Below are 111,984 nucleotides of genomic sequence, written 5' to 3'. Positions count from 1 at the left end.
GGGAAGCACGCAATGGATCCCTTCGCGGACCATGACAGCGTCATAAAGGCCCATGCCATACGTTCCTTGCGTGGCCAGCAGTGCTGCCCGGCCGATGCCACGCCGCTTCAGTTCGGCCGCCGTCTCGCTGGCAATGTGCAGCAGGTCCACGGACGGGACCCGTGCCTGCAACGCCGCATGCCATGCATGGGCGGTATTGCATGCGATGGCCACGGCCTTTGCCCCGACGGCCGAAAGCTGCTCCAACACGCGTGCCATGTCGTCGAGCGGTTGCGGGGCTTTCGCATCCCCCAACGCGCGTGACCGGTCGGCCACCGGCACCTGCGCCATCCAGTGCTCGGGAAACGCCTGGTCTTGCACGGCCAAGCCATGCGCTTGCAGCCAGCGTTCGGAGGCTTGCAGGAACAGGCGTGCAAAGTCCACACCCGCGGCCGGCCCCATGCCGGCCAGAATGCCGACCTTGGCAGGCGCGCCAACGGGTCGCGTTGCGGCCGTCATCGCAGCATGCTCGACATGGCCGACAGGCAATTGACCATGCGCACGGCCGACTCCGTGTCAGGCGCCTGGAAACGCACGGCGTTCGAATCGAGACGCTCCAGCGTGGGCCATTGGCAAAACAGGTCGGCCAAAGCGGGCGTCTGCGCCTGTACGTCGACCATCAAAGGACCATCGATGCGAAAGGGCTCGACCGCAGCGCACGCCTGCACCGCATCGGCCACACCCGCCCGAATGGCGGCGCAAGACTGCGCTGGGGACAGGCTGATGCCGCTCGTTTGACCGGTCGCCCGCTTGGTCTGGACGAACCGGGCCTGGAGAAAGATCGGCTGCGTCTCAGCGATGAACACATCGTCGCCCGACCCCATGATCACAGGGGCACCATAGGCCCCCGCCAGCGCACCGTAGATACCGGCCTCGCCCAGCTCCTGGCCGTTGAAAGCGATCCGTGCGAAGGCAAAGCTGTTGATGGTGTGGGCCAGAATGCCTCGCCCCTGGGCCCGTGAGTGATAGCCGATGAGGCAGACGCCGTCCACGCCCAGCTCCACCCCCGCCACCATGCTGAGGTAACGGGGCTTGCCCTGGATGGCCTGCGCCCGCTCATCGAGCAGATCGGGCGGCATGTTCCTGAAGCCGCCGTGCGAATCGTTCACATAGACCTCGGCCGCACCGGCATCGAAGGCTCCCGCGATGGCGGCATTCGCTTCGGCGGCCATGAGGCGCCGGGCCCGCTCGTATTCCGGATTGCCGGGGCGCACCTGCTCAGGGTGATAGACCCCTGCCACGCCTTCGATATCGACGGAAATGAGAATTTTCATGGTGCAGTCTTTGAAAAAATCGGCAGCCGAGGCAGCAAATCGCGCAGTGCGGATCTGTGATGTCCGTCCCGGCCGATGACGGGCGTGGCATGCCAGAGGGCATGGACGATGGCTTGCTCTACGCTGTCGGCTGCCGCCTGGAACAGGCCATCCAGAAGCATTTCATGCAGCATCGGCAAGGCGGGCATGGGTTGCTCCGCCAGATGGGGCAAGGTGTAGGCCGTCGAAAACGCCACGGCGATGTCGCCGCTGCCATGGCCATACACCGAGCCGGTACGTGCCAGGCCAGCGCCTGCTCGCAACGCCAGACGATTGAGCTGGCGAGCGTCCAGTGGCGCATCGGTCGCCAGCACCATGATGATGGAGCCCCGTTCGGTTTCGGCCGACTGCGCGCGGGCCATATCGTCCAGCAAGGTCGCGACCTCGGCGCCGATGGCGGCTCCGCCCCACACCAGGTGCGGAAGCAGCCCATAGTTGGCCAACACCAGAGCGCCCACGGTGCAGGTGCCGCCGTGACGCAATGGCACCCGGCGAGAGGCCGTGCCGATTCCGCCCTTGAGCTGAAAGCTCGACATGCCCCGTCCCGCCCCCACCGAGCCCTGGGCCATTCGGGCCCCGGCATCCGCGCAGGCCGCGAGGTAATCGGCGCCGTCCAGCACCATGCGCTGGATGTCGTTCAGAAAACCGTCGTTGCACTCCAGCACCAGCGGGTTGACCGTGGGCAGCGCCCTGCCCGTCTCCGGATTGGCCGCGATGCACTGGCGGATCTGCGCCTGCGCCATGGCGCCGACGGAAAAGGGATTGGTCAACGCGATGGGGGTTTCCAACTGGCCCAGTTCGGCCAACTGCACCAGCCCCACGCTTTTGCCGAACCCGTTGATCACCGCCATGCCGGCAGGCACCTTGTGGCGATACGGATCCAGCTGGTGCGGGTGAATCACCGTCACGCCGGTTTGCACCGGACCATCGTCGCGCGTGGCGTGGCCGACCGTCACGCCCGCCACATCGGTGATGGCATCGAGCGGCCCGGCCAGCAGGCTGCCGATGCGTGGCGGCGCCAGGACTGCCGCCTCGGCCATCGCGAAAGGCTTCATGACTGCCGATCGATCTTGGGATCGAGGGCATCCCGCAGGCCATCGCCCAGCAGGTTGAACGCCAGCACGGTCAGGAAGATCGCCAGGCTCGGGAACAGCGCCACGTGCGGCGCGTTCACCATGTCGGCCCGCGCTTCGTTGAGCATGGCGCCCCACTCCGGCGTGGGCGGCTGTGCGCCCATGCCCAGGAACGAAAGGCTGGCGGCCGTGATGATCGACGTGCCCACGCGCATCGTGAAGTACACGACGATCGAAGAGATCGTGCCCGGCAGGATGTGGCGCACGATGATGGTCCAGTCCGATGCACCGATGCTGCGCGCGGACTCGATGTACGTCATCTGCTTGAGCACCAGCGTGTTGCCGCGCACCAGCCGCGCGAAGGCCGGCACGCTGAACACGGACACCGCGACGATCACATTGGTCATGTTGCTGCCCAGGATGGCCACCACGCCAAGGGCCAGCAAAATGCCGGGGAAGGCGAAGAGCACGTCCGAGATGCGCATGACGATGCGGTCCCACCAGCCTTCGTAGTAGCCCGCCAGCAGGCCGAGGGCCGTGCCGATCAGGCAGCCGATGAGCACCGACAGAAAGCCAGCGGCGAGCGATATGCGCGCGCCCATCAGGATGCGGCTGAAGATGTCGCGGCCGAGCGGATCGACCCCGAACCAATGCACGGCGGACGGCAGTTCGTTCAGCCGGTCATAGTCGAAGAAGCCTTCGGCGTCATAGGGCACCAGCACCGGCGCCAGCACGGCCACCAGCACCAGAAGGAGCACGAAGACCAGCGCTGCCATGGCAACGTGCTGCTTCTTGAACTTGCGCCAGAACTCGCGCCAGGGCGTGCGCACCGCACCGGCACTGGCGGCGACGGGCGCCACCGAAGCGGCCGCCAGTTGAGCGGCGTCGGGGGGCGTGGGGATGGAAGGCGTGGTCATACCGTCTCTTGGTGTTCGTGGAAAGGCAAGCAGGCCGCCGGGGTCACTTGTAGCGAATGGTGGGATTGATGAAGCCGTAGAGCATGTCCACCACCAGATTGATGAGGATGAACTCCAGCGAGAACAGCAGCACCAGTGTCTGGATGACGGGGTAGTCGCGCATGGTCACGGCGTCCACCAGCAGGCGGCCGAGGCCAGGCCAGTTGAAGACGGCCTCCACCACGATGGAGCCGCCCAGCAGAAAACCGAACTGCAGGCCCATCATGGTGATGACGGGAATCAGCGCATTGCGCAGGCAATGCTTGAGGATCACGAGGCGCTCGTTGAGGCCCTTGGCGCGCGCCGTGCGCACGAAGTCTTCCTGCACAACCTCGACGAACGAGGCGCGGGTGAAGCGGGCCATTACCGCGGCGACGGCGGCGCCCAGCGTGATGGACGGCAGCACGTAGTGCTGCCAGCTCGATGCGCCCACGGTCGGCAGCCAGCCCAGTTGCACCGAGAACACCTGCATGAGCGTCATGCCCAGGGCGAAGGCCGGAAACGAGATGCCCGACACCGCCAGCGTCATGCCAAGGCGGTCGGGCCATTGGTTGCGATACACGGCCGAGATGATGCCGATGCCCATGCCGAAGATGACCGACCAGACCATGCTGGTGACCGTGAGCGCCAGCGTGGGCAAAAAGCGCTCGCTGATCTCGGCCGCCACCGTGCGGCCGGTGCGGATGGACTTGCCGAAGTCGCCTTGCACCATGCGCGTGAAGAAGTGCACGAACTGCTCGGGCAGCGGCCTGTCCAGCCCCAGGTCGTGGCGCACCATCGCGATGGTGGCCTCGTCGGCGTCCTGTCCCGCCGCCAGGCGCGCGGGGTCGCCGGGCAGCATGTGGACGAACAGGAACACCAGCACGGCCACGATCAGCAGCGTGGGTAAGAGTCCCAGCAGTCGTTTGAGAAAGTAGTTCAGCATGGGTGCGGCGCTGCGGGCGCAGCGATGTGTTTTTGATGAAAACTAAGAGCAGCCCGCGCGCGCCAGACAAGCGCGCGGGGCTGCCTTGACCTGTTATTTCAGGTCGATCTCGTCGCTGTTGATGTTGCCGTCAGGCATCACGTGCACACCGGACAGGCGCTTGGCGTGGGCGTAGAGAACGTCTTCAGTCACCAGCGGGATGCGCGGCAGGTCCTTGGCAAGTTGCTCTTGCGCCGTCTTGTAGAGCGCGGCACGCTCGGTTCCGTTGGTGGTCAGCAGCGCCTTGGCGATGGACTCGTCCACCACGGGGTTGCTGTAGAAGGCGTAGTTCGCCAGCTTCGGCGCCCAGGACTCCGTGGAGAACAGGGGACGCAGCGCCCAGTCGGCCTCACCGGTGGAAGACGACCAGCCGATGTAGTACAGGCGCACCTTCGCGGTCTTCGGATCGGGCCAGGAATCCACCTGCTCGGCCCGCTGGCCGGGCTCCAGCGCTTGCACCGACACCTTGATGCCGACTTGCTGCAACTGCTGCTGGATGAACTGGATCACCTTCTGGCTGGTGGTGTTGTTGTAGCCGCTCCACAGCACGGACTCGAAACCGTTGGGGTAGCCCGCTTCCTTCAGCAGTTCCTTGGCCTTGGCCACGTTGTAGGGAATGGGCTGCATCTTCACCGCGTATTCCACGCCCTGCGGCACGAAGCCCTGGGCCGGGAAAGCGTGGCCGTTGAAGGCCACCTTGGCCAGCGCTTCCTTGTTGATGGCGTAGCCGATGGCTTCGCGCACCTTGGGGTTGTCATACGGCTTTTGCAGCATGTTGAAGGTCAGGAAGCGCTGGATGATCGACGGCGCGGACACCACCGTGATCTTGTCGCTCTTCTTGAGCGTGGCGATCTGCTCATAGGGCAGCGTGAAGGCAAAGTCGGCCTCGCCCGTCTGCAGCATGGCGGCGCGGGTGTTGTTCTCGATCACGGGCTTCCAGGTCACCTGATCGACCTTGGGGTAGCCCTTCTTCCAGTAGCCCGCGAACTTCTTGCCCACGATGGCCTCGGTCTGCTTCCATTCGACGAACTCGAACGGGCCCGTGCCCACGGGGTGGAAGGCGATGTCCTTGTTGCCCCACTTCGCCAGCGCGGCGGGCGAGATCATCGCGGCAGAGGCGTGGGCCAGCGCGTTGATGAAGGGGCCGAAGGGCTCCTTGAGCGTGATGCGCAGCGTGGTCGGGTTCACGGCCTCGACCTTGGCGACGCGGTTGAACTGGTTGGCACGCAGCAGCCGGTTCTCGGGGTTCATCACGCGGTCGAGGGTGGCCTTGGCCGCGGCGGCGTTGAAGTCGGTGCCGTCATGGAACTTGACGCCCGCGCGCAGCTTGAAGGTATAGACGAGGCCATCGTTCGACACTTCGTAGCTCTCGGCCAGGACGTTCTTGACCTTCATGTCCTTGTCGAACGCGAAGAGGCCTTCGTAGAAGCTCTTGGTCACGGCCGTGGTGATGGTCGTGTTGGTGTTGTAGGGGTCGAGCGTCTCGGGCTGTTGGTAGATGGCCAGCACGGCGTTGCCGGCGGCCAGCGCGGAGCCGGACATGGCAAGGGCCAGCAGGCTGAAGGCGATGCGGCGGGTGGAAGCTTTCTTCATGGTTGAACTCCGGTGTGAAAAAGGTCGGGAATTTTCAAAATTGATAGCTGCTTTCGCTTGTCAGACAAGCGCTGGATGTCGATTTGGCTTGAAACATCAACCCCCTTGCGCCGCCACGAAATGGCCAGGGCCTACCTGCACCATCGGCAGGACCACAGGCTCGTCGCCCACCGCGCGGATGGGGCTGGGGATGTCCCCCTCCAGCAGAGCGCGCTTCAGGTGCCGGCGCGCCGGGTCGGCGATCGGCACGGCGGTCATCAGCTTCTTCGTGTAGGCGTGTTGCGGGTTCTCGAAAATCGCGCGGCGCGGGCCGATCTCCACGATCTGGCCCAGGAACATCACGGCCACACGGTGGCTGATGCGCTCCACTACCGCCATGTCGTGCGAGATGAAAAGGAAGGCCACGCCCAGTTCGCGCTGCAGGTCCAGCATGAGGTTGACGATCTGCGCCTGGATCGACACATCCAGCGCCGACACCGATTCGTCCGCCACCACCACCTTGGGGTTGAGCGCCAACGCCCGTGCAATGGCGATGCGCTGGCGCTGGCCACCCGAGAACTCGTGCGGATAGCGCTGTGCGTAGTCGCGCGGCAGGCCCACCTTTTCCAGCAGCCAGTCCACGCGCTCCTGCGCTTCGCGGCCGCTGGCCACCTTGTGCACCAGCAGCGGCTCCATGATCGAAAAGCCCACGGTCAGGCGTGGGTCCAGCGATGCGAACGGGTCCTGGAAGATGAACTGGATGTCGCGGCGCAGCGCCTGCACCTCGCTCGTGGGCAGATCGAGAATGTTGCGGCCGCCGAACTCGATGGCGCCGCTCTGGCTGTCCACCAGCCGCAGCAGCGACCGCCCGGTGGTGGATTTTCCGCAGCCGGATTCACCCACCAGCGCCAGCGTTTCGCCGGGATACAGGTCGAAACTCACCTTTTCGACGGCGTGCACGCGGCGCTTGACCTTGTTGAACAGCCCCGAGCGCAGATCGAAGCGCGTCACCAGGTCTTTCACCCGCAGGATGGGCTGGGCGCCCGCCGGGCGGGTGTCCACGGGCGTGGACTGCACGGCCACCGCCGCCGCCGTTGCCGCATCGCCATCGGGGCGCAGCAGCTCGAAATGGCGCGGCAGGTCGGTGCCTTGCATGGCGCCCAGCTTGGGCACGGCCGACAGCAGCGCCCGGGTATAGGGATGCTGCGGGGCCGCGAAGATCTGCGTCGACGGCCCCTCTTCCACCTTGTCTCCACGGTACATCACGAGCACGCGGTCGGCCACTTCGGCCACCACGCCCATGTCGTGGGTGATGAAGATCACGCCCATGCGCATCTCGTCCTGCAACTGGCGGATCAACTGAAGGATCTGCGCCTGGATCGTCACGTCCAGCGCGGTGGTGGGCTCGTCGGCGATCAACAGTTGCGGCTTGCACGACAGCGCCATGGCGATCATCACGCGCTGGCGCATGCCGCCCGACAACTGGTGCGGAAAGCGATCGAGCACATTGCGCGCTTCAGGAATGCGCACCAGTTCCAGCATGCGCAGCGCCTCGGCGCGGGCCGCCGCCCGGTCCTTGCCCTGGTGGTAGCGGATGGATTCCGCGATCTGCTCGCCCGCCGTGAACACGGGGTTGAGCGAGGTCATCGGCTCCTGAAAGATCATGGCCACGTCGGCGCCGCGCACCGACTGCAGCGTGGCATTGCCGGCCCGCACCATGTCCAGTACCTGTCCGTTGCTGCGCCGCAGTGCGATCGATCCGTTCAGGATCTTTCCGCCGCCATGCTCCACCAGGCGCATCAGCGCCAGCGAAGTGACCGACTTGCCCGAGCCCGATTCGCCCACGATGGCCAGCGTCTCGCCCCGGTCTACGTGGAAGGAAAGGTTGCGCACGGCGTCCACGGTGCGCTCCGAATTGGCAAAGCGGATCGTCAGATCGTCCACGGCCAGCACGCGCTGCTCCGGCAGGGCAAGGGACGGTGTCGCGCTCGAAGGGGTTGGTGTCATGGCAGCACAAGAAAAAGAAATTCGATCAGTCGTTCGGTCGATCCGCCAGCCGCGGGCCGTCAGGCACCGGATGCGCGGAAGATGAAGGATTCGGCCGCCTGGCCCACGCGGGCCAGGCCGCGGTACATGCCTTCGGTATTGAAGGGCAGGCACACGTTGCCGTGGCGATCCACCGCGATCAGCCCGCCGGTGCCGCCGACCGCTGGCAATGCGCCATGCACCACGGCGTCGGCGGCCGCCTGCAGCGAGGCGCCGCCGTAGGCCATGCGGGCACAGATATCGTGCGCGGCGCTCACGCGGATGAACGCTTCGCCATGGCCCGTGCAAGACACTGCGGCCGTGCGGTCGTCGGCATAGGTGCCTGCGCCGATGAGCGGGCTGTCGCCCACGCGGCCTGGGCGCTTGTTGGTCATGCCGCCGGTCGAGGTGGCCGCGGCGAGATGGCCCTGAGAGTCCAGCGCCACGGCGCCCACGGTGCCCATCTTGCGGTCCTCGTCCAGCGCGCGGCCCGACAGGCCGGCCAGCGCGGCAGCGCCGTCGTGGTCCAGCACCGCACCCGACTGGCGGGCCTGCGCGGCCAGCAACTGGGCGCGCCGCGCATCGGTCGAAAAGTAGCTGGCATCGACCATCGCAAGGCCCGCTTCGCGCGCCAGAAGCTCGGCCCCCTCGCCCGCCATCAGCACGTGCTGGCCCTGCCGCAGCACGGCACGGGCCGCGAGGATGGGGTTGCGCACGTGGCGCAGGCCCGCCACGGCGCCGGCTGCCAGCGTGGCGCCTTCCATCAGCGCGGCGTCGAGTTCATGCGTCGCGTCGGCGGTGAACACCGCGCCATGACCGGCATTGAACAGCGGGCAGTCCTCCAGCAACTGCACGGCGACACACACCGCCTCGCCCGCCGAACCGCCCTTCGCCAGCACGGCCTGGCCGGCACGCAGCACGTCCTGCAGCACGCCGTGATAGGCCCACTCCTGCTGCGCATCGATCTGTGCGCGGCTCAAGGTGCCGGCACCGCCGTGGATGGCGATCACGGGAATGGGTGCGCCGGAGGGGGACGGAAAAACAGTCATGGGCAGATGGGGTCGGTCAACGAAAAAGGTCGGAACCAGGCGATGGATGCAATGAAGGCGATGACGGATCGACAGGAACCAGAGCGGCCCTAGCCGCGGCCGGTTGCCTTGGCATCGCCCTTTTTGCCGGCGGCATCGGCCGAGCGGGGTGCCAGGCGCGTGCGGGAGCTGTCGTGCAGCCACGGCAGCACGGCCTCGGTCATGCGCGCAGCGGTCTTCACCGACTCCTTGGCCTGGTGTGCCACCGCGCTGGTGAGCGCTTCGATCATGGCCAGCGCCGACGATTCGGAATTGGCGGCGTACTGGTTTTCGGTCTGCGCGAACAGACACCAATGGGCGAAAGGCACAAGGGGCGAATGCAGGCCGTCAGTCAGCGCCAGCACCTTCACGCCGCGCTCGTAAGCACCATGCGCCAGCACCACCGTGTCGGTCAGGTAGCGGGGGTAGCTGATGGCGATGAACAGGTCTTCCTCGCCCATGCGGGGCAGCATCCGCGCGCCGTAGGAAGCGCCGGCCACGCCGGCCAGCAGGTGCACGCCATCGCAATGCGCGTCCAGCCCGCGCTGGAGCAGCCCGGCCAGCCAGCCGCTGGCGCCGAAACCGGCCAGGTAGATGCGCCGCGCCCCGACGATGGCCTGCACCGCCGCTTCGCAGGCGGCAGGGTCGAGCGCCTCGCGCGTGGCGGCGATGTTTCGCTGGCTTTCTTCCAGCGCGGCGGCGAACACGTCGCCGATGCTGCTGGGCTTTTCCAGCTTGATGCGCATCTTCTCGATGGGCGCCAGCATGGCTTCGAACCCGCGCACCAGCTCGGCCCGCAGCATGGGGTAGCCATCCAGCCCGATGGCCCGCGCGAAACGGTTGGCGGTAGCGATGGAAACCCCCACTGCCGCCGCCAGCTCGTCGATCGGCATGGTCGCCGCTTGCAGCGGGTGGGCCAGCACGTAGTCGGCCATCTGCTGGTGCGACCGCGTGAGCGTGGGCCGCACCCGGCCAATGCGGATGGCGATGGTCGCGGCTTCGGTGCTCGGTTCGGGAATGGCGGACATGAAGGTTTCGGGGGCTCGAAAAGAAGACTGCGTGTTTTGATCAAAAATTTACAACGGTGTCATATTAAAGAAAAAATTCAATCATTCAAAGAATTTTTATAAAACCATCGCAGGGCGCCCCGCCCGGCCATCCCGTCTGGAAGTCGCAGCAGCCCCATGGTCGACACAGCGGTCGGCCCAACGAAAAAAGCCCTGCGCAAGGTGCGCAGGGCTTTTCATCAGGTGCCGGGGTGGCCGACTCGGCGGGCCGCTCAAAGGCCGATCAATCCGCCTCGATCTTCGAAGCCTTCACCACCTGCGCCCAGTTGGCCAGATCGGCCTTCACCCGTTCGGCGAGCGGCTGGGGTCCCTGGTAATCGGCCGTGGCGCCCTGCTCCTGCGCCTTTTGCTGGAAGGCGGGGTTCTGCACGACGGTGCGCACGTCGGCCACCAGCTTGTCGACCACCGCCTTCGGCACATTGGCCGGGGCGAACAGCGCGAACCACGAGGTGGCATCCACCTTGGGGTAGCCCGCCTCGGCCGTGGTGGGCACGTTCGGCAGGCTGGCCAGGCGCTCCTTGCCGGTGACCGCCAGCACCCGCAGCTTGCCTGCCTGGATGTGCGGCATGAACGGTGGCGCGGTGCCGAAGGTCAGGTCCACCTGGCCGCCCAGCAGGTCCTGCAGCGCGGGGCCGGTGCCCTTGTAAGGCACATGCACCATCTTCACGCCGCCCTGCTGCTCCAGCATGGCGCCGGTCACATGCTGCAGCGACCCGTTGCCCGACGAGGCGTAGTTGAGCTTGCCCGGGTGGTCCTTGGCGTAGGCGATCAATTCGGCCAGTGTCTTCACCGGCAGGCCGTCGCGCACCACGATGATCTGCGGCGCCGACAGCACGTTCGCAATCGGCTGGAAGTCGTTGGGCTCCCACTGCTTTTGCCGGGTGAGCAATGGCGAAATCACGTGGTAGCCAGAGTACTGCATCAGCAACGTGTAGCCGTCCGGCTCGGCCCGCTTCACGGCGGCGGCAGCGATGTTGCCGTTGCCGCCGCCCTTGTTGTCCACCACCACCGATTGGCCCAGCACCGGGCCGAGCGCCTGCGCCAGCATGCGTGCGGACAGGTCCGTCGTACCCCCGGCGGCCGTGGGCACGACGAGGGTGACGGGCTTGGCCGGATAGCCGCTGCCCTGCGCCCAGGCCGTGCCGGCGAACGCCGTGACCAGCGCGGCGGCCAGCACGGATTGCGCCAGGGCCGCGACCACACGGTCGGCCCTGGTCAGGGAGAGGGATTGGATCGTCTGGTTTGTCTGTGCCATGCACTGTCTCCTTAGGTTTTAGAAATACTTGGGGGAAATCACTTCAATCCATGCGCCTGCACTGGTAGGGCGCACGCTGCCGTCAATCGATCTTGGCGCCGGTGTCTTTCACCGCCCGGCCCCAGCGCGCCAGGTCGTCGCGCACCAGCGCAGCCAGTTGGGCCGAGGTGCCCTTGTAGGGCTCGCAGCCCACGGCGGCCAGCCGGTCGGCCACGTCTTTGTGGTCCAGCGCCTTGGCCACTTCGGCCTGCAGCCGCGCCACCACGGCGGCCGGGGTGCCCGCAGGCGCGAAGAGCCCGTACCACGGCGTCTGGCCGAAGCCCGACAGCGTTTCGCCGATGGTGGGCGCGTCCGGCAAGGCCGCCACGCGCTGCGTGTTGACCACGCCCAGCACCTTCAGCTTGCCCGCCTTGATGAACGCGATGGACGACGGCAGGCTTTGCACCGACAGCGGCACCTGCCCGCCCACCACATCGGTGGCCGCCATAGCGGAGCCCTTGTACGGCACGTGCTGCAGCGAAATGCCGGCGGTCTTTTGCAGCATCTCGCCGATCAGGTGGTTGAGCGTGCCGTTGCCCGCCGAGGCGATGGCGTAATGGCCGGGCCGCGCCTTGGCCAGGGCCACCAGTTCAGCCACGTTGGACGCGGGAAACGCAGGGTTCGCCACCAGCACGTAGCCGGCCGTGGCCAGCGGTGCCACCGGTTCAAAATCCTTCACCGGATCGAACCCCGTGTGCTGGTACAGCCAGGGATTGATGACCTGTGCGCTGTCGGCCGTCAGCAGCAGCGTGTAGCCATCCGGCTTGGCCTTGGCGGCTGCTGCCGTGCCCACGTTGCCGCCAGCGCCGGGGCGGTTGTCCACCACCACCGGCTGCCCGAGTTGTTCCGACAGCTTTTGCGCCACCACGCGCGCGATGGCGTCGTTCGCGCCGCCGGCCTGCTGCGGCACCACGAGGGTGATGGCACGGCTGGGGTAGCCGGCCTGCGCCGCGGCAGTGCCTGCGGCGCCGCACAGCGATGCCGCCAGTGCAGCCAGCGCGGTACGTCGTGAAATGGATGGAATGGGCATGGCGCTTGTCTCCTTCGTCTTTTGTTGTCGTGGTTTGCTCTGCTCTGCTCTGCTCTGCTGTGCTCTGCTGTGCTCTGCTGTGCTCTGCGGTGCGGTGCGGCCGCGGACCTGTCGCTCAGGGCGCGGCGCGCGCCAGGGCCCGCTCGCGGATCGCCTCGAAGCCGTCCGGCACCGGATGCAGGTCGAGCCGGCGCCCGGCCTTCACGATCTGGCTCGGAATGTCGTGGCCGATCAGGGCAGGCAGCCGCCCGGCCGCGGCGATCAGTGCCGGCAAGTCCACACCCGTGTCGTAGCCCATGAGCTGCAGCGCGTGCGCGATCTCTTCGCTGCACACATTGCCAGAAGCACCGGGCGCATACGGGCAACCGCCCAAGCCCCCCAGCGACGCATCGAACCGGTCCGCCCCCGCGTCGATGGCCGCCAGCACGTTCGCCAGGCCCATGCCGCGCGTGTTGTGGAAATGCAGGGTGAAATCCGCCCCCGGCCAGCGCGCGCGGGCAGCGGCCGTGAGCTGTGCCACCTGCGTCGGGTAGGCCATGCCGGTCGTGTCGCACAGCGTGATGCCGCGCACGCCCAAATCGGCGAAGCGCTGCACCCAGCCGAAAACCGCCTCCTGTGCCACATCGCCTTCCATGGGGCAGCCGAACACGCAGGACAGCGACACGTTCACCGCCACGCCCGCGGCCTGGGCTGTGGCCACCACTTGCGCCAGCGCGGCGAACGATTGCTCGCGCCCCATGCGCAGGTTGGCCAGGTTGTGCGTTTCGCTCACCGACATGACCAGGTTCAGCTCGTCGGTGCGTGCCTCGATGGCGCGCTCGGCGCCCCGCACGTTGGGCACCAGCGCGCTGTACACCGTGCCGGGCCGCCGCGCGATCTCGCGCATGACGATCTCCGCATCGCGCAGCGCGGGAATCGCCGTGGGCGAAACGAAGGCCGTCACCTCGATCTTCGACAGGCCCGCGTCCGACAGCGCGTTCACCAACGCGATCTTGTCCGCCGTGGGCACGAAGGCCTGTTCCATCTGCAGGCCATCGCGCGTGCCCACCTCCTGCAGGTGGATGCGCCGGCCGTTGCCATGCCACGCGCCGGGCCGTGGCCGGTTTTCGATCGGGTTCATTGGATCACTCCTTTGCTGCGCAGCAGCGCGATCTGTTCAGCCGTGAGTCCCGCCTCGGCCAGCACCGCATCGGTGTCGTCCCCCAGGTGCGGCGCGCTGGAGCGGATCGTGCCCGGCGTGCCCGACAGCTTGGGCACGATGCCCGGCACCTCGACCGAATAGCCATCGCGCGTGGCCTGCGGCAGCAGCATGTCGCGGGCGCGGTAGTGCGGGTCTTCGGCGATGTCCTGCGCCGTGTACACCTTGCCGGCCGGCACGCGCGCCGCGCCCAGCCCCTGCAGCACGTCCTGCACCGTGCGCGGGGCGGTCCAGGCACCGATGGCGGCGTCGATCTCGGCCACGCGGGCCACGCGCCCGGCGTTGCTGCCCAAGTCCGGCGCGGCGGCAAGATCGGGCCGGCCGATGGTGTCCATCAACCGCTTGAAGATGCTGTCGCCATTGCCCGCCACCAGCACCCAGCCATCGGTGCACTGGTAGGCGTTGGACGGGGCGATGCCCGGCAGCGCACTGCCCGCCGCATCGCGCACCGCACCAAAGGCGCTGTATTCGGGGATCAGGCTCTCCATCACGTTGAACACTGCCTCGTGCAGCGCCACGTCAATCACCTGGCCCTGGCCGCCGTTCACCTTGCGGTGGTAGAGCGCCGTCAGCACGCCGATGGCGCCATGCAGCGCCGCCAGCGTGTCGCCAATGGACACGCCCACCCGCACCGGCACCCGGCCCGGCTCGCCCGTAAGGTGCCGCAGGCCGCCCATGGCCTCGCCGATCACGCCGAAACCCGGCAGATCGCGGTAAGGGCCGGTCTGCCCGTAGCCCGAGATGCGAAGGATCACCAGCCCCGGGTTGAGCGCGTGCAGCGCCTCCGGCGACATGCCCCAGCCCTCCAGCGTGCCGGGGCGGAAGTTCTCGATCAGCACGTCGGCTTCGGCGATGAGCCGGCGCGCGATGTCCTGGCCCTCGGCCTGGCGCAGGTCCAGCGCCAGCGAGCGCTTGTTGCGCGACTGCACCTGCCACCAGACCGAAGTGCCTTCCTTGATCAGGCGCCAGTTGCGCAGCGGATCGCCCGCGCCCGGCGCCTCGATCTTCACCACATCGGCCCCGAATTCGCCCAGCGTCTTCCCGCAGAACGGCCCGGCGATCAACTGGCCCATCTCGATCACCCGCACGCCTGCCAGGGCGGCCGGGGCTATGGCGGCTGGGGACGCCGCCTGGGGCTCCGTCGTGTTCGTCATGTGTCTCCTTGGAATGGCGCGGATCATGACGCGGCGCACGCCGGCTGCAAAACCCTGATGTGCGACGCCGCCATCGCAAACCGGCATGGCCGATGCACTGGCGCATTACCATCGGCGCCCATGAAGCTCGACCCGATCTCCCTGCGCCTTTTCGTCGCGGTGATGGAAGAAAACGCCATCGCCCGCGCCGCGGCGCGCGAGCACATCGCCCCCTCGGCCGCCAGCCGCCGGCTGGCCGAACTGGAAAGCACCTTGCAGGTGGAGCTGTTCAGCCGCAGCAACCGGGGCACCGAGCCCACCGACGCCGCCTACGCGCTGCTGAACATGGCGCGTGGCGTGCTCAACGAGCTGGACGGCATCGGCCTGCAAATGCGGGACTTCCGGGCCGGCGTGCGCGGGCATGTGCGCGTGGTGGCCAACATTTCTGCCATCACGCAGTTCCTGCCGGCCGAGCTGCCGGCCTTCATGGCAGCGCACCCCCAGGTGCAGGTGCGGCTGCAGGAGCAGATCAGCACCGCCATCGCCCAGTCGGTGGCCGAGAACGCGGCGGACGTGGGCATCCTCAACCACGGCAGCTATGGCGAGAGCGTCACCCTGCTGCCCTACCGCACCGACGAGCTGGTGCTGATCGCGCCCAAGGGCCATCCGCTGGCACGGCGGCGCGCGGTGCGGCTGGCCGATGCGCTCGCCTTCGACTTCGTGGGCGTGCACCCGGGCAGCGCGATCAACAACCTGCTGACGCGCGCCGCGGCCGAGGCGGGCCTGCCGCTGCGGCTGCGCATCCAGGTCACCAGCTACGACGCGCTGTGCCTCATGGTTTCCGCCGGCCTGGGCGTGGGCGTGCTGCCGCGCGGCAGCGCCCAGCTGTACCTCGGCACCCTCGCCCTGCGGCCGGTGACCCTTGCCGAACCGTGGGCACACCGGCAACTGTCGCTGTGCGTGCGGTCGGAAGAGTCGCTCTCCAGCGTGGCGCGGCTGCTGGTGGACCACCTGCGTGCGCCGCCGGCCGGGGGCGAAGCATGACGACCACGCGCTCCAGCCCGCACGCCCTGCGCTGGGACCTGTTCTGCCAGGTCATCGACAACTACGGCGACATCGGCGTCTGCTGGCGCCTCGCCGCCGACCTGGGAGCGCGCGGCCATTCGGTGCGCCTGTGGACGGACGACGCCAGCGCCCTCGGCTGGATGGCCCCCCACGGCGCGGCGGGCGTGCAGGTGCTGCCCTGGCCCACGCACGCGCCGCCCGACGGACCGGGCGATGTGGTGGTGGAGGCCTTCGGTTGCGAGATTGCTCCTGATTTCATAGCTGCCATCGCAAGTTCTCCTAGCGCTGGAAGCCGAAAACGCTTGTGGATCAACCTGGAATACCTCAGCGCCGAGGGCTACGTGGAGCGCAGCCACGGCCTGCCGTCCCTTTTGATGTCCGGCCCCGGCGCGGGCTGCACGCGGTGGTTTTTCTACCCCGGGTTCACCGAACGCACCGGCGGCCTGCTGCGCGAGCCGGGTTTGATGGCGCGGCAAGGCGCTTTCGACCGCGCCGGCTGGCGTGCCCGGCAGGGCGTGGCCGCCGACGCCCTCGCCGTCTCGCTCTTTTGCTACGAGCCGCCGGCGCTGCCCCAGTTGCTGGGCCAGTTGCGGCAGCGATCCGATGCCCTTCTGCTGGTCACGCCCGGCCGTGCCGCGGCGGCCGTGAAGGCGCTGGAAAATCAGAGCAAAATCGGCCTCCAGCGCAATGAATACGCCGGTGGACTGCTATCAATTTCATACCTCGCGCCGTGTGCCCAGCCCGCCTTCGACGAAATGCTGTGGGCGAGCGACCTCAACTGCGTGCGCGGCGAAGACTCGCTGGTGCGCGCGCTGTGGGCGGGCCAGCCGTTCGTGTGGCACATCTACCCGCAGGACGACGGCGCCCACCACGCCAAGCTGCAGGCGTTCCTGGACTGGCTGCAGGCGCCCCCTTCGCTGCGGCGCTTTCATGCGCTCTGGAACGGCATCGAACACGGTGGCCCCCTGCCCGCGCTGGACGCCGCCACCCTGCAGGAATGGCGCCAAACCGTGCAGGCTGCGCGTGCACGGCTGCTGGCGCAAGACGATCTGTTGACCCAACTGCTGGGGTTCGTGGCCGAAAAAAGCTAAAATCCACGGTTTTGCGCCAACCCAAGGCGGCACTTTCTGACGAAGTGACCAGCCGGCGCATCCCGCCGCGGAACATGCGCTGGCGCTCGGACCTTGCGCTGCATCCACAGGCAGCGCCCGCAGCGCCCCGGCGCGTAGAGCGGCTTCAACCCCAGCCCAGCAATCTGCTATGAAAATCGCTCAAGAAATCCGCGCCGGCAATGTGATCATGCACGGCAAGGACCCCATGGTCGTCCTGAAGACCGAATACGCCCGCGGCGGCCGCGGCGCGGCCACCGTCCGCATGAAGCTCAAGAGCCTGATCGGCAACTTCGGCACCGAAAACGTGTTCAAGGCCGACGACAAGATCGACAACGTGATCCTGGACAAGAAGGAGTGCACTTACTCCTACTTCGCCGACCCGATGTATGTCTGCATGGACACCGAGTTCAACCAGTACGAAGTCGAAGCCGAAAACATGGGCGACGCGCTGAACTACCTGGAAGACGGCATGTCCCTCGAAGTGGTGTTCTATGACGGCAAGGCCATCTCGGTCGAACTGCCCACCAGCGTGGAACGCGAAATCACCTGGACCGAACCCGCCGTCAAGGGCGACACGTCCGGCAAGGTGCTCAAGCCCGCCAAGATCGCCACCGGCTTCGAAGTGCCCGTGCCCCTGTTCGTGAGCCAGGGCGACAAGATCGAAATCGACACGCGCACCGGCGAATACCGCAAGCGCGTCTGATCGATCCGGTCACGCAACGCTTTCCCTGAAAAGGGCATCGACTTCGGTCGGTGCCCTTTTTTCATGGCGATGGTGATGCCGATACCGATGCAGAGCCGTTGACGGACCGCAGAGCAGCGCAGTTACAGCACGAGCGACACGCACACCACCGTGCGGCCTGGCTCCGACGCGACCGACAGCGCCCCACCCATGCGTTCGGCACGGGCCGCCATGCTGCGCATCCCCACGCTCAAGCCTGCGTGCTGCACCGCTGCAACGTCAAAACCCACACCGTCGTCTTCGATGCGCACTTGAAGCCCGCCCGCATCGGTGGGCTGCACCTCCACGCGCAGGCTGCGCGCACCGCTGTGTTTGATCACGTTGGACAGCGCCTCTTCCACCAGTCGCGTCAGCCCGAGGCACTGCAGTGCGCTGGGCACGCCGGCCCCCCACTGCGGTGCGATACCCCACTGAGACGCCACCCCTATTTCGTCGAGGATGCCCGTGAAACGGTGGCGCAGCGGCGCGGCCCAGCGCACCGGCGTCTCGGGGACGATCGCGCCGCTGCTGGAGCCATGGTCGATCACCTGCCGCAGATCGTCTCGCAGCACCTTGAACAGCGACAGCACGCGCGAGTTCGGCAACGGCTGGCTGGCCTGCTCCACCAATGCCATGCTGCGCACCAGGCTGCCGCCCAACCCGTCGTGCAGGTCGTGGGCAATCTCCATGCGCTCTTGCAATTTGGCGTGTCCCAAAGCCTGCGCGTGCTCACGCTGCAGCGCCTGTGCCAGTTCAAGGCGTGCTTTGGCCACGTGGGCTTCCAGCTCGTGGTTGAAGCGCTCGATCTGCCGCATGCCGGCCACGAGCCGTCCGCCCAACAGCAGCGCCATGCACACGGTGGTCAACGGCCCGGCGATCGCGCTCCAGGTCTCGCGCGCATGCCACACGTTCAGGATGACGGCCAGGTCATGGATGCCCACCACGACGAAGACGAGCCAGCACAGGGCCAGCAGCATGTGCGACGGGTTTCTGCCGCCCGGCCGGGGACGCCATGCGTGCCATTGGAATTGCAGGCAGTTGGCAAAGAAGATCAGCACGAAGCCCACCCAGACCACCAGGAACACCTCGGCGATCATCGCCCGGGGCGCCAGCAGCACGGCGGCGCTGCCCAGCGCTGCCAGTCCCCACAGCACTCGCTCGACGCGCGGCATGCGCTGCGCGCCGAACCGCCAGGTGAAAAGGCAAAAGCACACCACGTACAGCACGAAGCTCACGATGTTCCAGCGCGACATCGCCAGCGTTTCCTCAAACGGCCACGGCGTGGTGGCCAGCACCGTGCCGACGTACGCCGTCCAGGCAATCGACATCAGCGCATACCAGCCGAAGGCATGCTCATTGCGCCGCTGGCACCACACCACCCCGAAAAGACAGCCCACGGCGGCCGCCAACCCCGCACAGAAGACATACACGGTGCGCTGGCGCCATTCGCTGTGGAAATGCTCCCGAGCCACCTCCGCCGCGCTGCCCAGTCGCACGGTGCCGAGCCCTGGCGACAGCGGCGCCAGCCCCACCACGCGCACCCACACCGTATTGACGCCCGATGCGAGCCCCGATGCCGGCAGCAGCCACCACCGCGGCGTATTCCAGCTGCGCGACAAGGGCTCTGCCATCGACGCATCGCGCCACAGCAATTCATCGTTGAGGAAGACCTCCCCCGCCATGCTCATGCCGTCGATGCCCAGGCCCATTGCTTGCTTTTCAGCCGGGCAGCTCGGTTCCCAGCGGATGCGGTACCACACCGAGCCTTCATGCCCAGGCCATCGGCGCACCCAAACATCGGGCAGCTCCACGGGCTCCCAGCCGTCGGCCGGACGCAGCTGCGGGCCGTCACCAGCCCCATTGGCATTGGCGCGTGCCGCCTCCACCGACAGCACGACCGGCGCACACGTCCCGGGCAAGGCCACAGGCTCAGCCCATGCCGGGCCGCACAGGGCCATCGCCCACCACAACATGCACAGCCCTATCCAGCTCCGGCCACGCCGGCTCATCCGATGCCCCCCCGCGCCCGCGCCGTGCGGACAGCCATCGTGCGCGAGGACACGGCCAGCTTGCGGTAGATGCGCTTCACATGGCTTTCCACCGTGTAGCGCGAAATGAAAAGCTGCTCGGCAATCTCGCGGTTGCCCAGCCCGTCTGCCACGAGCCGCAAAATCTGGACCTCCCGCTCGCTCAATGCGTCATCGGCGACGATGACGCTCACGGCGGCGACCGCTGGCACAGGCGCGGCAGCAGCGGCGGGCAGCAACTGCAAAATCCGTCGCGCGATGAAAGGGTCGATGGGGGCGCCGCCCCGCAGCACGCTGCGAATCGACAGCGAAACTTCAAGGTCGTCCCGCTCTTTGAGGACATAGCCGGTCGCACCTGCCCGCAGTGCGCCCAGGATGGATTCTTCCGAACTCCAGGCGGACACGACCAGAATGCCCAGCCCAGGGTCTTCTGCCCGCATCTGTTCGATGAGCGCCATGCCACTGCCGTCCGGCAGGGCCAGATCCACCAGCGCCAACGCCATGGGTTGCACGGCCAGGCACGCCCGGGCTTCGGCCAATGTCGCGGCGAAGACCAGCGCATCGGCCGCGTAGCCCAGCCCCAGCAGCAAGCTGCGCAGGCGCTGCTGCAACAACGGTTCATCCTCCACCACCAGCACGGGGGCCGGCAGTGTGGATTCGGTCGGGAAGGTCTCGGGTTGAGGCATGCGGGAGTATGTCGCTTCGCCAGCGTTCACAAACGCCTGCGCACCGAAACCATCGCCATCGCTGCCGCCGTGAGCGACCTCAGGGTCAGGCCCCACTCGCTGAGCGTGGAGGTGGAGGCCACGCCACTTAGGTTCGGCGCCGCGGCCAGCAACGTGGGTGCGAACGGATCGCCGACGCAGCCCAGCGTGCCGTCGCTGTCGCCCTCCCCGTTCAAAAAAGTCTGTCGCGCAGTCGCATGCATGGTGGGTTTCCCTCGAGTATTCGGTAGCCCACCGCTTTTTTTCTAACGGTCGTGATCAGGATGACTGCACTGGGCGAGCGCGATGCCAGCTTTTGCAAGATTCGCTGTCTGTACCTGAAATTGGTGAATTTGCAGCACAGCCGGCGCATCGATGGCGCATGGGGATGAGCCGCTTTCCAGCGCAAAGCCGAGCAGTTTCAGACGCAGCGCTTTCGTGCTCCGGCAAAGCGAGCGGTCTCAATCACGGCCAAGTGCCGCGAAACCCGGGCTCTGGCGCATCAGCGCTTGCTCTTGGGCACGGCTTCGGCGGGGGCCAGGCTGCTGCAGAAAATGTCGCAGTCGGCACCGTTTTCCACATCAGGAGGCGGCGGCTCCATATAGACCGCGAGCGTTTCGGACAACTGCAGCAGCACGATCCGCGTGCCGCCGCTGCCCGCGTACCGATCGTTCTCGGCGTTCTTCTTGGGGCGAATACGGACCCAGTACGCCGGGTACCCCGTCTCGGTCGTGAGCGAGGGATACCCGAAGAAATCGCCCTGCTGAATCGGCTGCTCACCCTTTTCATGCCCCTGCGTCAGACTCCATCGGCCATCGGCAAAAGCGAAGGTTCCGGTCTCTTTGCGCTCCATCAGGAAGCGGGTCTTGGCCACGATGACCCGAGGCGCTGGCAGATTGGTTTCCAGCTTCCAGGCGCAGCGCCTGCCCGCTGGAATCTCGCCCTCCGAATCGTCGAGGCAACCCGGTCTCGAAGCATTGCGGTCAGCGCGCAGGATTTGAAATTCGCAGTGCGGCACGCCGTCTGCGTTGACGGACCTCTTGGGCGAAGTCACCCGCAGGTAGCCTGGCAACTGAAAAGCGATGTCGCAGGCCACCACTTCCCTCGGCGTTGGCGCGGGTGAAGGGCCCGCCATGGCATGCCCGGCCAGCAAGGTGGCCACGCACGCCAGCGCCGAGGCGCGATGCATCAGATCGGCACGCCGACCAGATCGTGCCCTTGCGTGCCCACGATGCGGGCCCGGGTGAATTCGCCCACCTTCATCGTCTTGCTGATCTTCTCGGGCGGCAGCAGGTGGACCACGCCGTCGATCTCGGGCGCATCGGCATAGGTGCGGCCAGTGCCGCCTTTTCGGCCGAGGGCCGGCGCGGAATCGACCAGCACCTGCATGGTGGCGCCCACGCGGCCGCGCAGCTTGGCGGCGGACACTTCCTCGGCCACGGCCATGAAGCGCGCGCGGCGTTCTTCGCGCAGTTCCATCGGCAGCATGCCGGGCAGTTCATTGGCCACGGCGCCGTTCACGTCGCTGTAGGCGAAGCAGCCCGCGCGGTCGATCTGCGCCTCGCGCACGAAGTCCAGCAGGTGCTGGAACTCTTCTTCGGTCTCGCCCGGAAAGCCTGCGATGAAGGTGCTGCGGATGACGATTTCGGGGCAGGCCTCGCGCCAGCGCTGAATGCGCTCCAGGTTGCGCTCGCCGCTGGCGGGGCGCTTCATGCGCTTGAGCACGTCGGGGTGGCTGTGCTGGAACGGGACGTCCAGGTAAGGCAGCACCTTGCCGGTGGCCATGAGGGGAATCACCTCATCGACGCTCGGGTACGGGTACACGTAGTGCAGGCGGACCCACGCGCCGTAGGGCTCGGCGATTTCGCCCAGCGTCTGCACCAGTTCCAGCATGCGGGTCTTGACGGGCTTGCCGTCCCAGAAGCCGGTGCGGTACTTCACATCGACGCCGAAGGCCGAGGTGTCCTGGCTGATGACCAGCAGTTCCTTCACGCCACCTTCGAACAGGGCCTTGGCCTCGCTCAGCACGTCGCCGATGGGGCGCGAGACGAGGTCGCCGCGCATCGAGGGGATGATGCAGAAGGTGCAGCGGTGGTTGCAGCCTTCGCTGATCTTGAGGTATGCGTAATGCTTGGGGGTGAGCTTGATGCCCGCCACGCCGAAATTGCCTGGCACCAGGTCGATGAACGGGTCGTGGGGCTTGGGCAGGTTGAGGTGGACGGCGTTCATCACCTCTTGCGTGGCGTGGGGTCCGGTGACGGCCAGCACGCTGGGATGCATCTGGCGCACCAGGTTGCCGCCGCCCTCGCCGGAGCGCGCGCCCAGGCAGCCGGTCACGATGACCTTGCCGTTCTCGGCCAGCGCCTCGCCGATGGTGTCCAGGCTTTCACGCACGGCATCGTCGATGAAGCCGCAGGTGTTGACGATGACGAGATCGGCGCCTTCGAAGGTCTTGGAGGTCTGGTAGCCCTCGGCGCTCAGCTGCGTGAGGATCAGTTCGGAGTCGGTCAGGGCCTTCGGGCAGCCGAGGCTGACGAATCCGACTTTGGGGGTTTTCGTGGGGGAGAGTACTTCGCTCATCCCCGCATTGTCCCAGTTCTGGCCGCAAGGCCCCCAACCGGGGCCTTGGCGCCCCCGTTTTCAGCGCTTGATGCCGAAGGCGCCCAGCATCTGCTCGGTCTGCTTTTGCATCTGCTCCTGCATCTGCGTGAAGATGGCCTGCGACTGGTCCACGTAGCTGCCCATGACGCCCTTGAACATGGGCGACTGCAGGTTCATGAACTGCGACCACATCTCGGGCGTGATGCCCTTGGACTGCTCGGCCATCTTGGTCTGGATGTCGGTGAACACCTGCACGTTCTTCTCGAGGTAGGCCCCCATGAAGCCCTGCATGGCGTGGCCGTAGAAACGGATGATGTTGGCCAGCACGGCCTCGGTGAACATGGGTGCGCCGCCGGCCTCTTCTTCCAGGATGATCTGAAGGAGGATGCTGCGCGTGAGGTCTTCGCTGCTCTTGGCATCGCGCACCACCACGTGCTCGCCGCCCATCACGAGCTGCTTGACCTCGGCCAGCGTGATGTAGGTGGAGGTGGAGGTGTCGTACAGCCGGCGGTTGGGATACTTCTTGATGATCCTCTGCTGTGCATTCGAGGCGGATGGGGGGGACGTTGTTTCTGGCACAGCGGGCTCCTGGGGGTGCGGAAATGCACCCAGTGTTTGATGGTTGCAGTGCAACAGATTTTAGGGAGGGCAGCGCGCCGCCCCTTCGCAGGATTACCCTGATGCGGCTTTATGGGCTTGATCCAGGTCAGAACCTGCCTGCGCGGATCGCATAAGATGCGGCGCTGCAACTTTTGCACCGACCCTTGGAGGCCACCGTGTCCCCCCTTCGAAACGCCCTGCTGGCGGCCCTGCTCATGGCAGCCCAGGCCCACGCGCAAACCGACGAAGAATGGCTCACGATCCACGGCTTTCCCGAGGACAAGGCGGGCGACGTGGTGCAGATCAACCCCACGCAGATCCCCTGGCAGAACCAGTTCACCATGGAAGTGCGGGTATCGCGCAGCACCCCACGCTCGAGCTACCGCAAGCACCCCTACCGCTCTTTCAAGGGCGTCGCCGTGATCGACTGCTCCACGCAAAAGGGCTGGTACCTCTCGCTCAACTATTACGGCGAACCCGCCTGGCAGGGCCCGGTCACCGGACGCGAGGAATACAAGGAAAACGAAGCCCCGGTAACATTCACCGGCATGCCCGGCGAACCCGCCCGCAAGCTGATCACGGCCTCCTGCAAGAAGCGCTGAGCCGTTGAGCCGGTGGGCCGGCTGCGAACATCGCCAAACTGCCCAGGGGGTCGCGCCGCCCCGCCCCATCACTCCAGGCCGAAAGCCACGCGCAGGGCCCGTGCGGCATCCGCATGGGCCTGCTTCGCCTCCGGGATCGCCCGGCCCATCTTGATGAACTCGTGCGTGACGCCGCGGTAGATCTCCAGATCGACCGCCACGCCAGCGCTGCGCAGCTTGTCGGCATAGTCCACGCCCTCATCCACCAGCGGATCGCATTCGGCCAGCCCGATCCAGGCCGGGGCCACGCCTTCGACGTCGGGCGCATTCAGCGGGGCGAAGCGCCAGTCGTCGCGGTCGGCCGGAGTGCGCACATAGTTGTCGAAGAACCAGGTAATGGCGGGCTCTTCCAGCACCAGGCCGTGCGCGAAGGCCGCGTGCGACGGCGTGTCCTGGTGCGCCGCACAGCCGGGGTAGAACAGCAGTTGCAGCGCCAGCGGCAGGCCGGCATCGCGCGCCAAAATCGCGTTGACGGCGGCCAGGGTGCCGCCGGCACTGTCGCCGCCGACGGCCATGCGCGTGGCGTCGGCGCCCAAGGCGGGGGCCTGGGCCGCCAGCCAGGCGAGCGCATCCCACGCATCGTCCGACGCCGTAGGAAAACGGTGCTCCGGGGCGAGCCGATAGTCCAGCGACACCACCATGCAGCCCGCCAGCCGCGCGAGTTCGCGGCACAGCACGTCGTGCGTAGCCACGCTGCCGATGGTGAAACCGCCGCCGTGCAGGTACAGCAGCACCGGCAGCGGCGCTCCGCGCGACGGGGCATAGAGCCGCGCAGGCATGGCATGGCCGTCGCGCGCAGGAATCTGCAGGTCTTCGACCCGTTCCAGCGCGGCCTTGGGCACCTCCAGCACGCCCGCGCCGGCCTCATAGGCGGCGCGCGCTTCAGTGGGTGGCAGGGTGTGCAATGGCGGGCGGCCGGCGCGCTCCATGCGGTCGATGACGCTGCGCATCTGCGCGGTGAGCCGGGCGGTAGAGGGTGCGGAAGAAGTCACGGTGGCAGGCCGCCCTGAGAAAAGCGGCAAAGGAAGAGCGAACGGAAGGATCGGCGAAACCGGTCGATCATCCTGCAACTCGGCCCTCATCAGGATGGCCGGGGCATTCGGCCCTTGGCCTGGCGCCGGCCGGCGAGACCGGCGCTCGCGCTCAGCGGAAGGTCACGCGCACGGGTGCCGCACCGGGCAGTCCGTCGAAGGTCGCGGTGACGGCCAGGCCCGGCTGCGGGGGCAGCAGCGCGGAGAAAGAACCCAGGCTCACCCAGTCGCCCGGCTGCAAGGTGATGTCTTCCTTGGACAGGGCCTCGGCCAACCACACGACGGCGTTGAGCGGGTGGCCCAGGATGTCGCTGCCGCGGCCACCGCCCAGCCGGGCGCCCTGCCCGTCGGTGAGCGTGACCGTCATGTTCTGCAGCGCATCCACCATGGCGTACCGCTCGGCCCGCAGGCGTGGCACGGCGATGGGCGCGCCCGCCACGCCCAGCCGCGCACCGACGTTGATGGCCGCCACGCCTGCGCCATTCAACTGGCCCGGCGCCTGCACCAGCAGGTCGGGCAGTTCGATGAAGGGAACGACCTGGTCGATGTGCTCCAGCACTTCCATGGGGGTGCGCGCGTGGTTGATGGCGGCGCTCTTCACGCGCACCAGCATGTCGGCCTCGTACAAAGGACGCGCGCCGAAAGCCGCGTCCACCACGGCGCCATCGTGCAGCACCATGCCTTCGTAGAGCTTGCCCCACACCGGCTTGTCGGTGTTGAAGCGCTTTTGCACCGCGGGGTTGGTCAGGCCGGCCTTGTAGCCCACCACCTTGCCCAGCCGCTGGGCCAGCAGCGCATTGAACTTGGCCCGGGTGCAGGCAGCGTCGGCATCGCTCAGGCCCTGCGGATTGGTGGCGGGCGTCTTGCCCGAGTAATGGGCCGCCAGTTCGGCCGCTTGGGCATCGGTCAGGCATTCGGCCTGCGCGGTTGTCGCGCAGGCGACCGCCAGCAGGGCGGCGATGAGGGTTTGCTGCATGGCCATGGAGGGCTCCGGGTTGTAGATTGGCTGGCCGGCATGCTAACCACAACCGCGCCCCGCGCGCATCCTCGCAATCCACCATGGCCTTCATCTACTACGTCACCCAGATCCAGTTCGAATTCGGCGCCGTCCAGCTGCTGAAGCAAGAGTGCAGCCGCGTGGGCATCACGCGGCCGCTGGTGGTGACCGACCAGGGAGTGAAAGCCGCTGGCGTGCTGCAAAAGGCACTGGACGCGCTGGACGGCATGCCGACGGCCGTGTTCGATCAGACCCCATCCAACCCCACCGAGGCCGCCGTGCGCGCCGCCGTGGAGGTGTACCGCGCGCACGGCTGCGACGGCCTGGTGGCGGTGGGCGGCGGCTCGGCCATCGACTGCGCGAAGGGCATCGCCATCGCCGCCACGCACGAGGGCCCGCTCACCCACTACGCCACCATCGAAGGCGGCTCGCCGCGCATCACCGAACGGGCCGTGCCGCTGATCGCCGTGCCCACCACGGCGGGCACCGGCAGCGAAGTGGCGCGCGGCGCGATCATCATCGTGGACGACCACCGAAAACTCGGCTTTCATTCCTGGCACCTGGTGCCCAAGACCGCCATCTGCGACCCCGGCCTCACCCTGGGCCTGCCGCCGGCGTTGACCGCCGCCACCGGCATGGATGCGATCGCGCACTGCATGGAAACCTTCATGTCGTCGGCCTTCAACCCGCCAGCCGACGGCATCGCGCTCGAAGGACTCACGCGCGGCTGGGCCCACATCGAACGCGCCACGCGCGACGGCAGCGACCGCGAAGCCCGCCTGAACATGATGAGCGCCAGCATGCAGGGCGCCATGGCGTTCCAGAAAGGGCTGGGGTGCGTGCATTCGCTCAGCCACAGCCTGGGCGGCGTCAACCCGCGGCTGCACCACGGCACGCTCAACGCGGTGTTCCTGCCCGCCGTGGTGCGCTTCAACGCGCAAGACCCGGCTGTGCAGAAAGACCGGCGCCTGGAGCGCATGGCCCATGCGATGGGCCTGGCCTCGGCTGGCGACATTCCCGAGGCGATCCGCGACATGAGCGCGCGCCTGGGGCTGCCCACCGGCTTGGCGGCAATGGGCGTGACCGAAGCGATGTTCGGCGACGTGATCGAAGGCGCCATGGCCGACCATTGCCACAAGACCAATCCGCGCGAAGCCAGCGTGGACGACTACCGGGCGATGCTCACCGAATCGCTCTGAGCGCCACGGCGGTCAGGCCGTATGGCCGTGGGCCGCCGCCCGCTTCCGCAGTCACAGCGGCAGCACCGCCGCCGGATCGGGCCGGTGCAGCCATTCGGCGAACTCGTCGGCCAGCTGCCGGGAGGCCGCCGTGGCAGCACTCCAGGCGCGCACGCGGCCAGCCAGATCGGTGCCGTAGTGCCTGAAGTCGTTGCGGTCGGGCAGCTTGGCGTTGGGCAAGGTGCGCACCCAGTCGGGATGGGGCGACAGCACCACCATGCGGTCCAGCGCGGGCGTGGCGCCGTGCCGCCACCGCAGGCCCTTGTCCAGCCAGCCCGGCACCACGTTCTGCTGGAAGTGCGGGTACAGCACCAGCCCGCCGGGAGCGTTTGAACGTTTTTGGCCGCCAGCGCAATAACCACTAGGGTGTATTGCTATATTTTCTATAGCATCGAGGGTTCGGTACCGCAGGTGCAGGTGGTAGTCGGTCAGGCCGCCGTCCCAGTAAGCACCGGGCGGTGCGCCGGGAATGTCGTGCACGGCCTGCAGCACGAACGGAATGGAGCAACTCGCCTGCAGGGAGGGCAGGAAGTTGGCCTCGGTCAGCGCCACCTGCCGGGTGGGGTAGTCGTCCGTGGCGAATGGCAGCGGCGCCGGCTTCGGCGCCCCGGCATCGGATGCGGCCGGCCCGAGAACACCACCCGCTCCAGCCACAGGCCCAGCGCGCGGCGGCGCACGGCGTTCGCGGCGAAGGCGCCCAGGTAGCCGAGCGGCGTGGCCCAGCGGTGCTCGCGCGACAGCAGGTGCCGCCCGCGCGAGGTCACGATGTGCAGCCGCCAGCGCGGGTGCGACAGCAACTGCGGCACCTGCTCGCCGTAGAACTCCCGCAGGCCCTGGCCGAACTGTTCGCTCACCTGCGCGGCGCTGGGGCGCTTGCGGCCGGGCGGCGGGGCGTAGTGCTGGTGGATGTAGGCGTGCTCCAGCCGCTCCAGCGCGGCCACGGGCGCATCGAGGCACACAGTGGCCATGCGCCAGGCGCCGATGGAAGCGCCCACCAGGTGCACCGGCTGCTGCGAGCCCTGCAGCCACTGCCCGAACACGAAGCGGTCGAGCGGTCCAAGGATGAGCCCCTTGGGCCCGCCCGCCGCCGCCGGAATCACGCCGATGTCGGCCGGCTGCAGCCCGTGCCGCGCGATGTGCTCCCGGGCCAGCGGCCCCGCATGGATGCGCAGCGCCTTCATGGCAACGTTCTCATTGGAGTGGTTTGCAGCGCGCTGGCCGGCACGGCCGGCACCCTGCGAGCGCGGCGCTCACACGTAGTCGCCCGGGTCGGGGCGCACGGTCCAGTCGATGGGGTCTTGCTGCAGCACCATGTCGATGTCCAGCCCCAGCGTCAGCCCGACCTCGCCGGGGAAAGACACGGCCAGTTCCTTTTCGCCCAGCGCCGCCTCGCGCGCCCGCACCCGCCATGCAGCCAGGTGCAGCACGCCGGCCAGCGGTTCGTACACGCTGTTTTCGAACGGCGCGCTCTGGTACTGCATGGCATCGACCACCACCTGCGGCAGCTGCCAGCGGCGCGCCATGCCGGCGCTCACCTGCGAATACGAGTAACCCAGCAGCCGCTGCTCCAGCTTGGCGCGGCGCGGGTCGAAGGGGTTCAGCAGCCGGTTGATCGACTGCACGCGCTCCGGGTTGCCCAGGTGCAGCAGCAGCTCGCCCACGCCGTGCAGCAGGCCGGCCGTGTACGCGGCGATCTGGTTCTGGTGCACGCTGCCGGCGAGCGACCGGGCAAGCTTGGCCGTGTGCAGGCTGTAGCGCCAGAACTGCTGCAGATTGACGCCCGGCACCGACCGCGAGGTGGTGCCCAGCGGCGCGGACGCCACCAGCGTGCGCAACTGCTGCACGCCCAGAAGCGACAGCGCCTCGGGAATGCCGCTGATCTGCTGCTGGGCCTGAAAAGTGGGGGAGTTGGCCTCTTCCAGCAACCGCGCGGCCATGGCCGGGTCGGTGCCGAACAGCTGGGTCACCCGGCGCAGGTTGGGCTCGGGCGTTGCCAGCTCGTTCATCAGCAGCGCGACCGCGCGGGGGACGCTCGGCAGCGCGACGGGAATCCCCAGCAGGGCGATGAGGTCCATGGAACGGCCGGAAGTGAGGTTCCGGCGATTATCCACGCAACTTTTACCGCTTATTACCCTGCAGCTTGGCAAAGGCGGATGCCATCGCCGATTGCGGCGCGGGATCGTTGTGGCGGCGCGGTGCCTGCTGCTGGCCCCGCCCTGCCCCTTCGAAGCGGTTGTCGCGCGGCGCGCCGCGTTCGCCACCGCTGCGCGGGGGCGCGGCGTCGAGCTTCATCGACAGGCCGATGCGCTTGCGCTCCACGTCCACTTCCATGACCTTCACCTTGACGATGTCGCCGGTCTTGACGACTTCGCGCGCGTCGGTCACGAACTTGTGGCTGAGCTGGCTCACATGCACCAGGCCGTCCTGGTGCACGCCCAGGTCGATGAACGCGCCGAACTGGGCCACGTTGCTGACCGTGCCCTCCAGCACCATGCCTTCCTTCAGGTCCTTGATGTCTTCCACGCCGTCGTTGAAGCGCGCCACCTTGAAGTCGGGGCGCGGGTCGCGGCCGGGCTTTTCCAGTTCGCCCAGGATGTCCTTGACGGTGATGACGCCGAATTTTTCGTTGGCGAACAACTCGGGCTTGAGCGTCTTGAGCATGTCGGCGCGGCCCATGATCTCGGCCACGGGCTTGCCCGTCTTTTCCATGATCTGTTCGACCACGGGATACGTTTCGGGGTGCACGCCCGTCATGTCCAGCGGGTTCTCGCCGCCGCGGATGCGCAGGAAGCCCGCGCTCTGCTCGAAGGTCTTGGCGCCCAGGCCCGACACCTCCATGAGCTGGCGGCGGCTCTTGAAAGCGCCGTTGGCCTCGCGCCAGCGCACCACGGCCTTGGCCACGCTGCCCGACAGGCCCGACACGCGGCTGAGCAGCGGCACGCTGGCCGTGTTCAGGTCCACGCCCACCGAGTTCACGCAGTCTTCCACCACCGTGCCCAGGGTGCGCGCGAGTTCGCTCTGGTTCACGTCGTGCTGGTACTGGCCCACGCCGATGCTCTTGGGGTCGATCTTGACCAGCTCGGCCAGCGGGTCCTGCAGGCGCCGGGCAATGCTGGCGGCGCCGCGCAGGCTCACGTCCACGTCGGGCATTTCCTGCGAGGCGTATTCGCTGGCGGAATAGACCGACGCGCCGGCCTCGCTCACCACCACTTTTTCGATGGCGCGTTCGGCCTTGGCAGCCAGCTTGATCAGGTCGGCCGCCAGCTTGTCGGTTTCGCGGCTGGCGGTGCCGTTGCCGATGGCGATCAGGTTCACGCCGTGTTTTTCGACCAGCTTGGCCAGCGTGTGCAACGAGCCTTCCCAGTCGCGGCGCGGTTCGTGCGGGAACACGGTGGCGGTTTCCACCAGCTTGCCGGTGGCATCGACCACGGCCACCTTCACGCCGGTGCGGATGCCGGGGTCCAGCCCCATCACCACGCGCGGACCGGCGGGCGCGGCCAGCAGCAGGTCGCGCAGGTTATCGGCGAAGACCTTGATGGCCACCTTTTCGGCGTCGTCGCGCAGGCGGGCGAACAGGTCGCGCTCGGTCGAAAGGCTCAGCTTCACGCGCCAGGCCCAGCCCACGCATTTGCGCAGCAGGTCGTCGGCCGGGCGGCCCGCGTGGCTCCAGCCCAGGTGCAGGGCGATCTTGCCCTCGGCGATGCTGGGCTTGCCCGGCTCGGGCTCCACCGGCAGCACCAGCTTGGCCTCCAGGATTTCGAGCGACCGGCCACGGAACACCGCCAGCGCCCGGTGCGAAGGCACGCGGCCGATGGGCTCGTCGTACTCGAAGTAATCGCGGAATTTGGACACCTCGGGGTCGTTCTCGTTCTTGCCTTCGACCTTCTTGCTGCGCAGCAGTCCCTCGGACCACAGCCATTCGCGCAGCGACTGCACCAGCACGGCGTCTTCGGCCCAGCGCTCGGACAGGATGTCGCGCACGCCGTCGAGCACTGCCGGCACGGTGGAAAAGTCTGCGCCCGGCTTGCCGTCGTCCAGCACTTCCGGGGGCTTGGTGAAGGCGGCCGCTTCGGTGGCCGGGTCCAGCGTGGGATCGGCGAACAGCTTGTCGGCCAGGGGCTCGATGCCGAACTCGCGGGCGATCTGTCCTTTGGTGCGGCGCTTTTGCTTGAACGGCAGGTACAGGTCTTCCAGTTCCTGCTTGGTCGGGGCGCCGGCGATGGCGGCGCGCAGCGCGTCGGTCAGCTTGCCCTGCTCGTCGATGGCTTTGAGCACGGCAGCGCGCCGGTCTTCCAGTTCGCGCAGGTACGACAGGCGGGCCTCCAGTTCGCGCAGCTGGATGTCGTCCAGCCCGCCGGTCACCTCCTTGCGGTAGCGCGCGATGAAGGGCACCGTGGCGCCCCCATCCAGCAACTCGACGGCGGAGGCCACCTGCTGCTCGGTGACCCGGATCTCTGCGGCAATCTGCCGGATGATTTTCTGCATGCTGAAAACGCTCCCAAGGGCTCGGCGTTGGAAAAGCGGGCGAGTGTGCCACAGGCGTTCCCCGGGTCCGCGCCACCCTCCGGCGAGCCTGCGTGGCAGGGAAGACCTGTAGGCCCGAACGCCCCTTGCGCCTGTACGATTCCTGGCACTCCATGGCGGCCGGTGACGGCGGCGATGGAAAAAACACGCTGCATGGAATGCCCCTTGCATCAGGAGCCGGCGGCACCGGCCGAAAGGCCTCGCAAAACGGCCTGACCCCGGCGGTGCGCACGCTCCCGGTGCGCAGGGCGACAGTGACGACAGCAGTGCGGGCCGAAATGGGGCTTCCGGGCCCCGCATCGGCTCCGCACCCGCCCCGCCTGTGCACCTGCAGCGATCCCGGCTGGTTTTTCCTTGGTTGATGGATAAGGACTGACGAATGGCACAACTCTCCCGTATTTCGCTTCGCACCCACCTGGGGGCAGCGGCCCTGTTCACCCTGGCCGCGTGCGCCAGCCTGCCGGCGCTGGCGCAGCAGGCCCCCATCAAGGTGGGCATTGCGCTGGACATCTCCGGCCCGTTCGCCGGGCTGGGCGCCGAGGCACGGGACGGCTTCGCGCTCGCCATCAAGCAGCTGGACGGCAAGCTGGGCGGCCAGCCCGCCCAGTTCGTGCAGACCGACATGGCCGGCAACCCCGAGCAGGCCAAGCAGCTGGTGGACCGCTTCGTGCAGCGCGAGAAGATCGACCTTTTCACCGGCCCCATCCCTTCCAACGTGGCGCTGGCCGTGGCGCCCACGCTGTTCGCGGCCAAGGTGCCCTACCTGTCGAACAACGCAGGCCCCAGCCAGTTGGCCGGCGCCCAGTGCAATGCCTATTTCTTCGGCACCGCCTACCAGAACGACCAGTACCACGAGGCCGCCGGCCAGTTCGCGTCCGACCGTGGCTTCGGCCGCATGGTGCTGATCGCGCCCAACTACCCCGCCGGCAAGGACGGGCTGAACGGCTTCAAGCGCAAGTTCAAGGGGCAGGTCGCCGACGAGATGTACACCAAGCTCGGCCAGATCGACTACGCGACCGAACTGGCGCAACTGCGCGCCACCAAGCCCGAGGCGGTGTACTTCTTCCTGCCCGGTGCCATGGGCATCAACTTCATCAAACAGTTCGTGGGTGCGGGGCTGTCCAAGGACATCACGCTGGTGACCAGCGGCTTCTCGGCCGACGAGGACGTGATCGGCGCCGTGGGCGAGCCGATGCTGGGCCTGTTCAATACCTCGCACTGGGCGCATGACCTGGACAACCCGGCCAACAAGGCCTTCGTCGCCGCGTTCCGCAAGGAGTACGGCGGGCGCTATCCGTCGATCTATGCCGCGCAGGCCTTCGACGTGATCATCGCCATGGACTCGGCCGTGAAGGCCGTGGGCGGCAAGGTGGCCGACCGCGAAGCGCTGATCAAGGCGCTGGCCAAGGCGCAGTTCCCCTCGGTGCGGGGCAGCTTCCGCTATGCCAACAACCATTACCCGGTGCAGAACTTCTACCTGCGCACCATCGGCAAGAACGCCGAAGGCCGCATCACCAACAAGACGATCAAGACGGTGCTGGAGAACTACGGCGACTCGTTCGCCGACCAGTGCAAGCTGAAATAGATCGCTTGGCCGGCCCGCACCGCTTCGCACTCTCCCCAGCGGGCTTCGCCAACGCGCGGGCCCAGTCCTTGCTCGGCGGCCGCCCGCCTGGGCCGCGCGCGTTTCCAACGCTCTCACCGGCTTGGCGCGGCGCGCGGCCATGAATTTCCCCTTTGACACCGACCCCCTTCCTGCGCACCGCCGCCACGCCATGAACTGGATTCTTGTCTTCGAGCAGTTGCTCAACGGAGCGGGCTACGGGCTCATGCTCTTTCTGATCGCCGCAGGGCTCACGCTGGTCTTCGGGATCATGGACGTGATGAACCTCTCGCACGGCTCGCTGTTCATGGTGGGCGCCTACGTGGCGGCCATGGTGCATGTGCAGAGCGGCTCTTTCGCCATCGCCGTGCTGGCGGCCATCGCGGTCACGGTACTGGTGGCCGCGTTGCTGGAGGCCACGCTGATGCGGCGCCTCTACGGGCGGGACCACCTGGCCCAGGTGCTGGCCACCTTCGGCGTGATCCTCGTCGCGGACGACGCGGTGAAGATGCTCTGGGGCCCCTCGCCCGTGATGGCGCCCACGCCGGGCTGGCTGTCGGGGCCGGTGGAACTGTTCGCCGGCCTGCCCTACCCCTCGTACCGGCTGGTGGTCCTGGGCGCGGGCGTGCTGGTCGCCGCGCTGCTGTACCTGCTGGTGAACCACAGCCGCGTGGGCATGCTGGTGCGGGCGGGCGCCTCGGACCGCTGGATGGCCGAATTGATGGGCGTGCGCGTCAAGCGCGTGTTCTGCGGCGTGTTCGTGCTGGGGGCCGCGCTGGCGGCGCTGGCCGGCGCGCTGATGGGGCCGCTGGTGGCGGTGCAGGTGGGCATGGGCGAGGCGATCCTGATCCCGGCGCTGGTGGTGATCGTGATCGGTGGCATCGGCTCGGTGCGCGGCGCCTTCGTGGCGGCGCTGCTGGTGGGGCTGGTGGACACCATCGGCCGCGCGTTCCTGCCCCTGCTGCTGCGTGCCACCCTGCCGCCCTCCGTGGCCGCCGACCTGGGCCCCCTGTGCGCCGAAGTGGCCATGTACGCACTGATGGCGGCGGTACTGAGCTTTCGCCCCGCGGGGCTGTTTTCTGCCAAGGCCTGAGCGACCATGTCTGCCTTCTCGACTTCTTCCTTGCCAGTGCACCCTGGAACGCCGCGCTGGCGCGGCGTGCTGCTGCCGCTGGCCCTGCTGGTGGCGCTGGCGCTGTTTCCGCTCGTGGCCTCGGCCCTGGGGCTGGACTTCTACATCGGCTTCGTGCGGCGCGTGCTGGTGGTGGCGCTGGCCGCTGCCAGCCTCAACTTCATCATGGGGTTCGGCGGCATGGTGGCGCTGGGGCATGCGGGCTTCGTGGGCGTTGGCGCCTATGCGGTGGTGGTGCTGACCGATGCGGGCGCCACGTCGGCGTGGTTCGTGTGGGGCGCCGCCATGGTGCTGGCCGCGCTGGCCTCGGCACTGGTGGGCGCCATCTCGCTGCGCACCAAGGGCGTGTACTTCATCATGATCACGCTGGCATTTGCGCAGATGCTGTACTTCGTCTTCGTCTCGCTGCGCAGCTACGGCGGCGACGACGGCTACAGCCTGCCGATGCGGCCCGCGCTGGGCCTGGGGCTCGATTCGATGCACGAGCCCACGCTGTACTGGGTGGTGCTGGCGCTGGTTGCGCTGGTGCTGTGGTGGCTCGACCGGGCCACCGCCTCGCGCTTCGGCACCGCGCTGGCCGGAATCCGCGACAACGAAACCCGCATGCGGGCCCTGGGCTACCCGGTGTACCTGCTGCAGCTCACGGCCTTCACGCTGGCCGGCGCCGTGGCAGGCTTGGCGGGCGCGCTGCTGGCCACCGGCAACAGTTTCGTCAGCCCGTCGATGATGCACTGGACCCAGTCGGCCACGCTGATCGTGATGGTGGTGATCGGCGGCCTGGGCCGGCGCTGGGGCGGGCCGCTGGGCGCGGCCGTCTGGCTCACGCTGGAAGAAGTGCTCAAGCTCAACACCGACTACTGGCACATGCCACTGGGCATTTTGCTGATCGCCACCGCGCTCTATGCGCCCAAGGGCCTCGCGGCGCTGGCCGACCTGCGCGCAAGGAGTTCGCGATGAGCCTCTTTCAAGTGGATGGCCTGGTCAAGCGCTTCGGCGGCCTGCTCGCCACCGACCACGTTAGCCTGACCGTGGCGCACGGCGAGGTGCACGCCCTCATCGGCCCCAACGGTGCGGGCAAGACCACGCTGGTCAACCAGATTTCGGGGCTGCTGGCGCCCGACGCCGGTCGCGTGCTGCTCGACGGCGCCGACATCACCGCGCTGCCCATGCATCGCCGCGTGGGCAAGGGCCTGTCGCGCTGCTTTCAAGTGACGCGCATCTTTCCGCGGCAGACCGTGCGCGACAACCTGCTGCTGGCCGTGCAGGCGCACAGCGGATCGAGCTTTCGCTTCCTGCAACCGCGGTCTCACGCGCGTGACCTGTACGAGGCAGCGGACCGCCTGGCCGAGCGCGTGGGCCTGCAGCACGGCATGGACGCCGTCGCCGGCGCGCTGCCGCACGGCGCACAGCGCACGCTCGATGTCGCCCTGGCGCTGGCCTCGGGCCCGAAGCTGCTGCTGCTCGACGAACCCATGGCGGGCATGGGGCCCGACGAATCGCTGCAGATGGTGCAGCTCATCGAAACCCTGCGCAAAGACATGGCCGTGCTGCTGATCGAGCACGACATGGAGGCCGTATTCCGCCTGGCCGACCGCATCTCGGTGCTGGTGTATGGCCGGGTGCTCACCGCTGGAACGCCCGACGAAATCCGCAACCACCCCGAAGTGCAGGCCGTGTACCTGGGCACCGAAACCGTCGGCAACGACACGCTGGAGACCACCGCATGAGCCCGCCCGAACCGGTCCGCGACGAGCCCCTGCTGAGCTGCCAGGCCGTGGAAGCCGGCTACGGCGTGAGCCAGGTGCTGTTCGGCATCCACCTCGACATCGCTGCGGGCGAGGTCGTGTCGCTGCTGGGGCGCAACGGCATGGGCAAAAGCACCACCATCAAGACGCTGGTCGGCGCCCTGCGCCCCACGGCCGGCGGTATCCGCTTCGCGGGCCAACCCATCGGCGCGATGAAGAGCGATGCCATCGCCCGCCTGGGCCTGGCGATCGTTCCCGAGGGGCGCCACGTGTTCCCCAACCTCAGCGTGCGCGAACACCTGATCGCCTTTGCCGACCGCCGCAACGGCCTGGGCGACCCCTGTGACCTGCAGCGGATCTATGGCGTGTTTCCGCGCCTCAAGGAACGCGAACACCACCTGGGCAACCAGCTCTCGGGCGGCGAGCAGCAAATGCTGGCCATCGGCCGCGCCCTGTCCACCAACCCGCGCCTGCTCATCCTGGACGAAGCCACCGAGGGCCTCGCCCCCGTGATCCGCGAAGAGATCTGGCGCTGCCTGGCCACCCTCAAAGCCGCCGGGCAGACCATCCTGGTGGTGGACAAATACGTGCACCGTTTGGTGGACCTGGCCGACCGCCACGTGATCCTGGAGCGCGGTCGCGTGGTGTGGCAGGGCGATTCGGCCGCGCTGAATGCGGACCGGAGCCTTTGGGCGCGGTATCTGACGGTGTAGGCTGGCGGCACAGCCGCCTGCCCCGCAGGTTCGTGCCCCCCGCCTTCCCACCCATGACGCTGTCACTGATCGCCTTCTCCTCTTTTCTGCCGACAGCCCCAACCAACCGGCGCGCCCCTGCGGTGGTCGCAATGTCCGCCATAGCCGCCAGTCTGGTGCTGAGCGCCTGCTCAGGCAAAGACCCCGACCTGGCGCGCATGGCAAATGCTCCACGTGGCACAGCCGCGGTGCCCTTCGGCGGGGTTCTTTCAGCATCCCCGCAGTTTCTCTATGTGGTGTATTGCAACGGCACGGTGGACAAGCTCGATCTGGCGCAGCCCGCCAAGGTTTCATCTTTCAGGCTCAGCGAGCGCAGCGGAACGCCACCCGCGGTCGCTGCGGTCCCGGCTCCCGGTGTCAAACCAGACAGTTGCCTGGCAAGGCCAGCCGGCACGGATGGCATGACTGGCAAAGCAGAGCGACAGGTGCACGTGGTCGCGACATCCCAGTTCTATCGGCGCGATGACGATGGTCGAAAACCCTATCGCTTGCTGACCTTTTCACTGCCCGACTGGACGCTGGGCGAGCAGGCGGACCTGGGGATGTTCGACGTTCTCAACGGCACGCCGCCGCGCGTGGCTCCTGGGCCGCGGGCAGGCCAATGGGTACCGCGAGCGTCCGACGCTGAGCCCGATGCCACGGCCGAACTGGTGGGATATGCGGGCGGCCAGGGTGTCGCGTTTGCGCGCTTCACGCAGTGGTCGGGCAATGTGTCCCTGGTCGAGTTCGCGGTCGAGGCCCAGCCCCCATCGCAGTCCCAAGCCGGGACAGGTTTTGCCGATCGCGCAACGCGGCGTTTCGTGCGGCTGGCTGCGTCCACCGATGCGAGCAGCGGGCCATTGCGCCTGGCGCCGGGAGGGCTGTTTGCCGTGCGTGAGGTCCAGCGCGCCGCCGGAGCCACCGCCTCGCCCGACAAAGGGTCTGTACAGGCAGCGCCTCCCCGCAGCACCGGCGAATTGCGCATCTATCGCACCACCGATGGGCAACCGGTGTCCACCGTCGTGGACGCGCGCGTGGTCGGTTCCTGGCAGTGGATCGCCATCACGCCGAACGGCTGGGCCGTGTACACCAACCGGCAAGGCGCTTACCGCTTCGTGGCGCTGGGCCTCACGTTCGGCGCCGCGCCGGTGGAGGATGCCGAGACCGACGACTTGGACGGCACGCGGCCAGGGCTGGTGTACAGCGCGCAGTAAAGGCCGGGGCCAGAGCACGCACTGGCCACGCGGGCCATTGGCCCCTCCCTAAAATGCGGTGGCCGCCCCCGAGGCACCCCACACCGCATCGCTATTCATGACGCCCTTCCCCTTTGCCGTCCGCACCGAATGCCCCCCGGGTGCGTGCGTGTGCGACCGGGACGCGCTTCTGCAAGCGCCGAGCGGGGATCTGCGGGTGCTGCGCCTCACCCGTGACGAAGAGAAGCGGCTGATCGAGCGGCTGGAAAACCTGGGCAGCCTGGCCGAGCTGCGCCGCATGCAGGACCGGCTGGACGAGCAGCTCGGCATTCGCCTGAGCATCACCACCAGTCCCAACGAAGTGCGCAGCCTGCGCGGCATTGCGATCCTGGTGCTGGAGCAGCGCGGGCTGTGCCGCAAGACGCGGCAGGCGATTCCCGCTGCGATCAAGAAGAGCATGGACCGGCACCCGGACATTGCCTATGACCTGCTCAATGAAGGCGGGCTGTTTTCAGAGGACTGAACGCCCCATCGATTCGACCCATGCAAGACGATCTTTTCGGCGATCTGCCTGCGCCCCCTGAGCCCCCTGCGCCGCCTAAACCGCCTACGCCCCCCGCCGCCAAAAGCGCTGCCCCATCGGAGGAAGCCAAGTTGCCTGCGAAGGCACCCGCCGTGCGCCGCAGCGGCACGGTGCAGGCGGTGGACTGGGACGAGGCCCTGCGCGAGCTGGCCGCGCGGCTGCCGCCCCGGCTGCGCATGGGCACGTCGTCCTGGACCTATCCCGGCTGGAAGGGCCTGCTGTGGGAGGGCGAGCATTCGGAGCAGGTGCTCTCCAAGAATGGACTGCCGGTGTATGCCCAGCACCCGCTGATGCGCACGGTCAGCATTGACCGGAGCTTTTACCGACCCCTCACGGTGAGCCAGTACGAGCGCTATGCGTCGCAGGTGCCGGACGACTTTCGCTTCGTGGTGAAGGCGCCCAGCCTGGTGACCGATGCGCTGGTGCGCGGCGAAGACGGTCGCGGGCGGCAGGCCAACCCCGCATTTCTGGATGCCGCGCTGGCCACGCAGGAATTCGTGGCACCGGCGCTCGAAGGGTTGGGCCGCAAGGTCGGCGCACTGGTGTTCCAGCTGAGCCCCCTGCCCCTGGCGCAACTGGACCGCTTGCTGCAGGTGCTGGCCCGGCTGCGCAGCCTGCTGCTGGCCCAGCCGCCGCTCGCGCCCACGGCCCCGGACGGCGTGCTGGCGGTGGAAGTGCGCGACCCGGAGTGGCTGTCGCCCGAGTTCATGCCCCGCTTTGCCGACGTGCTGCGCGAGGCTGGCGCCACGTATTGCGTGGGGCTGCACGCCAAGATGCCGCCGCTGGAGGAACAACTGCACTTGCTGCGGCGGCTGTGGCCAGCCCCCCTGGTGTGTCGCTGGAACCTGAACCCCGTGCATGGCGCCTACGGCTACGAAGATGCCGAAACGCTGTATGCCCCCTACGACCGGATCGTGCACCCGGCGCCTGAAGTGCACGAGCTGCTGGCGCGCACCGTCGCGGGCATCACCGGGGCAGGACAGAACGCTTTCGTCACGGTGAGCAACCATGCGGAAGGCTGCGCGCCGCTGACCTTGCGCACGCTGGCGGAGCAGGTGGATTCACGATCACAGCCGCACAGCCCCTGAAAGCGGTGCAAAAGCGTTTGCTATAAATTTAATAGCACACTGCCGGCGTATTGATTGCGCTGGAGGCCTAAAACACCTGAAACGTATTTTTCAGGCGTGTGCCCTTGGCGCCTGGCGCAATCGCAGCACGCTGCACACGCCCGCCACCGCCGCGCAGCCGGCCGCCGCCATCAGCGCCACGGCCTCGCCCCGCCCGTCGTGCAGGCCCCAGACCGCGAAGATGCCCGCCAGCACGACCGCACCCAGCGTCTGCCCGGTCAGGCGCGCGGTCCCCAGCATGCCGCTGGCCGCGCCCGAGCGGTGCAGCGGCGCCGAGGCCACGATGGTGTGGTTGTTGGGCGACTGGAACAGGCCGAAGCCCGCGCCGCACAGCAGCATGCGCCACGCCACGTCGAAGACGCCAGGCTGCGGCGGCAGCGCCGCGAGCGCGAGCAAGCCGCACGCGAACACCGCCATGCCGATGCCGCCCAGCAGGCCGTCCGCAATGCGGCCGATGAGCCGCCCCGCCAGCGGCGCGACCAGCACGATGGCCAGGGGCCAGGCGGTGATGAGCAGCCCGGCCTCCAGGTGCGAACGCCCCTGGGCTTCCAGCAGCAGGAACGGCAGCGACAGGAAGGCCAGCATCTGCGCGCAGAACGCCCCCACCGAGGCGCCCATCGACAGCGCGAAGACGGGAATGCGCAGCAGGTCCACCGGAAAGAGCGGCACGGCCAGGCGCATCTGGCGGCGCAGGTACACCCAGCCCACCGCCACGCCGGCCAGCAGCAGCGCCCAGCCCAGGGGCGAGGCCGTTCCGGCCGCTTCGCCGCGCACGCCCAACTGCTCGCCGCCGATGAAGATGAGCGCGAACATGAGGATGTTCAGCGTGACGTCCAGCACCGTGAGGCGCGCGCCCGTGTGCGTGCTGGGCGGGTTGAACGGCAGCGCGCGCCGCCCCAGCCACAGGGTGAACAGGCCCAGCGGCAGGTTCAGCGCGAAGAGCCAGGGCCACGACGCCACCGACAGGATGCCCGCCGCCACCGAGGGGCCGGCCATCGACGAGGTGGCGACGACCAGCGAATTGATGGCCATGCCGCGGCCCAGTTGCGCACGCGGGTAGACGAGCCGCACCAGCGCGGCGTTCACGCTCATGATGCCGGCGGCCCCCAGCCCCTGCACGGCCCGCGCCACGATCAGCGCCGGCAGCGAGGTGGCCAGCATGGCGCCCAGCGACGACACGGCGAACAGCGCCATGCCGAACAGGTACACGCGCCGGTAGCCGAACCGCTCGCCCAGCGAGGCCAGCGGCAGCAGCATGACCAGCGTGGCGATCTGGTAGGCGTTGACCACCCAGATCGCCTGGGACGCACCGGCATTCAATTCGCGGGCGATACCGGGCAGCGCGAGGTTGACGATGCTGCCGTCCAGCACTGCCACCGTGAGCCCGAGGATGATGACCAGCATGGCCCGCGCCCGCGCGCCCGGCGGCAGGCCGTCCGGCAAAGCAGGCGCGGCTGCGGCCCGCGCCGCGGCTTGGCGGGCCTTGTTGGCGGTGGCGGTGTTGGCGTTCAAACCTGTGCCTCCTGCGGCCGGGGGCCGGGCGATCCGGCCAGGGTGATCCACGCGAGTGCCACGCCCACCAGCGCGCCAGCGGTCATGCCGATCACCATGGGCAACGGCTCACCGTTGGCGAACAGGCCGACGATGCCCATGGCTGCCGCGCCCGACAGCATCTGCAGCGTGCCCAGCAGCGCCGAGGCGGTGCCGGCGATGGCGCCGTGCTTTTCCAGGGCCAGCACCGAAGTGGTGGGAATCACCAGACCCATGAACGCGCTGGAGACGAAATACAGCGCGATCAGCACGGCCAGCTGGTCGCCCCCCATCAGGTAGTAGCCCAGCAGCGCCACCATGATCACGCCGGACGCGCTGGCGGCCGTTTTCACCAGCGGCACCAGCCCGAAGCGCTCGCCCAACATGCCGGTGAACTGCGACGAACCGATGAACGCCGCCGCGTTCAGCGAAAACGCCAGGCTGTACTGCGTGGGCGTGAGCCCGTAGTGGTTGATGAGCACGAACGGCGAGCCGGCCAGATAGACGAAGAACCCCGCCATGGCGCAGCCGCCGATGAAGACCAGGCCCAGGTAATGCCAGTCCCGCAGCAGCAGCCCGTAAGCGCGGAGGGCGCCGCCCAGGCTGCTTTCGACCCGGTCAGCGGCGGGGCGCGTCTCGCGCAGGGCGCCGTAGACCAGTGCCAGCCCCGCGACGGCCGCCACGGCCACGGCCCAGAACACGCCGCGCCAGCCCGTCAGCGCGATGACCGCGCTGCCTGCCAGCGGCGCGAGGATGGGCGACACGCTGAACACCAGCATCAGCAGCGACATCAGCCGCGCGGCGTCGGTGCCGGTGTGCAGGTCGCGCACCACCGCGCGCGGAATGGCCATGCCAGCCGCTGCGCCCAGACCCTGCAGAAAGCGAAGAGCCACCAGCGTCTCGATTTCGGTCGCCAGCGCACAGCCTACGCTGGCCACGGTGAACAGCAGCAGCCCGAAGTACAGCGGCGGCTTGCGCCCCACCATGTCGGAGACGGGGCCATAAAACAACTGCCCGGCCCCCAGCGAAAGGAAGAACGCCGTCAGGCTCCACTGCACGGCGCCAACCGGCGCGCCCAGGCTGCGCCCGATGTCGGGGAGCGCCGGCAGGTACATGTCGATGGCGAAGGGGCCGATGGCCGAGAGAAGGCCCAGAACGAGGGCGATGCGAAGAAAAGCGGAAGGAAACATGGGACCGATTGTCGCCAAGGTCGGCCCATCGCACCCGAAGGGGCATCGGCGCCGTTGGGCACGCCTCCCCTTCCGCACCCAGAAGGCGGGCCAGCCAGAGCTGCTACAGGTGCTACAGGTATTTGAGCCAGGCGATGTCGCGCCGCCGGGCCTTGAAGGCCCCGAAGGCCTTCACCGCCGGGTAGAGCGCGGCAGCCAGCACCAGCGTACACAGCCAGACGCCCCACATGGCGTCGAAACCGAAATACCTGCCCTGGTTGGGGCCCCATGCCGCCAAAGCGCCCAGGTACAGCGCCTTGAGCACGTAAAGGTGCAGCAGGTAAAAGAACATGGGCGCCGCGCCGAACACCGCGAGCACCCGCAGCCCGCCGCTGCCGGCCGGCAACCGTTCGAACGCGCGCAGCACCAGTAGGCCAATGCCCAGCGTGAGTGCGACGAACAGCAGCGAGGGCGGGTATTTGGTCACGTTGAAGAACGACATGGCCGTGGCCAAAGCGGTCTCGCCGGGCACCCAGGGCTTGTCGCCGTACCCGTTCCAGGCGCGCAGCACGGCAAAGCCCACCAGTAGGCCAGCCCCCCACGCGAGCAGGCGGCGCTGCCGGCCTTGCGCATCGGCAGAGGCCTGGAACCACGGGCCGGCGGCATAGCCCAGTGCGATCACCCCGATCCACGGCAGCAACGGGTACGAAGTGCGCAGGCGCAGCGAATCGCTCACCTCGATCCAGCCCCGGTCGTGCAGCACCGCCCAGGGAATGTGCAAAGCATGGCCGACCGGGAAATGCAGGCCGTCCAGCAGGTTGTGCCCGGCCACCAGCACCACGCCCAGCGCGATCAGCACATTGCGCGGCAGCCACAGCAGCGCCGCCAGGGCCAGCATGCTCAAACCGATCACCCAGATGACCTGCAGGTACACCACGGTGGGCGGCCACTGGAAGGTCCAGGCGAAGTTGACCAGCGTGAGTTCCAGCGCGACCAGGAACAGCCCGCGCTGCAGCAGAAACACCGAGGCCAAAGCCCGGCCGCCACCCTGCCGTGCGCCGTACAGGCAGGCCGACAGGCCGGTGAGAAACACGAACACCGGCGCGCAGACATGGGCCAGTAGCCGGCTGGCGAACAGGTCGGGAGAGGTGGTGGCCACGGCCATGGGGTCGCCGACCTGGTGGTGCAGGAAGAACGTTTCGCGCACATGGTCCAGCAGCATGAACAGGATGACGAGCCCGCGCAGCGCATCGATGGATTGCAACCGGGCGGCGGCAGGGCTGGTGTGGGGAAGGGGCAGCGTTGGTGCGGACGGCATGGCAGGGGCGAGCGCTTCGGATGGCAGGGCGCCAACCGCTTCTGCGCGCTGATGGATGAGCAAGGGGCGGGCGAAAAGCCGCGATTGTGCCCGGTGGCGGCACCCGCCATTTCCTTTGTCCTTGCCGGCGGCCCGGTCGGCGCGCAGTTTGCTCCCAGGGTCAGTAATGCGGCCCCAGCGCGCGGTGCATGGCCGACGCCGCAATGGCCGCGCCGCCAGCCGCCACGGCGATCTGGTTCAGGCCCTGGGCCACGTCCCCCGCCGCATAGAGCCCCGGAACGCCCGTGGCGTAGTGCGCGTCCACCTCCACATAGCCGGTGTCGTCCAGCGCAGCGCCCAGCGCCTGGGCGAGTCCCGAATGCACCTGCAGGCCCAGCGCGCAATAAAGCGTGTCGCACACCGACCGTTCGGCGCCGTGCTGCACCACCACGCGCGCACCTTCGCGGCGGATGCTGTCCACCGGTGCGCGGCTCCAGCGGACGCCGGCACGCGTGAGCCGGCGGCGATCGTCATCGGACAGCGCGGCATCGCCCTCTTCCATGAACAGGGTGATGTCGCCGCTGAAATGCCGCAGGTACACCGCCTCGCCCACGCCTGCGGGCCCATCGGCATAGACCCCCACGGCGCAGCCGATGGCTTCGTAGGCATCGCACACCGGGCAGTAGCGCAGCGCCCCGGTCTCCAGTGCTTCGCGCACATGGGGCATGGCGGGAGCGATGTCGGTCACGCCGGTAGCCAGCAGAAGCTGCCGGCCGGTGGCCTGCCCGCCCGGCCATTCCACGCGAAAACCGGCCGCTTCGCCAAGGCGCTCGATGCGTTCGACGCGCTCCACAGCGGCGTGGACCACCCGCACCGGGTAGCGCCGCAACTGACGGCGCAGCGTGTCCAGCAGCGTGCCGCCCGGGATGCCGTCCACGAAGCCGGGGTAATTGTGGGAGCGGGGAATCTTGGCGATGCGGCCCTGCCCCGCATCGATCAGCACGACCGACCGGCGAAATCGCGCCAGGTACAAAGCGGCCGTCAGCCCCGCCGGGCCACCGCCCACCACGATGGCATCGGCAGGCCGGTCCCCGGCCGCAGGCAAATCACGCAGCCCGTCGACTTGCACAGCGTCGTCAGGCACTGGGGACTTCTCCGTCTTCTCTGAAGAGCCTGTCGGTGTCAGTGTTGATCATGACCACTCGACCGGTGCTGGCAGCCAAAGGAACCTTGCAATTCAGCCGAGCTGCGGCGTTGCGATCGATTCATCCGATGTCCCCGGGTGCTTTCGACGGGGTTTCGCCAGTGCCGCAGTGCTGCTCGATCCACCCGACGATCCGCCGTGCCGCGTCAGCCCGGCACGACGGCGCGCCCGAACCCAGGAAGCCGTGGCCCTCGCCGGGGTACAGCACCAGTTCCGCGGGGGTATCGCCCGCCCGCAGCAGGCTCACGAAGAGTTCTTCCGACTGGCATTTGGGGCAGCGCTCGTCTTCCTTGCCCTGCAGAAAGAGCGTCGGCGTTTTCGATCGCTCGACGTACTGCAGGGGCGATAGCTCCCGCGCGCGGCGGCGGTCGAAATGCGGTGCGGTCGCCAGATAGAACGGATCGGCGTAGTACCCGCCGTCGGAGGTGCCGTAGTGCGTTTCGATGTTGCCCACGGGCGCCATCACCACCGCGGCGCGGAACCGATCGGTATGGCCCGTGGCCCAGGCCGTGAGGTAGCCCCCGTAAGACTTGCCGCAAACCGCGACACGGTCGTCGCACACGCCCTCCGCCTTCAGTTGCTCGATGGCCGCCAGATGCTGCGGCAGATCGGCATCGCCCCACTGGCCTGCCAGACGGCGGCAGAACGCCTGGCCATAGCTGGATGAACCCACCGCGTTCAAGGCCAGCACCGCCCAACCCCGCGCGCACAGCACCTGCCAGTACACGTTGGTGTCGAAGTCCAGCAAGGCATAGCTGGCGGGGCCGCCGTGGATGTCGTTGAGCAGTGGCATCGGTCCTTGCGCGCCTTCGGCACGCAGCAGCCAGCCTTCGATGCGCTCGGTGCCGTCCTGCGCGTCAGGCACTTCGAACAGACGCGCTTCGGCCTGCACGACCGTGCGTTCATTCCACCAGGCGTTCAACTGGCTGATCTGCCTTGCGCCCTGCCCTTCAGGGCCGGCCACGCGCAATTCGCTGGCGAGCGAAGGGTGCTCGGCGCTGAAGGCCAGGTGCTCGCCCGTGTGGCCGAACACGCCAATCTGGTGGTCGCCCCCGACGAGCACCTCCAGCCGGCCTTCGCCAGCCACGGCGATACGGGCGATCTGGTGGCGCCCGCGGTGCGCACGCACGAAGACGATGGCGCTCCCGTCCTGCGTCCAGTGCAGCGAGGCGGGGTCTGCGACCTCCACCTCCCCCAACGGGCGCACTTCGCCCGATGTGGCATGGGCCAGCCAGAGGCGCGATGCGGCATCGCCCTCTTCGACCGAACCGGCGAACGCGATGTGGGAGCCGTCGGGCGACCATGCCGGCTGCATCACCATTGCATGGCCGTGGGTGAGGCGCCGATAGCCACTGCCGTCGGCCTGGCAGACCCACAGGTCGGCCGCGTGCGCGAAGCGCCCCGACCGCGTGCGCACATAGGCAATGCGCTCTCCGTCGGGGGAGATGTCGTGAGCCATCACCTCGAAGGCGCCGTCGGTCACCTGGCGGTGCACGCCGGTGGCAGCGTCCACATGGAACAGATGGATCTCCCGGCTCAGCAGGTAGCCGAGGCCATCGCTCTTGTAGGGCAGGCGCCACGCCACTTCGGGGGCATTGGCCGGGCGAGCGAGCGCCGGTTGATCGGACCGCTCCCCGCGCAGTTCAGGGTCCACGGCCACGCCGGCTGCCACGACCATGGCCTTGCCGTCAGGCGTCCAGCGCACGCTGGAGGCACCCTGCGGCAGATGGGTCACCTGACGGGCTTCGCCGCCATCGCGCGGCAGCACATGGACTTGCGGTGCGCCCGTGCGGCTGGACAGGAAGGCCAATTGCTGCCCATCGGGAGACCAGCGGGGCGCCGTGTCGGACCCTGGCCCCCGCGTGAGTTGCCGCACCCCTGAGCCATCCAGTGCGAACGCCCAGAGGCACGAGACATAGGTATCGTTTTCGCGATCGACGGACTGCACCACGCAGGCGGCCAGCTGGCCGTGCGGTGTGCAGTGAAGGTCGGTGAGCTTCTGGTGCAGGTACAGGTCGTCGACCAGGAACGGCTTTTTCTGTGCGGCAGGGGCCGGCGCAGCCGATTCCTGCGGCGGGGTGGAGCCTGCACCAGGCGTGAGCGGCTGTGCGGCGGGATGGCGAAGGGAATCTTCTTGTTTCATGGACATGGACGGCTGAGTGGGAGTCGATGGGTTGGCAAACGGAGTGCCAAAGTCGAATGCAGTCTGCTGTGCCCGAGCCATTGCGCGTGTCAGTGGAGTTTGATGGTCGGCTGGTAGGACCGCTCCAGCCGGTCCACCAGCCAGCGTGCGGCGGCCCGGCGCCAGCCATGGATGGCCAATTCATGCCGGCGGTACAGCACGGCGTACAGCCACTGGGCGCTGAGGCCCTGGATGAATTGGTCCCGGCTGCGGCGCCCGAAGCGGGTTGTGAGGTTGCCAGCCGCACCGCGGTCGCCCAGGGACACGATGGCGCCCGCGCTCGCAAACTGGAAGGCCGGGATGGCGCGCCCTGCTGCCTGTGCCGCCATGGCCTTGGCCAGGTAGCGCGCCTGGGCCGAGGCCACCTGGGCGGTGTAGGGCGCCGGCTTGCCGCTTTCAGGATCGGTCCACTCCGCGCAGTCGCCGAGCGCATAAAGGCCCGGCACGTCTTCGCAGCGCAGCCAGTCGTTGACGCGCACCCGGCCCGAGCGAGACACCGGCAGGTCCTGCATGCCGTCCAGCACCCGTGGCCCGCGGATGCCGGCCGTCCAGATGCGGAGCTCGGCTTCCACATACCGGCCGCTGGCCAGTTGCACGCCCAGCGCGTCCACCTGCTGTACCCGTTCTCCCACCAGCAGCTCGACACCGCGCTCACGCAACGACCGCGCGGCATATTCCGAGACCTCCGGCGGATTGGCGTTGAGCAAGCGCGGCGCAGCCTCGATCACTGTGACCCGCACCTGGGCACGGCCCACGCCGGGCTCATGGCCCCGGAGTTCTTCGATCGCATGCTGGATTTCCGCCGCCAGCTCGACCCCCGTGGCACCCCCGCCGATCACGACGATCGACAGGCCCTCCTGCACCCCGCGCGCCACCCGGAAGGCGGAGGACAGCAGTGCCTGGCGGATCTTCAGCGCCTGCTCCGGCGTGTTGAGAAACAGGCAGTGCTCTCGCGCGCCCGGCGTGCCGAAATCGTTCTCTTCGCTGCCCAGCGCAAGCACGAGGCTGGAGTAGGCAAGGCTGCGCCGGGGCAGCAGCACGCTCAGGTCCGAGCCCACCAGCGGGGTGAGAAAGATGCGACGGGCCTGCGCATCGATCGACTCCAGCGTGCCCAATTCGAACCGGTAGCCGTGCTGGCTCGCATGGCTGAGGAACGAACTCTCGGCCGACGCCTGGCCCTGCATGGCCGTGGCGATCTCATGCAGCCGCGGCTTCCAGAGGTGCCCCAGCGCACGGTCCACCAGCACCACCGGTGCCAGCCGGTGGCCCGCCTTGCGCAACCGGCTCAGGCGGGTGACCAGTTCCAACCCTGCGGCGCCACCGCCCACGACCACGATGGGGTCCACCGATCCGGAAGGCTGGGGCGCTACCGCGACGGCTTCAGGGTGCTGCGTGGACTCAAGGGTTTCTGTGGTGCTTTGGGTGTAGAGGGTGGACATCGCGGACAGGCTCTCCAGGGTGTGTTGGCTCCTGACGGGGGCAATCTCCGTTCCCGCACGCAAAGGCCCGCTGCAGGCATGCGCCTTGCCGGCCAGCGTCAGTGGCATGGCCTCTCTGCCCCCTGCCTGCCCCCTGCCTGCCCCTGCCCTGTTTGCCGTTCCGTCCGTGTTTCGTTTCCCTTCGCTGGAGGGATTGAAAGGAAGACCATGCCCCAAGCCCCCACTGGCCCGGCCCACCCTTCGCCGCCGGGCGCCGCCTCGCTCGACACACCGGCATCTCCGACATCTCCGGCGACGATCCCCGTCATGCAGCAGCACACCGAAGAGCGTGCCGACCCGGCCACGGACGCGGTGCGCACCGATCGCGGACTGGAGATGGTCAACGCCGGCAGCGGCAACTCCCTCGGCGATGGCCGCACGGCAGGCGGCGACGCACGTGCACTTCATCGCCCGGCCGAAGACGGCTCGGAGCCAGGCGCATGAGCGAAATCTCCGGTCAGCATGCCGCCCCCGGCCGCACCGGCACAAATCCGGCACGGCCGGTGTTCCTGAACCCGTTCAAGGTTCGCCTACCGGTCACCGCGATCGTCTCTCTGGCACACCGCATCTCCGGCATGTTGCTGGTGCTGGCGCTGCCAGGTTGCGTCTACCTGCTGGCGGCCAGCCTGGCGCCGGATGCCGATCCCGCGCGCTGGGCTGCGGCCCTGCACAGCGTGCCCGGCCGCCTGGTCACGCTGGTGGCGGTGTGGAGCCTTGCGCACCACACGGCGGCCGGGGTGCGCCACCTGCTGTTCGACGCAGGTTACGGCACGAATTACCGAAAGGCGCGCACCACGGCCTGGGCGGTGCATGGCATCGCCATCGCCGCAGTCCTGCTCACGCTGGCATGGATGGCCTGGGGAGCACAGCCTTGAAGGCGGCGGCACTCGGCGGGCTGCGTGCCTGGGCTTTGCAACGCGCCACGGCATTGGTGGCCCTGGCTTTCCTGCTGTATTTCGTGCTGCACATGGTCATTGCCACGCCCGCATCGCAGGCCGAATGGCGTGCCTGGGTGCTGAGCCGGCCGATGCAGTTGGCGCTGGCGCTGTTCTTCGGCGCGGTGGCGCTGCACGCCTGGGTGGGCATGCGCGACGTGATCCTCGACTACGTCAAGCCGCTGGGCCTGCGGCTGACGGCGCTGCTGCTGCTGGCGCTGTGGCTGATCGTCACCGTGGGCTGGGCGATCGCCACGCTTTTTCCGGCGGGCTGAAGACGAAGAAACGACAAAAGAAGGGACGCCATCCTTGCCATGCCTTCTGAACCGGTCTCCCTGTGAACGAGAAAGCCTTCCATGAAACTGTCGATTTACCGCTACGTCCCCGACGAAGATGCAAAACCCCGCATGCAGGACTACGACGTTCCCTTGCGGGGCGAGCGCATGCTGCTGGACGTGCTGGAGCGCCTCAAGCGCGACGACCCCGGCCTGAGCTACCGGCGCTCGTGCCGCGAAGGCGTGTGCGGCTCGGACGCGATGAACATCAACGGCCGCAACGGCCTGGCCTGCCTGACCAACGTCAGCACATTGAAGGAGCCGGTCGTGATCCGGCCCCTGCCGGGCTTTCCCGTGGTGCGCGACCTGATCGTGGACATGACACGCTTTTATGCGCAGTACCACTCGGTGCGGCCGTACGTCATTTCGGACGGCCCCCTGCCCGAGAAAGAGCGCCTTCAATCGCCGGAGGCACGCGATTCGATCAACGGGCTGTACGAATGCATTCTTTGCGCGTGCTGCTCCAGCTCATGCCCGTCGTACTGGTGGAACCCCGATCGGTTTCTGGGCCCGGCGGCGCTGCTGCAGTCGGCCCGATTCATCGCGGACTCGCGCGACAGTGCGACGGCCGAGCGCGTCGATGACCTCAACGATGTCTACAAGCTCTTTCGCTGCCGCGTGATCATGAATTGCGCAGATGTCTGCCCCAAGGGACTGAACCCCGCTGCAGCGATCGAAGGCGTGCGCAAGGCGCTGGTGCGGCGCAGTTTTTGATGCGCCCAAAACTTCTCCATCCTCGAAGGACAAGCCTATGGTGATGATCGCAACCGATGAACTGACCGACGGCATGCTGGTCGACCTGCCCCCGGAGGCCGGCGACGTGACCCAGCCGTTTTTCGAGCCCGTCGACGACTGGCTGCGCACCGCGCAACCCATCCAGCAAAAGACAGCGGTTTGGCGCTGGTTCGCCACCCGTTACGAAGAGCTGGAAAGCTCTACCCCGCACGATGCAGACGGCAACTATTTCTTCGGCACGAAGGAGCCGCCCGTGCAGGCCGACGAAGTGCTGCGCCAGCGCTTCGGCACGGTGGTTCCCGACGAGGTGCTCGGCAGCCTGATCTCCACGTTGCAGTCCAAGGCAGGCAACCTCTGGGCCAAGGTGGACCCCGACAAGCTCAGCAGCTGATCGGCGAGCCAGGCGGGACGCCCCCGCCAGTAAGGAAGACCAGGCCAGCGCCACGGCGAGGCGAGGCGCGGCACACGCCTTGCCACGTCCATGGCACGCATCTCTCATCCCTCTTTCTCAAAGGAGCACGCATGCTGGCCATGGAATACCGCGGACCGTACCGCATCCGCACCTCGCACAAGCAAGAGCCCCAGATCGAACACCCCGGCGACGCCATCGTGCGCGTGACGCGGGCGTGCATCTGCGGCTCCGACCTCCACCTGTACCACGGGCTGGTGCCGGACACGCGCGTGGGCACCACGTTCGGCCACGAGTTCACCGGGACGGTGGTCGAAGTGGGCTCTGCCGTCCAGCACTTGAAGGTGGGCCAGAAGGTGCTGGTGCCGTTCAACGTGTTCTGCGGCTCCTGCTATTTTTGCCAGAAGGAGCTGTACGGCAACTGCCACAACACCAACCCCGAGGCGACGGCCGTCGGCGGCATCTACGGCTATTCGCACACGGCCGGGGGCTACGACGGAGGCCAGGCGGAATACGTGCGCGTGCCCATGGCCGACGTGGGCCCCACGGTGATCCCCGAAGGGCTGGACGAGGACGATGCCGTGCTGCTCACCGATGCCCTGCCCACCGGCTACCAGGCTGCGGAGATGGGCGACATCCGGGAAGGCGACACGGTGGTGGTCTTCGGTGCCGGGCCCATCGGAATTTTTGCGGCAAAGTCTGCCTGGCTCATGGGCGCCGGGCGCGTGATCGTGGTCGATCATGTGGAGTACCGGCTGGACTTCGTTCGCGAATACGCCCAGTGCGAGGTGATCAATTTCAAGGATGTGGGCGACATGGCCATCCACATCAAGAAGATGACCGACGGCCTGGGCGCCGACGTCTGCATCGATTGCGTGGGTTGCGAGGCCGCAGGCAATTTCGCCCAGACGCTTCTGGGCGTCAAGCTCAAGCTGCAGGCGGGCGCTGCCACGGTGCTGCACTGGTGCATCAACTGCGTCCGCAAGGGCGGCAACGTTTCGATCGTGGGCGTCTATGGGCCGACTTTCAACGCAGTCCCCATCGGCAATGCCCTGAACAAGGGCCTGACCCTGCGCATGAACCAGGCCAGCGTGAAACGCCATCTGCCACGGTTGATCGAACACATCCAGGCCGGCCGCATCGAGCCGCGCCGCATCATCACGCACCGCGTGCCGCTGGAGCATGTGGCCGATGCGTATCACATCTTCTCCAGCAAGCTCGACAACTGCATCAAGACGGTGCTGGTGCCACAAGGCAGCTACCAGTGAACCGGCAGTGAACAAGAAAGGAGCCCGCCATCATGGAAGAAACCCTGCTGTCCACCGCGCCCAAAGAAGGCACCAGCCAAAGCAACAGCCGTTACGCACACATCGTGGGCTGGGGGGCCGACCTGGACCGGTCACGCCGCCCGGCCCACCCCATGGAGCGCACGCCGCCACGGTTGCCGCACCCGGTCGAGCCGCCGCCGCAACAGGACTCGCCGGTCGAGGTGCTGCACTCCACCGAGCGTGAAGGCATCACGCCGATCTACGGCACGCCGCAGCCGCCCAAGGGGCTGAGCGGCATGCTGCGCCGGGTGGCCTTCAAATATTCGGAAAACGATCTGCGCCACTGGTTGCTGCTGCTCTTCGCGGACCGGATCAACAGCGGAGAAGGCATCGTTTCCGATCTGACGCGCGGCCATGTGCCCAATCTCTACGCCGAAATGGGAGGCCCTGCCGAGCTGCGCCACAACCCCGCCGGCGCTGCCCGCAAAGCCGCAGTGGGCGTGGGCCTGCTGGTGCTGTGCGTGGCGCTGTCACGCCGGCGCAAGCGCAACCGGCGCCTTGAATAACGGCTCGCTCCAGGGCGACCGGCGGCCAGTCATGGCGCGGCCCCGCCGGCCGGCGGATGGGCTGTGGCAGGCGGCACCGGGCCTTTCTTGCTGCTACGCGGTGGCTGGTGTACAGCTTTGTCGCCCCGGCGCAACCACGCCGCGAGCCCTGTCGTTTCTGGCAACGCAAGGGTTGGAGCCACGGCGCGCCCCAGCTGAGCGCCCACCGCCTCGGCTGCCAGCGCTGCGGACCTTGCCGCACTTTCCATGGAGCAAGGCAGGCCCGTGGCCGACCAGTCCCCGGCGATGTAGAGGCCCGTGACGCCGGAACGCACATGCGGCCGCAGTCGCTGCGTGTCAGGCTGCGGTGCCGGTACCGCCATGGGGATGCGGTGCACGCGTGCATGCACCAGGCGCGCCTCGCGGGCGCTCGGGGCGAACCGGGCCAACTGGTGCAGCGTGCGGTCGATCACGGTCGCATCGCTCCATTCCCACGCTTGCGTGGCATGGATGGCATTGCTGGCGATCAGCGATGGCGCAGACCCAGCCATACTGCCGGCATTGCGGATGTTCGAGAGGTCGTAGAAGTCGGTATTCAATCCGCTTGAAGCGCCCACGCACGCCCAGAAGCGTTCGTCAGCCACGGGCCTGTCGAACCACAGGTAGGTGCTCAAGTAGCGCACCGGCTCGAACCGTTGGGCTTCGTGCAACGGCAAGCCCACGCCGGCGTGGCCGCTTTGCGCCATGCGCGCCAACGCATCGGGGGCCAGGGCGAAGACACCGGCCGACGCGGTTACCTCCCGGCCGTCCTCCAGCACGATGCTTTGAAAACGCCCGCCGTACACGCGGTGCGTGCGCACGGCGGCCGAGGTGAGCACCGCACCGCCTGCGCTTTCGATGGCCCGGCGGCAGCCCGGGACGTAGAGCTGCGACAACGCCACCTTCGGAAAGCCGAAGTGGTAGCCACTACGCCCCAGCATGAGCCGAAAGACCCGCATCATCGCCTCGGCCGAGCAGCGCGCCAGGGGCACGTTCAGCAAGGCCAATACCGCAGCCGACCAGAACCATTCGATCGCCCGCGGTGTGACACCGAGCCGGTTCAGATACACCAGCGCACTGAGCCGGTCCAGGCCATGGAGTTCGTCCTCGCCCATGCGCAGGGCGCGCCAGGCGACTCGCCAGTTGGATGCCATGTCCGCCCAGGACAGGCAGCGCGCGGCGTTGGGCAGGTTCGGCAGCCCATGCAGCGGTGCCGGCCAGGCCGGAGCACGCATGTGCAGCCGCGCATCGCCGTCGAGCAATGTGATGAGCGGGTCGGGCTGCCAGGCGATGTGGCCTGCCGTCCCCACACGGTCCAGCAGTGCGTTGAAATTGCGGTGCTCGCTGGACAGCACATGCGGCCCGATGTCCACCATGTCGCCCGTGGTCGCATCCTGGAAGCTGGCAGCACGCCCGCCCAGATGCGCCTGGGCCTCGCACACCACGACCCGCAGGCCAGCGCGCGCCAGGATTTCGCCACAGGCCAGGCCGGCGATGCCGCCGCCTGCGATGGCGACATCAGCGTGCAATGGGCCGGTCGCACCGGTAAAACCTGCGGTCAAAGCTGCCGCGCTGCGGAATGCGCAGGACGCGTTGGACACACGGCCAAGTCGATCGGACGCCACACGGGTTCGCGGGTGGTAACCGGCGTGAAAAGGCTGCGCAGTACCCGGCGCCCTTCACCTGTGATGGCGAGCACCCGGGCGATGGTTCGGCCCCTCGTCCCGTCTGGATGGGGGAGCCGCAGCACCAAGGCGGCGATCAAGCCGGCGGCCCGCAGACGCTGAACGTTTTCGATACCGTCGCGATCGCTGATGTTGAGCGGCAGCGGTTGTGCTGCCAGTTGTCGAAGGAAGGCAAGAGACATGCTTTTCTCAAGAAAGTGGGAAGGGACTTGCAATGACAGAGGCAACTGCCATGCCAGGCTTTCCAACGCACCAGAAGCATTGCACCGGCACCCGAATTGCTGCGGCACGGCGTCCACTTTCAGCCGAGCGACCCATGCCGTTTCAACGTGTGCACTCCCATCTACTGCCTGATTCAATCGCTCCGCCAAGGCATGGCTCTGACCGATTGGCGGGTCATGCGCTTCACGCCGATCTCGATGGCGGGCGCCGGCCCCCACGCAGTGGTCAGGGAGCACCAGTGTTTGCATCGAGGGCACAGGAAATGCCGCTCGACCGCCAGCCCCCGGATTCGCAGGATGCAGCGTTCGAGCGGCTGCGCTTTGCCTTCTGGCCCAGCGGGGGCCTGGCAACCGCAGAGGCCTTGGCCTCTGCGGGCGGCACCCACCACAGCTGCGACCGCATTCCCGAGTGGTTGCAGCGGGAAATCGACTACAACAGCGTGGTCTGCTTTCGCTACCAGGGCGCTTGGTGGCTGCCGGGATTTCAGTTCGATCCGGCCGGGATGGCGGTGCGCGACGGCCCCCGGCGCATCGCCGCCGAGCTTTGTCCATGGATGGATGGCTGGGATTGCGCGGAATGGTTGATACAGCCCAACGCCGCGCTCGACCACCGTGTTCCTTTGGCGTTGGCTCTATCGCAACCCGACCGGGTGGTGGAGGCCGCACGGCTGGAGCACTTTCTGTGCTGCGGTTGAGCAGAGAAGACGGTGGCCGTGTCGCACCGCGACCCCTTGAAACGTCCAGGGAGCGAAACGTAGAACGCGCCCATGGCGCACGGTAACGGCGTTCACAGCGCAGGCTGGGCGCCGGCCGACGGCATGCGATGGTGCGCCGGCGCAGGATCGCCAGCGGGACGGCCAGCAACACGCTCGAACTCGACAGGATCGTGCGCGCTGAAGATTTCGATGTCCTTGCCGAAGTGGCTTTTGAGCGTGCGAAGGCGCTGCTGGTTGGCGAGACGTGCCTTTCGGTCCTTCTGCATGACCGTCTGGTACAAGCGCAATCCTGGCGTGCACCAGGGGTTCTCGGCGTCCATCTCGCGGTGGTAGAAATAGGCGTCGCCGGCGAGCATTTTCCAGCCCTGCGCGGTTCGCACCGCGATCCCCGCGTGCCCCAGCGTGTGCCCGGTCAGCGGGACGAGCAGGATGTCCGGTGGCAAACCACGAAGCTGCCGCACGCAGTCAAAGCCGAACCAGGGCTCGCCCAGGCCATCACCGTAGACCTGCCAGCGCGCGCGACTGGACCACTGCTGGGGGCGAAACCGCTGCCGGTCCAGCCAGGTGCGCTGGCTCAGCGCGGCGTCGCGCTCGATCTGCAGCATGTGGATCGAGGCTTCCGGAAAGTCGTCCAGTCCCCCCGCATGGTCGAAGTCTAGGTGGGTCAGCACGATGTGCCGAACGTCCGTCGCCCTGAAACCGAGCCGTTCGATCTGCCGGACCGCGGTCATCTCTTCGCGGAAGTCCGGAGCCATGAGGCGCAGGAACATGCCGCTCAACCGGCTGCGGGGATCTTTCACATCCCGCAGGCCATAGCCTGTGTCCAGGAGGATCAACCCATGGTCCGTTTCCAGCAGCAGGCAGTGGCAGCACAGGCAGCCGCGCTGCAGCGCAGAAGGGCTGCGCCCGTCCATGAGCCGCCCGCCCAGTGGACAGGCAGAGATGCAGTTGAGGTGATGGACAGTGATCATGCGGCGCTCCGTGGGGTGTCGTCCGCCGCGGCGGCAAACGGGATTCCTGAGGGGACGCATTCCCGCGTGGCGGCCCGCTGCCGAGGCATGCGGGTTGCCATGGGAAGCCATCCCTTCTCTCCGATCCCATCCCAAGGAAACCCCATGCCTCTTTCCCCCTCGGACACCCGCAGCCGGTATGACTATCTCATCGTCGGTGGAGGCTTTGCAGGCTGCGTGCTCGCGGAACGGCTGGCCAGCCAGTTGGACCGCCGCGTCCTCATCGTCGACCGCCGGGACCACATCGGCGGCAATGCCTATGACTGCCTGGACGATGCGGGCGTTCTGATCCACCGTTACGGTCCGCACATCTTTCATACCAACTCGCAGCGGGTCATGGATTACCTGTCTCAGTTCACGGCATGGCGACCCTACGAACACCGCGTGCTGGCCAAGGTGGACGAACAGCTCGTGCCGATTCCGATCAATCTGACCACCATCAACCGGCTGTACGGGCTGAATCTCGATTCGGCAGGCGCGGCGGCATTTCTCGCCGAGCGCGCCACGCCAATGGCCACGATCCGCAGTTCGCGCGACGTCGTGGTGAGCGCGGTGGGCGAAGAGCTTTACCGCAAGTTTTTCGAGGGCTATACGCGCAAGCAATGGGGCATCGACGCATCGCAACTGGACAAGGCCGTGACGTCGCGCGTGCCGACGCGCACGGACGCGGACGACCGCTACTTCCAGGACAAATTCCAGTGCATGCCGCTGGAGGGCTATACCCGCATGTTCGAACGCATGATCGACCATCCCAACATCGACTTCATGCCAGGGACCGACTACCTGGACGTGCGCGACACGGCCCCCCACAGGCACCTGATCTACTGCGGGCCGGTGGACGAATACTTCGGCTACTGCTATGGCAAGCTGCCTTACCGCTCGCTGCGCTTCGAGCACAGCACGCTCGATCAACCCTGGTACCAGGAAGTGGCCGTGGTGAACTACCCGGCGCCGGATGTACCGTTCACCCGCATCACCGAATACAAGCACCTGACGGGTCAGTCGCATCCCCGCACCAGCATCACGCGGGAGTTTCCGACGGACGTGGGCGACCCCTACTACCCCGTGCCTGCCCCTGAGAACGCGGAGCTTTATCGCCGCTATGAGCAATTGGCGGAGCGCACACCCGATGTCACGTTCACCGGCCGGCTGGGAACCTACCGCTACTACAACATGGACCAGGTCGTGGGCCAGAGCCTCGCGCTTTTCACGCGCATTGCGCAGGAAAGCGGTATCGCGGTGGCCTGATCCGCCATCGATTCCTGAGTGCGGCGGCGTCCCTGGCCGCGCGTTGCCGGCTCAGGGAGCGCCAAAGCTTTCAGGGCTCGGCGATTTCTCGGTGAGCCTGCGCAGCGCGGAGCAGGCAATGGCGAGTTCGTCGGCCTCGCGCAGTGCCTGCGCGGTCGTCTGCGCGTCCGATCCCTGGTGAAGATCGGCGAGATGGCGAAGGATGGATTCCTTCTCCTGCAGCGTGCGCAGTGCGGCCCACAACGCGGCATCGGTGGTCTGCTCCTGGGTGTGCGCGAGACTTCGCAGGCTGAAGGCGTGGCCCGTGTGGCAGCGATAGCGCACCGGGCGTTTGTCCTTCAATTCGAACAGCACCCCTCCGCAATCGGGGCAGGTGAATGTGGAAGGGTCGGCAATCGCCATCAAGTTTTCCACGTTGTGGTCTCCCGCTCCCAATGCGTGCTCGCGGCGCCACGACATTGGCGGCAGCACGGGCAGCCGGCGAGCACGGGGTTGCGCCAACTGGCACAACAGCGCGCCGAGGCCGCCCAGCGGCACCACATGGTCCACCTCCACGCAAGCGAGCGCACTTCTTGGCATGCTGGGCTCGTAGGCATCTTCAGGGTCTTGCACCACGGCAATGCCGCCGCAGTCTTTGATGGCACGCAGGCCGGCGGTACCATCGTCGAGCATTCCGGTGAGGACCACGCCGACCGCACGGGCTCCGCAGTCGAGCGCAGCGGACCGGAAAAGAGGATCGATGGCTGGACGGGCATGGTGTTCCTTGGGTCCCCGGCTGAGGCGCACCACACCCCCTTCGAGGAGCATGTGGTGGTCCGAGGGAGCGATATAGATCGTGCCGGGCTGCGGCACATCTCCGTCCCGGGCCGTGAGAGCGCGGTTGGGGCCGCGCGTGTTGAGCAGGTCGGGCAGATGGCTGCGCATGGAGCCGATGTGCTGCACGAAAAAAATAGGTGCTGGAAATCCAGCCGGCAGCGCCGTCACGAGATCGAGCATGGCATAGACGCCTCCGGCGGAGGCCCCGATAAAAATGAACGGCGTTTCGGCGGACGGATTCATTGAATGAAAGGGCAAAACTTTTTGATGGGCAGATGAAGTTCGTGGAGCGTGCACCGCTCGCTGATCGAAGCCAGGCGGCTAATGAAAGAGCGGGGCAAATGACGTACCTGAGGCGCAAAAGCCCCATCGCAGCGCTGCTGGCGTTGTGGTTCGCCCGCCCATCGCGTGCGCAGACCTGCGGTCCGCACAGTGGGCACGCGCATTGCCCGCTTGCTGTCATGCGCACGGCCCAACTCCGGAAAGTGTGTCCACCCCGCAAGCACCGTGAATTCCAGCACCTCTTCGTCTCCTCAAGGTTTGTTGCCGCCTTCCGCCCGTCCGGGGGATCGCCTGTTCCGATCGTTCTGGATGGGTGGCTTCGAAGGCGCGGACCATGTCAACAGCCGGGGCCAGCGCCTGGACCTGCAAGGCAGCAACGGACACCGCGACATGCTGCGAGAGGACTACGAAAGGGTTGCCCGCTTTGGCATCCGGACCATCCGCGAAAGCATCGGATGGCGCATCACCGAAAGCACAGGCAGCCTGGAGAAGGACCCGCCGCTGCAGCAACTGCGCCGAATGGCTGGCATGGCCGCCGACGCTGGGCTGCAAGTCATCTGGACGATCCACCACTACGGCCTGCCTGAAGGGATCGATTTCTTCTCTGACACGTTTGCCGTACGTTTTGCCGATTTCTGCGACCGTGTGGCGCGCGTGCTGTCCGGCCTGTCAGAGGTCCCGACGGTATATCAGCCGATCAATGAAATTTCGTTTCTGAGTTGGGCTGCTGGCACGACCTCCCTGATGCACCCTTACCAAGGTGGCGACAGTGCGCGGGGCTATGACCTCAAATGCCGGCTGGTACAGGCAGCGCTGCTCGGCTGCGACGCGTTATGGGCGACCGACCCCGGTGCCCGCATCGTCCATACGGACCCGTTGATTCACGTGGTGCCTGCCGCGAACGCACCCGATGAGACGACGGCGGAACGCTGGCGCGGCGAGGCACTGGCGTTGGGCATGGAGCAGTACCAGGCCTGGGACATGCTGTGCGGCCGCCTGGAGCCCGGGCTGGGCGGTGCCCCGCGCTATCTGGACGTGCTGGGACTCAACTACTACCACAGCAACCAATGGGAGCATCCTGGCGATGCGCGGCTGTATTGGCACTTGAACGACCCTCGCCGCAGGGACCTGGCCGATCTGCTGGATGACGTGTGGCAGCGCTACCAGCGCCCTCTGTTCATCGCGGAAACCGGCCACGTCGGCGATGGCCGCGGCCCGTGGCTCGATGACATTGCGCAGGCCGCTTTGCGCTGCCGCGAGCGGGGCACGCCGCTGGAGGGGATTTGCCTGTATCCGCTCGTCGATCGCACCGACTGGGAAGAACCGGACCGCTGGCACCGCAGCGGATTGTGGGACGTGCACGCCCGCCCTTTACCGCCATCGAATGCGGAAAGGGACGAAGGCGAAACCATCGCCGATAGCCGCCATGTCTTCTCGCGCGTGTTGCACGCCCCTCTGGCAGACCGGCTGCTCCATTGGCAACGGGTCTTGAATGGAGCGCCCTCTTCGGTGGACGACGTAGCGGCAGGGGTGACACCGGCCGCCGACGGAGCCATCGAAAGCTTTGGTAGCTATCTGGACGCCGAGGCAGAACGCCCCTTGCACCTGTCACGCCTCACGCACGCGCTGCCTTCGCCTTTCACCCTCCACCCACCATCCCAAGGACACGCCATGACTACTCTGATCGTTTTCTCTCACCTGCGTTGGGATTTCGTGTATCAGCGCCCGCAGCAGCTGCTGTCCCGGCTGGCAGACCGGTTTCAGGTCGTGTTCGTGGAAGAGCCAATAACGTCGGCGAACCACGCTACGCTGGAAAGATTGCACCCCTGCCGAGGGGTGGAGGTGCTGCGCCCTCACCTGCCAGGCAATGCGCCCGGATTCCATGATGAGCACATTCCCCATCTGCGATCGCTGATCGCCGGCTACTTAGACAGCCGCGGAATCGATGACTACCTGCTGTGGTTTTACACGCCGATGGCCACACCCTTGGCCGCCGATCTGGAACCTTGCGCAGTGATCTACGACTGCATGGACGAGCTTTCGGCCTTTCGCAATGCACCACGACAACTGCTGCAACGCGAAAACATGCTGTTCAAATTTGCAGATCTCGTTTTCACGGGCGGTCAAAGTCTCTATGAAGCCAAGAGGCTTCGGCATGACCAAGTGCATTGCTTTCCCAGCAGCGTGGATGCGGACCACTATTCGCGGGCCATCGACAGTGGTGTGCAGGACCATCCCGCGCAGGCAGCCATCCCGCGCCCACGGCTCGGCTACTTCGGAGTGATCGACGAACGTGTGGACCTCGACCTGATCGCATCGCTGGCCGACGCGCATGGCGAGTGGCAGGTCGTGATGGTGGGCCCGGTGGTCAAGATCGATCCGACCACCCTGCCTCAGCGGCCCAATCTGTATTGGCTCGGCCAGCGCAGCTATGAAGAATTGCCGGACCTGATCGCCGGTTGGGACGTGTGCCTTCTGCCGTTCGCGTTGAACGAATCGACCCGCTACATCAGCCCCACGAAAACACTGGAGTATCTGGCCGCCGGCAAACCTGTGGTCAGCACGCCCATCCGAGACGTGGTCACCCCGTATGGCGACCAGGGCGTGGTGGCGATCGCGGCGTCTCACGACGAATTCGCGCGTGCTTGCGAGCGCGCTCTGGCCCGCAACGCCCAGGATGCGCTGCATCACAAGGCACTTCGGGAGCAGGTGCTGGCCGGCATTTCGTGGGACCACACCGTGGCACGCATGATCGACCTCATCGAATCGGTGCGAGACCGCCAGACCGCAGAGCAATCGCCGCTGGCGGAGCAAAACGGCGCCCCTACGGCACCCGCGCGCCAGCGAAGCGCAGCCCGCACTGCTACCGGCCGGTTCGACGGCACCGCCCCGGCGTCTGCAGTTGCCTGAGGCCGCGCAACCGTCCCCGCCGACTGTTCCATCGGAGCCTGCAGCGTTCCTGTGGGGCTACATCCGCAAGCGGCCTGGGCTTTTCACCACATTGCTGGTTCTCATCGTGCTGGCGGCAGCCTGCTCGGTGGGTGTTCAGTACGGCATGAAGCTGATCGTGGACACCATGGCCGGCAACGACCGAAGCAGCCGCCTCATCTGGCAATGGCTAGGCCTGTTCATTGCACTCATCGCTGCGGAAAGTGCCTTCTGGCGTCTGAGTGGCTGGCTGGGCTGCCGCGCCGTGGTCTCCACTGGCGTGGATGTCAGGCTCGACCTGTTCAGGCATTTGTCCGGGCATTCGCTGGACTACTTTTCAGAGCACATGGCGGGCTCGCTGGGCAATCGCGTCACCGCGACCGCTGGCGCTACGGGCGCCATTCTCGGCACGATGATCTGGAAGATCCTTCCGCCCTGCGTGGACTTCATTGGAGCGGTGATAGTGCTGGTCACCATCGATTGGCGCATGGCGGTCACGCTGATCCTGTTCGTGGCGGTCATGGCGGCGGTCATTGGAGGGTTCGGCGCCCGCGCTCGGCCGTTGCAGCAGCAGTTTGCCGAACAGGCCGCGAAGGTTGGGGGCGAACTGGTGGACGTGGTGTCCAACATCTGGACGGTGCAGTCGTTTTCAGCGAGGCACCGCGAATACGAGCGCCTTCGCGAGGCATTCGGGCTGGAGGCAAAAGCACAACGGCGAAGCTGGCTCTATCTGGAAAAAGTGCGCACGCTCCACGACCTGTGCCTGTGGCTCATGGCGGGCAGCATGCTGATCTGGGCCGTGGAGGCATGGCGCGCGGGGCACACCATGGCCGGCGACGTGGTCGTGATCAGTGCTCTCACCTTCAGAATCCTGCATGGCTCGCGGGAACTCGCACTGTCTTTGGTCGATGCATCGCAACAGTCCGCCGTGATTGCAGAGATGCTGAAAGTAGTGGCCATTCCCCACGCCGTGGCCGACGGCCCGCAAGCGCGCGACTTTGTTCCAGGCCCTGGAGAAATCTGCCTGCATGACGTGAGCTTTTCGTACCCCCACAGCGCGCCCGTCTTCAGCCACCTGTCGCTGCGCATTCCTGCGGGCCAGCGGGTGGGCATCGTGGGGCCGTCAGGCGCAGGCAAGTCCACGCTGATCCGGTTGATCAGCCGCATTGCCGATCCAGGGTTTGGGCGGGTGGTCATCGACGGTCAACCCATCACCGAAGTGCGCCTGGAGAGCTTGCGGCAAGCCATCGCCGTAGTGCCTCAGGACATCGGCCTGCTGCACCGCTCGGTCATGGAAAATCTACGCTACGGTCGCCCGGACGCCACCGATGATGAGGTTAAGGCCGCAGCGCATGAAGCGCATTGCGACACCTTCATCGCAGACCTGCCGCAGGGCTGCGACACACTGGTGGGCGAGCACGGCATTCGGCTATCCGGTGGGCAGCGCCAACGCATCGGCATAGCGCGCGCACTTCTCAAGGACGCGCCCATCCTGCTGCTGGACGAGGCCACCTCGGCGCTGGACAGCCAGTCCGAAAGTGAAATCCAGGCGGCGCTGATTCGATTGATGCACGGCCGAACGGTGATCGCCGTCGCGCATCGGTTGTCGACGGTGGCTTCGTTTGATCGCATCGTCGTGATCGTCGGTGGCCGCGTGGTCGAAGACGGCACCCATGTGCAACTGCGTGAACAGCGCGGCGTGTATGCAAAGCTTTGGGACTTGCAGGCGGAAGGCTTCGAGATCGGTTGAGTGGGCTTGACCAAGGCTAGAACGGAGGGAGGGCTGGCTGACGAGCCTGCGCAGGACAAGCTCACACCTCCCCACAACAAGAATGAGGTGTAAGCAGAAGATGAGAGCTGCCCGCTGCTCTACGGTGGCGTCAAGCCCCGCCAATGCCGACGGTGACTCGGCCCGTCCCTTCGCATTCCTTGCAAGGCAGGCCCTCACGTCGTCCCGTGCCGCCGCACGCTGGGCAGATGTTTTCGCCGGTTCCCGGTGTCCCGGGCGCTGCTTCATCGCCGGGAGCCAATAGTGGCATAGCGCCCGTTACCCCCTGGTTGCCGGCAGGTTGATCGGAACTTCCAGGCAACGGGTGGCCTATATCGAGTGAAGCGCCGGGATCTTCTTCACCCGCGGCAGACCGCGAAAAAGACAGGCCATCGTCACGATCAGCCAAATTGGGGGACGGAGGAGATTGCGATGCCATGGTTTGCTCCTTGGTGCAGCTTAAGGTCGTTGAGTGATGCGCGATGATTTCTAGGAAATCAGTCGCGCTTCTGCTGGGTCAAGGTGGCAAACGACATGCCTGAGCCGTACGAAGGCCCAAAACAAAAAGCCTCCGCAAGAAAAACTTGCGAAGGCTTCGATATGGCGGAGTGGACGGGACTCGAACCCGCGACCCCCGGCGTGACAGGCCGGTATTCTAACCAACTGAACTACCACTCCTGGTAGGCGGCGTTTGCTTGCGTTATACACACAAGCCAAGTGCAACAAACTTGGCGACCCTACGGGGATTCGAACCCCGGTACTCACCGTGAAAGGGTGATGTCCTAGGCCTCTAGACGATAGGGTCAAACCTTGGGACTTGCCGTTTTTTTGCTCTCAGTGGTGGAGGTAAACGGGATCGAACCGATGACCTCTTGCATGCCATGCAAGCGCTCTCCCAGCTGAGCTATACCCCCCACTTCTTTGGCTAACGCCAAAGAAAAACCCTTGCACATCAAAGACCTGCAAGGGTATTGACTGGCGGAGTGGACGGGACTCGAACCCGCGACCCCCGGCGTGACAGGCCGGTATTCTAACCAACTGAACTACCACTCCTGGCAGGCAGCGTTTGCTTGCGTTATACACACAAGCCAAGTGCTACAAACTTGGCGACCCTACGGGGATTCGAACCCCGGTACTCACCGTGAAAGGGTGATGTCCTAGGCCTCTAGACGATAGGGTCAAAACCTGGGAACTAACCGTTCTCTGCTCTCAGTGGTGGAGGTAAACGGGATCGAACCGATGACCTCTTGCATGCCATGCAAGCGCTCTCCCAGCTGAGCTATACCCCCACTGAATGACCACATTCACACTGTGACTGTCATCATTTCCTGAGCCTTGAATTATAGACAGGTTTTTACGGCTTCAGCAATCTCGCTGCGATTTTTTCACGGCCTACCAGTTCGAGCACCGCATCAACCGAAGGCGTATGGGCGGTTCCTACCGTCAACACACGCACCGGCATCGCCAATTGCGGCATCTTGAGCGAGTGAGCGGTGAGCACTTCCTTGAAGGCAGCAGCGATGGAAGCCTTGTCCCACGCGCAGATAGCCAATGCTTGCGACAGCGCAGCAATGGCAGGCCAGATTCCGTCCGTCACATGCTTGGCATATTCCTCGGGATTGGGCACCACATTGCCGTAGAAAACGAAAGCCCAATCAGCGAGCGCAACCAGGGTGTCGCAGCGGTCCTTGAACAGCGCGCAGATGCGGGGCAGACGGCCATCCGCCAAGTCGGCAGCCAAGACGCCCCGGCGTTCCAGGTGCGGGGCCACCAGTACAGCCAGCGCGTCGTCCGCCATGGCTTTCAAATGCTGGGCATTCACCCACCGCAGCTTGGCTTCATCGAACTGGGCTGCACTGCGCCCCAGATGGTCGAGATTGAACCACTGCAGAAACTGCTCGCGGCTGAAGATCTCATCGTCACCATGGCTCCAGCCCAGGCGGGCCAGATAGTTCACCATGGCTTCGGCCAGATAACCCTCGTCGCGGTACTGCGTAACGGGCTTCGCACCGTTGCGCTTGCTCATCTTCTCGCCTTGCTCGTTGAGCACGGTCGGCAGATGGGCATACACCGGGGGCTTCTTGCCGAGTGCCTCGAAGATGTTGATCTGGCGAGGGGTGTTGTTGACGTGGTCGTCGCCGCGGATCACGTGGGTGATGGCCATGTCGATGTCGTCCACCACCACGCAGAAATTGTACGTGGGCGTGCCATCGGGCCGAGCGATCACCAGATCGTCGAGTTCGTCGTTGCTGATCTCGATGCGGCCCTTGACCTTGTCTTCCCAAACGACCGCGCCGCCCAGCGGATTGCGAAAGCGCAGAACCGGCTTCACACCTTCGGGCACTGGTGGCAAGGTCTTGCCCGGCTCGGGGCGCCAGGTACCGTCGTACCGGGGCTTTTCCTTGGCCTGCATCTGCCGCTCACGCAGCGCGTCCAGTGCCTCGACGCTCATGTAGCACGGATACACGTGGCCGGCGGCCTGCAGTTGGGCCAGCACTTCCTTGTACCGGTCCATGCGCTGCATTTGATAGAACGGGCCTTCATCAGGCTCCATGCCGAGCCACTGCATGCCTTCGAGAATCACGTCCACAGCGGCTTGGCTGGATCGCTCCACATCGGTGTCTTCGATGCGAAGGATGAAGTCACCGCCTGTCGCGCGGGCAAATGCCCAGGGGTACAGCGCGGAACGGATATTGCCCAGGTGGATGAAACCCGTGGGTGACGGTGCGAAACGCGTGCGAACGCGCTGTGTAGGGTTGGCTTCGTTCATTACAGGGTATCCAGACCGCGCGCGAGGTCGGCCTTCAAGTCTTCGATGTGTTCCAGTCCCACGGCGACGCGAATCAAGCCCTGGCCCAAGCCCGCCGCTTGTCGCTGCTCCTCGGTCAGACGGCCGTGCGACGTGCTGGCAGGGTGGGTCACGGTGGTTTTCGTGTCGCCCAGATTTGCGGTGATGCTGCACACCCGCGTGCTGTCCAGCACGTGAAACGCCTGGGCACGTGCCGATGCCGGGTCGCCGGTCTTCACCTTGACGTCGAACGACACCACCGCGCCACCCAATCCGGACTGCTGGCGCATTGCCAGTTCGTGCTGAGGGTGCGACGCCAACCCGGGGTAGTAGACGCGCGCCACGTTGGGATGCGACTCCAGCCAAGTGGCCAATTGCAGGGCATTGGCGCTCTGGGCCTTCATGCGGATAGACAACGTTTCCAACCCTTTGAGCACCACCCACGCATTGAACGGCGAGAGATTCATGCCCGCGCTGCGGATCATGGGCGCGAGCTTTTCCTCGATGAGCGATCGAGGTCCGCACACGGCACCAGCCATCACGCGGCCCTGCCCGTCGAGGAACTTGGTTCCCGAATGAAGGACCAGATCGGCGCCCCATTTCGCTGGCTGCTGCAGCGCCGGCGAGGCAAAGCAGTTGTCCACTGCCAGCAGCACGCCTGCCTCATGGGCGATGTCGGCCAGCGCACGGATATCGCACAGATCGGTCAGCGGATTGGTCGGGGTCTCGGCGAACATCAGCCGCGTCTCGGGCCGCAGCGCAGCCTTCCAAGCAGCGGCATCGGTCTGTGGAACGAAGGTGGCCTGCACACCGAAACGCGACAGTTCTCCGCCGATGAGCTTGATGGTCGAGCCGAACATCGAGCGAGAGCAGATCACATGGTCGCCGGTCTTCAGCAAGGCCAGGCACATCAGCAAGATGGCAGACATGCCGGTGGCCGTGCCAATGGCGGACTCCGTGCCTTCGAGCGCAGCCAGCCGGCGCTCGAAACTCGTCACCGTGGGGTTCGCGGTGCGGGTATAGGTGTATCCGTCTTCCTCACCGGCAAAGCGACGGGCCGCCGTTGCGGCATCGGGCTGCACGAAGCTGCTGCTGAGATACAGCGCTTCGGAATGCTCGCCGTATACGCTGCGGGGAATGGCCTCACGGACCGCGAGCGTGTCGGGGTGCAAGCCCTCGGGAAGGGTTCTTTGGTTCAAGGGGGAGTTCATGGAATGGCGATCCAGTGCGTTCAAGCGTCCTGGGCGTTGGGCAATGCCAGGCGCGAGGTGTCTTCCTCTTGCTGCTCTTCCACGCCGACACGCCCCTCATTCAGCCGCGCGATGTCTTGGGCGGTGATGTCCCCGGTCACGTACACGCCGTCGAAGCACGACGCATCGAAGCCTTCGATGCGTCCGTTCAGCGAGCCGATCGCTTTCTTCATGCCATTGACGTCTTGGTAGATGAGCGCATCGCAGCCGATGGACTCGCGCACCTCTTCGACCGTGCGACCATGCGCCACGAGTTCGCTGCTGGTGGGCATGTCGATGCCGTACACGTTGGGATAGCGCACGGGTGGAGCGGCACTGGCCAGATAGACCTTGCGGGCGCCTGCATCGCGCGCCATCTGGACGATCTCGCGCGAGGTCGTGCCGCGCACGATGGAATCGTCCACCAGCAGTACGTTGCGGCCTTTGAACTCGCTGGCAATCACGTTGAGCTTTTGCCGAACGGACTTCTTGCGCACGCCCTGCCCCGGCATGATGAAGGTGCGACCCACGTAGCGGTTCTTCACGAAGCCTTCGCGGTACGGAATGCCCAGCAGGTGCGCCAACTGCGTGGCGCTCGGACGGCTGGATTCGGGAATCGGAATGATCACGTCGATCTCGTTGGGTGGCACGGTGGAGATCACCCGCTTGGCCAACGCCTCGCCCAGGTTCAGGCGGGCTTGGTACACCGAAATGCCGTCGAGCACCGAATCCGGACGCGCCAGATAGACGAATTCAAAGATGCAGGGGTTGAGCTGCGGCGAATCTGCGCACTGCTGCGCATGCACCGTGCCGTCATTCGTGATGAACACGGCTTCGCCCGGCTGAATGTCGCGCTCGAAGACATGGTTGGTGCCTTCCAGGGCCACCGACTCGCTGCCCACCATGACCGTGCCTTCGGGGCTGCGTCCCATGCACAGCGGGCGGATGCCATGGGGATCGCGGAAGGCGACCAGCCCGTGGCCGGCGATCAGCGCGATCACGGCATAAGAGCCCTTCACCCGCCGGTGCACGGCCCGCACGGCCGCAAACACGTCTTCCGTCTGCAGCGGCACGCCGCGGGTGGCACGCTCCAATTCATGCGCGAACACGTTGAGCAGAACTTCAGAGTCGCTATCGGTGTTGGTGTGGCGGTGGTCGGTGGAAAACAATTCCGCGCGCAGCGTTTGCGCGTTCGTGAGGTTGCCGTTGTGCACCAGCACCAGGCCGAATGGAGCGTTCACATAGAACGGCTGGGCCTCTTCCTCGCTGTAGGCGTTGCCTGCCGTGGGATAGCGCACCTGCCCCAGGCCGACCGTGCCCGGCAGCGCACGCATGTTGCGCGTGCGAAACACGTCGCGCACCATGCCCTTGGCCTTGTGCATGAAGAACTTGCGCCCCTGCTGGGTGACGATGCCCGCCGCATCCTGGCCACGGTGCTGCAAGAGAAGCAGCGCGTCATACACCAGTTGATTGACAGGAGCCGTGCTGACCACGCCGACGATTCCACACATATTCGCGTTCCATCCAAAGGCGGGCGATCCCGCAGTAAAAAATCTACGCAGCGCCCAAAAAACAGTGGCGCCACGTCCATGTCATGAAGGCAGATGCCTTCCCAACGCTGGCGGCAAAGCCGGCTTCAACACTTCCAGCATTCCAGTCAATATGGGGGCGGCCTGTGAATCTTTCCACCACAGCCCCTCATGCAATGGGGTCCAGAGAACCACCAACGACGCCGCCAGCAGCAGCACCATGCCGCGCAGCGCGCCGAATGCGGCGCCCAGCGTGCGGTCCACCGGCCTCAGCCCCACGGCCTCGATCAGCTTCTTGGCCAGCCAGGCCAGAAAACCACAGGCGAACAACGTGCCGATGAATGCCAGGGCAAATCCTGCTGCATGCCGGATTGACTCGGCCGAATCGGAAATCGGCAGCCATCGACCAATATCCTCAGCCCACCACTGGGCCACGAAAAATGCCAGGACCCATCCGGCCAGCGACAACACTTCGTAAATCAAGCCACGCCACGCTCCCAATACCAACGAGCCCAGCAAGACCGCCAAAAAGATCCAGTCCAGCGAGGCCATGCGCGACGCGAACCCTGGGCAGCGCTATATCGCGAGGACCGAAGCCGACAGGCCCAGGCCCTTCACGCGCGCAGCCGCCTTGTCCGCATCGGCGCGGGACGCATACGGTCCCACCCGCACACGGGTGCGCTTGCCATCCTTGGTATCCACCACCTGGGTATAGGTTTTGAGACCTGCACGCTCCAGCGACTGGCGCACTTCGCGCGCCTTGTCGGCATCGGCAAAGGCACCCACCTGCACGATCAACCGGCCCTCTTCAGCCTTGGATGCCGACGCAGCGGGCGCCGCACCTGCCTCGCGCCCTTCTAGCAAGGCTCGGGCGCGGGCTGCGTCCTCGGAACGCTGGGGCTTCACCTCGGGCTTGGGCTCCGGTTTGGGTTCAGGCTTGGTCTCATGCACCGGCTTCGGCTCTGGCCGGGGCGCCGGCTTGGGCTCCGCCCTCACTTCGGGCTTGGGCGTCACCGAAGGCACGGCACTGGCGACTGGGGCAGGAGCAGGTGGCTTCGGGGTAGCGCGGCTCGAAGGCACGACCTCTTCACCTTCGGCCAGGCCACCGGACGACGCCATGGCCGTGGCGGACGCCGCGGGACGCGCAGGCGCAGCGGATTCGGGCACCACCAGCGGGGCGACCTTGTTGCGATCGGGAATGTCGATGGGGATATCGACCGGAATGGGGCGCGGCTGCGTATCGAACAGGATGGGGAAACCCACCACCCCGAGCAACACCAGAACGGCCGCGCCGATCAACCGATGCCGTGCACGACGGCGCATGGCCTCGATGCTCTCGGCCTGGGCATTGCGCGAGCGCTTACCCGCGGGTTTATCGGGTTGCTCCTTGCTGCCGGGCCACCGAAACTTGAAAAATGCCATGGAGTGCAGAATCGTGCGGACCTTATGCGCCCAGATGCTTGGCCTGCAGGCGTGGTGTTCCGTTGATCAGAACGCCGCCCACCGTGTAGAACGAGCCAAAGACCACGATTCTATCAGCCGGCTCCGCCGCATCCACGGCCGCCTGCAGCGCTTGCTGCGGGTCGGCGTGCAGGCTGGTGGGCACGGTACGGCGCCCGCCGGCCACGATCTGCAAGGCGTTCCATTTCTGCTGCAAGCCGGCGGCAGTCTCCGCGCGGGCCGTGGGCAGGTCGGTGAAATACCAGCGGTCCACCAGCGGGCCGATCTTGGCGAGCATCGGTCCCAGATCCTTGTCCGCCATGGCTCCGAGCACCGCATGCGTGGTCGGAAAGAACCCCATGGCATCGAGATTGGCCGTCAGCGCCGCCACCGAGTGGGGGTTGTGCGCCACGTCCAGCACCAGCGTCGGCTGGCCTGGCACGATCTGGAACCGGCCCGGCAACTCCACCATCGCCAGCCCGTTGCGCACGGCCTGAGCAGTCACCGGAAGGCGATCGCGCACTGCCTCGAACGCGGCCAGGGCGCCGGAGGCATTGACGAGCTGGTTGGCACCCCGCAAGGACGGATAGGCCATGCCGGCATAGCGGCGGCCCCGCCCTGCCCAGCTCCACTGTTGCTTGTCGCCCGAAAAATTGAAGTCATGCCCGAAGCGCCACAGATCGGCGCCGATCTCCAGCGCATGGTCGAGCACGCTCTGCGGCGCCATGGGGTCGCTCACCACGACCGGGCGGCCCGTGCGCATGATGCCGGCCTTCTCGCGGCCGATGGATTCGCGGTCGGGGCCGAGGAATTCCGTGTGGTCGATGTCGATGCTCGTGATGACGGCGCAATCGGTATCGATCACGTTGGTGGCGTCCAGCCGGCCGCCCAGGCCCACTTCGAGGATGGCCACATCCAGCCGCGACAGACTCATGAGCCGCAGGATGGCCAGCGTGGTGAACTCGAAATACGACAGCGAAACCTCTTCGCCGTTTTGCACCCTGGCGCTTTCCACTGCTGCAAAGTGCGCTATCAAATCCGAAGCATCGACGATCTCGCCGTGGATGCGGCACCGTTCTTCGAAATGCACCAGGTGCGGCGAGGTGTACACCCCCGTGCGGTAGCCCGACTGCAGCGCCACCGCTTCGAGCATGGCGCAGGTGGAACCCTTGCCGTTGGTACCGGCCACGGTGATGACCGGGCAGTCGAACCGCAAGCCCATGCGCTGGGCCACGGTGCGCACGCGGTCCAGGCCCATGTCGATGTTCTTCGGGTGCAGGCGCTCGCAATGGCCGAGCCAGCCTTCCAGGGTGTCGAAATTGGTGTGCATACGGGGCCGGATTGTCGCCGAGCGCGGGTTGCACGATGATCGGCGCCATGAGTACCCCCACCCGTGCCCCTAGCCCTGCCCTGACAGCGTCTGCCACCGCCGTGCTCTACGGCATTCCCAACTGCGACACGGTCAAGAAAGCCCGCGCATGGCTCACCGGACAGGGAATCGAGTACCAGTTCCACGACTTCAAGAAGCAAGGCGTGCCGGCCGAGCAATTGCCCCGGTGGGCCGATGCGGTGGGATGGGAAAAGCTGCTCAACCGCCAGGGCACCACCTGGCGCAAGCTGGATGCAGAGACTCAGGCGACGGTGCACGACGCCGCCAGCGCGGCACAGGTCATGCTGGCGCAGCCCAGCGTCATCAAGCGCCCGGTGGTGGAATGGGCGGACGCAAGCATCACCGTCGGATTCAACGAAGCCGATTGGAACGAAGCCGCAAAGCGGCGCTCCAAGCCCTGAGCCGGCACAAATCTTTACCGAGATTTACGGCGCCGGATATTGGGCTTGACATCGCGCCCCTAAACTTTTTATCAGCCTGATGCGTTGTAGACCGACCGAAAGGAGTTTCTCCATGAAGAAAATCATCTTGTTGACCGCTCTGGCTGCCGTTGCAGCCGGCGCCAGCGCCCAGGAACAGGGCCGAGTCCTCTCCGCCACCCCCATCACTGAGCAGGTGGCCATTCCCCAGCAGGTGTGCGGTAACGAAACCATCTACGGCGAATCACGCCCCAGCGGCGCCGGAGCCCTGCTGGGCGCCATCGCCGGCGGCGCTGCCGGCAACGCGGTGGGCAAAGGCGGTGGCCGTGCCGCCGCCACGGCGATCGGGCTGATTGGCGGGGCCGTTCTGGGCAACAACATCGAAGGCACCCGGCCCGAATACCAGAACGTGCAGCGCTGCTCGACGCAGACCTACTACGAGAACCGCACCATGGGCTACAACGTGCTTTATGAATACGCGGGCCGCCAGTACACGACGCGCACGCAGCACGATCCCGGCGCATGGATTCCGGTCAGCGTGCAGCCCATCGCCAGCGCACCGCCCGCCCCGGCCTACTCGGGCGGATATGCCCAGCCGGGCGTGGTCGTCTCCACCTACCCTGGCCCACCCGCCTACGTGACGCCGCCCTCGACGACCGTCATCGAGTACCACGACAGCTACGGCCGCCCCTACTACCCGCCCCGCCCTCGCGATCCGTACTGGCGCTGAACGGCACGGCCTGACGGCTGGCCAGTCGGTCTACCCACAGCAGGGAGCCTTCGGGCTCCCTTTTTCTTGGTTTTCTGGGCTTTGCCGCGGACCGCGCCGCTGCAGCGCGGCTCCCGCGTGGGGAACCCGCAGCGTTCACCCTAGAATCTTCGGTTTTCCTCCCATCTCTTCCTTGACTGCGCATCCATGACCACCGAAACCATCGACGGCGTGACCGTCACCACCCAAGCCAACGTGTATTTCGACGGCAAATGCGTGAGCCACAACATCACGTTCCCGGACGGCACGAAGAAATCGGTGGGCGTCGTCCTTCCGGCCACGCTGACCTTCAACACCGGCGCGCCTGAAATCATGGAATGCGTGGGCGGCGATTGCGAATACAAGCTCGACGGCACCGACGCCTGGGTGAAGTCCGGCGTGGGCGAGAAATTCAGCGTGCCCGGCAACTCGAAGTTCGAGATCCGCGTGGCCAGCGCCTATCACTACATCTGCCATTTCGGCTGAACCGGAAAGCCCTGACATGGCCACCATCCTCCAGAAACTCCCCACCGGCCAGAAGGTCGGCATCGCCTTCTCCGGCGGACTCGACACCAGCGCCGCGCTGCGCTGGATGAAGAACAAGGGCGCCGTGCCCTATGCCTACACCGCCAACCTGGGCCAGCCCGACGAGCCGGACTACGACGCCATTCCCGCCAAGGCGATGGAATACGGCGCCGAGCAGGCCCGCCTGATCGACTGCCGCACGCAGCTCGCCCATGAAGGCATCGCCGCGCTGCAGGCCGGTGCCTTCCACATCAGCACGGCCGGCATCACCTACTTCAACACCACGCCCCTGGGCCGCGCCGTCACCGGCACGATGCTCGTGGCCGCCATGAAGGAAGACGACGTCCACATCTGGGGCGATGGTTCGACCTTCAAGGGCAACGACATCGAGCGCTTTTACCGCTACGGCCTGCTGACCAACCCTTCGCTCAAGATCTACAAGCCCTGGCTGGACCAGCTGTTCATCGACGAGCTGGGCGGCCGCGCCGAAATGTCGGCCTTCATGACGAAGGAAGGCTTCGGTTACAAGATGAGCGCCGAGAAGGCCTACAGCACCGACAGCAACATGCTGGGCGCCACGCACGAGGCCAAGGACCTGGAATTTCTCTCCAGCGGCATCCGCATCGTGAACCCGATCATGGGCGTGGCGTTCTGGAAGGACGACGTAGCAGTCAAGTCGGAAGAAGTCTCGGTGCGTTTCGAAGAAGGCCAGCCCGTGGCGCTGAACGGCGTCGAGTTCAACGACCCGGTCGCGCTCATCATGGAAGCCAACCGCATCGGCGGCCGCCATGGCCTGGGGATGAGCGACCAGATCGAAAACCGCATCATCGAAGCCAAGAGCCGCGGCATCTACGAAGCCCCCGGCCTCGCGCTGCTGCACATCGCCTACGAGCGCCTGGTGACCGGCATCCACAACGAAGACACCATCGAGCAGTACCGCATGAACGGCCTCAAGCTGGGTCGCCTGCTGTACCAGGGTCGCTGGTTCGACCCGCAGGCCATCATGCTGCGCGAAACCGCCCAGCGCTGGGTCGCCCGCGCCGTGACCGGCACCGTGACGCTGGAACTGCGCCGCGGCAACGACTACTCGCTGCTGAACACCGAATCGCCCAACCTGACCTACGCGCCCGAGCGCCTGTCGATGGAAAAGGTGGAAGACGCGCCGTTCAGCCCTGCCGACCGCATCGGCCAGCTGACCATGCGCAACCTGGACATCATCGACACGCGCCACAAGCTGGGCGTGTACGCGCAATCGGGCCTGCTGTCGCTGGGTGGCAAGGCCGCGCTGGCCCAGCTGGGCGACGACAGCGAGAAGAAGTAAGGCCCGGCAGCAAGGCCGAGCCAGCCAGTCCGGTATCAAAAAGGCATCCAGCGCTAGATAGACATGCGCTGGCAGCTATCGATTCAGGAGCAGCCGCCCCGCCATCAGGCCGGGCGGCTTTCTTTTTTTCGATACGTCGGCAGGATGCGTGTCACAAAAGCCCCAGGCCGCCCGTCTTGAAGGTATGAACGCCGACCACCACAGCGCCCCGGACGCGCACACCGCCACCTTCGAGCAGCACCGCCCGCGCCTCATGGGCGTGGCCTACCGCATGCTGGGCAGCCGCGCCGACGCGCAAGACGTGCTGCAGGACGCCTGGCTGCGATGGCAGGCCACCGACGCGGAGCGCGTGCACACCGCCGAAGCCTGGCTCGTGACGACCACCACCCGCCTGTGCGTGGACCGGCTGCGCGCCGCGCGCACCGAGCGCGATGCCTACAGCGGCCCGTGGCTGCCCGAGCCGTGGGTGGACAGCCAGGCCACCGCGCCGCCGGCCGACGCACGCGCCGAACTGGCGTCTGACCTGTCCATCGCCCTGCTGGTGGTGCTCGAACGACTGTCGCCCGACGAGCGCGCCGCCTTTTTACTGCACGACGTGTTCGACAGCGACTACGCCGAAATCGCCACCGTGCTCGACCGCAGCGAGGCCGCCTGCCGCCAATTGGTGCACCGCGCCCGTATGCAAGTCCGGCAAGACAAGGTGCGCTTCACCGCCACGCCGACTGCGGCGCAGGCGCTGCTGCATCGCTTCGTCGAGGCGATGCGCACGCAGGACCATGCCGCGTTGCTCGCCCTGTTCGCCCAGGACGCCACCTGGACGCCCGATGCCGGCGGCAAGGTACCGGCGGCAACCCGCGTGCTGCGCGGACCGCGGGCCATCGCCCGGCTGGCCGCGGGCGTCTGGCGGCTTTACCTGCGGCACCTGACCGCGGACGAGGTGCAGATCAACGGCACGCCCGGCCTGGTGCTGCGCGAGGGCGGCATCCCGCGCGTGGCGCTGGCGCTGCAGACCGACGGCACGCACATCCACGGCATCTACACCGTGCTGAACCCGGACAAGCTGCGCGGGCTGTAGGCCGACACGGCCCGAGCCCGCCCCTTTCGCTTCGATTTTTCCGCACCGATGGCGCGGCACCTGACGGCAGGTGCGGGCCGCGCCATGGGTTTCCTCTTGCGCCATCGGCGCTTTCCGCACCGGCTTTCTTTATTTCTCTCACCCCACCCCTGCACCGAAAGGCTGTTTCATGTCCCACACCCGCATCGACCTGCTGAAGAACCACCCCGCCACCACCAAAGCCATGATGGCGCTGGAGAACCAGCTCAGCGCCGGCACGCTGCCCATCGCGCTCAAGGAACTGGTGAAGATGCGCGTCTCGCAGATCAACGGCTGCGCGTTCTGCATCGACCTGCACGTGGGCGTCGCCCGCAAGCATGGCGAGACCGATCGGCGCCTGCACCTGCTGGCGGCGTGGCGCGAGGCCGGCGTGTTCGACGCCCGGGAGCGCGCGGCGCTGGCCTGGGCCGAGGCGCTGACCCGCCTTGCCGGCACGCAGGACGTGCCGGACGCGGTCTACGACACGGTGGCCGCGCAGTTTTCGGAGGCCGAGATCGTCGAGCTGTCGCTGGCGGTCGTTGCCATCAACGGCTGGAACCGCTTCCAGGTCGCCTTCCGTGCGCAGCCGGCTGGCACCCTGGCGGCATGAGGGGCGGGCCGGTGAAGCGGGCCGGCCCCGGCCTCGCTCCCGCAGCGGTGCGCCTGCGTGCCTGTGTATCGTTATCAGGGAAATCAGGGCCAAATCGGCCTTGCACCCTAGTGAATCATTCGGTGGCAGCTATTAAAACAATAGCAAACCGATCGCCTTGAATTTGCTTCGATGAAGACGCGATGAAAACGCCTTGAGCGGCCGGATCAGACCACCACCGGCTCCGGCTCCAGCCGGATGCCGAAGCGCTCGTACACGCTGGTCTGAATCGCCTTGGCCAGCGTCATCACCTCGCCGCCCGTCACGCTGTCGGCGCCCCGGCCGCGGTTGACCAGCACCAGGGCCTGCTTTTCGTACACGCCGGCCTTGCCCACGCTCTTGCCCTTCCAGCCGCACGCATCGATGAGCCAGCCCGCCGCCAGCTTGATGGTGCCGTCGGGCATGGGGTAATGCACGATGCGCGGCTCGCGGGCGATGATGTCCGAGCACTGGTCGGGCGTGACCGTGGGGTTCTTGAAGAAGCTGCCGGCATTGCCGACCACGGCGGGATCGGGCAGCTTGGCGCGCCGAACTTCGCACACCCAGTCGAAGATCTGCCGCGCCGTGGGTTCGGCCACGCCGGCTTCCAGGCGCTTTCGTTCCAGGTCGAGGTAGCCCAACTCGGGCTTCCAGGGCTTGGGCAGGCGAAAGCGCACATGGGTGATCGCCGCGCGCCCGGCCAGGCCCATGCCGCGCGGGCCGGCGCCCTCGGCGCCTGCGGGCGCAGCCGGGGCCTGGTGCTTGAAGACGGAGTCGCGGTAGCCGAAGGCGCACTGCGCGGCATTCAGGGTGAAGGGCTGCCCGGTGGCCAGGTCGATGGCGTCCAGGGATTCGAAGCGGTCCTGCAGTTCGACCCCGTAGGCGCCGATGTTCTGCACCGGCGCCGCGCCGACGGTGCCGGGGATGAGCGCCAGGTTTTCCAGCCCGGGAAAGCCGTGCTCCAGGGTCCAGGCCACGGCGTCGTGCCACGGCTCGCCGGCGCCCGCTTCCACGATGAAGGCCTGAGGGGTTTCTTCGACCAGGCGCAGGCCCTTGATCTCCATCTTGAGGACCACCGGCTTCACGTCGCCCGTGAGGACGATGTTGCTGCCGCCGCCCAGCACGAAGACGGGCTGGCCGGCAAGCAGCGGGTCGGCCACCAGGGCGCGAACGTCTTCTGCCGAATGGGCGCGCACCAGGGTGTGGGCCCGCGCCACGATGCCGAAGGTATTGCAGTGCTGCAGGGGAGCGTTTTTCTCGACTAACATCAGCCGGATTGTCGCACCCGGCCCCTTCCGGCGGCCGGGTTCTCCCCCAGTTCCCGAGAGTGATGCCATGCCTTCTTTTGACACCGTTTGTGAAGCCAACCTCGTAGAAGTGAAGAACGCGGTCGAAAACACCGCCAAGGAGATCGGCACCCGCTTCGACTTCAAGGGCTCGTCCGCCGCCATCGAACTCAAGGACAAAGAGATCACGCTGTTCGGCGACGCCGACTTCCAGCTCACGCAGGTCGAAGACATCCTGCGCAACAAGCTCACCAAGCGCAACGTGGATGTGCGCTTCCTCGACATGGAAAAGCCGCAGAAGGTCGGCGGCGACAAGGTCAAGCAGGTCGTGAAGGTGCGCAACGGCATCGAGAGCGAGCTGGCCAAGAAGATCCAGAAGCTCCTCAAGGAAAGCAAGCTCAAGGTGCAGGCCGCCATCCAGGAAGAAAAAGTGCGCGTGACCGGCGCCAAGCGCGACGATCTGCAGGCCGCCATGGCGCTGCTGCGCAAGGAAGTGACCGACATTCCGCTGTCGTTCGATAACTTCCGCGACTGATCCGGCAGCCGGCACGTTTTTCGCCCCTTTCCCCACCAAGGCTGTCGTCCATGCTCCTGCGTGCCCTTCCCCTTGCCGCAGCCTTGGCGCTGGCGCCCTGGCTGGCCCATGCCCAGGCCGTGGCGCTCTCCGGCATTCTGGGGACCAAGGCGCTGCTGGTGGTCAACGGCGGCGCGCCGCGCGGTGTGGGGCCCGGCGAAAGCCACCAGGGCGTGAAGGTGGTGTCGGTGGGCCGCGACGAGGCCGTGGTGGAGGTGGCCGGCGCGCGCCGCACGCTGATGCTGGGCGAGGCCCCCGTCAGCATCGGCAGCCGCGGGGGCAGCGGCAAGCGCGTGGTGCTCACCGCCGACAGCCGCGGGCATTTCGTGAACAGCGGCACCATCAACGGCCGCGCCATGCAGTACATGGTGGACACGGGCGCGAGCACGGTGGCCATCGGCCAGCCCGAGGCCGACCGCATGGGCCTGGCCTACCGCAGCGGCCAACCGGTGCTGCTAGGCACCGCCAACGGCACGGCCCAGGGCTGGCGGGTGAAGCTCGATTCGGTGCGCGTGGGCGATGTGGAGGTGTTCGGCATCGAGGCCGTCGTCACGCCGCAGCCCATGCCCTTCGTGCTGCTGGGCAACAGCTTTCTCAACGAGTTCCAGATGAGCCGCGTCAACGACCAGATGGTGCTGGAAAAGCGCCAGTAGACCGCGCCCCATGCCCATGAGCCATCCCGCCGGCAGCGAGCCGACCGACAGCGAATACGAAGACCTGCTCGGGCTGTGGTCGGACCTCGAATCGGCACTGTCGGTGCTGCTCTCGCGGCCGATGCAGGTGCATGACTTTCCGGCCAAGGTGCGCCAGTGCGACCGCTGGCTGCAGGACCTGGTGGCGCACGACATCGACGCGGCGCTGTACCTGATGTTCCAGCTGGCCGCGACCTCCACCGTGGGCTACAGCGCCTCGCATGCGCTGGTGTGCGGCACGCTGTGCCACATCCTGGCGCAAGAGCTGCAATTGCCGTCCCTGGAGCGCGACAGCCTGGTGCGCGCCGCCATCACCATGAACATCGGCATGACCGCGCTGCAGGACGAACTGGCCGGCCAGCGCGAGCGGCCCAGTCCGGCGCAGCAGGAAGCCATCGAATCGCACCCGGGCAAAAGCATGACCCTGCTGGAGCAGCTGGAGGTCAAGGACCCGCTCTGGCTGGACGTCGTCGGCCAGCACCATGTGCCGCTGGGCGAGGCGCAGCCATTGGCCGGCATGGTCGCTGAAGAGCGCCTCAGCCGCATCCTGGGCACCATCGACCGCTATGCGGCAATGATCAGCCCGCGCAAATCGCGCGCCGGCCGCAGCGCCACCGATTCGGTGCGCGCCATCGTCGGCCAGGACGTGGACCGGCGCGACGAGGTCAGCTACGCGCTGGTGCGCGCCGTGGGCCTGTGCCCGCCCGGCACCTTCGTGCGGCTGGACAACGGTGAGACGGCGCTGGTGCTGCGCCGCAGTGAAAAGGTGAATTCGCCCCTGGTGGCCAGCCTGCTGGACCGCGAAGGCGAGCAACTGGCCCAGCCGCGCCTGCACCAGACCGCGGCCGGCAAGCCGCGCATCCAGTCGGCCGTGGCGCGGCCGGCGGTGAAGGTGGAGCTCAACCACCGCACGCTGGTGCGCCTGGGCCACTACGCGGCGCAGCACAGCAGCGGGTTGATGGGCTTGGTGAACACGCCCGGCCGGCCCTGAGCCGGGCGCCTGATCGCTTCAATTCATCCCTGGTCAGAGGGGCTGCGCGCACCGCAACACCGCAACATTGCGGCACCGCGGCCTGGGGCGGCTGCCCCGCCCGCTCAGGACTTCTTCTTGCCCAGCCGGGATTCGGTGCCGGCCATGAGGCGGCGGATGTTCTCGCGGTGGCGCCACACCAGCAACGCCGACATGGCGGCGATGGACACGCCGATGGTCGCATCGGTGTACCAGAGCACCCCGCCAAAGAGCACGTAATAGAGCGGCGCGAACACCGCCGCGGCCAGCGAGGCCAGCGACGAGTAGCGAAAGAAGAACGCGATGATCACCCAGGTCAGCAGCGTGGCCAGGCCCAGCCAGGGGCTGATGCCCACCAGCACGCCCAGCGCCGTGGCCACGCCCTTGCCGCCTTCGAATCGGAAGAACACCGGCCACAGGTGGCCGAGGAACGCCGCCAGGCCCACCAGCGCCACGGTGCCGTCTTCCAGGCCGTAGGGCTTGCCGAAGGCCTGCACCAGCACCACGGGCAGCCAGCCCTTGACGGCGTCCAGCAGCAGCGTGATCACGGCGGCGGCCTTGGAGCCGGAACGCAGCACGTTGGTGGCGCCGGGGTTCTTGCTGCCATAGGTGCGCGGATCGTTCAGGCCCATGGTGCGGCTTACGATGACGGCGAACGACAGCGAACCGAGCAGGTAGGCGGCCACGGTGGCCAGGAGGCTATAAACAGTGGTCAAGGTAGGAATTCCTTCAGGGATGCAAGCGCGGCGGGTGCCCCGTGGGCGGGCACCCGCCGCGTGGCGCCGGTTCGGCGGGGCGGCCTATTCTGCCAGCGCGCACTGCACCGGTTTGGCACCGAGCTGCTGCACGCACACCTGCGGATCGATCTGCACCAGAAAGCCCCGGCGCCCGCCGTTGATGGCGATGCGCGGCAGCGCCAGGATGGACTCCTCGATGTACACCGGCATGTCGCGCCGCGTGCCGAACGGCGAGGTGCCGCCCACCAGATAGCCGCTGTGGCGGCTGGCCACCTCGGGCTGGCAGGGTTCAACCGACTTCGCGCCGATCTGCCGCGCGAGGTTTTTGGTGGACACCTTGCGGTCGCCGTGCATCAGCACGATGAGGGGCTTGGCGTCCTGGTCCTGCATCACCAGCGTCTTGACGACGACGTGTTCGTCCAGGCCCAGGCTGGCCGCGCTGTGCGCAGTGCCACCATGCTCCACATAGTCATACGGGTGCTCGGTGAACGGCACGCCCTGGCGCCGCAGCCACTGGGTGGCCGGGGTTTCGCTCACATGGGCGGCCTTGGCGCCCTTCTTGCTCACAGGGCCGGGTCTCGCAACTCCCAGCGGACCGCGTCGATGGCCGCCAGCAGTTCGGGCGAGAGAGTGGTGCCCCAGGCGTCCAGGTCTTCGTCGAGCTGGGCGAGCGAGGTCACGCCGATGATCGTGCTGGCCACCTGCCACTTGGTGTAGCAAAAGGCGAGCGCCATCTGCGTGGGCGTGAGGCCATGCTCGCGCGCCAGGGCGTTGTAGCGGCGGGAGGCTTCCAGCGCCTCGGGCCGGCCCCAGCGCTGCTTGCGCACCGATTCGTAGCTGGCGATGCGCGCGCCCTTCGGGGCATCGGCGCCGGTGGTGCCGCTGGCGTCGTACTTGCCGGTCAGCAGCCCGAAACCCAGTGGCGAATACGCCAGCAGCGACACGCCCAGGCGGTGGCAGGTTTCGTCCATGCCGTTTTCCCAGGTGCGGTTGATGAGGCAGTACGGGTTCTGCACCGTCGCCACGCGCGGCAGGCCGTGCTGCTCGGCCAGCCGCACGAATTCGTGCACGCCGTAGGGCGTTTCGTTGGACAGGCCGATGGCCCGCACCTTGCCCGCCTTCACCAGCCCGGCCAGCGCCTGGAGCTGGTCATGGATCGGCGTAGCCGAGGTTTCCTTGGCGGGGTCGTAATACAGCGTGCCGAAGGCCGGCACGTGGCGCTCGGGCCAGTGGATCTGGTAGAGGTCGATCACGTCGGTCTGCAGGCGCTTGAGGCTGGCGTCGCACGAGGCCACGATGTCGGCCGGGGTCATGCCCTTGCCTTCACGCACCCACGGCATGCCGCGCGAGGGGCCCGCCACCTTGGTGGCGAGCACGGTCTTTTCACGGGCCCCGGGGCGGCTGGCGAACCAGCGACCGATGATGGTTTCGGTGGCGCCATAGGTCTCGGCGCGGGCGGGCACGGCATACATCTCGGCGGTGTCGATGAAGTTCACGCCCCGCTCCAGCGAGCGGTCGAGGATGGCGTGGGCCGTGGGTTCGTCCACCTGTTCGCCGAACGTCATGGTGCCCAGGCAGATGGGCGTGACCTGGAGCGCGCTGGCGCCCAATGTGATTTTTTGCATGGGGAGAAGACCTACAAACTGCGAATGGGCTGGGCAGAATAATGGATTTTCCCCGTTCACGCAGCGAGAGCGCCCCATGCCCGAAGGCCCGTCCATCGTGATTCTGAAACAGGCCGCGAAGCCGTTCGAAGGCCGCACCATCGAGCGCGTGGAAGGCAACACCCGCCTGGACAAGGACCGGCTGGTGGGCCGGCGCATCGTGGCCGTGCGCAGTTGGGGCAAGCACTTTCTGCTCGAACTGGACGGCCTGGCGCTGCGGGTGCACTTTCTGCTGTTCGGCACCTACCGCATCAACGAGCGCAAGGACATGCCCGCGCGGCTGTCGCTGGGATTTTCAGGCGGCGACGAGCTGAATTTCTACACCAGCTCGCTGCAGTTCATCGAGGCGCCGCTGGACTCGGTGTACGACTGGCACGCCGACGTCATGTCCGACCAGTGGGACCCGGCCCTTGCCCGAAAGCGCCTGCGGGCGCGGCCCGACCTGCTGGCCTGCGACGCCCTGCTGGACCAGGACGTGTTTGCCGGCGTGGGCAACATCATCAAGAACGAGGTGCTGTTTCGCATCCGCGTGCATCCGCTGTCCACTATGGGCGCGCTGCCGGCCCCCGTGCTGCGATCGCTGGTCGAACAGGCGCGGCAGTATGCGTTCGAGTTTCTGGAATGGAAGAAGCAATTCGTCCTCAAGCAGCACTGGCAGGCCCACCGCCAGACCACGTGCCCGCGTTGCCAGATTCCGCTGCACCATGCCAAGCTCGGCAAAACGAACCGGCGTTCGGATTTCTGCGAGCGCTGCCAGGTGCGCTACGGCGATGCCGGCGTGGCCGTGGTGCCGGTGGATGTGCCGGTGAAAAAGCGCGCGGCCCAACCAGCCGCCGCGGCCAGGAAGCGCGCGCCTTTGAAAGCGGCGGCGACCGCATCGCCCTCGGCGGCCACGAAAAAGAGCGCGGCAAAGCCGCGGTCCTCCGCGCCCTCCCCGGAGGCTCCACCCGCCTCGCGATCACGCAAGCGGGCGGCGTAACGAAAACGTGAGGCGATCAGCCGCCGCACCACCGCATCGCCCCGGCCGGCCCGCTTTGTCCCTGCCTTGACTGACTGAGCCGCGCGGCGAGCAAATAATCGCCCGATGTACCAGCCCGTCCGCGCTTCGCACAGCGAATTCGTCCCCATCCGCACCCTGCAGTACCACGTCCGCCGCTGGAATGCCGATGCGCCCGCCTCGCTGCCATCGCCCGACAGGCCGCTCCTGGTCCTGATGCACGGCTGGATGGACGTCGGCGCCTCGTACCAGTTCGTGGTGGACGCGCTGTCTGAGGATTTCTTCGCCGGCCGCCCCGTCATCGCCGCCGACTGGCGCGGCTTCGGCCTGAGCCGCATGCCGACGCCCTGCGACCACTACGTGTTCCCCGACTACCTGGCCGATCTGGACCACCTGCTGGACTACTACGCCCCAGGCCAGCCAGTCGATCTGGTCGGCCATAGCATGGGCGGCAACGTGTGCATGGCCTATGCCGGCGTGCGGCCCGGGCGCATCCGGCGGCTGGTCAACCTGGAAGGCTTCGGCCTGCCGGCCACCACGCCGGACCAGGCGCCCAAGCGCTACGCCCAGTGGATGGACGAGCTCCGCGCGCTGGAGCGCGGCGAAAAATCGCTGCGGGGCTACGACAGTGCGGACGGCGTCGCACAGCGCCTCATCAAGACCAACCCGCGCCTGTCCGCCGACAAGGCCGCCTGGCTGGCCCGGCAGTGGGCCGAGCCCGACGCGCAGGGCCAGTGGCGAATCCTCGGCGACGCTGCGCACAAGATCACCAGTTCGCAGATCTACCGCGTGGAGGAAGCGCTGGCGATGTACGCCGCCATCACCGCGCCCACGCTGGCCGTCGAGGCCAGCGACGACAGCATGGGCCTGTGGTGGAAAGACCGCTACGACCTCGACGAATACCACGCCCGCCTGCACCATGTGCGCGACTGCCGCACGGCGGTGGTCCAGGACGCGGGCCACATGCTGCACCACGACCAGCCGCAGGCGGTGGCCGCGCTGATCGAGAAGTTCCTGAGCGATTCCGAATGAAAAAGGCCTCCAGCGCATATTCCTCTAGGGAACATCGCTATCATTTTTGATGATCCACTTTCCGGATTGCCAGGATCAAACAGGCGCCGGGCGGCGACCTGCGCCCCGTCAGGGGACATTGGAAGGCCAGCGCGGCATCGCATGAGAAAATCGCCGGTTATTCCAACGAACACTCAGGACACGCACCATGGACGCAGAACGTATCAACCTCATCGGCAACACCCTCTCCGACCTGACCGTGCGCACGCAAGAGTTACGGAGGTATCTTTGACTTCGATGCCAAATTCGAACGCCTGCGCACGGTAAACGCGTCGCTGGAAGACCCGACGGTCTGGAACGACCCGAAGAAGGCCCAGGAACTGGGCAAGGAAAAGAAGAGCCTGGACGGCGTGGTGCTCACGCTGGATAAGCTCACGCGCGAGCTGGCCGACAACACCGAGCTCTTCGACATGAGCAAGGAAGAAGGCGATGAGGACGGCCTGGCCACCATCGAGGCCGAGACCGCCAAGCTCAAGCCCGAGATCGAGCTGCTCGAATTCCGCCGCATGTTCAGCAACGAGGCCGATCCGCTCAACTGCTTCGTGGACATCCAGGCCGGCGCCGGCGGCACCGAAGCCTGCGATTGGGCCGGCATGCTGCTGCGCCAGTACCTGAAGTACGCCGAGCGTAAGGGCTTCAAGACCACGGTGGAAGACGAAACGCCGGGCGACGTCGCCGGCATCAAGAGCGCCACCATCAAGATCGAGGGCGAGTACGCCTATGGCCTGCTGCGCACCGAAACCGGCGTGCACCGCCTGGTGCGCAAGAGCCCGTTCGATTCGTCCGGCGGCCGCCACACCAGCTTCGCCAGCCTGTTCGTGTACCCGGAAATCGATGATTCGATCCAGATCGACATCAATCCGGCCGACGTGCGCACCGACACCTTCCGCGCCAGCGGCGCCGGCGGGCAGCACATCAACAAGACCGATTCGGCCGTGCGTTTGACGCACATTCCGACCGGCATCGTCGTTCAGTGCCAAGATGGCCGCAGCCAGCACAGCAACCGCGATGTGGCATGGCAGCGCCTTCGCTCGCGCCTGTACGACTTCGAGATGCGCAAGCGCCAGGAAGAGCAGCAAAAGCTGGAAGACACCAAGACCGATGTCGGCTGGGGCCACCAGATCCGCAGCTACGTGCTGGACAACAGCCGCATCAAGGATCTGCGCACCAACGTCGAAATCTCCGCCACCCAGAAGGTGCTGGACGGCGATCTCGACGCCTTCATCGAAGCCTCCCTCAAGCAGGGCGTGTAATGCGCCCGGAAAGCCCCAAGCCATGATGAGAGAAGGACACGCCACGGCCATCCACCGTGCCGACTACACCGCCCCCGCGTTCTGGATCGACACGGTGGACCTCACGTTCGACCTGGACCCGGCCAAGACGCGAGTGCTCAGCAAGATGCGCGTGCGCCGCAATGCGGATGTGCCCGCCGCTCCTCTGCGCCTGGACGGCGACGAGCTGAACCTGGCGCGCGTGCTGGTCAACGGCGCCGGCACGTCGTTCAAGCTGGAAGGCGGCCAACTGGTGCTGGAGAACCTGCCGGAGGGCCACGAGCCCTTCGACCTGGAGATCTTCACCACCTGCGTGCCGGCCAAGAACACGCAGCTGTCGGGCCTGTACGTGAGCCAGGGCACCTTCTTCACCCAGTGCGAAGCCGAGGGCTTTCGGCGCATCACCTATTTCCTGGACCGTCCCGATGTGATGGCCAGCTTTACCGTGCTGCTGCGCGCCGACAAGGCCGCCTACCCGGTGCTGCTGTCCAACGGCAACCTGATCGAGCACGGCCCGCTGGACGACGGCCCGAACGGCGCCCGCCACTTCGCCAAGTGGCAAGACCCGCACAAGAAGCCCTGCTACCTGTTCGCGCTGGTGGCCGGCAAGCTGGTGGCGCGCGAGCAGCGCATTCGCGCGCGCTCCGGCGCCGACCACCTGCTGCAGGTGTACGTGCGCCCGGGCGACCTGGAAAAGACCGAGCACGCGATGAATTCGCTCATGGCCAGCGTGGCGTGGGACGAAGCGCGCTTCGGCCTGCCGCTCGATCTGGAGCGCTTCATGATCGTCGCCACGAGCGACTTCAACATGGGCGCGATGGAAAACAAGGGCCTGAACATCTTCAACACGAAGTACGTGCTGGCCAGCCAGGCCACGGCGACCGATGTGGATTTCGCCAACATCGAAAGCGTGGTGGGCCACGAGTACTTCCACAACTGGACCGGCAACCGCGTGACCTGCCGCGACTGGTTCCAGCTGTCGCTGAAGGAAGGCCTCACCGTCTTTCGCGACCAGGAATTCAGCCAGGACCTGTCGGGCAGCCCCTCGGCCCGCGCCGTCAAGCGCATCGAAGACGTGCGCGTGCTGCGCACCGCCCAGTTCCCCGAAGACGCCGGCCCGATGGCGCACCCCGTGCGGCCCGACAGCTACGTCGAGATCAACAACTTCTACACCGTCACCATCTACGAAAAGGGTGCCGAGGTCGTGCGCATGATGCACACCCTGGTGGGCCGTGAAGGCTTCGCGCGCGGCATGAAGCTGTATTTCGAGCGCCATGACGGCCAGGCCGTGACCTGCGACGACTTTGCGCAGGCCATCGCCGACGCCAATCCGGACAGCGATCTGGCGCGGCTGCTGCCCCAGTTCAAGCGCTGGTACTCGCAGGCCGGCACCCCGCGCTTGCAGGCCACCGGCGTGTATGACGCGGCAGCGCGCACCTACACGCTGACGCTGTCGCAAAGCCTCGCGCCCACACCCGGCCAGCCGCTCAAGGAGCCCGCCGTGATCCCCGTGGCCCTCGGCCTGCTGGGCGCGGACGGCAGCGCCCTGCCGCTGCAGATGGAAGGCGAAGCCGCTTCGGGCGGCACCGACCGCACCGTGGTGCTGACCGAGCCCAGCCATTCGTTCACCTTCGTGAACGTCGACTCCCAGCCCGTGCCGTCGCTGCTGCGCGGCTTCAGCGCGCCCGTGCTGCTGGACATCGACTACCGCGACGACGAACTGCTCGCCCTGCTGGCGAACGACACCGACGCCTTCAACCGCTGGGAAGCAGGCCAGCGCCTGGCTTTGCGGATCGCTATCAAAACAATAGCTGACGAGGCAATCGATACGGCGGCAGACGGCCATATCGAGCAAAAGATCGTTCCCGACAGCTTCATCGAGGCCATGCGCGGTGTGCTGCGCCACCCCTGGCTGGATGCGGCTTTCAAGGAACTGGTGCTCAGCCTGCCGTCCGAAGGCTACATCGCCGAGCAACTCGACGTGGTGGACCCGCAGCGCGTGCATGCCGTGCGCGAGGCCATGCGGGCGCAACTCGCCGTCGCGCTGCAGCCGGAGTGGGAAGCCATCTGGGAACAGCACCACGATACGGGCGCCTACCGCCCCGACGCGATCTCGGCCGGCCGCCGCGCGCTGTCGGGCCTGGCGCTGTCCATGCTCTGCCTGGCGGCCCGCTCCAGCGGCGACGTCGTCTGGCCCGGCAAGGCGTATCAGCGCTTCAAGGACGCCAGCAACATGACCGACCGCTTCAACGCGCTCACGGCGCTGGTGTACAGCGGCCATGCGCTGGCCGAGCCGGCGCTGGCGCGGTTCCACGCCCTGTTCAAGGACGAGGCGCTGGTGCTGGACAAATGGTTCTCGCTGCAGGCGGGCACGCCCGACCGCGGCGGCCAGGTGCTGGCGGCCGTGCAGCAACTGATGAAGCACGCTGACTTCAGCCTCAAGAACCCGAACCGCGCCCGCAGCGTGATCTTCAGCTACTGCAGCGCCAATCCCGGTGGTTTCCACCGCCAGGACGGCGCGGGCTACCAGTTCTGGGCCGATCGCGTGCTGGAACTGGACACCTTGAACCCGCAGGTGGCCGCACGCCTGGCGCGCGCGCTCGACCGCTGGAAGAAGCTGTCTGACCCGTACCGCAGCGCAGCCCGCGACGCGATTGCGCGGGTGGCCGCCAAGCCCGACCTGTCCAACGACGTGCGCGAGGTGGTCACCCGCGCGCTGGCCGACTGAGAAGAAAAGGAAACCCATCCCATGGCAAAAACCATCAGCCTTACCCGCTACCTCGTCGAGCAGCAACGGGTGGACGGCCTCATCCCATCGCAGCTGCGCCTGCTGCTCGAAGTGGTCGCCCGCGCCTGCAAGAGCATCAGCCATGCCGTGAACAAAGGCGCGCTGGGCGGCGTGCTGGGCACCGCTACCAGCGAAAACGTGCAGGGCGAAATCCAGAAGAAGCTGGACATCATCGCCAACGAAGTGCTCATCGAAGCCAACGAATGGGGCGGCCATCTGGCGGCGATGGCCTCCGAAGAGATGGACAGCATCTACGTGGTGCCCAACCGGTATCCGCAGGGCGAATACCTGCTGCTGTTCGATCCGCTCGATGGCTCGTCGAACATCGACGTGAACGTGAGCATCGGCACCATCTTCAGCGTGCTGAAAAAGCCCGAAGGCCATCCCGGCGTGATGACCGAGGACTTTCTGCAGGCCGGCACCAAGCAGGTGGCCGCGGGCTACTGCATCTACGGCCCGCAGACGACGCTGGTGCTGACCGTGGGCGACGGCGTGGCCATGTTCACGCTCGACCGCGAACAGGGCTCGTTCGTGCTGGTGGAAGAGAACGTGCGCATTCCCGAAGACACCAAGGAATTCGCCATCAACATGAGCAACATGCGCCACTGGGATGCCCCGGTGAAGCGCTACATCGACGAATGCCTGGCCGGCACCGAAGGTCCGCGCGGCAAGGACTTCAACATGCGCTGGATCGCCAGCATGGTGGCCGACGTGCACCGCATCCTCACGCGCGGCGGCGTGTTCCTGTACCCCTGGGACAAGCGCGAACCCAACAAGCCCGGCAAGCTGCGGCTGATGTACGAAGCCAACCCCATGAGCTGGCTGGTCGAGCAGGCCGGCGGCGCCGCCACCAACGGCAAGCAGCGCATTCTGGACATCGAGCCCACGCAATTGCACGAACGCGTCAGCGTGGTTCTGGGCTCAAAAAATGAAGTGGAACGCGTGACACGCTACCATTCCGATATATAATTCGAGTCTTAGCCGGTGTAGCTCAGTCGGTAGAGCAGCTCATTCGTAATGAGAAGGTCGGGTGTTCGATTCATCTCTCCGGCACCAAAAATTAAAACCCCTGATTCGCAAGAGTCAGGGGTTTTTCTTTTGGCGCATTCGTTCGTGCTGCCAGGCAGCAACCGATGTCGATGCGGTGCTCTTTCAGCATCGGCGAACGGCAGGCCCACGGCCTCGATTCAACACCAATCAGCCTGGCGGAACGCTTTGAGAACTTTCCTCGAACTGCCCCTGCGCTGAGAAAAAAACGCGCATGGTGGTGGCTTGGCGTCCTACGGCAGGGCTCATACCTCCCGTGCAGCATGGCCTTCCCACTCAATCAATAAGGATTTGCCATGGCCACCCGTGCACCCCAAGACGCTTGTTCGATGCTTGACGCGGACCACCGCGCCGTGAAGAAAATGTTCAAGGAATACGAGTCGCTGATGGAGTCCCGCTCCAAGGCGGCTGCCACCCAGCGCTTCGAACTGGCACGCCAGATCTGCCGCGAACTGACGGTCCACGCGCAAATCGAGGAAGAGATTTTCTACCCCGCGCTGCGTGAAGCCCTCAAAGACACCGACCTGATCGCCGAAGCGGAAGTCGAGCACGCCAGTGCCAAAGACCTCATCGCACAGATCGAAGCAGCCAGCGCTGCCGATGAAATGTTCGACGCCAAAGTCACCGTGCTGGGCGAGTACATCGACCACCACGTGAAGGAAGAGCGCAACGAGATTTTTCCGAAGGCCCGCGCTGCCCGCAAGCTCGACCTGATGGCCATGCGCGAAGCGCTGGAAGCCCGCAAGGAAGAGCTGATGGCAGGCGAAGAAATGATGGCCTGATTCCAAATCTGGCTGGCTGGTGGCCGTTCGAGGCCACCGCGTGCAAAGAACATCAAAACGCAGATGGTCACGCCATCAGCGCTTTGATGCTCTTTGCTTTTTTGCGCTATGGCCTAGCGAACCTTCCTGGGCCGTCGCCGGCTGCGCTGATGGCGCTATCGCGCTGCGGACGCTGCACTGGCATGCAGACAGATGGCAGCCGCGGCGCCCACGTTCAGCGATTCTTCGCCGCCCGGCTGGGCGATGCGGATCAACTGGCTGGCGCGCTCCTGCAGCGCCAGGGAAACGCCCTGCCCTTCGTGGCCCATGATCCAGCCGCAGGGCCAAGGCAGCGCAGTGGCATGAAGAAACTCGCCCCCGTGTGAACTGGTCGCCAGCAGCGGCAGGCCGAGCGCGTCGATGTCCGTCGCTTCGAGCCCTTCCACCAGCCGCAGACCGAAGTGCGCGCCCATGCCGGCCCGCAGCACCTTGGCGCTCCACAGCGCCGCTGTGCCCTTGATGGCTGCGATCTGCCGAAAGCCGAAGGCTGAAGCGCTGCGCAGGATCGATCCGACGTTACCGGCATCCTGCAAGCGGTCGAGCACCACGGTGGGCTCGCTTGGCACCAGCGCTGCAGAACCGGGCATGTCCAGCACAAAGCCCATGCGCGCGGGAGATTCCAGGCCGCTCACGTCCGACCACAATGCATCTGCGATCACTATGTTTTTGATAGCAGCATGCCGGTATTCTTCTTGCGCCAGAGGCCAAAAAGACTCTGCATACACCCCGATGGCCGGCCGAACGCCCCGAGCCAGTGCGGCGCGGCACAAGTGGTCGCCCTCCAGCCAGACGCGGCCTTGCTTGCGGTAGGCAGCGCTGTCCTGCGCCAAGCGCCGCAGGTCCTTGACGAACGCGTTGTCGCGCGACTGAACGAAGGTGACGTTGTCCGCCGAAGTCATGCCGCCTGCCAATCCCCGTGCATCACGGCCTGCGGGGCAATGGCCTCGCCCAACGTCACCACGGTGGTGATTTGCGCAGCATGCGTTGCCAGACCTTGGTCACGGACAAGCGCGGCGGCCACCGGCGAAAACGAACGTCGGTGGTGCGGGCAGGCCCCATGCTGCTGCAGCGCCGCCATGTGCTCGGCCGTGCCGTAACCCTTGTGGCCGGCAAAGCCATATTGCGGATATTCCAGATGCAGCTGCGCGCACCAGCGGTCGCGCGTCACCTTGGCCAGGATCGATGCCGCCGAGATGGCCTGCACCAGGGCGTCGCCCTTCACGATGGCATCTGCAGGAACCTCCAGCACGGGCAGCCGATTGCCGTCCACCAGCACGCGGACCGGCTTCAGACGCAGCCCTTGCACCGCCCGCTGCATGGCCAGCATGGTCGCCTGCAGGATGTTGATGGTGTCGATCTCCTCGACGCTTGCTTCGGCGATGGCGCAGCACAGCGCCTTGGCGCGGATCTCGTCGTACAGCGCCTCGCGGCGCGCGGCCGTCAAGGTTTTGGAGTCGGCCAGGCCGGCGATCGGGTTCAGGTCGTCGAGGATGACGGCCGCCGCCACCACGGGCCCGGCCAGCGGACCGCGCCCGGCTTCGTCCACGCCTGCCACGAGGCCCGGGGGATGCCACGGCAGGCTCACCTGTTCAGGCGGCAAGGATTTTCTGGATCGCATCGGCAGCCAGTCGGGGGGTATCGCGGCGCAGGGTTTCATGCAGCGCGGTGAAGCGTTGCTCCAGTGCAGCGAGCGTTTCGGGAGAGTGCGTGCGTGCGTCCAGCCAGTGCGCCACGGCAGCAGCCAGCGCTGGCGGCGTCGCAGCGTCCTGGATCAGTTCGGGCACGACGAATTCGCCGCAGAGGATGTTCGGCAAACCCACCCAGGGTTGCAGTTGCTTTCGCCGCATGAGGCGCCAGCTGATGGGGTGCATGTGGTAGCCGATCACCATCGGCCGTTTGAACAACGCCGCCTCAAGCGTTGCCGTGCCGCTGGCGATGAGTGTGCAGTCGCAGGCCGCCAGCACCGTGTGCGATTGGCCATCCACGATCTGCACGGCATCGGCCAAGCCGCAGTCGCGCGCGATCTGCTCGATGCGCGCCCGCAGCGCCGGCACGGCAGGGATCACCAGCCGCAGGGCCGGACGCGCCTGGCGCAGCAAAGCGGCAGCGCGCAGGAACGGAGCGGCGATGTATTCGACCTCGGCCGCACGGCTGCCTGGCAGGATCGCCAGGACCTCGTCGCCATCGGCCAGACTCAGCCGGGCACGCGCCGCCTGGCGGTCAGGCTGCATTGGAATCACATCGGCCAAGGGGTGGCCGACATACGTGGCGCCGATGCCGTGCCGCGCCAGCAACTCGGGCTCGAACGGAAAAATGCACAGCACGTGGTCGGCGCTGCGCCGGATTTTTTCGATGCGGTCGGCACGCCACGCCCAGATCGACGGGCAGACGAAATGCACGGTCTTGATGCCTGCCGCGCGCAGGTCGGCTTCCAGCCCCAGATTGAAATCGGGCGCATCAACACCGATGAACACTTGCGGGCGATCTGCCAGCAGGCGGCCGCGCAGTTGCTTGCGGATCTGCACGATGCCCCAGAGTTTGCGCAGCAATTCGACACTGTATCCGTGCACTGCCAGGCGCTCGCTCGGCCACCAGGCGGTGAAGCCCCGGCGCTGCATTTGCGGACCACCGATGCCGTGCCCGGCGATGCCCGGCCACTGCGCCTGCAAGCCATCGAGCAGCAGCCCGGCCAGCAGATCGCCGGAGGTCTCGCCAGCCACCATCGCGATGCGAGGTGTGGAATCCGTAGCGGGCACCATCGCGGTCAGCGCGCGATACCGCGCGAAGAATGGGTGATGAAATCCAGCAGCAGAGCGATGTCGGGCGCCGCCTCGCCATGAGTGGCCGGCAGCTCGGCGATGGCCTGACGTGCTGCCTCCAGCGTGAGGCCCTGGCGGTAGAGCAGACGGTGCGCCTGCTTGATCGCAGTCAGCCGGTCGGGCGAAAAACCCCGCCGGCGCAGGCCTTCGAGATTCAGCCCGCGCACGGACAGCGGATTGCCGTCCACCATCATGAACGGTGGCACGTCCTGCGAAATGTGGCTGGCGAACCCGGCCATCACGTGCGCGCCCACCTTGGTGAACTGGTGCACGCCGGTCAGGCCGCCGATGATGGCGTGGTCGCCCACGTGCACGTGGCCCGCCAGCGTGGCATTGTTGGCCAGCACCGTTTGGTGGCCCACCACGCAGTCGTGGGCGATGTGCACATACGCCATGATCCAGTTGTCGTTGCCGATCGATGTCACGCCACGGTCCTGCGCCGTGCCCGTGTTGAATGTGCAGAACTCGCGGATGGTATTGCGGTCGCCGATGTGAAGCTCGGTGGGCTCGCCCGCGTACTTCTTGTCCTGCGGTGCGGCGCCCAGGGACGCGAACTGGAAGATCAGGTTGTCTTCGCCGATGGTGGTGCGCCCTTCGATGACGCAATGCGCCCCGACGGACGTGCGCGCACCGATCGACACGTGCGGCCCGATGACCGCATAAGGGCCGATGGTCGCAGACGCATCGATCCGCGCTGCCGGATCGACGATGGCTGTGGAGTGGATGCTGCTGGTCACGTGCCGCCCTGCCCTCGCAGCGTCAGCCCACGGTGCGCATGGTGCACATGATTTCGGCTTCGCAGGCCACGCTGTCGCCCACGCGCGCCAAGCCCTTGAACTTGTAGATGCCGCCCTTGATGCGGTCCAGATCCACTTCCAGAATGAGTTGATCGCCCGGCTCCACGGGGCGCTTGAAACGCGCTCCGTCGATGCCGACGAAATAGAACACCTTGTCGTCGCCCGGAGCCTCTCCCATCATGTCGAAGGACAGCAGGCCGGCAGCCTGGGCCAGCGCCTCGAGCATGAGCACGCCCGGCATCACCGGCCGGCTCGGGAAATGTCCGGTGAAGAAAGGCTCGTTGATCGTGACGTTCTTGAGCGCCTGGATGCGCTTGCCCCTTTCGAGTTCGACCACGCGGTCCACCAGCAGAAACGGATAGCGGTGCGGCAAGAGCTTGAGAATTTGGTGGATGTCCATCATTGGAAGATGCGGTCTAACCGTCTATTCGAGTTTGTTCGAGGGCCTTGATCCGCTCGCGCAGGCTGTGAAGCTGCTTGAGCGTGGCCGCGTTTTTTTCCCACTTCGCATTTTCGTCGATGGGAAACATGCCGGTGTATTGACCCGGCCGGGTCAGCGACCGCGTGACCACGGTGGCCGCAGAAACGTGGACGTGGTCGGCCAGTTCCAGATGTCCCAGCACGATGCCCCCCCCGCCTACCGTGCAATGGGCTCCGATGGTTGCGCTGCCCGCCACGCCCACGCAACCCGCCATGGCGGAGTGGCGGCCGATGCGGACGTTGTGGCCGATCTGAATGAGGTTGTCGAGTTTCACGCCGTCTTCGATGACGGTGTCTTCCAGGGCGCCCCGGTCGATGCAGGTGTTGGCGCCGATCTCGACGTCATTGCCGATGCGCACGGCACCCAGCTGCTCGATCTTCACCCACTCGCCGTTCTGCGGAGCGAAGCCGAAGCCGTCGGCACCGATCACCACGCCGGCATGCACGATGCAACGATCGCCGATGCGGCAGTCTTCACCCACCGTAACCCGCGACTTGAGCACCGTGCCCGCACCCACATGCGCACCGCGCTCGACCACGCACAGCGGGCCGATGTAGGCCGTTGGGTGGACGGAGGCGTCAGGATCGACCACCGCACTGGGATGCACGCCTTGCGGCGGTGCACCCGCGTGCGATCGCCTCCACAGCTGCGTAGCGCGCGCGAAATACACGTATGGCTCGTCTGCAACGATGCATGCGCCGCGGGCCAGACCCGCGTCGCGCATCGACGGCGCCACAATGACACAGGCCGCCCGGGAGGCGGCCAGTTGCTGCTGGTAGCGCGGATGGCTTAAAAAAGCCAGGTCACCCGGACCTGCAGACTCAAGGGGAGCAATGCGAAGAATCTCCGCATTCCTTTCGCCCCCCTCCAGCGTGCCGCCCAGCGCATCGACGATCTGTCCCAGAGACAGGCTCACGCCGCGCGCCCCATCAGCCAGCGGCCATTACTTGGCAGGCGTGGCAGCAGCGGCATTCAGTGCCTTGATCACCTTGTCGGTGATGTCGTGCTTGGGATTGATGTAGACAGCCTCCTGCAGGATTACGTCGTACTTTTCAGCCTCGGCCACTTGCTTGACGACCTTGTTGGCGCGCTCGAGCACCTGGCCCAACTCTTCGTTCTTGCGGGCGCCCAGATCTTCCTGGAACTCGCGGCGCTTGCGCTGGAAGTCACGGTCCTGGTCGACCAGTTGGCGTTGGCGGGTCGTGCGCTGGCTTTCTGCCATCGTGGGCGCTTCACGTTCGAACTTCTCGGTCGCGGACTTGAGGCTGTTGCCCTGGTCGACGAGCTCTTTCTCGCGGCGGGAGAACTCCTGCTCCAGCTTGGCCTGTGCCGCCTTGGCGGTGCTGGCTTCGCGGAAGATGCGGTCGGTGTTGACGAAGCCGGCCTTGAACTCCTGCGCCTGTGCGGGCACAGCTGCACCGAGCGTGCCAAGCAAGAGAACGAGGGGAATATGGCGGGAGAGAGATTTCATTAGAAAGACGTTCCAATCTGGAATTGCAGTTTCTGGATTCTATCGCCGGCGAACTTGCGCACCGGTTGCGCAAAAGCGAGGCGAAGCGGACCGAGCGGAGAAATCCAGCTCAAACCCAGGCCGGCAGAGACACGCATGTCGCTGAGGGTGACCTTTTCATCTTCGCCATACACGTTGCCCGCATCCACGAAAGTGAACACGCGCAGAGTGCGGTCGTTGCCCGCACCTGGGAACGGCGCGATCAACTCGGCGTTGAGCGTCACCTTCTTGGGTCCGCCCAGCGACGCACCCGTCACGTCGCGTGGACCCAGCGTGCCTTGGTCGAAACCGCGCACGGAGCCCAAGCCACCCGAGTAGTAATTCTTGAACACCGGGAACGGCCGGCCGTTCATGCCCTTGCCCCAGCCCAGTTCGCTGTTGAAGGCCATCGTGAACTTCTTGTTCAACGGCACGTACTGCTGGAACTGGTAGTTGCCGCGCACATAGCGCGCATCGCCAGCCACCGACCATTCGGTGTTCAGGCGCTGATAGCGGCCGGAATTGGGAGCCAGGGCGCTGTCGCGGTCATCGCGCGACCAGCCGATGGTGAGCGGAATCGCCGTGCTGCTGGAGCCGTACGTCGTGGCATACGACAGGTATGCGGCCGGGATGTTGGTGCCCAGTTTGATGCGCGTCTGCTCCAGTCCACCGCCGAAGAACACAGTGTCGGTTTCGCTGAAGGGAATGCCGAATCGCACGCTGGTACCGGCAGTGATCAGCTCGTAGTTGCCGCCCTGGTCTTCGTAGGGCTTGTCGGTGCGGTAGTACAGATCCAGCGTGCGCGAGATGCCATCCCGGGTGAAGTACGGGTTGGTCGTGCTGAAGACAAGCGTACGGCGGTACTTGCTGGTGTTCACGTCCACGCCCAGGTAGTTGCCGGAGCCGAACACGTTTTCCTGCTTGATGCTGAACGACAACGAGACTTTTTCCGCGCTGGAAAAGCCCGCACCCAGTTGCAGCGAACCGGTGGGCTTTTCCGCCACGTTCACCACCAGATCCACCTGATCGGCGGAGCCCGGCACTTCCTGCGTTTCCACATTCACTTCCGTGAAGAAGCCCAGGCGGTCGACCCGGTCGCGGGACAATTTGATCTTGTCGCCGTCGTACCAAGAGGCTTCGTACTGGCGGAATTCGCGGCGGATGACTTCATCGCGCGTGCGGTTGTTGCCACTCACGTTGATGCGGCGCACATAGGCACGGCGGGCGGGCTCGGCACGCAGCACCAGAGCCACGCGGTTGTTCTCGCGGTCCACTTCGGGAACGGCTTCCACACGCGCAAAGGCAAAGCCGAAGTTGCCGAAGTAATCGGTGAATGCCTTGGTGGTTTCAGCGACCTTGTCGGCGTTGTAAGGCTCGCCGGGCTGAATGGTGATCAGCGACTTGAACTCGTCATCGCGGTCGAGGTAGTTGCCTTCGATCTTCACGCCGGACACCACATAGCGCTGGCCTTCCGTCACATTGACGGTGATCGTGATGTCCTGCTTGTCTGGAGAAATGGCCACTTGCGTGGAGTCGATGCGGAACTCGAGGTAGCCGCGCGCCAGGTAGTACGAGCGCAGGGTTTCCAGGTCGGCATTCAGCTTGGTGCGCGAATACCGGTCCGACTTGGTGTACCAGCTGAGCCAGCCGCCCGTGTCCTGGTCAAACAGCCCCTTCAGCGTCGATTCGCTGAACGCCTTGTTGCCCACCAGGTGGATTTCCTTGATGCGTGCAGGTTCGCCTTCGGTCACCGTGAACGTGAGGTTCACCCGGTTGCGCTCGATGGGGGTGACGGTGGTCACGACTTCGGCGCCGTACAGGCTCTTGTTGATGTACTGGCGCTTGAGTTCCTGCTCGGCCCGATCGGCCAGGGCCTTGTCGAAAGGCCGGCCTTCGGTCAAGCCGACGTCGCGCATGGCCTTCTTGAGCGTATCTTTATCGAATTCGCGGGCACCGGCGAAGTCCACATCGGCGATGGTGGGCCGCTCTTCCACGACCACCACGAGCACGTTGCCGCTGGCTTCCAGCCGGACGTCTTTGAACAGCCCGAGGGCGAACAGCGCACGAATGGCGGCGGCGCCCTTCTCGTCGTTGTAGTCGTCACCCACGCGCAACGGCATCGATGCGAAGATGGTGCCTGGCTCGACGCGCTGCAATCCTTCCACCCGGATATCCTGCACTTTGAACGGCTCCAGGGCCCATGCCGCGTTGGCAGCAAAAACCATGGCGGCCACGGCACATGCCTTGCGCACGCCCAAGCGATTGAATTGTTTTTTCATGAGTGAACTGGTACCGCACGGTGAACGCGCGCGGCGAAAAGGTTAGCCAAAAAGCCGGGTGATATCGTTGAAAAGGGCGATGGACATCATCAGGAGGAGCACCGCCACGCCGCCGCGCTGCAATCGCTCCATCCAGGCGTCGGACACGCCCTTGCCGGTCACGCCTTCCCAAAGATAATACATCAGGTGCCCACCGTCCAAAACCGGTAGCGGGAGCAGGTTCAGGACACCCAGGCTGACGCTGATGAGGGCCAGGAACACCAGATATTGGGTCAGTCCCATGCTGGCAGACCGCCCCGCGTAGTCAGCGATGGTGAGGGGTCCGCTGAGGTTCTTCAGCGAAGCCTCGCCGATCACCATGCGCCCCATCATGCGAAGGGTCAGCGCCGAAACTTCCCACGTGCGCACGACGCCATTCCAAAGGCCTTCGACCGGGCCATGGCGCACCGTCACGAACTCTGGTTGCGCGCCGACGAAAGCACCTACCCTGCCGACCGGTCCAGAGGACTCGCTGTGCAGATCGGGCAGCACGTCAATGGTCAAAGTCTGCCCGCCGCGCTCGATGCGCCAAGGCTGGGAGATGGCAGCGCCACCGCGCACCGAAGAACGGATGAGTTCCCGAAGCTGCTGACCATCCACCACATTGGTAGCGCCGAGTTTCAAGACCAGGTCTCCCTGGCGCAGGCCTGCACGTTGCGCGGGACCGCCGTTGACGACTTCACCCAGCACGGGCCGCGTCCATGGACCGATGATGCCGATCTTGCGGAAAAGCTGGGCATCGGCTTCCTTGGCATCGAACTGCGCCAGTTCCAGCACCATCTGACGCTGGGGCGCGCCCGGCGAAGGCTCCACCTGCAGGCGCACATCGGTGCCATCGAGGGCACCGCGTGTGATCAACCAACGCAGGTCTTCAAACGAACGGACGGGCTCGGATTCGTCGGTACCCAATGCGGCCTCAAGCACCAGTTCGCCGCCCTGCAGCCCCGATTTCTGGGCCACCGAGCCCGGCACAGGGCTGGCAAGAATCGCTTTGGGCTCTTCCACACCCATCCAGTTCACCGCCGTGTACAGCAGCACTGCAAGCAACAGGTTGGCCGCAGGGCCCGCGGCCACGATGGCTGCGCGGGACCGCAATGGCTTCGCGTTGAAGGACAAATGTCGCTCGTGGGCCTCTACAGGGGCTTCGCGCTCGTCGAGCATTCGCACATAGCCGCCCAGGGGAAAAGCGCCGATGACGAATTCGGTGGGTGAGCCCTTGGGTTGCCAGCGTAGCAGCGGTTTGCCGAAGCCGACCGAAAAGCGAAGCACTTTGACGCCGCAGGCGACAGCCACTCGATAGTGGCCGTATTCATGCACGGCGATGAGCACGCCGAGCGCGACGATGAAGGCGATGACGGTCAGCAACATGGTGTCTTTCTGCCCAGTGAAGGATGGCTCAGGCCGCCAGTCGCTGCGCACTGCGCAGTGCCACGGACCGCGCTTCAGCATCCAGAGCCAGTAAGGCCCCCAGCGATTCGGGGTTGGAGGGGGTAACCGCCTCCAGAGTTGCAAGATTCAGCCGGTGAATCTGATCAAAACGGATTCGGCGCTCCAGGAACGAAGCCACAGCGACTTCGTTGGCAGCATTCAGAACGGCCGTCGTGCCGCTTTGTGCGCGCAATGCCTGCCAGGACAGGTGCAGCCCTGGGAATCGGTTTGCATCCGCCTCTTCGAAGGTGAGCGCAGAAAGGGTCGAAAAATCCAGCCGTGGCGTACCGCTTTCGATCCGCTCGGGCCAAGCGAGACCACAGGCAATGGGTACACGCATATCAGGCGTTCCCATTTGCGCGAGCACCGAGGCATCCACGAACTGCACCATGGAATGGATGATTTGCTGCGGGTGGATAACGACCTTGATTTGCTCCGGGGTGAGATCGAAGAGCCAGCGCGCCTCGATCACTTCCAGGGCCTTGTTCATCATCGTGGCGGAATCGACGGAGATCTTTCGCCCCATCGAAAAATTGGGGTGAGCGCAGGCCTGCTCGGGCGTGACATCGCGCAACGTTGCGGGCGCCTGGGTGCGAAACGGCCCACCGGAAGCGGTCAACAGAATATGGTCCACGCGGCGGGACCAAGTCTTCGGGTCCTCCGGCAGGCATTGAAAGATCGCCGAGTGCTCGCTATCGATGGGAAGCAGCGTGGCCCCGCCATCGCGAACCGCGGACATGAACACCTCTCCGCCGACCACCAGCGCCTCTTTGTTGGCCAGCAGCAGGCGCTTGCCCGCACGGGCAGCCGCCAGACAAGGGCCGAGGCCCGCAGCGCCGACGATGGCCGCCATCACAACGTCCACTTCTTCGTGGGAAGCGATGGTTTCGAGTGCATCTGGGGCATTCAACACCCTCGTCGCCAAGCCGTGGGCGAGCAACCGCTCTTGAAGCAACCGCGCATGCGGCTCGCTGGCCATGACGGCAAAGCGCGGCTGAAAGCGAACACACTGCGCCAGCATGGGCTCGACCTGTGTCGCGGCGCTCAAAGCGAAGACTTCGTAGCGCTCAGGATGCCGCGCCACCACATCGAGGGTATTGGTGCCGATGGACCCGGTGGAGCCGAGAACCGTGATGCGTTGTTTCATGCGCTTATGCGAAGTGGGTCAACATCATGGCCAGCGGCAGCGTGGGCAATAGCGCATCCACGCGATCGAGCACCCCACCATGGCCAGGCAGCAAACCGCTGCTGTCCTTGGCACCGATGCTGCGTTTGACGAGAGACTCGGTCAAGTCGCCCACCACGCTCATGGCCGCCATGAAAACGGAACCCAGGAGCAGGAGCCACCAGCCCCGCGCAAACAGATGGGTGTAGAAACTCGGCACTGCCGAGTTCGCCGAAGCATCCGCTACGAACCAGCCGATCGCCAGCAGAAACACGCCGGCCATTCCGCCCCACACGCCCTCCCAGCTTTTGCCAGGACTGATCGACGGAGCCAGCTTGCCCCGCGTGAACCGAAGGCCGAATGTGCGCCCGGCAAAATAGGCAAAGATGTCTGCCACCCAGACGAGCACCAGAATCGACATCAGGAAATTGATGCCGGCCATGCGGGCTTGCACTGCGGCCAGCCATGCGAGCCACAGTACGAGCACGCCACCGACGAGGCGGACCGCCTTGGGGACTCGGGGCCACCCCTGGACGCCAGCGCGCAACATCCACGCGCCGCCCAGCACCCATGCTGCGCCACCGACCGTCCACAGCCATGGCAGTGGCTGCTGCAACCATCCCAGGGCCCAGCTCGCAGCGCACAGTGCCACGCAGGAGGCGCCGACCGAGACAGCCGCGCCCGAACCCAGTCCCTGAAGACGCCCCCATTCCCAGGCGCCGGCGGCCATCAGGATGAGAATGACCGCCGCGAAAGGCCAGGGAGAGGGATAGAAAAGCGCCGGCAGCAGGATGGCCAGTAAAACGATGGCGGTGATGATGCGCTGTCGAAGCATGAGAAAGCCTTTCAGGCCTGCAGCGGTGCAGGCGACAACGCCAATATCTGTTCGGAGGTCTTGCCGAAACGGCGCTCGCGAGCGCTGAAGGCGGCAATTGCTTCATCCAAGGCCTTGCCGTCGAAATCCGGCCAGAGTCGATCGCTGAAGTAGAACTCGGAATAAGCGGATTGCCACAGCAGGAAGTTGCTGATGCGCATTTCCCCGCCGGTGCGTATCACCAGGTCGGGATCTGGTACGTGGGCCAAGCCCATCGCGGCATGAAGGCTGGCCTCGGTGATGGGTTCGCCCCGCGCGGCAACCGCCGCTGCGGCCTGCGCAATGTCCCAGCGCCCGCCGTAGTTGAAGCAGACGTTGAGCACCAGCCGGGTGTTTTGAGCGGTGTCCGATTCGGCTTGATCGAGGCCGGCGCGCACCTTGTCTGACAGCCCTGCTTTCTCGCCCACGAAATGCAGGCGCACACCATCTTTTTTCAGTTGGGGAACCTCGCGGGACAAGGCCTTGGCCAGCAAATCCATCAGACCAGACACTTCATCGGCAGGGCGGTTCCAGTTCTCCGAAGAAAACGCGAACACCGTAAGGACTGCCACGCCCCTTTCGACACAGGCTTGCGCGCATCTTTTCAAAGAGTCAACGCCTTGCTTGTGCCCAGCCAGCCTCGGCAGAAACCGGCGCGTGGCCCAACGGCCATTGCCATCCATGACGATGGCAATGTGGTGCGGAACAGCCGAGTAGGCAGGCATGCAAGGCAGACGATCGAGTTCCCGAAGGGAAGTCAGACCGCCATGATTTCCTGTTCCTTGCCGGCCACCAATGCATCGACCTCGGCAATGTGCTTGTCGGTGACTTTCTGGATTTCGGTTTCCGAGCGTTTTTGATCGTCTTCGGAGGCCAGCTTGTCTTTGACCAGCTTCTTGACCGCTTCGTTGGCATCGCGGCGAAGATTGCGCACGGCGATCTTGGCACTTTCGCCTTCGTTGCGGGCGAGCTTGGTCATTTCCTTGCGGCGCTCTTCACTCATGGGAGGCATGGGCACCCGAATCAGGTCGCCCATGGAGGCGGGATTCAAGCCCAGATCGCTTTCGCGAATGGCCTTTTCGATCTTGGCGCCCATGCCTTTTTCCCAAGGCTGAACGCTGATGGTGCGTGAGTCGATCAGCGCGACGTTCGCCACTTGCGATAGGGGCACGAACGATCCGTAGTACTCGACCTGCACCGCATCCAGCAGCGACGGGTTGGCGCGGCCGGTACGGATCTTGGACAGATTGTTTTTGAAAGCCACGATGGACTGGTCCATCTTGGTTTCCGCATTCTTCTTGATATCGGCAATGGTCATGTTTTTCTCCTCAGCATGAAGCCGGTGCGCCATAGGCGCACCAAGCCGTCAAGCGTACACCAGCGTGCCCTCGTCCTCACCCATCACCACGCGCTTGAGCGCGCCGTGCTTGATGATGGAAAACACGCGGATCGGCAGCTTCTGATCACGGCACAGGGCAAAAGCGGTCGCATCCAGAATTCCCAGATTGCGCGTCATGGCCTCGTCGAACGTGAGCTTGGTGTAGCGGGTGGCCGTGGGATCTTTCTTGGGATCGGCCGTGTACACGCCGTCCACCTTGGTCGCCTTCAAAACCACTTCGGCACCGATTTCAGCACCCCGCAAAGCGGCGGCGGTATCGGTCGTGAAGAAAGGATTGCCAGTGCCGGCGGCAAACACCACCACCTTGCCTTCTTCCAGATACTGCAGGGCCTTGGGACGCACATAGGGTTCGACCACCTGTTCGATGGCGATCGCCGACATGACGCGGGCCGTCAGACCCTGCTTGTCCATCGCGTCGGCCAGCGCCAGCGCATTCATGACCGTGGCCAGCATCCCCATGTAATCAGCGGTAGCGCGGTCCATGCCGACCGAGCCGCCCGCCACACCGCGAAAGATGTTGCCGCCACCGATCACCACCGCCACCTGTACACCCATGCGCGTGACCTCGGCGATCTCTTCCACCATCCGGACGATGGTGGCGCGATTGATGCCGAAGGAGTCGTCTCCCATGAGTGCCTCGCCAGACAACTTGAGCAGAATGCGCTTGTGGGCTGGGACAGCGATGGACATGGGGGTTTCTCCGTGGGGCAATGCGAGGGCGCTAGGGGCGGCGATGGATTTCTGGATCAAGCGGCAGACTTGGCTGCAGCCACCTGGGCGGCGACTTCAGCAGCGAAGTCGTCAATCTTCTTTTCGATGCCTTCGCCGACGACGTAGAGCGTGAAGCCCTTCACCGTCGTGCCGGCAGCCTTCAGCATCTGCTCGACCGTCTGCTTGTCGTTCTTCACGAAAGCCTGGTTGAACAAGGACACTTCCTTCAGGTACTTCTGCACGCCGCCTTCGATGCGCTTGGCAACGATTTCGTCGGACTGCACAGGCTTGCCTTCGGCTTCAGCCTTCGACTTGTCCTCAGCGGCCTTGGCAGCAGCCACCGAGCGCTCTTTTTCGATCAACTCGGCAGGCACTTCAGCGCTGGTCAAAGCGACGGGCTTCATCGCAGCGATGTGCATGGCCACGTCTTTGGCAGCCGTTTCGTCGCCTTCGAACTCGACCACCACGCCGATGCGCGTGCCGTGCAGGTAAGAAGCCAGCTTGTTGCCGGAGAAATGCTTGAAGCGGCGGAACGACATGTTCTCGCCGATCTTGCCGATCAGGCCCTTGCGCACTTCTTCCAGGGTGGGGCCGAAGCCGTCCTGGCTGTAAGGCAGAGCGCCCAGAGCTTCGACATTGGCGGGATTGTGCTTGGCCACCAGTTCAGCCGCGGCCTTGGCCAGGGCGAGGAAGCTGTCGTTCTTGCTGACGAAGTCGGTTTCGCTGTTGACTTCGATCAGACCGCCGGTCGTGCCGTCGATGTAGCTGGCGACGACGCCTTCAGCGGTGATGCGGGCGGCAGCCTTGCCGGCCTTCGTTCCCAGCTTCACGCGCAGCAGCTCTTCCGCCTTCGCCAGATCGCCTTCCGCTTCCGTCAGTGCCTTCTTGCACTCCATCATGGGGGCATCGGTCTTAGCGCGCAGTTCGGCGACCATGCTTGCGGTAATTGCAGCCATTGTTTTTCTCCAGTCTCAGTTCAGTTCGTTACAGAATTCGGGCTAAAAAAAAGGGGGCTAACCAGTAGCCCCGCTTTCATTCGCGACGATGTCGCGCGGCCGGGGCCTCTCAGGCAGCGGTTTCTTCCACTTCCACGAACTCGTCGGAGCCTTCGTTCGCCACAGCCTTGACCACGTCGTTCACCGCGTTGGCGCGGCCTTCGATGATGGCGTCCGCGATACCGCGGGCGTACAGCGCCACGGCCTTGGCCGAGTCGTCGTTACCGGGGATCACGTAGTCGATGCCTTCAGGGGAGTGGTTGGAGTCCACCACACCGATCAGTGGAATGCCCAGCTTCTTGGCTTCGGCGACGGCAATCTTGTGGAAGCCGACGTCGATGATGAAGATGGCGTCCGGCAGAGCGTTCATGTCCTGAATGCCGCCGATGTCCTTTTCCAGCTTTTCCATTTCGCGGGTGAAGGTGAGCTGCTCTTTCTTGCTCATGGCGTCGAGGCCGCCTTCGAGCTGAGCCTTCATGTCCTTCAGGCGCTTGATGGAGGTCTTGACCGTCTTGAAGTTGGTCAGCATGCCGCCCAGCCAGCGCTGGTCCACGTAAGGCACGCCAGCGCGCTGCGCTTCGGTCGAGAGGATTTCACGGGCTTGGCGCTTCGTACCCACCATCAGGATGGTGCCGCGGTTGGCGGTGAGTTGCTTGGCGAACTTTTGAGCGTCCTGGAAAAGCGGCAGCGACTTTTCCAGGTTGATGATGTGAATCTTGTTGCGATGGCCGAAGATGTACGGAGCCATCTTGGGGTTCCAGAAGCGGGTTTGGTGACCGAAGTGGACGCCGGCTTCCAGCATTTCGCGCATGGTGATAGACATGAGAATTTCTCCGAAGGTTGGGTCTAAAATCCAGCCCCAATAACTGCCGGCTTGCAAGAAGAAGGCAGCACCTTGAAAGGGCTGGTTTGCGATTTGTCTTGCCGATTTGTCGGCCACGCACTGCGCAGCCACCAGCAAAACCCAAATATTCTAGCATGGCGGATTGCCCGACCCGAGCCCTGCCGGCGGGCAAGACCGGCAGGACCCAACCGAAGCCACCCTTCGGGAACCAGCAAAAACACTAGCAGCCAGCGCAATATCCATCAGCGCTGGCGCCTCAAAGACCTCAGAAATCCATGCACATCGCCATCGTGGGAGCCGGAATCGTCGGCGTCACCACTGCTTACGAACTGGCCTGCGACGGCCATGAGGTCTCGGTTTTCGAGCAGCGCAGCGCCGCAGCGGAAGAATCCAGTTTCGCCAACGCCGGGCTGGTTTCACCGGCACTGCTCATTCCGCTGGCTGCGCCGGGAATCGGAGGGGCACAGAGCACACGCCTCTTCGGGCGCCATGCTGCCATCCGGCTGGCCAGCGGTGTCACCGCTGCTGAACTGGGATGGGCGTGGCGCTGGAGGAAGGCAGGGCGGTCCCCGGCCCTGGGACTGACGCTCGCCGCCCTGGAGCAACTGGGCCGCTACAGCCAGGCCCGCATGCGGCTGGTGTCCGAGCAACTGCAGATGGACGCGGAAACCAGCCGAGGCGCGCTCGTGCTGCTGCGCACCGTGGACGATCTGGCGCGCGTGCAGCCGGCACTGAAGGTTTTGCGCGATGCAGGCATGCCGATCCACGACGTGGATGCAGACACCGCGCGGCAGATCGAGCCCGGCCTGTCCCCTGACGTGCCGCTGATCGGAGCCCTGCATGCGCCCGATGGCGAATCCGGCAACTGCCGCCTGTTTGCCCAGATGCTGCGGTACGCCGCGCAAGAACGCGGGGCGCAGTTTCATTTCAATGCAAAGGTCAGCGGATTGGATGCGGCCCCGTCGGGCCTGCGAATCGCCGGTGAAACCGTGCCCCGCCGATTCGACGCCGTGGTGGTGTGCGCCGGCGTGGCCGCTGGCGCCTTGCTGCGGCCCTTGGGGGTGGATCTGCCGTTGGCTGCCGTGCACGGGTATTCGATCAGCGCTCCGCTGCGCGAGGACTCGCACGCACCGCAGGGATCGATCGTGGACCCACTCCATCGGGTGACGATCACCCGCCAGGGGCAACGCGTGCGCATCGCAGGCGGCGCAGAGCTGGGGCGTGGCGATGGCAAGCACCATGCGCTGACCTTGCAGACGCTCTACCAGGCCATCTCAGGTTGGTTTCCAGGCGGCGTACAACTGTCATCTGCCCAGGTGCAGGTCTGGCGTGGTGCACGCCCTGCTCTGCCCGACGGCGCGCCGGCTGTAGGACCGACGGGCTTTCCCGGCATCTGGATCAACGCAGGCCACGGCGGCAGCGGTTTTGCCCTGGCCTGTGGCAGCGCACGCGCCATCGCCGACCTGTTGGGCCAAAAAGCGCCCGAAGTGGACCTGCAGCCGTTCGGACTGCGTCGGTTCTGATAACCATTGCCACCCATGAACGCTATGCCGGCACGCTTTCCCCGCCCCATCGCCATCGATGCGGCGCATGCGCTCTTCGACACCCAGGCCACGCGCCGCATCGAACAAACCATGGCGGCGCAACTGCCGCCGCACACCTTGATGCAGCGGGCGGGACGGGCGGTGGCACAGCTGGCACTGGCGATCGCTCCGCATGCGCGCAACGCATGGGTGGTGTGCGGTGCGGGAAACAACGGCGGCGACGGATTGGAAGCCGCCTGCCACCTGCAGCAGGCCGGGCGCACGGTCACCGTGACCTGGCTGGGCAGTCCGGACATGGTCCCGCCCGATGCCTGCGCGTCTTACCAGAGCGCCATGGCTGCGGGTGTCGGTTTTGCTGACGGCCCACCGCCCGGCATGGGGCCTGACGACGTTTGCGTGGATGCGTTGCTGGGCATTGGACTGGCGAGCAGCAGCAAGCCCCGTGAACCGAACCTCGTGGTGCAGCGTCTACTGGCCCAGTTGCATGCAGCGCCAGCCCCCGTCATCTGCGTGGACACGCCTTCGGGCCTGTCGGCCGACACCGGTCAGTTCGCTCCCGGTCTCGAACCACCCGCTGGCCCCGCGGCGTCGCAGCGCCATACCCTGGCGTTGCTCACGCTGAAGCCAGGCCTCTTCACCGGCACCGGAAGGGACGCTGCAGGCCAGGTCTGGCTGGACGACCTCGGCGCCGACCTTTCCCAGACAGAGCCCTGCGCATGGCTCTCCGCTCCGCCCCGCGTTGTGCGCCGCGCCCACGCCAGCCACAAAGGGAGCTATGGCGACGTTGCCGTCGTGGGCGGCGAAGGGCTGCACGCCCGTGGGATGGGCATGACCGGCGCCGCCCTGTTGGCGGCCTCGGCGGCGCTGCACGGCGGTGCCGGCAGAGTGATGGTGGCGCTGCTGGACGGTGGGGATCTTTCCGTTGATGCCTCGCAGCCGGAATGCATGCTGCGCCGGTTCGACGTGCTGCCTTTGGATCAGGGAGCGGTGGTGTGCGGATGCGGGGGCGGCGAGGCCGTCCGCGCCGTGCTGGATCAAGTGCTGGCCCAAGCGCGCCGCCTGGTGCTGGACGCGGATGCACTGAACGCCGTGGCGGGCGACCCGTCGCTGGCGACGGCACTGCGGGCCCGGGCCGGGCGCGGATGGCACACCGTTCTCACGCCCCACCCGCTGGAAGCGGCAAGGCTCGCAGGGTTGAAAACCCACGACGTGCAGGCGGACCGGCTGGCGGCAGCCACGGCGTTGGCCCGGCAGTTCGATTGCACGGTGGTGCTGAAAGGGTCAGGCAGCATCATTGCGGCGCCCGGCCGCACCCCGCGAATCAACCCCACCGGCAACGCCCGCCTTGCCACGGGAGGGACCGGAGATGTCCTGGCAGGACTGCTGGGCGCGCGCCTGGCAGCGGCTGCCGATATGCCCGAGGCCGCCTTCGACGCTGCCGTGGACGCGTGCTGGCTCCATGGACGGGTTGCAGACCAATGGCCGCCGGACAGTGCACTGACCGCCTCCGCCCTGGCGCGCCACCTCCATGCGGGATAGCGCAATCAGCGTGTTGGAACATGCCAACATCGCGCAACCGACTGTAAATAGCGTCGCAAGGGTCATCTGAGGCGTGTTGTCTGACAGACCGGGGGCGATGGCGAGCGGTTTAATCCGTCCAACTCCCCGGTACGCACACCACTTCTTGAAGGACTTCTGCCATGAAACGCAAAATCCATCCTGGAACCCGCGCTTTCGCAGCCTTTACTGTGACGGTGCTCCTCGCGGTCGCCGCGACCGCCATGACCTTGGTCCCGGAACAAGCGGTGCAGGCGGCAGATTCGTTGGTCAACCTGCCCAGCAATCTGGAACAAATGCTCCCTGCGGAAACGTTCAGCTACTGAACGCGGCTGAAGGAATTGCGGCAATGGGGCATTGCCGCAATCTGCTTCTGGCCCATCGGGTCCATCTCGTTTCATACCTTTCGTTAGTTATTTAGCCAGGCAGGCGCTCTTCAGCGTCCGCCGCCCTGCTCCATCACCGCCAGCCGCCGGCGGATTTGTGCAGCACTCTCTCCATCCCCACGTTGCTCGGCCCGTTGCGCCGACAGGGTCAGCCATGCCAGCAACGGCCGCCGCCACCCTTGCGCCGACGCGGCATCGACAGCCGCCTCCAGCATCGGCACCGTCTCGCGGCCTGTTTTCACCCACACCCCAGCCGCCACCAGCCGCGACAGCGGATCGGCCATGCCAGCCAACGAAGCCGGCCCTGCGGCCCACGCGCTGCGCTGCGGCTCGGGCAACCGGCCAGCACCTGCGCTGTCCAGCCGCCCGGCCAGGTAGTCGGCATAGGCCTGGTCTTCCAGCGTGGCATCGGTTCGCAGCGCTTCGAAGCCCGTGCAGGGCTCGATCACCAGACTGGCCACCTGGGCGGCACAGCGCATGAGTTCGACCCGCGCCAGCAGATCGGGCCGCCCGGTGCGTGCGACCTCGGCGCGGGCGCGGTCCCACTCCAGTTGCGCAACGCGCGCGTCGCCGGACAGGTAGGCCTCGGTCGCCTTGCGCGCCGCCCCGTGGGCATTCATCTGCCACTCGGGCACAGGCGGCTTGCCGGCGCAGGCCCACAGGGCCAGACAGGGCACCAGCACGGCGGCACCGCGCAAAATTGAGCGACATCTGGAAAACGACGGGTTCTTCATGGCAGCTTGAGTTCCGTATCGCGGGCGAAGGGCCATTTGCGCTGAATGTCGTTCACCAGGCTTTCGACCTTGCGCAGATTGCCTTCCACCTCGGCCCGCAGTGTGCCCAGGTCGGTCGTGGCCTCGCGGGCGTTGGCGCCGATGGCCTGGGCTTCGGCCAGCACCGCGTCCACTTTCTTCAAACTCTGGCGCGTGTCGGCCAGCAGGCCATTGAGCTGAACCACCGTTGCGCGCACCTCGGGCACCAGCCCCGGGTCGCCGGCCGCGCCGAATACCTGGCGGTCGGCCTTGGCGGCCATGCCGTCGATGCGCGCCAGCAACTGGTTGGTGCGGTCGAGCGTGAGGGTGAGTTTTTTCGCATCCGCCTCGCTGCCCATGAGCACATTGAGTGCGCCGCCCGGCGCGTTGAGACGGTCGGTCAGCGTGCGCACGTTGGCCAGGGTGCCGCCCAGCGCGGCGTCCTGCGCCGTCATGGCCTGCAGGTTGGACAGCAATTCACGCGCGGAGGCCATGAGTTGCGGGATCTCGGCCGTGGCATCGCCGCGCAGTACGGGGCGCTCGGCGCCGTCGGCCAGCAACGGGTCGGTCAGGATGCCGCTGTAGGCCTTGATGGTCGTGCCGCCCACGATGCCGCGCACCAGCGTGAACACGCTGGATTCGCGCAGCCAGTGCGCATCCTTTTGCGGCACGTCGATCAGGATGCGCACGTTGCCATCGGCCGAGAGTTCGATGCGCCGCACGCGCCCGATCGGAAAGCCGGAGAAGGTCATGTCCATGCCGACCACCACGCCCTCGGAATCGTCGGCGGTGAGCACCAGGCGCTGCGTGGGCTCGAAGACTCCCCGGGCATACAGCAGGTACAGGGCCGATCCGATGATCAGCGCCAGCGTGAACAGCAGCAGCGCCGCGGCCTTGCGTTCCAGGTTGGCCACGGGGCGCTGCGCCTCCAGCGGCACCGCGCCCGTGGCATCGGCGGGAGCGGAAGGATCGGGCCGCTCAACCATGGAATGCTCCGCCAGGTCCGCCAGTGCCGCATCGGCCGCCAAGACACCGCTCGCTCATACCGCCCCGGCGCCCTGCAGCAGCTTCACGATGTTCGGCCACTGCATCTGCTGCGCCAGGTCCAGCGCGGAGCGGCCATGCGGGTTGCGCACGGCCGGGTCCGCACCATGGCGCAGCAGGAGCGACACGGGCGTGGCGTTGCCCGCCAGTGCGTCGCGCTGCAGCAGCGACCAGCCGTCGTCGTCCAGCGCATGGACCACCGAGGGATGGTTGCGCAAGTCTTCGTCCATGCGCTCGCCCATGTTCTCGCTCATGGGGTGTTCCTGCTGGGCGATGTCGTCGGTGGATGCTGCCGGGCTGCTGCCCCAACTGCCGAGCAGGCCGCCGAGCAGCCCCGCCTTGGCGCGCGGCAACGGCACGACCTGCACCTGGCCGGGCTGGCCGAAATCCATGCCCCAGGCGGTGTCGTGCTCCTGCCGCTCGGATTTG

The 111,984-nt window shown here is 66.3% G+C and carries 104 protein-coding genes, 7 tRNA genes and 1 pseudogene (2 of these 112 running past the window's edge); 43 read left to right on the top strand and 69 right to left on the bottom strand.

The window, feature by feature from the left end; genetic code table 11:
• The 13 genes from BLT03_RS15975 to BLT03_RS15915 form a co-directional block, all read right to left on the bottom strand.
• Positions 1–498: the 5' portion of an aspartate/glutamate racemase family protein gene (locus BLT03_RS15975; RefSeq protein ID WP_092744748.1), read on the bottom strand. It extends 267 nt beyond the left edge of the window; 498 of the gene's 765 nt are visible here — the first part of the coding sequence; the start codon lies at positions 496–498; its stop codon lies off the left edge, out of view.
• The gene (locus BLT03_RS15970) at positions 495–1,313 is read right to left on the bottom strand and encodes a M55 family metallopeptidase (RefSeq protein ID WP_092744747.1); all 819 of its coding nucleotides are present in this window, start codon (positions 1,311–1,313) and stop codon (positions 495–497) included. Before BLT03_RS15970 ends, BLT03_RS15975 begins: the two co-directional genes overlap by 4 nt.
• On the bottom strand, positions 1,310–2,407 hold the full coding sequence (locus BLT03_RS15965; RefSeq protein ID WP_245711425.1) for a P1 family peptidase: 1,098 nt from the start codon (positions 2,405–2,407) through the stop codon (positions 1,310–1,312). The genes BLT03_RS15970 and BLT03_RS15965 overlap by 4 nt, the downstream gene beginning before the upstream one ends.
• Entirely contained in the window at positions 2,404–3,342 is a 939-nt protein-coding gene (gene gsiD, locus BLT03_RS15960) for a glutathione ABC transporter permease GsiD (RefSeq protein ID WP_092744745.1), read from the bottom strand. The genes BLT03_RS15965 and gsiD overlap by 4 nt, the downstream gene beginning before the upstream one ends.
• A 43-nt stretch (positions 3,343–3,385) precedes the next feature.
• Complete coding sequence (gsiC, locus tag BLT03_RS15955; RefSeq protein ID WP_092744744.1) at positions 3,386–4,306, bottom strand: glutathione ABC transporter permease GsiC; 921 nt, start codon at positions 4,304–4,306, stop codon at positions 3,386–3,388.
• Positions 4,307–4,399: 93 nt separating this feature from the next.
• Positions 4,400–5,938 (bottom strand): glutathione ABC transporter substrate-binding protein GsiB, encoded by a 1,539-nt coding sequence (gsiB, locus tag BLT03_RS15950; RefSeq protein WP_092744743.1) that lies wholly within the window; start codon positions 5,936–5,938, stop codon positions 4,400–4,402.
• A 96-nt stretch (positions 5,939–6,034) separates the two neighbouring features.
• Positions 6,035–7,924: a dipeptide ABC transporter ATP-binding protein gene (locus tag BLT03_RS15945; protein ID WP_092744742.1), complete on the bottom strand. Its 1,890-nt coding sequence runs from the start codon at positions 7,922–7,924 to the stop codon at positions 6,035–6,037.
• A gap of 59 nt (positions 7,925–7,983) precedes the next feature.
• Complete coding sequence (locus BLT03_RS15940; protein ID WP_092744741.1) at positions 7,984–8,991, bottom strand: isoaspartyl peptidase/L-asparaginase family protein; 1,008 nt, start codon at positions 8,989–8,991, stop codon at positions 7,984–7,986.
• Positions 8,992–9,080: 89 nt separating this feature from the next.
• On the bottom strand, positions 9,081–10,037 hold the full coding sequence (locus BLT03_RS15935) for a MurR/RpiR family transcriptional regulator (RefSeq protein ID WP_092744740.1): 957 nt from the start codon (positions 10,035–10,037) through the stop codon (positions 9,081–9,083).
• A 262-nt stretch (positions 10,038–10,299) separates the two neighbouring features.
• Positions 10,300–11,331: a Bug family tripartite tricarboxylate transporter substrate binding protein gene (locus BLT03_RS15930; protein WP_245711424.1), complete on the bottom strand. Its 1,032-nt coding sequence runs from the start codon at positions 11,329–11,331 to the stop codon at positions 10,300–10,302.
• 82 nt (positions 11,332–11,413) lie between these two features.
• Positions 11,414–12,400 carry a Bug family tripartite tricarboxylate transporter substrate binding protein gene (locus tag BLT03_RS15925; RefSeq protein WP_092744739.1) on the bottom strand — a complete coding sequence of 329 codons (987 nt, stop codon included), beginning with the start codon at positions 12,398–12,400 and terminating at the stop codon, positions 11,414–11,416.
• A 115-nt stretch (positions 12,401–12,515) separates the two neighbouring features.
• Entirely contained in the window at positions 12,516–13,520 is a 1,005-nt protein-coding gene (locus BLT03_RS15920; protein ID WP_092744738.1) for a hydroxymethylglutaryl-CoA lyase, read from the bottom strand.
• Positions 13,517–14,752: a CaiB/BaiF CoA transferase family protein gene (locus tag BLT03_RS15915; protein WP_092744737.1), complete on the bottom strand. Its 1,236-nt coding sequence runs from the start codon at positions 14,750–14,752 to the stop codon at positions 13,517–13,519. The genes BLT03_RS15920 and BLT03_RS15915 overlap by 4 nt, the downstream gene beginning before the upstream one ends.
• 120 nt (positions 14,753–14,872) lie before the next feature.
• Here BLT03_RS15915 and BLT03_RS15910 point away from each other — a divergent pair, with 120 nt between their 5' ends.
• From BLT03_RS15910 to efp, 3 genes are all read left to right on the top strand, one after another.
• Positions 14,873–15,775, top strand: a complete 903-nt coding sequence (locus tag BLT03_RS15910; protein WP_092744736.1) for a LysR family transcriptional regulator — start codon at positions 14,873–14,875, stop codon at positions 15,773–15,775.
• The gene (earP, locus tag BLT03_RS15905; RefSeq protein WP_092744735.1) at positions 15,772–16,887 is read left to right on the top strand and encodes an elongation factor P maturation arginine rhamnosyltransferase EarP; all 1,116 of its coding nucleotides are present in this window, start codon (positions 15,772–15,774) and stop codon (positions 16,885–16,887) included. The genes BLT03_RS15910 and earP overlap by 4 nt, the downstream gene beginning before the upstream one ends.
• A 169-nt stretch (positions 16,888–17,056) precedes the next feature.
• Positions 17,057–17,611 carry an elongation factor P gene (efp, locus tag BLT03_RS15900; RefSeq protein WP_057223504.1) on the top strand — a complete coding sequence of 185 codons (555 nt, stop codon included), beginning with the start codon at positions 17,057–17,059 and terminating at the stop codon, positions 17,609–17,611.
• Positions 17,612–17,733: 122 nt separating this feature from the next.
• Here the strand turns inward: efp and BLT03_RS15895 are convergent, their stop codons facing one another.
• The 6 genes from BLT03_RS15895 to phaR all read right to left on the bottom strand — a co-directional run bounded on the left by BLT03_RS15895 (position 17,734) and on the right by phaR (position 23,540).
• A complete protein-coding gene (locus BLT03_RS15895; RefSeq protein ID WP_245711427.1) occupies positions 17,734–19,554 on the bottom strand; it encodes a sensor histidine kinase in 1,821 nt (606 codons plus the stop codon).
• An 80-nt stretch (positions 19,555–19,634) separates the two neighbouring features.
• Positions 19,635–20,342, bottom strand: coding sequence for a LuxR C-terminal-related transcriptional regulator (locus tag BLT03_RS15890; RefSeq protein WP_092744733.1), 708 nt, complete (start codon positions 20,340–20,342; stop codon positions 19,635–19,637).
• A gap of 26 nt (positions 20,343–20,368) precedes the next feature.
• Positions 20,369–20,584, bottom strand: a complete 216-nt coding sequence (locus BLT03_RS15885; RefSeq protein WP_139160413.1) for a hypothetical protein — start codon at positions 20,582–20,584, stop codon at positions 20,369–20,371.
• 278 nt (positions 20,585–20,862) lie between these two features.
• Positions 20,863–21,549: a hypothetical protein gene (locus BLT03_RS15880; protein WP_092744731.1), complete on the bottom strand. Its 687-nt coding sequence runs from the start codon at positions 21,547–21,549 to the stop codon at positions 20,863–20,865.
• Complete coding sequence (rimO, locus tag BLT03_RS15875) at positions 21,549–22,940, bottom strand: 30S ribosomal protein S12 methylthiotransferase RimO (protein WP_092744730.1); 1,392 nt, start codon at positions 22,938–22,940, stop codon at positions 21,549–21,551. Before rimO ends, BLT03_RS15880 begins: the two co-directional genes overlap by 1 nt.
• A 60-nt stretch (positions 22,941–23,000) precedes the next feature.
• A complete protein-coding gene (phaR, locus tag BLT03_RS15870) occupies positions 23,001–23,540 on the bottom strand; it encodes a polyhydroxyalkanoate synthesis repressor PhaR (RefSeq protein ID WP_092744729.1) in 540 nt (179 codons plus the stop codon).
• A 197-nt stretch (positions 23,541–23,737) separates the two neighbouring features.
• Between phaR and BLT03_RS15865 the strand changes: the two genes are divergently transcribed.
• Positions 23,738–24,163, top strand: a complete 426-nt coding sequence (locus BLT03_RS15865) for a surface-adhesin E family protein (RefSeq protein ID WP_245711423.1) — start codon at positions 23,738–23,740, stop codon at positions 24,161–24,163.
• A 68-nt stretch (positions 24,164–24,231) separates the two neighbouring features.
• Here the strand turns inward: BLT03_RS15865 and BLT03_RS15860 are convergent, their stop codons facing one another.
• Both BLT03_RS15860 and BLT03_RS15855 read right to left on the bottom strand, forming a co-directional pair.
• Positions 24,232–25,152: an alpha/beta hydrolase gene (locus tag BLT03_RS15860; protein WP_092744728.1), complete on the bottom strand. Its 921-nt coding sequence runs from the start codon at positions 25,150–25,152 to the stop codon at positions 24,232–24,234.
• Between the two features lie 193 nt (positions 25,153–25,345).
• On the bottom strand, positions 25,346–26,215 hold the full coding sequence (locus BLT03_RS15855; RefSeq protein WP_092744727.1) for a 2-keto-4-pentenoate hydratase: 870 nt from the start codon (positions 26,213–26,215) through the stop codon (positions 25,346–25,348).
• Between the two features lie 77 nt (positions 26,216–26,292).
• Here BLT03_RS15855 and gbd point away from each other — a divergent pair, with 77 nt between their 5' ends.
• Entirely contained in the window at positions 26,293–27,429 is a 1,137-nt protein-coding gene (gene gbd / locus BLT03_RS15850; RefSeq protein ID WP_092744726.1) for a 4-hydroxybutyrate dehydrogenase, read from the top strand.
• Between the two features lie 51 nt (positions 27,430–27,480).
• Here the strand turns inward: gbd and BLT03_RS15845 are convergent.
• From BLT03_RS15845 to BLT03_RS15835, 3 genes and pseudogenes are all read right to left on the bottom strand, one after another.
• A pseudogene (locus BLT03_RS15845) lies at positions 27,481–28,649 on the bottom strand (phospholipase).
• Positions 28,650–28,718: 69 nt separating this feature from the next.
• Positions 28,719–29,543: an HDOD domain-containing protein gene (locus BLT03_RS15840; RefSeq protein ID WP_092744725.1), complete on the bottom strand. Its 825-nt coding sequence runs from the start codon at positions 29,541–29,543 to the stop codon at positions 28,719–28,721.
• Positions 29,544–29,586: 43 nt separating this feature from the next.
• Entirely contained in the window at positions 29,587–31,953 is a 2,367-nt protein-coding gene (locus BLT03_RS15835; protein ID WP_092744724.1) for a Tex family protein, read from the bottom strand.
• Positions 31,954–32,371: 418 nt separating this feature from the next.
• Here BLT03_RS15835 and BLT03_RS15830 point away from each other — a divergent pair, with 418 nt between their 5' ends.
• The 8 genes from BLT03_RS15830 (at position 32,372) to BLT03_RS15795 (ending at position 40,067) form a co-directional block, all read left to right on the top strand.
• Positions 32,372–33,577, top strand: coding sequence for an ABC transporter substrate-binding protein (locus BLT03_RS15830; protein WP_092744723.1), 1,206 nt, complete (start codon positions 32,372–32,374; stop codon positions 33,575–33,577).
• Between the two features lie 190 nt (positions 33,578–33,767).
• Entirely contained in the window at positions 33,768–34,688 is a 921-nt protein-coding gene (locus BLT03_RS15825; protein ID WP_092744785.1) for a branched-chain amino acid ABC transporter permease, read from the top strand.
• Between the two features lie 6 nt (positions 34,689–34,694).
• Complete coding sequence (locus tag BLT03_RS15820) at positions 34,695–35,684, top strand: branched-chain amino acid ABC transporter permease (RefSeq protein WP_245711422.1); 990 nt, start codon at positions 34,695–34,697, stop codon at positions 35,682–35,684.
• Entirely contained in the window at positions 35,681–36,454 is a 774-nt protein-coding gene (locus BLT03_RS15815; protein ID WP_092744722.1) for an ABC transporter ATP-binding protein, read from the top strand. Before BLT03_RS15820 ends, BLT03_RS15815 begins: the two co-directional genes overlap by 4 nt.
• Complete coding sequence (locus tag BLT03_RS15810) at positions 36,451–37,185, top strand: ABC transporter ATP-binding protein (protein WP_092744721.1); 735 nt, start codon at positions 36,451–36,453, stop codon at positions 37,183–37,185. Before BLT03_RS15815 ends, BLT03_RS15810 begins: the two co-directional genes overlap by 4 nt.
• A 131-nt stretch (positions 37,186–37,316) precedes the next feature.
• Complete coding sequence (locus BLT03_RS23990; RefSeq protein WP_139160412.1) at positions 37,317–38,417, top strand: hypothetical protein; 1,101 nt, start codon at positions 37,317–37,319, stop codon at positions 38,415–38,417.
• A 97-nt stretch (positions 38,418–38,514) separates the two neighbouring features.
• Entirely contained in the window at positions 38,515–38,919 is a 405-nt protein-coding gene (locus tag BLT03_RS15800; RefSeq protein WP_092744719.1) for a hypothetical protein, read from the top strand.
• Positions 38,920–38,939: 20 nt separating this feature from the next.
• Positions 38,940–40,067: a DUF72 domain-containing protein gene (locus BLT03_RS15795; protein WP_092744718.1), complete on the top strand. Its 1,128-nt coding sequence runs from the start codon at positions 38,940–38,942 to the stop codon at positions 40,065–40,067.
• A 90-nt stretch (positions 40,068–40,157) separates the two neighbouring features.
• Here the strand turns inward: BLT03_RS15795 and BLT03_RS15790 are convergent, their stop codons facing one another.
• The 6 genes from BLT03_RS15790 to BLT03_RS15765 all read right to left on the bottom strand — a co-directional run bounded on the left by BLT03_RS15790 (position 40,158) and on the right by BLT03_RS15765 (position 48,927).
• The gene (locus tag BLT03_RS15790; protein WP_092744783.1) at positions 40,158–41,510 is read right to left on the bottom strand and encodes an MFS transporter; all 1,353 of its coding nucleotides are present in this window, start codon (positions 41,508–41,510) and stop codon (positions 40,158–40,160) included.
• A 104-nt stretch (positions 41,511–41,614) separates the two neighbouring features.
• Positions 41,615–42,826: a multidrug effflux MFS transporter gene (locus BLT03_RS15785; RefSeq protein WP_092744717.1), complete on the bottom strand. Its 1,212-nt coding sequence runs from the start codon at positions 42,824–42,826 to the stop codon at positions 41,615–41,617.
• A gap of 112 nt (positions 42,827–42,938) precedes the next feature.
• Entirely contained in the window at positions 42,939–44,123 is a 1,185-nt protein-coding gene (locus BLT03_RS15780; protein ID WP_092744782.1) for an acetyltransferase domain-containing protein, read from the bottom strand.
• A 160-nt stretch (positions 44,124–44,283) separates the two neighbouring features.
• Positions 44,284–45,246, bottom strand: coding sequence for an NAD(P)/FAD-dependent oxidoreductase (locus tag BLT03_RS15775; RefSeq protein WP_092744716.1), 963 nt, complete (start codon positions 45,244–45,246; stop codon positions 44,284–44,286).
• Between the two features lie 121 nt (positions 45,247–45,367).
• Complete coding sequence (locus BLT03_RS15770; RefSeq protein WP_245711421.1) at positions 45,368–47,455, bottom strand: S9 family peptidase; 2,088 nt, start codon at positions 47,453–47,455, stop codon at positions 45,368–45,370.
• A gap of 83 nt (positions 47,456–47,538) precedes the next feature.
• On the bottom strand, positions 47,539–48,927 hold the full coding sequence (locus BLT03_RS15765; RefSeq protein WP_175537775.1) for an NAD(P)/FAD-dependent oxidoreductase: 1,389 nt from the start codon (positions 48,925–48,927) through the stop codon (positions 47,539–47,541).
• A gap of 207 nt (positions 48,928–49,134) precedes the next feature.
• On the opposite strand from BLT03_RS15765, the gene BLT03_RS24510 reads away from it, so the two are divergent.
• The 7 genes from BLT03_RS24510 to BLT03_RS15735 all read left to right on the top strand — a co-directional run bounded on the left by BLT03_RS24510 (position 49,135) and on the right by BLT03_RS15735 (position 53,214).
• Positions 49,135–49,410: a hypothetical protein gene (locus BLT03_RS24510; RefSeq protein ID WP_175537774.1), complete on the top strand. Its 276-nt coding sequence runs from the start codon at positions 49,135–49,137 to the stop codon at positions 49,408–49,410.
• On the top strand, positions 49,407–49,841 hold the full coding sequence (gene sdhC / locus BLT03_RS15760) for a succinate dehydrogenase, cytochrome b556 subunit (protein WP_092744714.1): 435 nt from the start codon (positions 49,407–49,409) through the stop codon (positions 49,839–49,841). The genes BLT03_RS24510 and sdhC overlap by 4 nt, the downstream gene beginning before the upstream one ends.
• Positions 49,814–50,176, top strand: a complete 363-nt coding sequence (sdhD, locus tag BLT03_RS15755; protein ID WP_092744713.1) for a succinate dehydrogenase, hydrophobic membrane anchor protein — start codon at positions 49,814–49,816, stop codon at positions 50,174–50,176. The genes sdhC and sdhD overlap by 28 nt, the downstream gene beginning before the upstream one ends.
• Positions 50,177–50,257: 81 nt before the next feature.
• Positions 50,258–50,950 (top strand): succinate dehydrogenase iron-sulfur subunit, encoded by a 693-nt coding sequence (locus BLT03_RS15750; protein WP_092744712.1) that lies wholly within the window; start codon positions 50,258–50,260, stop codon positions 50,948–50,950.
• A gap of 37 nt (positions 50,951–50,987) precedes the next feature.
• Entirely contained in the window at positions 50,988–51,362 is a 375-nt protein-coding gene (locus tag BLT03_RS15745) for a hypothetical protein (protein ID WP_092744711.1), read from the top strand.
• A gap of 131 nt (positions 51,363–51,493) precedes the next feature.
• On the top strand, positions 51,494–52,648 hold the full coding sequence (locus BLT03_RS15740) for a zinc-dependent alcohol dehydrogenase (protein ID WP_092744710.1): 1,155 nt from the start codon (positions 51,494–51,496) through the stop codon (positions 52,646–52,648).
• A 32-nt stretch (positions 52,649–52,680) separates the two neighbouring features.
• Positions 52,681–53,214 (top strand): hypothetical protein, encoded by a 534-nt coding sequence (locus BLT03_RS15735; RefSeq protein ID WP_092744709.1) that lies wholly within the window; start codon positions 52,681–52,683, stop codon positions 53,212–53,214.
• A 29-nt stretch (positions 53,215–53,243) separates the two neighbouring features.
• On the opposite strand, the gene BLT03_RS15730 is transcribed toward BLT03_RS15735, so the two are convergent.
• Positions 53,244–54,761, bottom strand: coding sequence for a hydroxysqualene dehydroxylase (locus BLT03_RS15730; RefSeq protein ID WP_245711420.1), 1,518 nt, complete (start codon positions 54,759–54,761; stop codon positions 53,244–53,246).
• Between the two features lie 29 nt (positions 54,762–54,790).
• On the bottom strand, positions 54,791–55,099 hold the full coding sequence (locus tag BLT03_RS23985) for a hypothetical protein (protein ID WP_139160411.1): 309 nt from the start codon (positions 55,097–55,099) through the stop codon (positions 54,791–54,793).
• 302 nt (positions 55,100–55,401) lie between these two features.
• Between BLT03_RS23985 and BLT03_RS15725 the strand changes: the two genes are divergently transcribed.
• Complete coding sequence (locus BLT03_RS15725; protein WP_092744707.1) at positions 55,402–55,833, top strand: hypothetical protein; 432 nt, start codon at positions 55,402–55,404, stop codon at positions 55,831–55,833.
• Between the two features lie 92 nt (positions 55,834–55,925).
• On the opposite strand, the gene BLT03_RS15720 is transcribed toward BLT03_RS15725, so the two are convergent.
• Complete coding sequence (locus tag BLT03_RS15720; protein WP_175537779.1) at positions 55,926–56,822, bottom strand: MBL fold metallo-hydrolase; 897 nt, start codon at positions 56,820–56,822, stop codon at positions 55,926–55,928.
• 147 nt (positions 56,823–56,969) lie between these two features.
• Between BLT03_RS15720 and glf the strand changes: the two genes are divergently transcribed.
• Positions 56,970–58,112, top strand: coding sequence for a UDP-galactopyranose mutase (gene glf, locus BLT03_RS15715; RefSeq protein WP_092744705.1), 1,143 nt, complete (start codon positions 56,970–56,972; stop codon positions 58,110–58,112).
• 51 nt (positions 58,113–58,163) lie between these two features.
• Here the strand turns inward: glf and BLT03_RS15710 are convergent, their stop codons facing one another.
• A complete protein-coding gene (locus BLT03_RS15710) occupies positions 58,164–59,171 on the bottom strand; it encodes a chemotaxis protein CheB (RefSeq protein ID WP_092744704.1) in 1,008 nt (335 codons plus the stop codon).
• A gap of 264 nt (positions 59,172–59,435) precedes the next feature.
• Between BLT03_RS15710 and BLT03_RS15705 the strand changes: the two genes are divergently transcribed.
• Entirely contained in the window at positions 59,436–62,120 is a 2,685-nt protein-coding gene (locus BLT03_RS15705) for a glycosyltransferase (protein ID WP_245711419.1), read from the top strand.
• A gap of 91 nt (positions 62,121–62,211) precedes the next feature.
• Positions 62,212–63,888 carry an ABC transporter ATP-binding protein gene (locus tag BLT03_RS15700; protein WP_245711418.1) on the top strand — a complete coding sequence of 559 codons (1,677 nt, stop codon included), beginning with the start codon at positions 62,212–62,214 and terminating at the stop codon, positions 63,886–63,888.
• Positions 63,889–64,507: 619 nt separating this feature from the next.
• Here BLT03_RS15700 and BLT03_RS15695 read toward each other — a convergent pair.
• The 12 genes from BLT03_RS15695 to folC all read right to left on the bottom strand — a co-directional run bounded on the left by BLT03_RS15695 (position 64,508) and on the right by folC (position 72,222).
• Positions 64,508–64,584 (bottom strand) — tRNA-Asp (locus tag BLT03_RS15695).
• A 51-nt stretch (positions 64,585–64,635) separates the two neighbouring features.
• Positions 64,636–64,711: transfer RNA gene (locus tag BLT03_RS15690), tRNA-Glu, on the bottom strand.
• A 33-nt stretch (positions 64,712–64,744) separates the two neighbouring features.
• A tRNA-Ala gene (locus tag BLT03_RS15685) sits at positions 64,745–64,820 on the bottom strand.
• 62 nt (positions 64,821–64,882) lie between these two features.
• A tRNA-Asp gene (locus tag BLT03_RS15680) sits at positions 64,883–64,959 on the bottom strand.
• A gap of 51 nt (positions 64,960–65,010) precedes the next feature.
• Positions 65,011–65,086 (bottom strand) — tRNA-Glu (locus BLT03_RS15675).
• A 33-nt stretch (positions 65,087–65,119) separates the two neighbouring features.
• Positions 65,120–65,195 (bottom strand) — tRNA-Ala (locus tag BLT03_RS15670).
• 65 nt (positions 65,196–65,260) lie between these two features.
• A complete protein-coding gene (gltX, locus tag BLT03_RS15665; RefSeq protein ID WP_092744701.1) occupies positions 65,261–66,676 on the bottom strand; it encodes a glutamate--tRNA ligase in 1,416 nt (471 codons plus the stop codon).
• Entirely contained in the window at positions 66,676–67,905 is a 1,230-nt protein-coding gene (locus BLT03_RS15660) for an O-succinylhomoserine sulfhydrylase (protein ID WP_245711417.1), read from the bottom strand. Before BLT03_RS15660 ends, gltX begins: the two co-directional genes overlap by 1 nt.
• Positions 67,906–67,925: 20 nt before the next feature.
• Positions 67,926–69,434 carry an amidophosphoribosyltransferase gene (gene purF, locus BLT03_RS15655; protein ID WP_092744699.1) on the bottom strand — a complete coding sequence of 503 codons (1,509 nt, stop codon included), beginning with the start codon at positions 69,432–69,434 and terminating at the stop codon, positions 67,926–67,928.
• An 81-nt stretch (positions 69,435–69,515) separates the two neighbouring features.
• Positions 69,516–70,004, bottom strand: a complete 489-nt coding sequence (locus BLT03_RS15650; protein ID WP_092744698.1) for a CvpA family protein — start codon at positions 70,002–70,004, stop codon at positions 69,516–69,518.
• Positions 70,005–70,028: 24 nt separating this feature from the next.
• A complete protein-coding gene (locus BLT03_RS15645) occupies positions 70,029–70,874 on the bottom strand; it encodes an SPOR domain-containing protein (protein WP_092744697.1) in 846 nt (281 codons plus the stop codon).
• Positions 70,875–70,896: 22 nt separating this feature from the next.
• Positions 70,897–72,222: a bifunctional tetrahydrofolate synthase/dihydrofolate synthase gene (gene folC / locus BLT03_RS15640; RefSeq protein WP_092744696.1), complete on the bottom strand. Its 1,326-nt coding sequence runs from the start codon at positions 72,220–72,222 to the stop codon at positions 70,897–70,899.
• A gap of 47 nt (positions 72,223–72,269) precedes the next feature.
• On the opposite strand from folC, the gene BLT03_RS15635 reads away from it, so the two are divergent.
• From BLT03_RS15635 to BLT03_RS15610, 6 genes are all read left to right on the top strand, one after another.
• Positions 72,270–72,683, top strand: coding sequence for an ArsC family reductase (locus BLT03_RS15635; protein WP_092744780.1), 414 nt, complete (start codon positions 72,270–72,272; stop codon positions 72,681–72,683).
• Between the two features lie 112 nt (positions 72,684–72,795).
• Positions 72,796–73,431 carry a glycine zipper 2TM domain-containing protein gene (locus BLT03_RS15630; protein WP_092744695.1) on the top strand — a complete coding sequence of 212 codons (636 nt, stop codon included), beginning with the start codon at positions 72,796–72,798 and terminating at the stop codon, positions 73,429–73,431.
• Between the two features lie 186 nt (positions 73,432–73,617).
• Complete coding sequence (gene ppnP / locus BLT03_RS15625) at positions 73,618–73,935, top strand: pyrimidine/purine nucleoside phosphorylase (protein ID WP_092744694.1); 318 nt, start codon at positions 73,618–73,620, stop codon at positions 73,933–73,935.
• Between the two features lie 16 nt (positions 73,936–73,951).
• The gene (gene argG, locus BLT03_RS15620) at positions 73,952–75,295 is read left to right on the top strand and encodes an argininosuccinate synthase (protein WP_092744693.1); all 1,344 of its coding nucleotides are present in this window, start codon (positions 73,952–73,954) and stop codon (positions 75,293–75,295) included.
• Positions 75,296–75,479: 184 nt separating this feature from the next.
• On the top strand, positions 75,480–76,370 hold the full coding sequence (gene sigJ, locus BLT03_RS15615; RefSeq protein WP_092744692.1) for an RNA polymerase sigma factor SigJ: 891 nt from the start codon (positions 75,480–75,482) through the stop codon (positions 76,368–76,370).
• A gap of 169 nt (positions 76,371–76,539) precedes the next feature.
• Positions 76,540–76,998 (top strand): carboxymuconolactone decarboxylase family protein, encoded by a 459-nt coding sequence (locus BLT03_RS15610; protein WP_092744691.1) that lies wholly within the window; start codon positions 76,540–76,542, stop codon positions 76,996–76,998.
• Between the two features lie 206 nt (positions 76,999–77,204).
• On the opposite strand, the gene murB is transcribed toward BLT03_RS15610, so the two are convergent.
• On the bottom strand, positions 77,205–78,284 hold the full coding sequence (gene murB, locus BLT03_RS15605; protein ID WP_092744690.1) for a UDP-N-acetylmuramate dehydrogenase: 1,080 nt from the start codon (positions 78,282–78,284) through the stop codon (positions 77,205–77,207).
• Positions 78,285–78,351: 67 nt separating this feature from the next.
• Here murB and BLT03_RS15600 point away from each other — a divergent pair, with 67 nt between their 5' ends.
• Genes BLT03_RS15600 through BLT03_RS15590 form a run of 3 tightly spaced genes read left to right on the top strand, consistent with a single transcriptional unit; the run spans position 78,352 to position 80,559 of the window.
• The gene (locus BLT03_RS15600; protein WP_092744689.1) at positions 78,352–78,837 is read left to right on the top strand and encodes a YajQ family cyclic di-GMP-binding protein; all 486 of its coding nucleotides are present in this window, start codon (positions 78,352–78,354) and stop codon (positions 78,835–78,837) included.
• Between the two features lie 50 nt (positions 78,838–78,887).
• Positions 78,888–79,529 carry a retropepsin-like aspartic protease family protein gene (locus BLT03_RS15595; protein ID WP_092744688.1) on the top strand — a complete coding sequence of 214 codons (642 nt, stop codon included), beginning with the start codon at positions 78,888–78,890 and terminating at the stop codon, positions 79,527–79,529.
• Positions 79,530–79,545: 16 nt separating this feature from the next.
• A complete protein-coding gene (locus tag BLT03_RS15590; RefSeq protein WP_092744687.1) occupies positions 79,546–80,559 on the top strand; it encodes an HD-GYP domain-containing protein in 1,014 nt (337 codons plus the stop codon).
• Between the two features lie 104 nt (positions 80,560–80,663).
• On the opposite strand, the gene plsY is transcribed toward BLT03_RS15590, so the two are convergent.
• The 3 genes from plsY to BLT03_RS15575 form a co-directional block, all read right to left on the bottom strand.
• On the bottom strand, positions 80,664–81,293 hold the full coding sequence (gene plsY / locus BLT03_RS15585) for a glycerol-3-phosphate 1-O-acyltransferase PlsY (protein ID WP_092744686.1): 630 nt from the start codon (positions 81,291–81,293) through the stop codon (positions 80,664–80,666).
• An 84-nt stretch (positions 81,294–81,377) separates the two neighbouring features.
• Positions 81,378–81,881 carry an aminoacyl-tRNA deacylase gene (locus BLT03_RS15580; protein WP_092744685.1) on the bottom strand — a complete coding sequence of 168 codons (504 nt, stop codon included), beginning with the start codon at positions 81,879–81,881 and terminating at the stop codon, positions 81,378–81,380.
• Complete coding sequence (locus BLT03_RS15575) at positions 81,878–82,939, bottom strand: aldo/keto reductase (protein WP_092744684.1); 1,062 nt, start codon at positions 82,937–82,939, stop codon at positions 81,878–81,880. The genes BLT03_RS15580 and BLT03_RS15575 overlap by 4 nt, the downstream gene beginning before the upstream one ends.
• Positions 82,940–83,015: 76 nt before the next feature.
• On the opposite strand from BLT03_RS15575, the gene BLT03_RS15570 reads away from it, so the two are divergent.
• From BLT03_RS15570 to BLT03_RS15540, 7 genes are all read left to right on the top strand, one after another.
• A complete protein-coding gene (locus BLT03_RS15570; RefSeq protein WP_092744683.1) occupies positions 83,016–83,957 on the top strand; it encodes a DNA-formamidopyrimidine glycosylase family protein in 942 nt (313 codons plus the stop codon).
• Between the two features lie 105 nt (positions 83,958–84,062).
• Positions 84,063–85,007, top strand: coding sequence for an alpha/beta fold hydrolase (locus BLT03_RS15565; protein ID WP_092744682.1), 945 nt, complete (start codon positions 84,063–84,065; stop codon positions 85,005–85,007).
• Between the two features lie 187 nt (positions 85,008–85,194).
• Positions 85,195–86,299 (top strand): peptide chain release factor 2 gene (gene prfB, locus BLT03_RS15560; protein WP_139160408.1). Its coding sequence is split into 2 segments (ribosomal slippage): positions 85,195–85,275 and positions 85,277–86,299, totalling 1,104 coding nucleotides; the frame shifts between segments, so codons are not numbered across the junction.
• A 25-nt stretch (positions 86,300–86,324) separates the two neighbouring features.
• Complete coding sequence (gene pepN, locus BLT03_RS15555) at positions 86,325–89,045, top strand: aminopeptidase N (RefSeq protein WP_092744779.1); 2,721 nt, start codon at positions 86,325–86,327, stop codon at positions 89,043–89,045.
• Between the two features lie 21 nt (positions 89,046–89,066).
• Positions 89,067–90,074: a class 1 fructose-bisphosphatase gene (locus BLT03_RS15550; RefSeq protein ID WP_092744681.1), complete on the top strand. Its 1,008-nt coding sequence runs from the start codon at positions 89,067–89,069 to the stop codon at positions 90,072–90,074.
• Between the two features lie 11 nt (positions 90,075–90,085).
• Positions 90,086–90,161: transfer RNA gene (locus BLT03_RS15545), tRNA-Thr, on the top strand.
• Positions 90,162–90,448: 287 nt separating this feature from the next.
• The gene (locus tag BLT03_RS15540) at positions 90,449–90,934 is read left to right on the top strand and encodes a hemerythrin domain-containing protein (protein WP_092744680.1); all 486 of its coding nucleotides are present in this window, start codon (positions 90,449–90,451) and stop codon (positions 90,932–90,934) included.
• 155 nt (positions 90,935–91,089) lie between these two features.
• Here BLT03_RS15540 and BLT03_RS15535 read toward each other — a convergent pair whose 3' ends face one another.
• The 16 genes from BLT03_RS15535 to rpsB all read right to left on the bottom strand — a co-directional run bounded on the left by BLT03_RS15535 (position 91,090) and on the right by rpsB (position 106,251).
• On the bottom strand, positions 91,090–91,872 hold the full coding sequence (locus BLT03_RS15535) for a TrmH family RNA methyltransferase (protein ID WP_092744778.1): 783 nt from the start codon (positions 91,870–91,872) through the stop codon (positions 91,090–91,092).
• On the bottom strand, positions 91,869–92,591 hold the full coding sequence (rnhB, locus tag BLT03_RS15530) for a ribonuclease HII (RefSeq protein WP_092744679.1): 723 nt from the start codon (positions 92,589–92,591) through the stop codon (positions 91,869–91,871). The genes BLT03_RS15535 and rnhB overlap by 4 nt, the downstream gene beginning before the upstream one ends.
• Entirely contained in the window at positions 92,563–93,732 is a 1,170-nt protein-coding gene (gene lpxB / locus BLT03_RS15525; protein WP_092744678.1) for a lipid-A-disaccharide synthase, read from the bottom strand. The genes rnhB and lpxB overlap by 29 nt, the downstream gene beginning before the upstream one ends.
• A 5-nt stretch (positions 93,733–93,737) precedes the next feature.
• Complete coding sequence (lpxA, locus tag BLT03_RS15520) at positions 93,738–94,529, bottom strand: acyl-ACP--UDP-N-acetylglucosamine O-acyltransferase (protein ID WP_092744677.1); 792 nt, start codon at positions 94,527–94,529, stop codon at positions 93,738–93,740.
• Between the two features lie 22 nt (positions 94,530–94,551).
• Entirely contained in the window at positions 94,552–94,992 is a 441-nt protein-coding gene (gene fabZ / locus BLT03_RS15515; RefSeq protein WP_092744676.1) for a 3-hydroxyacyl-ACP dehydratase FabZ, read from the bottom strand.
• A 13-nt stretch (positions 94,993–95,005) separates the two neighbouring features.
• On the bottom strand, positions 95,006–95,986 hold the full coding sequence (gene lpxD, locus BLT03_RS15510) for a UDP-3-O-(3-hydroxymyristoyl)glucosamine N-acyltransferase (protein ID WP_092744675.1): 981 nt from the start codon (positions 95,984–95,986) through the stop codon (positions 95,006–95,008).
• 27 nt (positions 95,987–96,013) lie between these two features.
• On the bottom strand, positions 96,014–96,541 hold the full coding sequence (locus BLT03_RS15505) for an OmpH/Skp family outer membrane protein (RefSeq protein ID WP_092744674.1): 528 nt from the start codon (positions 96,539–96,541) through the stop codon (positions 96,014–96,016).
• The gene (bamA, locus tag BLT03_RS15500; RefSeq protein ID WP_092744673.1) at positions 96,541–98,838 is read right to left on the bottom strand and encodes an outer membrane protein assembly factor BamA; all 2,298 of its coding nucleotides are present in this window, start codon (positions 98,836–98,838) and stop codon (positions 96,541–96,543) included. The genes BLT03_RS15505 and bamA overlap by 1 nt, the downstream gene beginning before the upstream one ends.
• A gap of 42 nt (positions 98,839–98,880) precedes the next feature.
• Positions 98,881–100,245, bottom strand: a complete 1,365-nt coding sequence (gene rseP / locus BLT03_RS15495) for an RIP metalloprotease RseP (protein ID WP_092744777.1) — start codon at positions 100,243–100,245, stop codon at positions 98,881–98,883.
• A gap of 28 nt (positions 100,246–100,273) precedes the next feature.
• Complete coding sequence (gene ispC / locus BLT03_RS15490) at positions 100,274–101,452, bottom strand: 1-deoxy-D-xylulose-5-phosphate reductoisomerase (protein WP_092744672.1); 1,179 nt, start codon at positions 101,450–101,452, stop codon at positions 100,274–100,276.
• Between the two features lie 4 nt (positions 101,453–101,456).
• Positions 101,457–102,305 carry a phosphatidate cytidylyltransferase gene (locus BLT03_RS15485; protein WP_092744671.1) on the bottom strand — a complete coding sequence of 283 codons (849 nt, stop codon included), beginning with the start codon at positions 102,303–102,305 and terminating at the stop codon, positions 101,457–101,459.
• A gap of 11 nt (positions 102,306–102,316) precedes the next feature.
• A complete protein-coding gene (uppS, locus tag BLT03_RS15480) occupies positions 102,317–103,048 on the bottom strand; it encodes a polyprenyl diphosphate synthase (RefSeq protein ID WP_092744670.1) in 732 nt (243 codons plus the stop codon).
• 32 nt (positions 103,049–103,080) lie between these two features.
• Complete coding sequence (gene frr, locus BLT03_RS15475) at positions 103,081–103,641, bottom strand: ribosome recycling factor (protein WP_092744669.1); 561 nt, start codon at positions 103,639–103,641, stop codon at positions 103,081–103,083.
• Positions 103,642–103,689: 48 nt separating this feature from the next.
• Positions 103,690–104,412 carry a UMP kinase gene (gene pyrH, locus BLT03_RS15470; RefSeq protein ID WP_092744668.1) on the bottom strand — a complete coding sequence of 241 codons (723 nt, stop codon included), beginning with the start codon at positions 104,410–104,412 and terminating at the stop codon, positions 103,690–103,692.
• Between the two features lie 56 nt (positions 104,413–104,468).
• On the bottom strand, positions 104,469–105,389 hold the full coding sequence (gene tsf / locus BLT03_RS15465) for a translation elongation factor Ts (RefSeq protein ID WP_092744667.1): 921 nt from the start codon (positions 105,387–105,389) through the stop codon (positions 104,469–104,471).
• A gap of 109 nt (positions 105,390–105,498) precedes the next feature.
• A complete protein-coding gene (gene rpsB / locus BLT03_RS15460; protein ID WP_092744666.1) occupies positions 105,499–106,251 on the bottom strand; it encodes a 30S ribosomal protein S2 in 753 nt (250 codons plus the stop codon).
• Between the two features lie 296 nt (positions 106,252–106,547).
• On the opposite strand from rpsB, the gene BLT03_RS15455 reads away from it, so the two are divergent.
• From BLT03_RS15455 to BLT03_RS15445, 3 genes are all read left to right on the top strand, one after another.
• The gene (locus BLT03_RS15455; protein ID WP_092744665.1) at positions 106,548–107,795 is read left to right on the top strand and encodes an FAD-dependent oxidoreductase; all 1,248 of its coding nucleotides are present in this window, start codon (positions 106,548–106,550) and stop codon (positions 107,793–107,795) included.
• 15 nt (positions 107,796–107,810) lie between these two features.
• Positions 107,811–109,355 (top strand): NAD(P)H-hydrate dehydratase, encoded by a 1,545-nt coding sequence (locus tag BLT03_RS15450; RefSeq protein ID WP_434802406.1) that lies wholly within the window; start codon positions 107,811–107,813, stop codon positions 109,353–109,355.
• Between the two features lie 161 nt (positions 109,356–109,516).
• Positions 109,517–109,699 (top strand): hypothetical protein, encoded by a 183-nt coding sequence (locus BLT03_RS15445; RefSeq protein WP_092744663.1) that lies wholly within the window; start codon positions 109,517–109,519, stop codon positions 109,697–109,699.
• A gap of 110 nt (positions 109,700–109,809) precedes the next feature.
• Here BLT03_RS15445 and BLT03_RS15440 read toward each other — a convergent pair whose 3' ends face one another.
• The 3 genes in view from BLT03_RS15440 to BLT03_RS15430 are tightly spaced (at most 54 nt apart) and all read right to left on the bottom strand, a layout consistent with a single transcriptional unit that may run on beyond the window.
• The gene (locus BLT03_RS15440; RefSeq protein WP_092744662.1) at positions 109,810–110,493 is read right to left on the bottom strand and encodes a hypothetical protein; all 684 of its coding nucleotides are present in this window, start codon (positions 110,491–110,493) and stop codon (positions 109,810–109,812) included.
• A complete protein-coding gene (locus tag BLT03_RS15435) occupies positions 110,490–111,497 on the bottom strand; it encodes an MlaD family protein (protein ID WP_092744776.1) in 1,008 nt (335 codons plus the stop codon). The genes BLT03_RS15440 and BLT03_RS15435 overlap by 4 nt, the downstream gene beginning before the upstream one ends.
• Before the next feature lie 54 nt (positions 111,498–111,551).
• Positions 111,552–111,984, bottom strand: the 3' portion of a protein-coding gene (locus BLT03_RS15430; RefSeq protein WP_092744661.1) for a DUF2314 domain-containing protein. 398 nt of this gene lie beyond the right edge of the window; 433 of the gene's 831 nt are visible here — the last part of the coding sequence; the start codon falls outside the window, past its right edge; its stop codon occupies positions 111,552–111,554.

The organism is Paracidovorax valerianellae (assembly GCF_900102625.1).
Lineage (GTDB): Bacteria > Pseudomonadota > Gammaproteobacteria > Burkholderiales > Burkholderiaceae_C > Paracidovorax > Paracidovorax valerianellae.
The sequence above is the reverse complement of the archived record's forward strand: the minus strand, read 5'-3'. Positions and strand labels throughout refer to the sequence as shown.

What these genes read in the sequence shown, in the direction of transcription:
- tsf (WP_092744667.1), bottom strand. Translation starts at nt 105,389, where the DNA reads ATGGCTGCAATTACCGCAAGCATGGTCGCCGAACTGCGCGCTAAGACC.
- BLT03_RS15855 (WP_092744727.1), bottom strand. Translation starts at nt 26,215, where the DNA reads ATGGCCATGCAGCAAACCCTCATCGCCGCCCTGCTGGCGGTCGCCTGC.
- rseP (WP_092744777.1), bottom strand. Translation starts at nt 100,245, where the DNA reads ATGTTGCTGACCGTCATCGCCTTCATCGTCGCGCTCGGCGTGCTCATC.
- pyrH (WP_092744668.1), bottom strand. Translation starts at nt 104,412, where the DNA reads ATGTCCATCGCTGTCCCAGCCCACAAGCGCATTCTGCTCAAGTTGTCT.
- BLT03_RS15745 (WP_092744711.1), top strand. Translation starts at nt 50,988, where the DNA reads ATGGTGATGATCGCAACCGATGAACTGACCGACGGCATGCTGGTCGAC.
- rimO (WP_092744730.1), bottom strand. Translation starts at nt 22,940, where the DNA reads ATGAGCGAAGTACTCTCCCCCACGAAAACCCCCAAAGTCGGATTCGTC.
- BLT03_RS15740 (WP_092744710.1), top strand. Translation starts at nt 51,494, where the DNA reads ATGCTGGCCATGGAATACCGCGGACCGTACCGCATCCGCACCTCGCAC.
- BLT03_RS15450 (WP_434802406.1), top strand. Translation starts at nt 107,811, where the DNA reads ATGAACGCTATGCCGGCACGCTTTCCCCGCCCCATCGCCATCGATGCG.
- BLT03_RS24510 (WP_175537774.1), top strand. Translation starts at nt 49,135, where the DNA reads ATGCCCCAAGCCCCCACTGGCCCGGCCCACCCTTCGCCGCCGGGCGCC.
- BLT03_RS23985 (WP_139160411.1), bottom strand. Translation starts at nt 55,099, where the DNA reads ATGTCTCTTGCCTTCCTTCGACAACTGGCAGCACAACCGCTGCCGCTC.
- BLT03_RS15770 (WP_245711421.1), bottom strand. Translation starts at nt 47,455, where the DNA reads ATGTCCATGAAACAAGAAGATTCCCTTCGCCATCCCGCCGCACAGCCG.
- BLT03_RS15485 (WP_092744671.1), bottom strand. Translation starts at nt 102,305, where the DNA reads ATGCTTCGACAGCGCATCATCACCGCCATCGTTTTACTGGCCATCCTG.
- argG (WP_092744693.1), top strand. Translation starts at nt 73,952, where the DNA reads ATGGCCACCATCCTCCAGAAACTCCCCACCGGCCAGAAGGTCGGCATC.
- murB (WP_092744690.1), bottom strand. Translation starts at nt 78,284, where the DNA reads ATGTTAGTCGAGAAAAACGCTCCCCTGCAGCACTGCAATACCTTCGGC.
- BLT03_RS15825 (WP_092744785.1), top strand. Translation starts at nt 33,768, where the DNA reads ATGAACTGGATTCTTGTCTTCGAGCAGTTGCTCAACGGAGCGGGCTAC.
- BLT03_RS15965 (WP_245711425.1), bottom strand. Translation starts at nt 2,407, where the DNA reads ATGAAGCCTTTCGCGATGGCCGAGGCGGCAGTCCTGGCGCCGCCACGC.
- BLT03_RS15780 (WP_092744782.1), bottom strand. Translation starts at nt 44,123, where the DNA reads ATGCCGTCCGCACCAACGCTGCCCCTTCCCCACACCAGCCCTGCCGCC.
- BLT03_RS15835 (WP_092744724.1), bottom strand. Translation starts at nt 31,953, where the DNA reads ATGCAGAAAATCATCCGGCAGATTGCCGCAGAGATCCGGGTCACCGAG.
- lpxB (WP_092744678.1), bottom strand. Translation starts at nt 93,732, where the DNA reads ATGGTGCCCGCTACGGATTCCACACCTCGCATCGCGATGGTGGCTGGC.
- ispC (WP_092744672.1), bottom strand. Translation starts at nt 101,452, where the DNA reads ATGAAACAACGCATCACGGTTCTCGGCTCCACCGGGTCCATCGGCACC.
- uppS (WP_092744670.1), bottom strand. Translation starts at nt 103,048, where the DNA reads ATGCCTGCCTACTCGGCTGTTCCGCACCACATTGCCATCGTCATGGAT.
- BLT03_RS15455 (WP_092744665.1), top strand. Translation starts at nt 106,548, where the DNA reads ATGCACATCGCCATCGTGGGAGCCGGAATCGTCGGCGTCACCACTGCT.
- BLT03_RS15630 (WP_092744695.1), top strand. Translation starts at nt 72,796, where the DNA reads ATGAAGAAAATCATCTTGTTGACCGCTCTGGCTGCCGTTGCAGCCGGC.
- gbd (WP_092744726.1), top strand. Translation starts at nt 26,293, where the DNA reads ATGGCCTTCATCTACTACGTCACCCAGATCCAGTTCGAATTCGGCGCC.
- BLT03_RS15820 (WP_245711422.1), top strand. Translation starts at nt 34,695, where the DNA reads ATGTCTGCCTTCTCGACTTCTTCCTTGCCAGTGCACCCTGGAACGCCG.
- rpsB (WP_092744666.1), bottom strand. Translation starts at nt 106,251, where the DNA reads ATGTCTATCACCATGCGCGAAATGCTGGAAGCCGGCGTCCACTTCGGT.
- BLT03_RS15765 (WP_175537775.1), bottom strand. Translation starts at nt 48,927, where the DNA reads ATGTCCACCCTCTACACCCAAAGCACCACAGAAACCCTTGAGTCCACG.
- BLT03_RS15570 (WP_092744683.1), top strand. Translation starts at nt 83,016, where the DNA reads ATGCCCGAAGGCCCGTCCATCGTGATTCTGAAACAGGCCGCGAAGCCG.
- BLT03_RS15610 (WP_092744691.1), top strand. Translation starts at nt 76,540, where the DNA reads ATGTCCCACACCCGCATCGACCTGCTGAAGAACCACCCCGCCACCACC.
- BLT03_RS15540 (WP_092744680.1), top strand. Translation starts at nt 90,449, where the DNA reads ATGGCCACCCGTGCACCCCAAGACGCTTGTTCGATGCTTGACGCGGAC.
- gsiD (WP_092744745.1), bottom strand. Translation starts at nt 3,342, where the DNA reads ATGACCACGCCTTCCATCCCCACGCCCCCCGACGCCGCTCAACTGGCG.
- BLT03_RS15790 (WP_092744783.1), bottom strand. Translation starts at nt 41,510, where the DNA reads ATGCTGGTCATCATCCTCGGGCTCACGGTGGCAGTGCTGGACGGCAGC.
- BLT03_RS15440 (WP_092744662.1), bottom strand. Translation starts at nt 110,493, where the DNA reads ATGAAGAACCCGTCGTTTTCCAGATGTCGCTCAATTTTGCGCGGTGCC.
- bamA (WP_092744673.1), bottom strand. Translation starts at nt 98,838, where the DNA reads ATGAAAAAACAATTCAATCGCTTGGGCGTGCGCAAGGCATGTGCCGTG.
- BLT03_RS15910 (WP_092744736.1), top strand. Translation starts at nt 14,873, where the DNA reads ATGAAGCTCGACCCGATCTCCCTGCGCCTTTTCGTCGCGGTGATGGAA.
- BLT03_RS15925 (WP_092744739.1), bottom strand. Translation starts at nt 12,400, where the DNA reads ATGCCCATTCCATCCATTTCACGACGTACCGCGCTGGCTGCACTGGCG.
- BLT03_RS15725 (WP_092744707.1), top strand. Translation starts at nt 55,402, where the DNA reads ATGCCGCTCGACCGCCAGCCCCCGGATTCGCAGGATGCAGCGTTCGAG.
- BLT03_RS15970 (WP_092744747.1), bottom strand. Translation starts at nt 1,313, where the DNA reads ATGAAAATTCTCATTTCCGTCGATATCGAAGGCGTGGCAGGGGTCTAT.
- BLT03_RS15915 (WP_092744737.1), bottom strand. Translation starts at nt 14,752, where the DNA reads ATGACGAACACGACGGAGCCCCAGGCGGCGTCCCCAGCCGCCATAGCC.
- BLT03_RS15880 (WP_092744731.1), bottom strand. Translation starts at nt 21,549, where the DNA reads ATGCATCGCGCCTCGGCGCTGGCGTGCGTGGCCACCTTGCTGGCCGGG.
- BLT03_RS15810 (WP_092744721.1), top strand. Translation starts at nt 36,451, where the DNA reads ATGAGCCCGCCCGAACCGGTCCGCGACGAGCCCCTGCTGAGCTGCCAG.
- BLT03_RS15575 (WP_092744684.1), bottom strand. Translation starts at nt 82,939, where the DNA reads ATGCAAAAAATCACATTGGGCGCCAGCGCGCTCCAGGTCACGCCCATC.
- sigJ (WP_092744692.1), top strand. Translation starts at nt 75,480, where the DNA reads ATGAACGCCGACCACCACAGCGCCCCGGACGCGCACACCGCCACCTTC.
- BLT03_RS23990 (WP_139160412.1), top strand. Translation starts at nt 37,317, where the DNA reads ATGTCCGCCATAGCCGCCAGTCTGGTGCTGAGCGCCTGCTCAGGCAAA.
- BLT03_RS15735 (WP_092744709.1), top strand. Translation starts at nt 52,681, where the DNA reads ATGGAAGAAACCCTGCTGTCCACCGCGCCCAAAGAAGGCACCAGCCAA.
- BLT03_RS15635 (WP_092744780.1), top strand. Translation starts at nt 72,270, where the DNA reads ATGAGTACCCCCACCCGTGCCCCTAGCCCTGCCCTGACAGCGTCTGCC.
- ppnP (WP_092744694.1), top strand. Translation starts at nt 73,618, where the DNA reads ATGACCACCGAAACCATCGACGGCGTGACCGTCACCACCCAAGCCAAC.
- BLT03_RS15815 (WP_092744722.1), top strand. Translation starts at nt 35,681, where the DNA reads ATGAGCCTCTTTCAAGTGGATGGCCTGGTCAAGCGCTTCGGCGGCCTG.
- BLT03_RS15935 (WP_092744740.1), bottom strand. Translation starts at nt 10,037, where the DNA reads ATGTCCGCCATTCCCGAACCGAGCACCGAAGCCGCGACCATCGCCATC.
- BLT03_RS15535 (WP_092744778.1), bottom strand. Translation starts at nt 91,872, where the DNA reads ATGACTTCGGCGGACAACGTCACCTTCGTTCAGTCGCGCGACAACGCG.
- earP (WP_092744735.1), top strand. Translation starts at nt 15,772, where the DNA reads ATGACGACCACGCGCTCCAGCCCGCACGCCCTGCGCTGGGACCTGTTC.
- BLT03_RS15920 (WP_092744738.1), bottom strand. Translation starts at nt 13,520, where the DNA reads ATGAACCCGATCGAAAACCGGCCACGGCCCGGCGCGTGGCATGGCAAC.
- BLT03_RS15885 (WP_139160413.1), bottom strand. Translation starts at nt 20,584, where the DNA reads ATGCATGCGACTGCGCGACAGACTTTTTTGAACGGGGAGGGCGACAGC.
- BLT03_RS15645 (WP_092744697.1), bottom strand. Translation starts at nt 70,874, where the DNA reads ATGGCATTTTTCAAGTTTCGGTGGCCCGGCAGCAAGGAGCAACCCGAT.
- folC (WP_092744696.1), bottom strand. Translation starts at nt 72,222, where the DNA reads ATGCACACCAATTTCGACACCCTGGAAGGCTGGCTCGGCCATTGCGAG.
- BLT03_RS15750 (WP_092744712.1), top strand. Translation starts at nt 50,258, where the DNA reads ATGAAACTGTCGATTTACCGCTACGTCCCCGACGAAGATGCAAAACCC.
- BLT03_RS15710 (WP_092744704.1), bottom strand. Translation starts at nt 59,171, where the DNA reads ATGAATCCGTCCGCCGAAACGCCGTTCATTTTTATCGGGGCCTCCGCC.
- purF (WP_092744699.1), bottom strand. Translation starts at nt 69,434, where the DNA reads ATGTGTGGAATCGTCGGCGTGGTCAGCACGGCTCCTGTCAATCAACTG.
- fabZ (WP_092744676.1), bottom strand. Translation starts at nt 94,992, where the DNA reads ATGATGGACATCCACCAAATTCTCAAGCTCTTGCCGCACCGCTATCCG.
- BLT03_RS15800 (WP_092744719.1), top strand. Translation starts at nt 38,515, where the DNA reads ATGACGCCCTTCCCCTTTGCCGTCCGCACCGAATGCCCCCCGGGTGCG.
- efp (WP_057223504.1), top strand. Translation starts at nt 17,057, where the DNA reads ATGAAAATCGCTCAAGAAATCCGCGCCGGCAATGTGATCATGCACGGC.
- BLT03_RS15590 (WP_092744687.1), top strand. Translation starts at nt 79,546, where the DNA reads ATGAGCCATCCCGCCGGCAGCGAGCCGACCGACAGCGAATACGAAGAC.
- sdhD (WP_092744713.1), top strand. Translation starts at nt 49,814, where the DNA reads ATGGATGGCCTGGGGAGCACAGCCTTGAAGGCGGCGGCACTCGGCGGG.
- gsiC (WP_092744744.1), bottom strand. Translation starts at nt 4,306, where the DNA reads ATGCTGAACTACTTTCTCAAACGACTGCTGGGACTCTTACCCACGCTG.
- BLT03_RS15660 (WP_245711417.1), bottom strand. Translation starts at nt 67,905, where the DNA reads ATGAACTCCCCCTTGAACCAAAGAACCCTTCCCGAGGGCTTGCACCCC.
- BLT03_RS15445 (WP_092744663.1), top strand. Translation starts at nt 109,517, where the DNA reads ATGAAACGCAAAATCCATCCTGGAACCCGCGCTTTCGCAGCCTTTACT.
- sdhC (WP_092744714.1), top strand. Translation starts at nt 49,407, where the DNA reads ATGAGCGAAATCTCCGGTCAGCATGCCGCCCCCGGCCGCACCGGCACA.
- BLT03_RS15940 (WP_092744741.1), bottom strand. Translation starts at nt 8,991, where the DNA reads ATGACTGTTTTTCCGTCCCCCTCCGGCGCACCCATTCCCGTGATCGCC.
- BLT03_RS15830 (WP_092744723.1), top strand. Translation starts at nt 32,372, where the DNA reads ATGGCACAACTCTCCCGTATTTCGCTTCGCACCCACCTGGGGGCAGCG.
- pepN (WP_092744779.1), top strand. Translation starts at nt 86,325, where the DNA reads ATGAGAGAAGGACACGCCACGGCCATCCACCGTGCCGACTACACCGCC.
- BLT03_RS15550 (WP_092744681.1), top strand. Translation starts at nt 89,067, where the DNA reads ATGGCAAAAACCATCAGCCTTACCCGCTACCTCGTCGAGCAGCAACGG.
- frr (WP_092744669.1), bottom strand. Translation starts at nt 103,641, where the DNA reads ATGACCATTGCCGATATCAAGAAGAATGCGGAAACCAAGATGGACCAG.
- BLT03_RS15890 (WP_092744733.1), bottom strand. Translation starts at nt 20,342, where the DNA reads ATGCCTCAACCCGAGACCTTCCCGACCGAATCCACACTGCCGGCCCCC.
- glf (WP_092744705.1), top strand. Translation starts at nt 56,970, where the DNA reads ATGCCTCTTTCCCCCTCGGACACCCGCAGCCGGTATGACTATCTCATC.
- BLT03_RS15785 (WP_092744717.1), bottom strand. Translation starts at nt 42,826, where the DNA reads ATGTTTCCTTCCGCTTTTCTTCGCATCGCCCTCGTTCTGGGCCTTCTC.
- gltX (WP_092744701.1), bottom strand. Translation starts at nt 66,676, where the DNA reads ATGAACGAAGCCAACCCTACACAGCGCGTTCGCACGCGTTTCGCACCG.
- rnhB (WP_092744679.1), bottom strand. Translation starts at nt 92,591, where the DNA reads ATGCGATCCAGAAAATCCTTGCCGCCTGAACAGGTGAGCCTGCCGTGG.
- BLT03_RS15930 (WP_245711424.1), bottom strand. Translation starts at nt 11,331, where the DNA reads ATGGCACAGACAAACCAGACGATCCAATCCCTCTCCCTGACCAGGGCC.
- BLT03_RS15595 (WP_092744688.1), top strand. Translation starts at nt 78,888, where the DNA reads ATGCTCCTGCGTGCCCTTCCCCTTGCCGCAGCCTTGGCGCTGGCGCCC.
- BLT03_RS15840 (WP_092744725.1), bottom strand. Translation starts at nt 29,543, where the DNA reads ATGGACCTCATCGCCCTGCTGGGGATTCCCGTCGCGCTGCCGAGCGTC.
- BLT03_RS15565 (WP_092744682.1), top strand. Translation starts at nt 84,063, where the DNA reads ATGTACCAGCCCGTCCGCGCTTCGCACAGCGAATTCGTCCCCATCCGC.
- gsiB (WP_092744743.1), bottom strand. Translation starts at nt 5,938, where the DNA reads ATGAAGAAAGCTTCCACCCGCCGCATCGCCTTCAGCCTGCTGGCCCTT.
- BLT03_RS15860 (WP_092744728.1), bottom strand. Translation starts at nt 25,152, where the DNA reads ATGCGCAGCGTCATCGACCGCATGGAGCGCGCCGGCCGCCCGCCATTG.
- BLT03_RS15795 (WP_092744718.1), top strand. Translation starts at nt 38,940, where the DNA reads ATGCAAGACGATCTTTTCGGCGATCTGCCTGCGCCCCCTGAGCCCCCT.
- BLT03_RS15600 (WP_092744689.1), top strand. Translation starts at nt 78,352, where the DNA reads ATGCCTTCTTTTGACACCGTTTGTGAAGCCAACCTCGTAGAAGTGAAG.
- BLT03_RS15435 (WP_092744776.1), bottom strand. Translation starts at nt 111,497, where the DNA reads ATGGTTGAGCGGCCCGATCCTTCCGCTCCCGCCGATGCCACGGGCGCG.
- BLT03_RS15945 (WP_092744742.1), bottom strand. Translation starts at nt 7,924, where the DNA reads ATGACACCAACCCCTTCGAGCGCGACACCGTCCCTTGCCCTGCCGGAG.
- BLT03_RS15650 (WP_092744698.1), bottom strand. Translation starts at nt 70,004, where the DNA reads ATGGCCTCGCTGGACTGGATCTTTTTGGCGGTCTTGCTGGGCTCGTTG.
- BLT03_RS15505 (WP_092744674.1), bottom strand. Translation starts at nt 96,541, where the DNA reads ATGAAATCTCTCTCCCGCCATATTCCCCTCGTTCTCTTGCTTGGCACG.